Source organism: Corynebacterium sp. UD i78, assembly GCF_056280545.1.
On the sequence record NZ_JBWCED010000001.1, the window covers coordinates 2,057,438 to 2,172,780 of the forward strand.

The following is a 115,343-nucleotide window of genomic DNA, read 5'->3' on the forward strand; positions in this document are numbered from 1 at the left end:
GTGATCTGCCGGGGCAGGAACTTCTCCGGGTGCTGACGCGGCCCGTAGTTGTTCGAGCAGTTCGAGATCGTCGCGCTCAGACCATGACTGCGCACGAACGCGCGCACCAGGTGATCCGCGGCCGCTTTGGACGCCGAGTACACCGACGACGGCGTATAGGGCGTGTCCACCGTGAAGCGGGCCTCCGACCCCGGTTCCCCGGATCCGCGCAACGGCAGGTCCCCGAAGACCTCGTCGGTGGAGATGTGGTGCAGGTGGACGCCGTGACGCACGCACGCCTCAGCCAGCACCGCTGTGCCCTCGGTGTTCGTGCGCACGAAACGCAGCGGATCACGCAGCGCATTGTCGTTGTGGCTCTCCGCCGCGAAGTGGACCACGGCAGCATCCGCACCGTCCCCGGCGTCTCCGGCATCCTTCCTGAGGGACGCAACGAGACGGTCGACCAGCGCAGCGTCCGCCACAGAACCTTCGACGAGATCGACGCCGGTCCCGGCGAGATTCGCCGGATTCGCGGCGTAGGTCATGGCGTCCAACACCGTGATGTGAACGTCAGGACGCGTCGCGAGCGTGCGGTGGACGAAGTTGGAACCGATGAAACCGGCCCCGCCGGTCACCAGCAGACGGGTGATCCGGCGGGACCGGTCGAGAACGGTCGGCATCAGTTCAGTCCGGCGTAGGAGTGCAGACCTGAGACGACGATGTTGATGAAGAAGAGGTTGAACACCATCGTCGCGAAGGCGAAGATGTTGATCCACGCGGCCGGCAGACCGCGCATACCCGGTGTAGCGCGGGCATGCAGGTAGGCGGCGTAGAGGATCCAGGTGATCAGGGAGACGGTCTCCTTGGGGTCCCAGCCCCAGAAGCGGCCCCAGGCGGCGTGCGCCCAGATCGCGCCGAAGACCACACCCAGGCCGAAGATCGGCAGGGTCCAGATGGCGGTGCGGTAGGCCAGGGCGTCCAGCTTCGAGGCGTCCGGCAGCGGGGAGACGACCTTGCCGAACCAGCCGTGCTCCTTGCCCTTGGGCTGCTTGCGGCGCAGCACGTACAGCAGGGAGGACACGCCGGAGACCAGACCGATGGAGCCACCCACCGAGACGGTGGAGACGTGGATCCAGTACCAGTTGGACTTCAGGGAGGGCACGACCGGGGCGACGTCGGCGTACAGCTCGGTGCCGGCGTAGAAGAGCAGCAGGATGATCGGCGTCAGGATCCAGGGCCACAGCACGCGCATCGCCTTGCGGCGCAGCACCACACAGGCCACGCAGATGGCCATACCGGTGACGACAGTGACGTACTCGAAGAGGTTGCCCCACGGGAAGCGCTCGGCAGCGAGGCCACGGCACACCAGGAAGAGCAGGTGGACGGCGGCGGTGAGCCAGACCATCATCTGCGTCATCCCGCCCCACTTGTCGGCGCGGCGGAACTTCGCCTTGAGCGCCTCGACCTGGAAGGTCTTCGGCAGGTCGGACTCGGTCATCGACCCGGAGGCGATACCGGAGACGTCGTTCCTCTCGTCGTCCGGGACGTCGTCGCCGTCGATGACGTCACCACCGGCAGCGGCTCCGACGGCCACCTTCTGCTTCGAGGACGCCTTCTTCGCCTCCCCGAGGATGCGGGAGCGTTCACGACGCGCCTCGGTCGCCGAGCGCAGCATACCGTAGTAGACGAGCGATACGGCGAGGCTGATGAGGTACAGGACCACCGCGGTCTTGAAGGCCAGGTCTGAAAACTCGGCCAGCCCCTGATTGGCGTACATCCGTCGGTTCCTCCGTTGAGAGTTGGATTTCAGTGGTCAACGCTACCGCTGGGGTGCGTCTGTCACCAACATGTCGTCACTTGCTGTCGTCGGGGTCACTGTCCGTGCCGGTGTCCGTGCCGGTGTCCGTGCCGGTGTCCGTGCCGGTGTCGCCGTCACTGTCGCCGTCGCTGTCACTGTCGCTGAGCTCACCGTCACGGCGCTCGCGGGCGAGCTCACGGTCGAGCTCGTCCTCCCAGTCGTCCCAGTCCGCGTCGGTCTGGTCGAACTCCTCGTCCAGCTCCTCGTCGTCGAGGTGCAGCAGCTCCTCGGAGACGCGGTTGAACTCGCGGCCCCAGCCGGCGGAGTCGGTGCGGGCCAGGCCGGCGATCTCCAGGAGGCTGGTGCCGTCACCCTTGTCGGTGACGCGGACCCAGAAACGACGACGCTTGATCGTCAGTGACCCGACCAGGCTGATGAGCATCAGCAGGGCGAAGCCGAGCACGAAGATCTCGGTCCGGTCGCGGCTGACCTGGAGGTTCACGAACTCCTTGGCACCGTCGAAGGAGATCTTCGTGCCGTCGTCGAGGGTCACGTCCTCGCCCTGGTGCAGGTTCACCCTGTCGAGCTTCTGCAGTGAGCCGTTGTGCAGCTGGGTCTGGGACAGGGTGAAGATGTCCTGTCCGGTACCCGAGTCCAGGCCGGTGTCACCGCGGTAGATGTCGATGGCGACCGCCGGGTCGTCCATCGCCGGGAAGCGGGAGGACAGCAGCGCGTTGTTCTCGCCGGAGAACTCGGCCGTGGGAGCGAACAGCCCCTGGATGGCGAGCTGGTTCTGGCGTCGTTCCTGCAGATCCGGGTACATACCGGCCGGCGGGTCCATCTTCAGCGCACCCGAAGACAGGAAGTAGGTCAGGTCGTCCGGGCGGAACTGGATGGTCTCGGTTCGCGTCTCGCCGTTCGGCCAGGTCACGGTGAACGTCGGGGCGTAGCCGTGGCCCTGCAGGTAGACGCGGTCACCGTTGATGGTCAGCGGGTGGTTGACCTTCAGTGTGGTGTGGTCCCATTCATCGACGGGCTTGAGGGCGTCATCCCCCGCGGCGTAGTCGATGTCCGAGCTGAAGTCGGTGGCCTGACCGGACGGCAGGTAGTCGGCGTTGAAGTTCTTGACGTTGACGCAGAAGGGCGTCAGCGTGGTGCCGTCGAAGGTCGGACCGTAGCGCATCGAGTCGAAGTTCGCGACGGCGGTATTGCAGAACTGGGAGTTCTCGGTGCCGGCGACGACGATGACCTGACCCTCGTAGTAGACCATCCGGCCGACGAGGACGGACACCAGGATGCCGACCAGGGACAGGTGGAAGACGAGGTTCGAGAACTCGCGGAGGTAACCCTTCTCCGCGGAGTAGGACCACTTTCCGGCACGGTCCTTGTCCGCCTCGGTGGCCCCACCGGTCCAGCGGCGGAACCGGGCGGAGACCTCCTTCTGCACCTGCTCGGCAGGCATGTCCACGGTGCCGGAGATGTGGTTCGGCATCCGGTCCAGCCGCTTCGGCGCGGCCGGCGGGAGCTTGCGCAGTGCCTTCCAGTGGTCGATCGACCGCGGCAGGATACAGCCGATGAGCGAGACGAACAGGAGGACGTAGATCGCGGCGAACCAGGTGGAGCTGAAGACGTCGAAGAGACCCAGCTTGTCGTAGATCTCCGCGATCTTCCCGTTCGCTTCGAGGTAACTGTCAACGTTCGCCGAGTTCAGCGACCGCTGCGGCAGCAGCGCGCCAGGGATCGCGCCGAGGGCCAGGAGGAACAGCAGCACCAGGGCGGTACGCATCCTCGTCAGCCACTGCCACGCCTTCTTCGGCCAACGGAGGATACTGCGGAGCATGGGGACCTTTCGTGCGGTTGCCGGGGCCGTCATCGGGTTCCGGCGGGATTCTGTGCGGAAGTCTAGGTTCTGATTCTGTGAGTGCTACACGGGCAGGGTCGTGTCATTGACGAGCCACTGGCGGATCCAGTCGACGAAGACCGCCCACTGGCCACTGACCAGCAGAATGCCGACGACGACCAGCAGTGCACCGCCGACCATCTGGATGGTGCGGGAATGACGCCGCAGCCAGCCGACACCACGCAGTGCCTTCGCCGACCCCAGCGCCACGAGGATGAACGGGATGCCCAGGCCCAGGCAGTACGCGATGATCAGCGTGACGCCGCGGACGGCGGTCATGCCCTCGGTCCCGGCGGACACCGAGATGATCGCCGCGAGGGTCGGGCCCAGGCACGGCGTCCACCCGAGGGCGAAGACCGCGCCGAGCAGCGGCGCGCCGGCGAGTGTCGACCAGCGACGCGGCGTCATCCGGGTGTCGGTCTGCAGCGGGCGGATGAAACCCATGAAAATCACGCCCATGATGACCGTGACGATGCCACCGATACGCATGAGCAGGTCCTGGTTGACCTGGATCGCCTGGATCGCGCCGAAGACCGTGGCTGTGGCCAGGCAGAACACGACGGTGAAACCGGCGACGAAGAGAAGGGCCGCACCACCGGCGCGTCCGCGTCCCTTCGTGACGACGGTGCCGTCGGCGGTGTACTCCGCCTCCGCACCGACGACGCCGGCGAGGTAGGAGACGTAGCCCGGGACCAGGGGGATCACACACGGGGATGCGAAGGACACCAGTCCCGCAGCGGCGGCGGCCAACAGGCCGAGCAGCAGCGGGCCGGTGGTCACCGCGTCCGCGAAGGTGCTTCCCAGATCACTCATCGAGCAGTGGCTCCACGGCGTCCCACAGCTCGTCGGTCGTGACTTCCTTGAGGAAGACCGCCGCCGGACGGTGCTGCTTGTCCAGCACGATCGTCGTCGGGATGACGGACGCCGGGATGCCGCCCAGGGCGAGGGCGGACTTGAACGGCGGATCGTAGATCGAGGGGTAGGTCATGCCGTTGTCCTCGTGGAAGTCCTGCGCCTTCGCCCGGGCGCTGTCACGGACATTGATGCCCAGCAGCGAGCCGCGGCCGTCCTCCTCGAGCCTCTCCTGGACGGTCTGCAGGTCATCGGACTCGGAGCGGCACGGGCCACACCACTGACCCCAGGCGTTGAGGACGACAACCTGGTCCTCGAAGTCCTTGAGCCCGATGGTGGTGCCCGGGTCCATGAGGGAATCACCCTCCAGGTCGCCGATCTCCCTGCGGTCACCCTCGTCGTAGGTGATCACGGTCTGGCCGCCCGGGGAGACGAACTTGAACTCGCCGCCGATGGCGACGGCGTCCGTCCCCGCGGTGGAGTCCTCACCACAGGCCGCGGCGCCCAGCAGGACACCCACCACCAGGGAGGACGCCGCGACGGTCCGGGCAGCATTCCGGGCAGCATTCCGGGCAGCATTCCGGGCAGCATTCCGGGCCACGTTCCGGGCTTTCCCTGTACTACGCATCTCAGATCTCCTGCGCGGGCTCGGAGTAGAGGAAGTCGGTGAGCTCGTCGCCGTCGAAGACGAGGGAGGAGACGGAGGCGAGGTTGCAGCGCCGGTTGGTCGGGTTGTGCTGCAGCGGCAGGCCCTGGACATCACGCTGGACGCAGACGACCGGCAGCTGGTGGGACACGCAGACGGCCTCGTGGCCCTCGGCGGCGCGACGGGCACGGTCGATGGCGACCCACATGCGGTCGAGAATCTCCGGGTAGGGCTCGCCCCAGCTCGGGACGCTCGGCTTCGTCAGCATCGGCCAACGCTTCGGGTTCCACAGCGCGGACCGGACACCCTTGATGTGGAGCCCCTCGAGCTGGTTGCCGGCCTCGAGGAGATCCTCGTCGGTGGTGAGGGCGAGCTGCGCGCCGGCACGGTTGCCGTTGACGGCCTCGAGGATCGGAGCGACCGTCTCCTGCGCGCGCTCGAGCGGGGACGCAGCGACATAGGTGATGTCGTGGTCCCCGAGATCCTCGGCGACGGCCGCGGCCATCTGCCGGCCACGGACACTGAGGTGCCAGCCGGGAAGACGACCGTAGAGGATGCGGTCCGGATTGTGGACCTCGCCGTGACGGACGAGGTGGACGATCGTGCTCATGGCATGTCAGCGTACCTGCCGTGGTGCTGAGGTCATAAGTGCGTGATGGCGTCCTTGATCATCGGCACATAGCGGTCGATGGACCACGGCACGGTGAGCGGGTTGATCATCGAGGAGCCGGTGACGAAGGAGTTGTCGGTCGGGGCGACGACCGCACCCTTGCGGATCGCGGTGACGGCACCGTAGGTCGGCAGGGCCTCCATCTCCTCCCGGTTGGCCTCGTCCGAGTAGAAGGTGAAGAGAACGTCAACATCGTCCAGGATGTCGGCATTCTCGATGCTGAACGTCGCCGAGTCGGTGCCTTCCTTCTCCTGGCTCTTCATGTCCTCGACGACAGGGGCGACTGTCAGGCCGAGGTTCTCCACCATGGCGGCACGCTGCTCCGAGGGGAGGAAGACACCCATGTCGCCGGTGGCACCCTGGTTGTAGATGAAGGCGAAGTCGTATTGGGCGAAGTCGGGGTTCTCCTCGCGGACGCTCGCGAACTGGTCCTCGATGCCGCCGATGAGTTCCTCAGCCCGGTCCTTCTCCCCCAGCGCGGTGGCGACGGTGGTGATCTGGTCCTTCCAGTCGATCGTCCACGGCTTCTCCGGGTAGGCGACGGTGGGCGCCAGAGCGCTGAGACTGTCGTACTGTTCCTCGGTGATCCCGGACCACGGCGCGAGGATGACGTCCGGGTCGAGTTTGGCGATCTCCTCGGCACTGACACCGCTGTCGCCGGCGCTGATGAGTTCGGGGTAGTCGTCCTCGGCGACGCCCTCGTTCTCCAGTTCCTCGTGGACCCAGGGAAGGTAGCCGGACTCGTCGGCACCCCACTCATACTCCTCGGTGCCCACCGGGACGATGCCGAGGGCGAGTGCTGTCTCGGCGGACCCCTGGCCGAGGGTGACGACGCGCTCGGGCTTCTCGGTGATCTCGGCCTCGCCGAGGGCGTGGGTGATGGTGACCGGTTCGAAGTCGGTGCCGCCCGAGCTGCCGTTGCCGCTGATGTCGTCGCCATCGTCGGAGCCGCAGGCGGCCAGGCCGATGACGAGGGTGGACGCTGCGAGTACCGAGCCGGCGGTGCGCAGTGCCCGTTTCGCGAAGGACGCCCGGGAAGTCCGGTTTTCCTGGGTAGTCCCGAGCGCCGTATATGGGTGAATGATAGTCATGGAAACGAAGCCTACCTTTTCCCCGCGATGCCCCCTCTCCCACTGAAGGAAGTGTTACCGGTTCTCACTGGTAACACTCTTCGCGACCTGGGTAAATGCCAGACTGCGACTACGCCGACGGCTGAGCGGCTGCGGCGGCCTTCGCGGCGACGGCCAGCGCGGACTCGATGCGCGCGAAGTCGTCATCGGTCAGGGCGGTCGAGACGAACCAGGTCTCGAAGACGCTCGGCGGCGCGTAGACCCCGGCGTCCAGCAGGGAGTGGAAGAAGGGCGCGTAGCGGAAGGTGTCCGCCGCCTGCATGTCGGCGAAGTTGCGTCCCTGCCCCTCGGCGAAGCGGATGGAGAGCATGGACTCCGCCCGCTGCATGTGGTGGGCCACGCCCTCGGCGGTCAGGGCCGCGGAGATCAACGAGGACAGCCGGTCGGCGTTGGCGTTCAGTGTCTCGTAGACGGCGTCGTCCGCGAGCTGCAGGGACGCCAGGCCGGACGCCATGGCCACCGGGTTACCCGACAGGGTGCCGGCCTGGTAGACGGGGCCGACCGGGGCGAGCATGTCCATGATGTCGGTGCGTCCACCGAAGGCGGCCGCGGGCATACCGCCGGAGACGACCTTGCCGAAGGTGGTGAGGTCACCGGCGACACCGTCGACCCCGAACCAGCCCTCGCGCGAGGTACGGAACCCGGTCATCACCTCGTCGACGATGAGCAGGGCGCCGTCGGCGTGGGCGATCTCCTTGAGCGCGGCATTGAAGCCCTCGTCCGGGCGGACCGAGCCCATGTTGCCGGCCGAGCCTTCGACGATGATCGCGGCGATCTCGCCGGGATGCTCGGCAAAGGCGGCGCGCACGGCGTCCAGGTCGTTGTAGGGCACGGCGATGGTCTCTGCGGCGGCGGCCGCGGTGATGCCCGGTGAATCGGGCAGACCCAGCGTGGCGACACCGGAACCGGCGGCGACCAGCAGGGAGTCGACGTGGCCGTGGTAGCAGCCGACGAACTTGAGGATCCGGTCACGGCCGGTGAAGCCGCGGGCCAGGCGCACGGCGGACATGGTGGCCTCGGTGCCGGAGTTCACCATGCGGATCTTCTCCACGCTGGTGCGGCCGATGATCTCCTCGGCCAGGGAGATCTCCCCCATGGTCGGCGCGCCGAAGGAGACTCCCCTGGCCACGGCGGACTGCACGGCGTCCACCACCACGGGGTGGGAGTGGCCGTGGATCATCGGGCCCCAGGAACAGACCAGGTCGACGTAGTCGTTGCCGTCCACGTCGACCAGCCGGGAACCGTCGGCTGAGGCGATGAACGGCGCGGTGCCGCCGACGGAGCCGAAGGCCCGGACCGGGGAATTCACGCCGCCGGGGATCACCCGGCGCGCCTCCTCCATCGCGGTCGAGCTGGCGGACAGGTTGGACTCGGTGTGTTCACTCATCACGTCGACCAGCTTAACCGCAGTGCTGTCAGCGGGTCTGCTCAGCGGGTCTGCTCAGCGGGTCTGCTCAGCGGGTCTGCCAGGGCAGCAGGTTCTCCCCCGCCCAGGAGCGCAGCTTGCCACGCCGCGGACGCCAGTTCGACACCACGGTGCTGCGGGTCGTGTAGTCGCGGTGGGTGATGCGCGCCGAGCGCCACTCGATGAGCATGGAGGACAGCAGCATCGGCACCGTCGCGAGCAGCGGGTTGAGCAGTCCGGTCACGGACAGCAGCACGGCGATGACGTTGTAGCCCCAGGCGAGCCAGAGGTTCCAGTCCACGGTGGCGCGTACGTGGCGGACCAGGCTGACCACCTCGGGGATACTGGAGATGTCCTCGCGCAGCAGCACGACGTCACTCTCGGCGTTGTCGATGCGGTCCGCCGATCCCATGAGGACGCCGATGTCAGCGACCCGGAGGCAGTCGAGCACGTCCTTGTCACCGACCATCGCCACGGTCGCCCCCTGGGCGTGGACACTGCGCACAGTGGCGGCCTTGCGTCCCGGCGCGATACCGGCGAGCACGGTGGAGATGCCGATCATGTCGGCCATCCGACGGGCCACCGGGTAGGTGTCACGGGCGATCATCGTGGTCTCGATGTCCATGTCCTCGAGCTGTTCCACAGCCGTCGATGCGTCCCTCTTGACCTGGTCGGAGACATTGATGACGCCCCGGGCGGTCCCCTTCCACGAGACGACCAGCGGGGTGCCGCCACCGACGGCCGCGTTGGCGAGTGCGGGATCGGTGAGCTCGGAGAGGTCCCGGGGGCGCCACAGTGCGACGGTGACGTGCCTGGTCGTCGTCTCACCGGTCCTGGCGTCCGTCACGGGCAGTTCGACGGTGGCGGAAAAGGTGCCGTGGTCGTCGATGGTGACGGTGCTGGTCTCGAGCCAGTGCGGGACCGAGTCCCCGCCGGTGCCGGAGTCGCGGGCCTCACGGTCGGCGCGGACGATGGCGCGGGAGACGGCGTGGGTGGATTCCAGGGACAGGGCACCGGCGACGCGGAGCACGAGTTCCGGGTTCTCCCCCTTCGCCGCGGTGACCCCGGTGACGGCCATGGGGCCGTGGGTGAGGGTGCCGTTGCGGTTGAAGATGATGGTGTCGACGTCGGCGAGCTGATGGATGGTGTTCGCGTTCCGGAGCAGGGTGCCGCCGGCCGCGGCGCGGGCCAGGCCGAGGCGCAGCGCGAGGGTGGTGGACAGCGCCAGGGCCAGCGGTGCGACGGAGATGAGGACCGCCAGCGCGGTGGCCACGGCATTGGCGGTGGCATCGGTGACGAGCAGCCAGACGGCGGCGGCGCAGCTGGCGATGACGACGGCCCAGGGCACCAGGAGGGACGCCGACCTGGTCGCGATCTGGTCGAGCTGGGCCTCGTCACGCTCTGCGGCACTGATCCAGCGTTGGACGGCGGAGAGCCTGGTCCGGGAACCGGTGCGCTCCACCCGGATTTTCAGGGTGTCGCCGAGGTTGCGGGTTCCGGCGTAGACCGGAGAGTTCACGGTGACCTCGGTGTGCCGGTCACCTCCGCCGAAGGGGCCGGCGTCCACCTCGGCGCGTCCGCCGACGACTTCGCCGTCGGAGGGGACGACGCCGCCGCGGGGTACCAGCAGGTCATCGCCCACACGGATCTCACCGACGGTGATCTCGGACTTCACGGGCCTGCCGCGACGGTCGTTGCGCACCACGGTGACGGTGTCGGAGACCGGCATCTGCAGTGAGCTCAGCGCCAGGGCGGAGCGCAGTCGGGTACGCCGGGTGAACAGGCGTCCGAGCAGGAGCAGGATCGTCACACCGCAGGCGACGTCGAGGAAGACCGCGCCGTTGCCGTTGTCGTGGTAGCCGGCGGTCCAACCGGGATCGTTGCGCCACCCGGCATCGCCGACATCGGTGACGAGCATGGCGATCAGCGAGTAGACGAAGGCGAGCACGATCGCCACAGAGGACGCCGTGTCCAGGGCGGACATGCCACGTCTGAGTCCGGCGGCCATGGCGCGGTGGAAGGGCCAGGCGCACCAGGTGACGACCGGCACCGACAGGGCGAGGCAGAGCCACTGCCAGTTGTCGAACTGCCAGGAGGTGTTGATCTGCATCGCCACCACAGGCACACCGAGCAGCACGGCGACGATGAGCCGCGCCGGGGTGATCAGTGCGCGGGCGGTGTAGAGCACCTCGGTGGTCGCGTTCGACTGGGTGGAACGGCGTCGGGGTGCGGTCCTGTCCCGGTGCTTCCGGTCGCGTTGCTGCGACAGGCGGTGACGCCGCATCCGGCGGCGGCGTTCATTGATATTCAGGCGTTCGGCACGACGGCGCAGGGACGCGGTGGTGAGCCAGGCGTCCACCCCGGCCTGTGCCATGAGGTCACGCAGGACGTCGGGTGACAGGGAGTCAGGCGCGGTGACCCAGGCCATGGAGGTGGAGTAGACCACCCGTGCCTGCACACCGGGGACGAGGTTGAGGATTCTCTCGAGCTGACCGGCCGCGACCGCGGACTCCAGCCCCGACAGGTGCCAGGTGAAGGAGGTGACCGGACCACCGACGGACCCGGCGTCCTCGTCCCCGGTCTCCCCGGTGCCCTCGGTGGCGTCGTCGAGGTGGGTCAGTCCGGCGGCACGCGCAGCGGCCCGGGCCTCGTCAATGGCGCGGGCTACATCTGGCGTGTCGTCATTCACCGGTCCTCCCCGGTCGCTTGGCCGAAGTACGTCTTCACTCCGGGACGGTACGCCGCGAGCGCGGCGAAGGCGAGGAAAAGCGCGATGAGAGGCTGGACGAGCCCGCCGACGCCGAGCAACCAGCTGCCGAGGGAGACGACGAGGAGGACGCCGGTGACGACGAGCGTCCGGAACCGGGCGCGCGCGTCACCGCGCAGGAGACCGGGCACGAGGACGCAGAGGACGACCGCGCCGACAGCCTCGATCACGGCGAGCCACCTGAGTACCGAGGCGATCGCGTCGATGGTGGCCTGTCGGTCGGCGTCGGAGGAGGTCGGCGGGTCAGCGGTCCACATCAGCAGGGCTGCAACGAGCAGTCCGACGCCGCAGATCACGTAGAGGACGAAGGAGAAGCGGACCACGCCGGGCGTCCCTTCACCGAGACGCCAGTACCGGACCCGACGGTTCGGGTCATTCGCGTCTGCCCCGGCACCGGGGAACAGGGAGGCAGGCACCGTCAGTCGCCCTTCTGCTTCTTCTGGTCCTTCTTCTCCTTCTTGGCGGCCTTCTCCTCGTCCTTCATCTTCTTCAGGTCGGCGGAGCGCTTGTCGAGAGCGGCGGTGAACTCCTCCATCTCCCGCTCACCCGGCATGCCGAACCAGTCACGGGTCTCGGGGCGGGTCAGCATCCACCAGCCGGCCGGGGCGAGGACGCCGGAGATGATCGTGCCGGCACCGACGAGCACGATGAGCGGCACGGATCCGGTGTCCGGGGCGCTGGCGAAGGTCTGCATCAGGGCCATCAGCGCCAGGTAGACGGTGCCGAGGGTGAGGAAGAAGCGGGAGCGGTACCCGCCGCGTCCTACCCGGGAGATCAACCACACCGCCACCACGACGGAGAGCAGGGTGAGCAGGAACTGCAGGATCGCGTAGCCGGTGACCAGGGTGTCGGTACTGACGTCACCGGGCAGATCCATGTCCTTGGTCTGCTCGGTGACCTGGCGGGTCAGTGTCCGCCGGTCGGTGAGACTGAGCACCAGCTGCAGGATGCCGGTGAGCAGCTGCAGTGCGGCGACGGCGTACCAGATCTTCACGCCGTCCTTGACCTGGACCGGCGCCTCCTTCATGGAGGGGGCGAGGCCGTCGGCACGGCCCATCTTCGGCGGCGTCGGCATCGGTGCGGGCGGCGTGGGCGCCCCTGACGGCGGAGGCGTCTGCTCCGGGGAGCTGCCGGAGCGGCGGGGGGTGCGGTGCGGTGCAGTCATATCGTCCCCCAGCCTAGCGGTCAGGCGAGCAGTCGCGCGGCCTCGGTTGCCCAGTAGGTGAGGATGATGTCCGCACCGGCGCGGCGGATGCCGGTCAGCGAGTCCAGGATCGCCGGCTCACGGGAGATCCAGCCGTTGGCCGCGGCCGCGGAGATCATCGCGTACTCGCCGGAGACCTGGTACGCCGCAACCGGGACAGTGGAGATGTCCGCGACCTGACGCAGCACGTCGAGGTAGGGCATCGCAGGCTTGACCATCACCATGTCCGCGCCCTCGTCGATGTCGAGCTGGACCTCCATGATGGACTCGCGGGCGTTGCGCGGATCCTGTTGGTAGGTCTTCCGGTCACCCTGCAGGGTCGAGCCGACGGCCTCACGGAAGGGCCCGTAGAACGCACCGGCGTACTTCGCCGAGTAGGCGAGGATGGAGACATCCTGGAAACCCTCGGCGTCGAGTGCGGCACGGATGACGCGGATCTGGCCGTCCATCATCCCCGACGGGCTGACGACGTGGGCACCGGCGCGCGCCTGACTGACGGCCATGGCCGCGTACAGCGGAAGGGTGGCGTCATTGTCGACGATGGTCTGGCCGAACGGGTCCGTGGTGAGGACGCCGCAGTGACCGTGGTCGGTGAACTCGTCGAGGCAGGTGTCCGCCATGACGATGAGGTCGTCACCGAACTCGCGACGCAGTGCGGCGACGCCCTGGTTGAGGATGCCGTCGGCGGCCCAGGCCCGGGTGCCCGCGGCGTCCTTGTGCTCCGGGGTGGGGACGCCGAACAGGTCGATCGAGCCGACGCCGGCCTCCAGCGCCTCCTCGGCAGCCTTGAGCAGGGAGGTCTCGGTGTGCTGGTGGACGCCCGGCATCGCGGAGATCTCGCGCGGGGTGTCGATACCCTCGGCGATGAACGCCGGGAGGATGAACTGCGACGGGTCGAGATGCGTCTCGGCGACGAAGTCACGCATCGTCGCGCTGGTGCGCAGCCGGCGGGGGCGGCGCGACGGTGCGGGGACACCGTAGGTGTCGGTAGGGAGGTTCGGGAGGGTGGGCTCGCTCATGGACCCGATCGTACGCCCGCTCCCCCACCGACTCCGATCAGCTCGGGAGCACCGGATGCAGCCGCTTCATCGACCAACTGCGCTGCATTCTCGCGGCGAGGGTGGAGATCGACAGTGCCACGATGAGAGTGAAGACAAGGACCGCGAGCGCCGTCCACAACCGCTCGTCATGGAAGCCGTAGAGCATCTGCCGTAGCGCATTGACCGCGTAGGTCATCGGGTTGAACGGATGCACGGCCTCGATGAGTGCGTTCTGCGTCTCGACCGGATAGATGCCGCCCGAGGTCACCATCATCACCATCAGTGTGATCAGCGACCCCACCCGGCCGGGCCCGGAGCCGAGCAAGGAGACCAGGGCGTGGTTCATCGCGATGAACACCAGCGAGACGAGCATGGCGACCAGGGTGAATCCGAGGACGTTCGCCGGACGCAGCCCCACGGCCAGGGTGCACACCGCGACCATGACCAGGGCCTGACACAGGGCGAGGAGAGCCACCGGCAGGTAGCCGTCGAAGGCCGCGCGGAGCGAGCCCACACCGGCGGCGATGGCCCGCTGCTGCAGCGGCTTGAAGATCTGGAAGATCACGATGCCGCCGATGAACAGGGCCAGGGAGATGAAGAAGGGCGCCAGGCCGGTACCGAAGGAACTGACCTCGACATCGTCCTGGGACGCCAGTGACACCGGCCCCCCGATGGTCGTCGCCGCCTGGACACGCTGCCCCTCGTTCCAGCTCGGGACCTGCTCAGCGCCCTCGGCGAGCCGGTCGTGCAGCTCATTGGCACCGTCGTCGAGCTGGCCGGCACCGTCGACCAGGGTCGGGAGCTTCTCCTGTGCCTGGCCGAGACCGTCGTCGAGCTGCTTCGCACCGTCGTCGATCTGACCGACGCCGTCAATGAGCTGGGGAAGCCGGTTCACTCCCGCCCGGTACTCGGCGGAGGGGTCGGAGAGCTGGTAGGCCAGCTCGGATGCTCCGGCGTCCAGCCGCTGCAGATCGGAGGCGGTCGAGGACTGCGGACCGAGTCCCTCGGTCTCCAGGGAGGACGCGGTGCCCTCCATCTGACTGATGATCCCCGCCGTGCCCGGGAGGTTCAGACTGCGCAGCTGCTGGGCGTAGCCGCGCAGGTTGGACGCACTGTCACCCTGCACCGTGGTGATCTGTCCGAGCTGACCGGTGAGCTGGCTGACGCCGTCACTGAGTTCATTGGCACCGTCGCCGAGCTGCTGCGTCCCGTCGACGAGTTGGCTGAGCTGCTGGACCCGGGTGTTCAGTTCCCCGGTCCCGGCGGCCAACTGCGCCGAGCCGTCCTTGAGCTGGTCCATTCCGTCGGTCAGCTCGGGCAGCTGGTCGACGAGCTGCCCGGTGCCGTCGGCGAGCTGACCGGCACCGTCGGCGGCCTCGGCCAGGCCGTCACCCGCGTCGAGGACGCCGATGAGGACCTTGTCCACCGCCTCGGCACTGATCCTCGTACCGACGGTGTTGAGGACCTCGCGCATGACGTTCTCACCGATGATGGTGGAGAGGTAGCCGTTGGCGTCGTTGTAGTGGGTGATCAGGCGGGCCTTCTCCGCGTCCGTCCCGGCTGCCGAAGTCACCGCCTCGGAGAAGTTCTCCGGCAGTTGGAGGGAGAAGTAGTAGGTACCGTCCTTGACGCCCTGTTCCGCCTCCTCGGCGGAGACCTCCGTCCAGTTGATCTGGTCGTTGTCCCGCAGACCCTGGACCACCTGGTCGCCGGCCCGGGTTTCCTCGCCGTCGAGTTCGGCACCCTGGTCACTGTTGACCAGGGCGACAGGCAGCGCCTCGGTCTTGTTCAGCGGGTTCCAGAAGGCCCACAGGTACAGCGCCGAGTACAGCAGTGGGATGAGGATGAGGGCGATGATCGTCAGTCGGGTCAGCCTGGCCCGCTTGAACCGGCGCAGTTCATTGGCGACGTGGAATCCGGCGATAGGCACTGTGCGGTCCTTCTACTGTCGGGTGGTGGAGAGGTCGGACGTGGACGGACCGGTACCCGGACCGCCGTCATGGGCGGGACGGATATGCGTCCCGTAGGTGTCGAGGACGACCACCTGGTGCGGCGGAGCGGACTCCGGCAGGGGGTTGACCGAGTTGAGGACGACGGGCATCCGCTCGGCGAACCGGCCGAGGATGCCCAGCAGGATATCCCGGTCGCGGGCCTCGCGGACCTGCTCGAAGTCGTCCATGACGAGCATCCGGATCTCACCGTGGTGGGAGGGACGCAGTGCCAGGCAGATCCGCAGCAGCAGCCGGTCGAGAGTGGAGAGGTCGGAGACCCAGGCGTCCAGCGGCGGCAGGTCACGGGACCCGTAGACCTCACTGCAGAGCTCCCGGACATCGTCCTCGGTCGCCTTACGCACCGGTCTGAACCAGGTACGCGACCAGGACTTGTTCTCGGTGATGATGTCGCGGACGCGGACCGAGCGCGGCATCTCGTCGAGCTGCTCCACCCCGGCGAGCGCGACATGGTGCCAGATGCTCTTACGGTCGGTGGAACCCAGGACCTCGAGCCGACCGGCCGTCGGCTTCATGCGCCCCGAGAGCACCAGCGACAGGGCGGTGCGTCCTGATCCCCCGGACCCGCCGAGCACGGTCAAACCGACCGGGGCGAGGGTGAAGCTCAGCGGCCCGAAGACCGGCCCCTCCTCGGCCGACACCTCGATCCCCTCGGCGATGACGGACGGACGGGTGGTGTCACTCTGGGTCACTGTGTGATTCCTCGTCGGGGTGGGGTGGGTGTCGAACGCCCCTCAATATACGGGTCAGACACCCCCGGCCCCGGCCGATCGGCGGAATCGGGTCCTCTGTTCAGCAGACTGCCCGGCGGCCTGTGCCGCAGCCTATTCCGCAGGCACGGTGCGCCGGCGACGACGACGCTTGCGCGGCGGCGGCAGCTGGTCGGCGGCCCGCAGCGCGGCGACATGCTCGGCCAGGGCGTCCACCAGTTCGGGGACGCCGGCGACCTCGGGCATGACGTCGACGCGCAGCCCGTGCTCCTCGGCGGTTTTCGCGGCCATCGGGCCGATACAGGCGATGATGGTTCGGTTGTGCGGCTTGCCGGCGATGCCGACGAGGTTCTTCACCGTTGACGAGGAGGTGAAGCACACCGCGTCGAAACCACCGGACTTGATCATGTCGCGGATGTCCTGGCTGGGCGGGGCGGCGCGCACGGTGCGGTAGGCGACGACGTCCTCCACGGACCAGCCGAGTTCGATGAGACCGTCGACGAGGGTGTCGGTGGCGATATCCGCACGCGGGAGCAGGACGCGGTCGACCGGGTCCAGGTCCTCGTCATAGGGCGGGAACACCTCGACCAGACCGGCGGCGTTGCGGGCCTTGGCCTTCGGCAACAGCTCCGGGGTGATGCCGAGGTCGCGGACGGCCTGCGCGGTCTTCTCGCCGACGGCGGCGACCGAGACACCTGCCAGGGCACGGGCATCGAGACCGAACTCGCTGAGCTTCTCCCACACGGCGTGGACCGCGTTGACGGAGGTGAAGACGATCCACTGGTAGCGGCCGTCGACCAGGCCCTTGACGGCACGTTCCATCTGGGCGGGGCTGCGAGGCGGCTCCATGGAGATCGTCGGCACCTCGATCGGGATCGCACCGTGGGACGCCAGCCGGGTGCTCATCGGGCCTGCCTGGGCCTTCGCCCGGGGCACGAGGACGTTCCAGCCGTAAAGGGCGCGGTTCTCCCACCAGGAGTACTTCGACCGGCCGGACGCCGCAGAACCGAGCGTGACGACCAGGTGCTCCGGCATCTCACCCTCCTTGGCGAGCGGGCCGGACGCGGCGACGACCGACTTCAGGGTGTCGAGGGTGACATCCCAGGACCGCTGCTTGCGGGTCGTCGCATGGACGGTGACGGTCGCCGGGGTGGATCCGGGGACGCCGTGGCCCTTGAGCTCCCGGGCTACCGGGGCCAGATCAGTGGGGGCGACGGTGAGGATCAGCGGCTTCGGCGCGGCGGCGACGGCGGCCCAGTCCACACCGGGTAGTCCACCACGCAGGTCGACGGCGGTGTAGCCGTCGCCGGTCGGGATGCCGTTGTAGGCGGGCAGGGCCGAGGCGCCGGTCATACCGGGAATGACCTCGAATTCAGCACCGAGGGCGGCAACCTCACGCAGCTCACGCAGCACGGCCGGGTCGTCGACCGGGTTGCCGGCCACGAGGCGCACCACATTGACGCCGCTGTGGATCATCTCGACCATGTCGGCGGCGAGGCTCTGGGCGGTGAGGTCCGGGACCGTCAGGTCGGGACCGGTGGCACCGGCGCGACCGCACGGCGAGTCCGGCAGGTCGACGGAGGTGCGGGTGGCGGCGGCGTTCACCGAATCCCCGCCGGGGACCGCGAGGACGATCTCGGCGGCGGTGACGTGGGTTGGACGGGCAGGACGCCGACGGCTGCCGGCTTCCTTGGCCGCCTCGTTCTCGGCCTGCCACTCACGCTCCGCCGCGTCGAGCTTGGCGGCGGACACGGGCTCGGCGTCCGCGATGAGCGAGCGGACATTCTCGGGCACGGCAGGGTCGACCCAGGCATGGACCGTGTGCTCGAGGATGTCGCGGGCACGGACGGTCAGCAGTTCGGGGTTGCCTGGTCCGGCACCGACGAAAAGTACACGTCCATGTCCGAGGGCATTACCGGCAGAGGTCATCGGGGTCTTTCTCGTTGAAGCGTCCTCGACGGTCGGCGGGCCGGTCGTGGAGGAAGGAAAAGTTGTGTGGAGCAGTGCGTGCCGGGCGGGCGCGCAACGGGGGTCTGTTACGGAGCACTGGCGGCGATCACTGCGGCCGCTCCGGCGTCCAGCAGTTTCTGTCCGACTGTCCGCCCCAGCTCCCTGGCAGCATCGCGCCACCGTGGATGCAACGGGTCAGCACCGACATCGGAAAGGTCGATCGTCGCGGATGCCTCACGGACGACGCGTGTCGACCCGTCGAGGGCGAAGGCACCGGCCTGCAGGGTCAACATCGCGGCGTCCTCCCCTGTCCCGAACTCGGAGTAGGCACCCACCGGGGCGGTGCACCCTGCCTCAAGGGTCGCGAGCACGGCGCGCTCGGCGACAGCCCTCGCATGCGAGGCCGGATCATCGAGGGCGAGGACCGCGGTGACCGCCTCGGCGTCATCGACGCGGACCTCCACGCACAGCGCACCCTGGGCGGGGGCGGGCATGATGTCGGCGACGGCGACGGTCTCGGCGGCGCGGTCGAGGTGACCGACCCGCTCCAGCCCGGCACGGGCCAGGACGACAGCGGCGAGATCACCGGGGCCACCGTCGACGACGGTGCTGGTCGTGCCGTCACCGGCGCGGCCCATGCGGGTGTCGATGTTGCCGCGGATGCCGATGCACTCGACGTCGGGACGCAGCGCGCGGATCTGGGAGACGCGTCGCGGGGCCCCGGTGCCGATCTTCGCGTCGGCGGGCAGCTCACGCAGGGTGAGGTTGCCGTGGCTCACGAGGACCTCGCGCGGATCGACCCGCGGCGGGACCACGGCGATGAAGCGGGGGTCCGGTGCGGTCGGCAGATCCTTGAAGGAGTGCACGGCCACATCGCATTCACCGGCGGCCAGGGCGTTGCGGAGGGTCTCGGTGAAGACACCGACACCGATGCGGGACACCGGGGTCTGCGCTTTCTGGGAGGCGTCCCCGGGGGTGTGCACGAAGTGGAGGTCGGCGGTCGCACCGTTGTCGACCAGTGCGTCGCGGACCAGACCGGTCTGGGTCGAGGCCAGGGTGGACGCCCTGGTTCCGATGAGGAGGGTGCGGGTCATGAGGCCTCTCCGGAAAGCATGTTGCCGATCCGTGCGAGTGCGGCGTCCCCGGGCTCCAGCGAGCGGGAGACGGGGGCTGAGGACCCGGCAGGAAGGTTGAACAGGACGGCGAGCGCCTCGGCATAGTTCACGCCGTTGGCGGAACCCAGCTTCTTCACCTGGACCGTCGGCGTGTGGAGGATCTTGTCGACCACGCGGCGGACGGTGCGGGTGACCTCGGCACGGTCCTGGTCGCTCATGCCCGGGGTCCGGCGGATCAGCTGGCCGAGCTCGTCGTCGATGACGTCGGAGGCACGCTGACGCAGGGCCTTGACCGTCGGGACGACCGACTGGACGCGCACCTGCTCGAGGTACTCGGCGAGCTCCCGGGCGACGACGGCACGGGCGGCGTCCTCGTCCCGGGTGCCGTCGCCGGCCAGGGTGGTGAGTTCCTCGATGTTCAGCAGGCGGATCTCGTCACCGGCCTCGGTCACCGCATCATCGATGTCACGGGGCATGGACAGGTCGACCAGCACCATGCGGTGCGGGAGACTGGCCTGCGCGTCGGCGATGTCCTCGCCGGAGAGGACCTTACCGACGGCGCCGGTGGCGGAGACCACGACGTCGACACCGGCGAGGACGCCGGGAATGCCGGTCAGCGGAACGGCGGAGGCCGGCACACCCGCCTGACGGGCATGATCGGCGAGGTTCTCGGCGCGGCTGAGCGTCCGGTTCGCCACGGTGACGTGCTCGACGCCCGCCCGGCCGAGCCAGGTGGACGCGAGGGAAGCCATCGCACCGGCGCCGACGACCAGGGCACGGCGTCCGACCATGTCGGTGGCACCGAGCTCGGACAGGGCGTGGTCGAGGGCGAAACTCACCATCGACGAACCAGCGACATCCACCTCGGTCTCGGTGTGGACGCGCTTGCCGGTGCGCAGAGCACGCTGGGTGAGCTCGTGAAGGGTACTTCCGACGGTGCCGTTCTCGTCGGCGGTCTGGTAGGCCGTACGGAGCTGACCGATGACCTGCTGCTCGCCGACGACCATGGAGTCCAGACCGGAGGCGACGGTGAGCATGTGCTCGGCGGCCTTGTCCGCGTAGCGGACGTAGAGGTAGGGCTCCAGTTCAGTGGCGGGGATACCGGCGTGGGAGGCGACGGTCTCGACGACGTGGTCGAGCGCCGGGTGGAACGCCGTGGTCGCGACGTAGAACTCCATGCGGTTGCAGGTGGAGAGGACGAGAGCCTCGGTGACGCAGTCGCCGTCGAGCATGTCCCGCTCCAGTGAGGCCAGGTCCGCCGCCGCGGCGGAGGCCTTCTCCAGCACCGGCACGGGTGCGGAGCGGAACGACAGTCCGACGAGGAGGACAGCTGCGGGCCCGGTGATACCCAGTCCAGCCATGGGCGTTCCGCCTCCTGTGTGTCATGAATCGGCGCGTATGAATTCATTGGGACTCCGCCGGGGCCGACGGGGCCTCCAATGGAGTCAACGGATACCTACGGTATCTGTTCCACCCCCCGATGACCAAAGCGTGCGGGTGGGTGATGTATATGGTGCCGCCCCGCGCGGCACGGGTGGCGTCCGGTTTCGCGCAGGGGTTTCAGTGTCAGGTTGATGTCAGGTTGCTCGCGTTCAGCTTGCTCTCGGTCAGCTTGCTCGCGCGGCGGTGACGGCGGCCACCAGTTCCTCATCGTCGATCTCCCAGCAGGCGACCTCCTCGTCGTCGACGAGCACCACCGGGACACGGTCCCCGAACTCGACAGTCAGCGAGGTCTCCCCGTCGACGTCGACAATCTCCAGGTCGGCTTCCAGATCCGCACACAGCGGGGTGATCTGTTCCCTGACTCTCACGCACGAACCACAGGTGCTGCGGACCAGGAGAGTGACGGTGACCGGGGTGGGAGGAGCCATGGCTGCGAGCCTAGTCGCGGCGAGATCCCGGCGAGATCCCGGCGTCCGGAAATAGTGCCGACAGGTCGTCTGTCTGCCCCCGACGTCCGAAAGTAGTGCCGACAGGTCGGTCGCCAGCGGGTTTTCCGACTTCTCAGCACTACTTCCGGACATCAGCCTCCGACCACCCCCGACCACCACAACCACCCTCCCCCGGAAACGCCGGAAGGCGCAGTTCCCGGCACTCCGGGGACCACGCCTTCCTGCTGCTGGCGAGAAAGCTACCGACCCTACGGCCGGCGACTTTCTACTTGCCGAGCTTCCGCCGCTGAACGCGGGTACGGCGAAGCATCTTGCGGTGCTTCTTCTTCGACATGCGCTTGCGACGCTTCTTGATGACGGAACCCATAGGTCCTCCTCGTCAATGATTCGGTAACGGACAACTGTGATCGGTACCCGACCGCCCGGAGCCGGCGACTCGGCAAGGAGTCTCCGCAGGCGATCGGTAGCGGCAAGGACCATTCCGAGACCGAACCGACACGAATGACCCCTACTCTATCGCCCGTGCACGCCGGGGACAAAAAGACCCCTCCTCTAACACGGTGCAGGCACCGGCACAGGAGGGGTCCGGGGCATCAGCCCGGGGTGGCGGCGTGGGTGGAATCAGCCCGCCTGGTCCGCGTTGTAGATCGACGCACCGAGATATTCCTCGACGGCCTGCTCGTGAACGCGGAAGGACCGGCCCACCCGCACGGCCGGCAGTTCGCCGGAGTGCACGAGCCGGTACACGGTCATCTTCGAGACACGCATGAGATCGGCGACCTCAGCGACGGTCAGGAATGTTCCGCTGTCGTTACTTGCCATAGTGTTCCATCCTTACGACGCCTCCGTGCGCTGCAGGCTTCCCCTCCTGCAGAAACAGTCACAACGGTGCGCTGGGACCATACTAGCGTTATCTGTGTGACTTGTGGGATACGAAGAGATGAATGACACCCGTGATACTCACGGGACAGGGGGCCGGGCAGGGGTGCCGCGACTATTCACCATCTGAAAAATGCGGGTCAGTCCTCGTCGGAAGCCGGCCGGCCGAGCTCCGCAGAGCGCTCGGCGCACGCCTCCATGGCCTGGTAGAAGGCCTTGCGGATACCGTTCTCCTCGAGGCCACGGACGGCGGCGGCGGTCGTTCCGCCGGGGCTGGTGACGTTGCCGCGGAGCTCGGAGGCGGACTTGTCGCCCTTCACGAGCATCGCGGACGCACCCTCGAGGGTGCCGGCGGCGAGCTGGGCGGCGACCGGACGGGTCAGCCCGAGCTGGACGCCGGCCTCGGTCATCGCCTCGGCGACGAGGAAGACGTAGGCCGGGCCGGAGCCGGAGACGGCCGTCACGGCGTCCATGTCCTTCTCACCGACAGTCACGGCGGTACCGACGGCCTCCATGAGGCCACGCACGGTCTCAACCTGTTCGTCACTGGCGAAGCGGCCACCGGCGACCGCGCTGGTACCCTTGCCGACGAGCATCGGGGTGTTCGGCATGACGCGCACGACGGGCACGCCTGCGGCTAGTGCGGCCTCCATGGTGGCCAGGGTGACACCGGCGGCGACGGAGACGATAACCGTCTCGGCGTCGTTGGAGTCGATGGTGGAGGAGATCTGCTCCAGGACGGTGGAGACGAGGTAGGGCTTCACGGCGATGACGACGATGTCCGCCTCGCTGGCGGCCTCGGTGGCGTCATCGGTGGTGGCGAGACCGTAGGTCTCACGGAGGTAGTCGAGGCGGGGTGCATACGGGTCGACGACGGTCACATCGGACGCCGAGATCTCCGCCGCCGCACCGGACGTGTCCGCCACGAGTCCGGAGGCCAGGGCCTCGCCGATGTTTCCGCCGCCGATAATTGCAATTTTGGTCATGCCCCCAGCGTGCCAGGTGGCACCACCCCACTGCCACCCGGGGAGGGCACGGCACGGTGCCGCGCCCCGGTCAGATCGACATGATGAGGCGTGGTCCGACGGTCAGCGCAATGCCGACGACAAAGGTCAGGACCAGCAGCAATGTGTCTCGGTGACGCAGCAGCGTGTGCACCACGCCGACGCATACACAGGTGACCACGAGGGCCATCACGAGCACCAGAACGGTGCCGAGGTTGTCCCACAGGAGGGTGAATCCGAAGAAGATGAGGACGCCGATGATGACTGCGGCCGCCGACTGGGCGATCACAGCGGGCCAGGAGACGGTGTCGTCCTCGTACTCGACGACCTCGTCGCTCTTCGAGGCACCGGTCTTCTTCGACGGAGCCTTGGCTGCTGCTTCGGCGGGCACCTCGGTGGAGACGCGATCCGTTCCCGGCTCCGCGAGGGAGGATGCCGCGAGGGCACCCGCGCCTGCGGTGGCGCCTGCACCGGTGGACGCGGCGACAGCGAAGTCGTCGGCCTCGTCGGGTGCATCGACGTCGTCCAGCTCGGCTGCGTCGGCTGCGTCGACGGCGTCGACGGCGTCGACGCGGTCAGAGCCTTCGCTGTCAGCGGTGTCCTCGACAACCTCACCCTCGATGACATCGGCGCCGGAATCGACCGCAGAGTCACCGTCGTCGGCAGCGTCCGTGTCGGCAGCGTCCGCGTCGAGGCTCTCAGCGTCCTCAGCGTCCTCAGCGTCCTCAGCGTCCTCAGCGTGCACGGCCACGAACTCGGCCGAGGGGTTGGCGCTGGTGAGCAGGGAGTCAGGGACGACAGCCTGGACGATCGTGGACTGCTCGTCGAAGCCCTCATGGGTCTGAGGTGTCTCAGCGACCCCAGTCGTCTCAGCCTGCACCGGCTCCTCGGCCTGGTGTCCACCGTGGCGCTGGGCCGTGGCGTCCTTCTGGCCCCCTACGGCTCCGGCGGCCCCGGCGGCACCGGCGGCACCGGCGGCACCGGCGGCCCCGGCGGCACCGGCGGCACCGGCGGCACCGGCGGCACCGGCGACGACACTCGCGGTGTTCGCGGGGCTCGCACCGTTCCCGGCGCCCTCGGCGTCCTTCGCGGCCTTACCCTCGCCCTGACCGTCCTCGTCGTCGATCTTCACGACGGGGATCGACCCGGTCAGTTCAGAGACGGAGACCCCGCCCTCGTCGAGGTTGCGGCGTCGACGGGGCCGGTCGGAGGAGGTGCGCCCACCTTCTCTGGCATTGCGGGCCAGTAGCTCCGCGACCGTCAGCTTCTCACTCATCCTTGAATCCCATCAGTCTCCGTCCCACCCCACCGGCCGGCGGCTGACACCGGGCGGAGAGGTACTACAGGTGACACTCTACAGTTGCCGAATCACAACTCACACCGCATCCGGCACACCCGCCGACATTCGTAGCAGATTCGGAGCCACAGATCCGCCGCTACCGACGCATCAGCCGTCGATCAGGAAACTCCCGGATACGCCCTCCCCGGCGTCCGCCCGACGCAGGATCACGCCCTCACGCAGTGCCCACGGGCACATCTGCAGCTGCTCGATGCCCAGGTGACGCATCGCCGCCTCCGCCACGAGCGCACCGGCGACGATCTGGTGGGAACGGTCGGCACTGACACCCTCCAGTTCCGCACGGTCTGCCGCGGTCATCCGCGAGATGAACGAGGTCAGCTGACGCAGACCAGCCTGGGTGAGCACACGGCGCACCCGGGGCCCGGCGGAGCTCGGGGCCGCACCGGTGAGGCGGGCGAGCATCCGGAAGGTCTTCGAGGTACCGACGGCGAGATCGACGGGGCCGGCATCCCGCAGCAGCTTCACCGGCTCGGCGAGCGTGTCGTCGATGTACTCGGCGAGCGCCTTGATCTCCTTCTTCTTCGGCGGGTCCGTGTCGAACCAGTCGTGGGTCAGCCGGCCGGCACCGAGGTTCACGGACTCGGCGACATCCGGCATCTCGTTGACGCCGACGGACATCTCGAGCGAGCCGCCGCCGATGTCCAGGTCGCAGATCCGACCGGCGGACCAGCCGTACCAGCGGCGCACCGCGAGGAACGTCAGCTTCGCCTCGTCCGCCCCGGAGAGGATGTTCAGGCGGACGCCCGTCTCCCCCTCCACCGCGTCGAGCACCTTCTCACCGTTGGTCGCCGACCGCACCGCCGAGGTGGCGAAGGGCAGCAGCTCATCGCAGTGGAACTGCTCGGCCATCTCGCGGGCCAGGCCGACACCCTTGATGAGCTTCTTCGATCCCTTGCCGGTGATGGCACCGTCCTTGTCCAGGTACTCGACAAGACGCATCGGGGTCTTCCAGTTGCTCATCGGGGTCGGGGGACCGCCGGGGGCCATGTCCACCACAACAAGATGGACCGTGTTACTTCCCACATCCAGGACGCCTAATCGCACGCCGTCCAGAATAGCGGTTCCGACTCCTCCCCCGTGTGTCGCGGGGCACAGGAATCCCCGGAGCGACCGCAGAATTCGCCGCTGACCACCCCGGCGTTACAGTGGAACGGTGGCTGCCCCGGAACAGATTCCCGCCACCGGTTTTCCCGACGGAACACCGGCCGATCTGTCGATCCGCGCAGGCCGGGAGCTCCCCGACGGGCACCCACGTGAATGGCTGGAGTTCATCGACCCCGCCGATCCGGAGCACATCATCCAGGCCGACCTCACCTGGCTGACCTCGACCTACCGTTGCCGGTTCGGCACGGACGCCTGCCACGGCATCGACGCGGAGAACCCCGACGTCGGCTGCTGCGTCCACGGTGCCTTCCTCACCGACGAGGACGACAATGACGCGCTCACCGAGATCGCGTCCCGGCTCACCGACGAGGACTGGCAGCTGCGCGGCGAGGTGCTCGCACTCGGGGAAGACGCCGCCCCTGACGACAACGATTGCGCCGCCGGTCCCGAACCGTGGCTCGTCTGGGATGAGCTGGATGACGAGAAGACCGGCGAGCCCGAACCCGCCCTGAAGACCCGCGTCCTGCGGGGTGCCTGTGTCTTCGCCAACCGCGCCGGCTTCGCCGGTGGGGCGGGATGTGCGCTGCACGGCTGGGCACTGCGTCATGATGTGCCGGTGACCGTCGCCAAGCCGGAGGTGTGCTGGCAGCTGCCGCTGCGCCGGCTGGAGGACTGGGAGACCGCCCCGGACGGACGCGAGATGCTGCGCACCACCGTCACCGAGTACACCCGGCGCGGCTGGGGCGAGGGCGGCGAGGACTTCGACTGGTACTGCACCTCGGACCCCGGCTGCCACTCCGGCTCGACCGGCCTGTGGGAGAGCTGCGCCGAGGAGCTCACCGAACTCATCGGTGAGCCGGCCTACGAGCTGCTCGCGGAGCACTGCCGGGCACGGACGGAGCTGGTGGCGTCCCTGCCGCAGCCGCTGACCGGTGGGATCTCGCCGTCGGGACTGCCGCTGCTGAGCATCCACCCGGCGACGGTCGCCGCGCAGCAGCGCGGGTAGCGTCAGGCGAACTTGTAGCCCAGCCCCCGGACCGTGAGCAGCTGCACCGGGGAGGACGGGTCCTCCTCGATCTTCCCGCGCAGCCGCTTGACGTGCACGTCGAGGGTCTTGGTGTCCCCCACGTAGTCCGAGCCCCAGATCCGGTCGATGAGCTGGGCGCGGGTCAGCACGCGGCCGGCGTTGCGCAGCAGGTACTCCAGCAGGTCGAACTCCTTGAGCGGCAGTGCGACCTCCTCCCCCGCCACTGTCACCACATGCCGCTCGACATCCATGGTCACCCGCCCACCGGAGATGACCGAGGTGGCGTCCTCCGGGTTCTCCGCCTCGCCACCCCGTCGCAGGACCGCGCGGATGCGGGCGATGAGCTCACGGGCTGAGTAGGGCTTGGTGACGTAGTCGTCGGCGCCGAGCTCCAGGCCGACGACCTTGTCGATCTCACTGTCACGGGCGGTCACCATGATCACCGGGACCGAGGAGGTCGCACGGAGCTGGCGGCACACCTCCGTCCCGGACATGCCCGGCAACATGAGGTCGAGCAGGACGATGTCGACCGGGCCGGTCGGCGATGCGCCGGACTCCGCCGCGGAAAACCGTTCCAGTGCGGACGGCCCGTCGGCTGCGGTCGTGACAGTGAAACCTTCCCGTTCAAGGAGGAAGGCCAGGGGCTCAGAGAGGGACTCCTCATCTTCGACGATGAGGACGTGCGACGTACTGTTCACGGCTCAGAGTCTAGGTGGAGTTTCCCGGAACGTCCGCTGCCTCACCGTGACTTCGTCGTGTGTTCATCTGGGCGTCACCTACCCGGTCCGTGGCAGTGAGGCGTTCCTGGTCCGGAACTTCATCGGGCTGTGGGGCGGTGTCCTCCCGGAAGACCGGGAACTCCAGCGAGAACGTCGAGCCGGTGCCCGGCCGCGACCACAGTGAGACATTGCCGCCGTGGTTGATCACCGTGTGCTTGACCAGTGCCAGGCCCAGGCCGGAGCCGCCGGTTGTCCGCGAGCGGGCCTGGTCGACGCGGAAGAACCGTTCGAAGACGCGCTGCTGGTCCTCCGGCGCGATACCGATGCCGTGGTCGGTGACCCGGATGATCACCGACTCGCCCTTCACCGCCCGGCTGACCGAGACGGGCGTCTCCTCCGGCGAATAGTTCACCGCATTGGCGATAAGGTTCGCCACCGCCGTGACCAGGAGATGCTCGTCGCCGAGCAGGCGGGCTCCAGAGGGGGCGTCCGTCTTCAGCTCGATGCCGTGCATCTCGGCGGTCTCGCGGTTGCGTCCGACGGCGGCCTCAATGACGGCGTCGACGTCCACCGGTTCCGGATCCGGCAGGGACGCCGCCCCCTGCAGCTTCGACAGCGTGATCAGCTCGCCGATCATCGTCGACATGCGGGTGGTCTCCCGTTGCAGCCGTGCACCGAAGTGTTCGACCGCCGCAGGGTCGTCTCCGGCGTCCACCAGCGCCTCGACCAGCAGGGAGATTGCCCCGACCGGAGTCTTCAGCTCGTGGGAGACGTTCGCCACGAAGTCACGGCGGGCGGACTCCATCCGGACATTCTCCGAATTGTCCCAGGCGTATACCACCACGAAACGGTCGTCGGCCGAGGTCAGCGGCTGTGCACGCACCAGGACCGAGAACACCGGCCGGTCCCGGAACCCGGCATGGGTCGGACTGTGGACCAGTTCGCGGCTGTCGCCGTCGTCGAAGACCAGCTCCACCAGGCGCCACACCTCCGGCACAAGGGCACGGTCCACGACGACGCCGAGCTTCTCCGCCATCCGGTTGGCGAGGATGACATCCTGCCGGGTGTCGACGACCACCGCTGCGGCGGGCGCGGCATCCACGGCGAAGTGCATCACCTGCGCGATGGTCGACAGCTGCCGGTGCACCTCACGCTTCTCGCGGTCCTCGCGGGCACGCCGTTCCCTGGCCCGACGCCGCAGCACGGCGACGACAGCCGCCGCTCCCGCGGTGACCAGGACCCCCAGAAGGACGCCGAGAACCAGTACTGCTGGCGTCCCCATCTGCTTCTACTTACCGCCCTGCGCGGCGACTGCGGCTGCGCCGGCTTCGGCGGCCGCCGGGTCGAGGTACTCGCCACCGGGGTTGGTGACGGAGCCGTCGGCGGCGAAACGGTAGACCAGCGGGATGCCGGTCGGGATGTTCAGGCCGGCGATGTCCTCGTCGGAGATGTTGTCGAGGTGCTTGACCAGGGCACGCAGCGAGTTCCCGTGGGCGGCGACCATGACGGTCTCGCCGGCCTCGAGGCGCGGGAGGATCTCGACGGTGAAGTAGGGGACGAAGCGCTTGACGACGTCGAGCAGGCACTCGGTGCGCGGGGGGTTCTCGATACCGGCGTAGCGCGGGTCACCGGCCTGGGAGTACTCGGAATCGTCCTCCAGCTCGGGCGGCGGGGTGTCGTAGCTGCGGCGCCATGCCATGAACTGGTCGTTGCCGTACTTCTCCTTGGTCTCGGCCTTGTTGAGACCCTGCAGGGCACCGTAGTGACGCTCGTTGAGTCGCCAGTCGCGGATCACGGGGATCCAGAGGCGGTCGGCGGCGTCGAGGGCGAGGTGCGCGGTGGTGATCGCACGACGCAGCAGCGAGGTGTACAGGATGCCGGGCTCGAGACCGGCGTCGGCGATGAGCTTGCCGGCGTTGGCGCCCTCGGCGCGACCCTGGTCGGTGAGGTCGACGTCGACCCATCCGGTGAACTGGTTGGAGGCGTTCCACTCGCTCTGCCCGTGACGGAGCAGGATCAGTGTGCCGTTGCTGTTGTTGCTCATGGTCTTCATTGTGCCACGACTGTGGTACGGGCACAGCGGAGTGGACCGGGATTCACCCCTCTTAACCCCGGGTTTCCCGGAATGCGGCCTGTTGTTCCCGTTGCGTGGGACGGACGGCGCGCTACGGCCGGTCCAGAAAAGTGTTACCAACTGCCTGTGTCATAATGTGACACTTCCGCAGGTCGAGAAAAGTGTTGCCAGCCAGTACTGGTAACACTTTTCGGCGACAGCTCAGCTGGTCGGCGGGACCGGGGCGCCAGGGCCGGGGGTCGGATCTGAAGACGGAGCTGACGAGGCCGCCGACTCAGACGGAGCGACGCCCCCCTCATCACCATCCGCAGCGTCCTCAGCAGGACGCAGCTTCTGGAAGGCCTCGAGATTGCGGGTCGACTCCCCACGCTTGAGCCGCCACGCCCACTCGCGGCGGATCGAGCTCTCGAAACCCCGCTCGAGGATCCGGTTGAAGTCACCGTCGGCGAGCTCGAGCACCTGACCGAGGGTCCGCTGCACGTCATCGGCGGTCAGTGCATCGGTGAACTGTCCGGCCAGGTAGATGTCCGAGTTGTTGTCCAGCGTGTAGTGCACGCCGTAGGCCTTCCGGTTGTGCTGCAGCAGCATCCGGTACACGTCGGCGTGGTTCTCCTCGACGGCACGGCAGACGAACGCCTCGACCCGCACACCGTTGTCCTGCGGGATGAACAGCGTGTTCGTTTTCAGCCGCGCCTCCCCCGGCAGCACGACAGCGGCAACTCCGTTGGAGATGGTGTACCCGGTTCCTCCGGTCTCGGGGTCACCCTCCGGGCCTCCGAGTGCGGTGTCCAGCAGTGCGGTGAGATCAGCAAGTTCCATGGTTCCGAACTTACCCCCGGGTGTCGGATCAGGACGCCGGATTAAGGACGCCGCATTAAGGACGCCGGCCCCGGCCGTCCGGGTCCGGATGTACCTCAGTGCAGCGGCACCCCGTGCGGCACCCGGTCCCATGATTCCGCCGCACCGTCGCCCAGCGCACGGTCGTAGACACCCTTCATGCGCTCGACGGTGGCGTCCCACGAGTAGACCGCCGCATGCCCGGGCGCCGCAGCGCCCATGGCGATCCGCGCGTCATCGTCGATGACCAGTGTCTCCAGGGCCTCAGCCCACACCGACGGGTCATGGCCGTCGACGAGCAGTCCGGACTCACCCTCGGTGACCGTCAGTGGCAACCCACCGACCCGGGCCGCCACGACCGGGGTGCCCGAGGCCTGCGCCTCCAGCGCCACCAGCCCGAAGGACTCGTTGTAGCTCGGCACCGCGATGATGTCCGCGGCCTGGTAGACGGTCACCAGCTCCTCCGGCGGACGCGGCGCCAGGAACCTCACGTATCCGGTCACACCCAGCTCCGCCGCGAGATCGTGCAGCTCATCAGGACGCTCCAACCCGGTGCCCGAGGGCCCACCGCAGATCACCACGCGGATGTTCTGGCCGGGATGACGCCGGATCAGCTCAGCGGCAGCACGCAGCAGGATGTGCGGGCCCTTGAGCATCTGCAGGCGTCCGATGAAGGCGATGACCTTCGCACGCAGCGGGATGCCGAGTTCACGGCGCGCCCGCTCGGTCGCCCGGTCCGAGCCCGGGGTGAACCGCTCGATGTCTACACCGGGTGCGATGATGGCCAGTCGCTCCGGGTCGGCGTCATAGGCGGCGATGATCGCGGCAGACTCCTCCTCGGTGTTCACGATGATCCGGTCGGCGTTGTCGACGATCTGCTGCTCACAGATCCGTCGGGACTCCGGCTCCGGGGTGTCGCCGTCGGCCAGGCCCAGGTTCTTCACCGCCGCCCAGGTGTGCGCGGTATGGACGAGCGGCACACCCCACAGGTCACGCAGCAGCCAGCCGACCTGCCCGGACAGCCAGTAGTGGGTGTGGATGATGTCGTAGACCCCGGCGCCGGTGCGGGTGCAGGCGGTCTCCGGCACATCGGAGCGGCGGGCGGCCTCGGTACGCACGAAGGCGATGACCGAGCCGGTGAAGGCGGTGAGCTGCGTCGGCAGTGATTCCTTCGCCAGACCCTCGAACGGCCCGGCGACACAGTTGATGACGCGGAACCCCGGCTCCACCTCCACGACCTCCCCCTGCGAGGCGCGGGTGGCGCGGGTGAACACGTCCACCTCCACCCCGTGGGACGCCAGGTGCGAGGCGACGTTCCGGACGTAGACGTTCATCCCCCCGGCATCCCCGATACCCGGCTGCTCCAGCGGGGAGGTGTGCATGGAAATCATCGCGACGCGCATGCACCGAATAGTAGTCAGTCCTGCAGGGTCACGCCTGCAGGGTCACACCTATCCACACCGGCTCCGGGACCAGCGTCACCCCGAAGACGTCGCGCACCCCGTCGCGCACCGCGGTGGCGAGTTCGACGATGTCCGCCGAGGACGCCGACCCCCGGTTCGTCAGCGCCAGGGTGTGCTTCGTCGAGAGGCCGGCCGGCGCGTCCTCCCGGATCTTCCAGCCCTTGGGGAACCCGGCGCGCTCGATGAGCCAGGCGGCGGAGAACTTGAACTGCGGGCGACCGTCGGCGTCGGTGCCGGCCGGGTAGCTCGGCATGCCCTCCACCTCCGCGGCCCCGCAGTGGTCGGCGACCCTGGCGGTGACGGCGTCCCTGGCGTCCTCCCCGGTGACGACGGGGTTGGTGAAGAAGGAGCCGGCGGACCAGGTGTCGTGATCGGCGTCGTCGAGGACCATGCCCTTGCCCGCGCGCAGGGTAAGCACCGCCTCACGCACCCCGGCGACCGGACGCCGCGGGTGGTCCTCGCCCTCGGTGACGCCGAGACGTCGGGCCAGCTCCCCGAAGCGCAGCGGCACCGAGAGGCCGTCGGTTGTGAGCCGGAACTCGACGGCGGTGACCACGCCGCGGGCGGTGAACTTGAGGTTCGAGTAGCGGTAGGACAGGTCGAGGGCGTCCGGGGTGACCCAGGTGAGCTCGCCGCTGGTGCGGTCGAGCAGCTGGACGCGGTGCAGCAGACCCGAGACCTCCGCCCCGTAGGCGCCGATGTTCTGCACCGGGGACGCCCCGACCGTCCCCGGGATGCCGGAGAGACACTCCAGGCCGCCGTAGGTGTGCTGCACCGACCAGGCCACCAGGTCATCCCAGACGGTGCCGGCGGACGCGCGGACGACGACGGAGGTGACGTCCTCCCCGACCACGGTGGGCTGTTCGTCGGTGACGGCGACGACCGCGACCAGGTCTCCGACGTCATCGCCGACCACCAGGTTGGAACCACCCCCGACGACCAGGAGGGGGACGCCGGCCTCATCGAGGGAGCGGACCGTGGACGCCAGGGCGTCGGGCGTGGCGCACTCCACGGTCGCCGCCGGTCGGCCGCCCACACGCAGGGTGGTCAGGTCGGCGAAGGTGGCGTCTGTCGAGCGCACACCGGGGGTGGCGGACAGCGATGCGAGAAGGGCATCGGACACGGGACGAGGGAGGGGGTCAACAGAACTCACGCCGTTTACCGTAGTCTGTTCGCATGACTACTCACATCGAAACCTCGGCCACGGTCAACGCACCGGTCGAGAAGGTGTTCGCAGCCCTCAGTGATCGCGCATACTGGGAGTACGACGCCCAGCACCTCTCGGACGAACCGGGCGAGGTCAACTCCTTCTCCGCTGACGACGGCGTCGACGTCACCCTCTTCGAGGTCCTGGCGACCGACGCACTGCCCGAGGCCGTGCGCTCCATGGTCTCCCAGAGCCTCAAGCTCAAGCGCGTCGTCTCCTTCGAGCCGCTGAACGACGGTGTCTCCAACGGCGAGATGTCCGCCGAGATCAAGGGCGCCCCGGTGAAGTTCACCGCCGAGCTGACCCTCTTCGAGGAGAACGGTGTCACCACCCTCGAAGCCGAGGCCGACGTCGACGTGACGATCCCGATGATCGGTGCGGTCATCGAGCCCAAGGTCGCCGACGCCGTCAAGGACATCCTCGTCAACGAGGCCGCCCTCGTCGAGAAGTGGATCTCCGAGAACGCCTAGTTCGCCTGCCTGATCCGTCTGGCCCGTTCGACCCCGGTCATCCTCACGTGACCGGCTCCCCCTGCCACGCCCGACCCGTCGCCTCTGCTCCCCCGGAGCAGAGGCGGCGGGTTTTTCAATGCACGGGCCGCGGCCACCGGCGCACCTGTCCGTTCGCTGGCAGGGGATCACCGATTCCCCGGCAATCAATGCCCTCACCCACCACCCCACTGGCACCCGATTCATCCCATGGGCCACACTGGACGCTGTGACTCACGCATCCAACGCATCCTCCGACAACTGGGGCCGTCCCGCCGACGCTCCCACCAGCTACCCCGGCACCGACGCATCCGGCGGTGCCGGCACCACTGGCGGACGCGGGAACGGCGGAAAGTCCCGCGGCAACAAAGGCGTCAAGATCCTCGTCACCGTGATCGTCGTGATCCTGCTGCTCCTCGCCGCCGCGGAGTTCGGCCTGCGCTTCTACCTCAAGGGTCAGGTCGCCGACGAACTGCGCGACTCCTCGGCGGAGCAGGGCATCGAACTCTCCGGCGACCCGGACGTCAGCTTCGGTGCCTCGCCGATGCTTCTCGGCCTGATCCAGGGCAAGGTCCCGAAGATGACTGTCGACCTGCCCTCGAGCCTCGACATCAGCTACGAGGACACGGACCGCTCCAAGCCGGTCGTCACCGGTCAGCCGGCAGCCACCCTCACCGCCGAGGACATGGAGATCACCGGCGACGACCCGGTGATCGGCGACCTCACGCTCGATACGGTCCTCCCCCAGGACTACCTGCTCGCGGTCCTCCAGAAGTCCATGGCCGAGGAAGGTGGCGACCAGGCCGCCGACGACGGCACCGGTGACCTCCTGTCCGGACTGATCCAGATCACCGGCGTCACCACGAACGAGGAGACCGGCACCCTCGACATCGAGATCAGCAGCGGCCTCGCGACCCTGTCGATGACACCGACCGTCGCAGACGGAGGCATGTCCTTCGAGGTCGCGGACATGAAGATCCTCGGGATGAGCATGCCGGATTCCCTGGTCGGCAATCTCTCGGACTCGCTGACCCGGACCGTGGAGGAGACCGACAACCTGGAGATCACCGATGCCTCGGTCACCGAGGACGGCCTCAAGGTCCGTCTGCACGGCACCGACATGAAGGTCGACGACCTCGCCTCCGAGGTGGACGCCACCACGGACACCACACTGTCCGCCGCCTGATCTCAGGCCGGACGGTCGCGCCGCCCAGTCAGGCCGGCGCGCCGGCGAGAATCGCCGCCGCGGAGGAGACACCGAGCCGGGTCGCCCCCGCCCGGATCATCGCGACGGCGGTGTCCCAGTCGCGGATGCCCCCGGACGCCTTGACCCCCAGGCGTCCACCGACCTCGTCGGCCATGATGCGCACGGCGTCCACCGAAGCCCCGCCGGCCGGGTGGAACCCGGTGGAGTTCTTCACGTAGTCCGCCCCGGCCGTCGCCGCAGCCCGGCAGGCGGTGCGCAGCTGCTCGTCATCGAGCAGCGCGGATTCGAGGATGACCTTCAGCACCACCGGCGCGGGCACTGCCTCACGCACCGTGACAATCTCACTGATCAGGGCATTGGCGTCCCTGGCGAGGGCATTGGCGAAGTCGATGACCATGTCGATCTCGTGGGCCCCGTTGGACACCGCCAGCCGCGCCTCGCTCGCCTTGATCAGCGGGTGGTGCTTGCCCGAGGGAAAGCCGACGACCGTGGCGACCCGGAGAGACTCCGGCACGTCACGCACCGGCAGCATCGACGGGGAGACACATACCGCACCGCAGCCCAACCGGGCGGCGTCCGCCACCAGGGCACCCACATCCGCATGGGATGCCTCAGGCTTGAGCAGGGTGGCGTCCATGATCGCGGCGACCTGCGCACGCGACGGCACCGGTCCGGTGGCTGCCCCGGTCACTGGGCGTTTCCCAGGACCTCACGGATGGCCGGGCGGACGTCCTGCCAGTACACACCGACGACGACCGCACCGATGATCCACACGAAGCCGACACCCAGCGGGGCGAGCAGCAGGATCGCCGCCGCCGACCCGGCGAGTGCGCCGATCCAGTTCATCTTCTTCCGGTCGATGACGTAGAAGGCGTCCTCCCGGGTCATCGCGGTCTGGATCGCACCCACGACCGCCAGAATGACGATCACGAGCTGGATGAACAGCAGAAGATAGGCGAGGGCGTCGAATCCGTAGGCCACCGGGTTACTCATGGTGATCCAGCCTACCGTGGTGCGCGCGCCTGCTCAGAACAGGCCGAAGGCGAGTTCCGAGAGCGTGTAGATCAGCAGGCCGGCGAGCGAGCCGACGACGGTGCCGTTGACGCGGATGAACTGCAGGTCCTTGCCGACCATCAGCTCGATCCGGTCGCTGGCCTCGTCGGCGTCCCACCGCTCGACGGTCTCGCCGATGATGCCGGTGACCTCCCCGGCGTAGTTGTCCGCCAGGTAGGACGCCGCGCCGACGATGCGCCGTTCCAGGTCAGTCCGCAGTTCCGGTTCCTCGCGGACACGGGTGGCGAACCCGGTGACCCAGTCGACGATCCTGCGGCGCAGCAGGGAGTCCGGGTCACGCGCCATGTCCGTGAGCGTGGCACGTACGTTCTCCCACACGGACGCCGGCAGGCTCTGGACCGGCACCGAGGCGAGGATGTCCGCCTTCAGCCCCTCCACGCGGGTGATCATCGCCCCGTCGTGCTGGAGGTCCTGCGCGAGCTGGTGGAGGAAACGTCGGATGGCGTGACGCGCCTCATGGTCGGAGTCGGAGCGGACGTCCCCGGTGAAGGCGATGAGTTCCTTCTGCACCTTGTCGCCGACGAGTTCCCGGACGAACCGCGGCGCCCACGAGGGGGTGCGCTCATCGACCAGTCGGGCCACGAGATCCCCGCTCGAGGTCGCCTTGTCGTCCAACCAGATGACGACGGCGTCCACCGCGGGCTCGACGCGTCCCTCCGCGATGAGCTGTTCCAGGGCCCGACCCAGCGGCGGGCCCCAGGCCGGTTCAGCGGCCTTGTCGATGATCAGGGTGCGCAGCAGCTGCTCCGCCTCGGCCGGGTCGATGCCGTTGACGACGAGATCGACGAGGCGTCCGACCTCCTTACCGGTCCGCTCGGCACCGCCCTGGTCCAGCACCCAGTCCGCGGCCCGCTCAGGGATGTGGGCCTCCGAGAGCTTGCGGGAGATGAGAGTGGCGTTGAGGAAATTCTCACCGACGAACTCGCTGAGGGCGTGACCGACCTGGTCCTTCTTCTGTTTGATGATCGCGGTGTGCGGCACCGGGATGCCCAGCGGGTGACGGAACAGGGCGGTGACGGCGAACCAGTCGGCCAGGGCACCGACCATGCCGGCCTCACTGGCGGCCCGGACGTAACCGGTCCAGCCGGCGTCGCGGCCGGTGGCCTCCAACCAGCGGCAGAAGAGGTAGATCACGGTCGCGAGGACCAGCAGACCGGTGGCGATGCTCTTGTGGCGGCGCAGGTCGCGGCGCCGCTCGGCCTCTGTCTCGGGCGACGGGCCGGGGACAGTACTCGTGGGGTCGACGTGGGCGTCGACGTGGGGGTCGTGTGCAGTGCTCATTGTGCTGTCCAGTATCCCCCGAACACGGCTGAGACGCCCGCACAGCGCCACAGGCGACCTACTGCACGCGGCCGGTGGACTCCTTGTAGCGGCGGTACGCGGCCCTGCCGTGGTGGATGGACCATGCACCGTAGGCGAGCATCAGCACGCCGACGATCAGCCCGACCAGACCGATGACGTTGCCGTCGGGCTGGCTTTCGGGGCTACCACCGAACCCGGCGGAGGTGAATCCGAAGATGGCCACCCCGAATCCGGCGAGCGACGAGAGGATCACGCCCATGCCGATCCAGGTCCAGCCCTGCATGAGGGACGAGTGGTGCGAGTCCCAGCTGCTGGGGACGTAGCCGTCCAGGTACACCGGCTCGCCGTTGACGACAGCGACGCGCTTCTTCTTGTTCTCCTTCATGAGTGACATGGCGTCCTCCTTCTCCAGGAACGGACGCGGTGTGGTGTGGTCGGCGGTGGTTGCCGTCGGTGTGCGCGTCCTGATTCCATGGTTCCACAGACGCCGGAGGCCCACACCACCCGAAAGGGTGGTGTGGGCCTCCGGACTGGAGGTGCCGGACCCTCGGTGAGGGTCGGGCGTGCCGGGTTACTGGACCCGGCCGGTGGCCTTCTTGTAGGCGCGGTAGTTCTTACGACCGACGTGCACGAGGAAGAAGCCGGCGAACAGCAGGACGAAGCCGGCGATCAGGCCGATGACGCCGATCGTGACGCCGTTGTCCGCCATCGGGGAGGTCGTGTCGGAGTTGACGCCGAAACCGTAGATGAAGGTGCCGAAACCGGCCAGGGAGACGAGGATCAGTCCCATGCCGATCCAGGTGGCGCTGCGGTGCAGCGACGAGTGGGGAGCGTCGAACGTCGACGGCACGAATCCGTCGAGGTAGGCAAGCTCATTCGTGGGCGTCCGGGTCTCCAGCGCGGTGTTGGCAGACATTCTTTCCTCTTTCATCGGTGTGGATGCCGGTAATTCTAGATCACCGGGTGCCGCACCACCGAAGCAACGGGAGGACGCCGGGGCGTCCTTCCCCCTTCACGGGTGTGGCCGTGCGGTGGGCACGGTGTGGCTGTGCCGTAGCGGGCCGTCAGGACTAGTCGTCCTTGCCGCGCAGGGCGGCGCGGGCGCGCTCCTTGGTGATCGCGGCGACGGCGGTCAGCGGGATACCCGCCGGACAGACGTCGGCGCACTCGCCGTAGAGGGAGCAGGGACCGAAGGTGCCCTCGACCTCGTCGACCATGTTCTTGGCGCGACGGCCACGCTCCATACGACCCAGAGGGGACAGTGTGAGGTGGACCAGCTTGGCGCCGGTGAACAGGTGCGCGGCACCGTTCGGGCAGGCGGCCACGCAGGCACCGCAGCCGATGCAGGCGGCGTGGTCGAGCGCGAGCTCGGCGTCGTGGTGGTTCACCAGGAGGTGGTCGGCGTCCGGAGCGGTACCGGCGACGATCGAGACGAAGCCACCCTTCTCCATGACGCGGTCGAGCGCGGACCGGTCGACGACCATGTCCTTGATGACCGGGTACGCGGCGGAGCGCATCGGTTCGAGCTTGAGGGTGTCACCGTCGGAGTAGCTGAACAGCCGCTGCTGGCAGGCAGGCTTATTCTGGTCCGGACCGTGCGGACGACCGTTGACCAGGAGGCCACAGGTACCGCAGATACCCTCACGGCAGTCAGACGCGAAAGCGAAGGGCTCCTTGCCTGCCTCGACGTAACCGGAGTTCACGTGGTCGAGGAGCTCCAGGATGGACATGGACTCGACAGCGTCCGGCACGTCCACGGACTCGAAGTGTCCCTGGGCGTTACGGTCCGCCTGCCGCCAGATTTCAAGATGCAGTTTCATTACTTGTAGTTCCTTGTCATCAGCGGGATGCGGTCGAAGTACAGCGGCTCGGAGTGCCGGATGAACTTCTCTTCGCCCGCAGGCTCCCATGCGGAGACGAAGCACCAGTTGTCGTCGTCGCGCTTCGCCTCGCCTTCCTCGTCAAGGTGGTCCTCACGGTAGTGGGCACCACAGGACTCGTCACGGTCCAGGGCGTCGACACACATGAGCTCACCGAGGTCCAGGTAGTCGGCCACGCGGATCGCGTACTCGAGCTGCTGGTTCATCTCGGCGGTGCCGCCGGGGACGAAGACGTTCTCCCAGAAGTCCTTGCGGACCGCGCGGATCTCGTCGATGCCCTCCTGCATGTCCTTGACGTTGCGGGCCACACCACAGCAACGGTAGAGGATCTCACCGAGCTGGCGGTGGTAGTACTCCGCACCGTGCGGGTTGGGACCACGGATGTTGAGGATCCTGTTGAGGCGGTCCTCGGTGCGCTTGAGCGCGGCCTGCGCAGCCTCGGAGTTTTCGTCCGGGACCTCGGTACCCAGCAGCGGGGCCAGGTAGTTCGGGATGGTGAAGGGCAGGGTGAACCAGCCCTCGACCGAGGAGGACAGCAGCGAGTTCGCACCCAGTCGGTTCGCTCCGTGGTACATCCAGGAGGACTCACCGGAGCAGAACAGACCCGGGATCGAGGTCATTTCGTGGAAGTCGGTCCACAGACCGCCCATGGTGTAGTGGCAGGTCGGGGCGATACGCATCGGGGTCTTGTACGCGTCGTCGCCGATGGCCTCTTCGTACATCTGGATGAGGTTGGAGTACCTCTCACGGATGACGTCCTCGCCGAGGTTCTTGATGGCGTGGGTCAGGTCGAGGTAGACCGAGTTCTTCTTCGGACCGACGCCGTAGCCGGCGTTGATCTGCTGCGCGTTTGCGCGGGAGGCGATGTCACGCGGAACGAGGTTGCCGAAGGCCGGGTAGCGACGCTCGAGGAAGTAGTCGCGCTCGTCCTCGGGGATCGTCATCGGGTCCCGCTGGTCGTCCTTCTTCTTCGGGGTCCAGATGCGGCCGTCGTTACGCAGCGACTCGGACATCAGGATGGTCTTCGACTGCCAGTCCGAGTTGACCGGGAGGCCGGTCGGGTGGAACTGCACAAAGGACGGGGACGCCATGTAGGCGCCCTGCTCGTAGGCACGCATGATCGCGCTGGCGTTGGAATTCTTGGCCAGCGTGGACATGTGGTACACGTTGCCGTAACCGCCGGTGGCGAACACGGTGACATGACCGGTGTGGATGCTGAGTTCACCGGTGATGATGTTACGGGTGACGATGCCCTTGCAGACGCCGTCCTCCACGATGACGTCCTGGACGTCGGAGTGGGTGAAGATCTCCACGTTGCCGGCACCGATCTGGCGGTACAGAGCAGAGGTGGTGGCCAGCTGCAGCTGCTGGCCGGTCTGACCACGGGTGTAGAAGGTGCGGGACACCTGCACGCCACCGAAGGAACGGTTGGCCAGGGTTCCGCCGTACTCACGGGAGAACGGGGCACCGATGGCGTTCATGTGGTCGATGACGCGACCGGACTCCATGGCGAGACGCCAGCAGTCGTTCTCCCGGCACCGGTAGTCACCACCCTTGACGGTGTCCTTGGTGTGGTTGTAGGTCGAGTCGTTGTCCAGGCGCTTGGCGCGCGAGGAGTTGACGCCACCCTGCGCGGCGATGGAGTGCGCGCGGCGGGGACTGTCGTGGTAGGTGAAGACCTTCACGTCGTAACCGAGCTCACCGAGGGCGGCTGCGGCGGCGCCACCGGCGAGGCCGGTGCCGACGATGAGGACCTTGAACTTCGCACGGTTCAGCGGGGAGACCAGCTTGAAGTGCTCCTTGTCGAACTGCCACTGCTGCTGCTGTCCGACCTCGTGCGGAGCGTTGTCACCGATGACCTTGCCGACGGACACGCCGTCGACCTTGGACTCGGGGGCCTGAAATGCGGCCAGGGCCTCGTCGTAGTTGAAGTCCGCGGTCTGGTTGTGCGGGTGGGGCTTGCTTGTTCCCATTGTTGTCTCTTCTCCTTTTCCAGATCCGCTAGCTACCGAAACCGCACAGGACGGCCACCGGGATCGAGATGTTGCCGATCATGACGATCGCCGGGAGCAGGTACGCGATCCACAGCATGACCTGGCGGGTCCGGTGGCCGGTGATGCCGAGGTCGGAGGAAGCCGTCCAGATACCGTGCGAGGCGTGCAGGAAGAGCACGACCATGCAGAGGATGTAGAAGACGGCGACGACCGGGCGGTCGAAGGACGCGACCAGGTTGGCGTAGGCGGAACCACTCTCGAACTTGTCGCTGGCCACCGGCTCAGTGCCGATGGTCAGGTCGAGGATGTGGAAGATGATGAAGAGCAGCAGCACAGAACCGGTACCCAGCATGGAGCTGGCGGTGAAGGTGTTGAAGTTCTTCACCTTGCCGAAGCGCTTCTCGGAGCCACGGGACTGTCTGGACCGGGCCTTAAGGACGAAGGCGCAGTACACGTGCAGCACGAGGCAGATGATCAGGACGACACGCAGGATCCACAGCACCGTCTCATGGGGGAAGACCGGCTCACCCATGCGGCGCAGGAAGTGCGCGTACTCGTCGAAGTGTTCTTCACCGGTGTAAACCTTCAGGTTTCCCACCATGTGGAAGAGGACGAAGAGGACGAAAATGAGGCCAGTCACGGCCATCGTCAGCTTCATCGCCCAGGTCGGGAAATCAGGCTTTTCCCGGAGCGGTTTGATGTTCAGCTTCCCGTGCTCCAGTGCGACGGGATCGTCGTATTTAACAGTCATGGCACCTCCAGTGTCAGTGACACTGTACGACTGCCAGAGTGGCAAACACTAACTGGACCCCCGCTCCGTGAAAAAGATCACAGCTCTCCAGTACGCCCGTTATGTGAACGGGTCGTTATGCAGGTCAAACGCAGAATTTGAGCCTTTTATAAGTGAGGTTCGCCTGTCCTGACACGCCACGGCACGTCAGAACGGGCGGTTATTCCGGTCGATATCGTTATATCAGAATCATTTTTCAACGAATACGACATCGGCGGCCGGCACGGACTCCGACAGTCCGGCCTCCTCGGACACCAGAGTGGTGGTGCCCTCGACCCGCACCGGCTCCGAACCGATCACCACGTCCTGCCCCAGCACGGTCACCGGACCGACGAGCCCCTGGCCACCGTCGACGATCTGGAGTTCCACGGCGGCCTTCTCCACGGAGACCCGGATCTGGTAGCCCTGCAGTGTCACGTTGTACTCCAGCTGCTCCCAGTCCTCAGGCAGGCGGGGGTCGATGCTGAACCGGCCGTAGTCATCGCGGAAACCACCGAACCCGTAGACCAGGGCGCTCCACACACCACCGCAGGACGCGATGTGCGCGCCGTCGGCACTGTTGCCGTGGAGATTCTCCAGGTCGAGGAAGAGGCCGCGCAGGAAGAAGCTCATCGCCGTGCCCCGGAACCCCAGCTCCGCGGCCATGATGGACTGCACCACCGCCGAGAGCGAGGAGTCGCCCGTCGTCAGACGGTCGTAGTAGGCGTAGTCGCGCTTCTTCACCTCCGTCGGCATGTCGTGCCCCTGGAGGAACAGGGCGAGGACCACGTCAGCCTGCTTGAGCACCTGGTACCGGTAGATCGTCAACGGGTGGTAGTGCAGCAGCAGCGGGCGCTTCGCCCCCACCGCCGGGTCATCGAGGTTCCACAGCTGACGGTTCAGGAACTGGTCGTCCTGCGGGTGGATCTGCATCCGCTCGTCGAAGGGGATGTACATCGCCTCGGCCGCCCGGTCCCACAGGTCCAGCTCGTCCTCGGACAGCCCGGTGCGGTCGGCGAGGTTCTGGAAGGCCTCCGGGCGCTCACTGCGCATCTGCCGGGCGACGTCGGCGGCCACCCGGAGGTTGTACTGCGCCATGACGTTTGTGTACAGGTTGTTGTTCACCACGGTCGTGTACTCGTCGGGCCCGGTCACCGAGTGGATCTGGAACTTCTCCCCCGTCGGGTCGAAGAAGCCCAGCGACATGAAGAACCGGGCTGTGCCGACGAGGATGTAGACACCCTCGTCCAGCAGGAACTCGGCGTCTCCGGTGGCGTAGACGTACTTCATCAGGGCGTAGGTGACGTCCGCATCGATGTGGTACTGCGCCGTGCCGGCCGCGTAGTAGGCGCTGGACTCGTGCCCGTTGATCGTCCGCCACGGGAACAGGACACCGTCATGGGAGAGCTCGCGGGCACGTTCCCTCGCCTGCGGCAGCATGAGATAGCGGAACCGCAGCGCGTTCCGGGAGAACTGCGGGTTCGTGTAGGTGAGGAACGGCAGGGCGTAGACCTCGGTGTCCCAGAAGTAGTGGCCGCCGTAGCCGGATCCGGTCAGCCCCTTGGCGGGCACACCCTGGGTCTCCGCCCGGGCGGACGCCTGGATCAGCTGGAAGAGGTTCCACCGCACCGCCTGCTGCAGCTCAGGGTGGCCCGGGATCCGGACGTCGGATCGGCGCCAGAACTTCCCCAGCCATTCGGCCTGGTTGGCCTGGAGGGTGCGGTAGCCGACCTGACGGGCACGGTTGATCGTGCGGGCACACCGGAAGGCCAGTTCCTCGGCGGACACGTGGCGCGAGGAATGGTACGAGACGAACTTCTCCAGGCGCAGACGCAGACCGCGGGTCCCGTCGACGTGGTAGATGACGCGTGCGACGTCGTCGCGCATCTCGGTGTGCATCTCCACACCACCGACCGCGTCGGAGGACGCCGGGGCACCCGATCCGCCGGTACCCCGCGCCTGCGTGACGTCGAGGACATGGTCCATGCTCACCGCGACGGTCATCCCGGAGTTCGTCACCCGGTACCCCAGCGTCACCCGCTGGTCCTCGGAGCTGGCACGGTAGGTCGGCTGGAACACCCGGCCGGCGATCTTCTCGGCCTTGCGGGGGTCCGCACCACCGTTGACGTCGGCCGCGTGGGCGTCTGCCCGGTCCGCCGCCCCGGAGGACGCCGCGTAGGTGTCGAGGATCGAGGAGAACTCGTCCTCCCCGTCCTGCCGGTTGAGGATCTGCGAGGAGATGACGACCGCGGCGTCCGAGTCGAGAAGCTCGACTTCGAGGCTCATCAGCGCCAGGTGACGCTCCTGGAAGGAGACCATCCGCTCGCTGACGACGCGGACGCGCTTGCCGGACTGGGTGCGCCAGATGAAACTGCGGCGCTCGACACCCTCACGGAAGTCGAGGGTGCGGCCGTAGTCCTCGACCTCGGCGACACCGAGGCGCAGCGGCTCATCGTCGATGTACAGGCGGATCGGCTTGGCGTCCGGCACCTGGACGATGGTCTGGCCCTCGCGGGCGAAACCGTAGGCGTCCTCGGCATGCTCGATGTTCCACGTCTCGTGGACACCGTTGATGAAGGTGCCGTGTTCGTGGGAGTCGCGACCCTCCGGCGGGTTGCCGCGCAGTCCCATGTAGCCGTTGGAGAGGGCGAAGATGGTCTCCGACAGACCGAGTTCGGCGTCCGTACGGCCGGGACGACGCTCATGCCAGCCCCACTCATCGACCGGGTGATTGCTCCGGTCGACCAGTTCCAGCGGGTCCACGTCGTCGAGGTGCACGTCGGTGCGGTACCCCGGCGGGAAGTAGTCGGCGGGTTCCGCCGGCCCGCCGCCGTCACCGACAGGGCGGTTCACGACGGACGCCACCCGACGACGGTGCGCCAGGAACTCCTCGAGGTGGTCGGTCCGGTCGTTGGTGTCGGTCACGGAATGTCCCTTCGGTCGGATGCAGGATCGATCAGTGGTTCAGCGTACGGCAGAGGAGCCGTCGGAGGTGCCGAGCTGGTCGACGAGGACGGCAAGGTCGGCGACGACGACGTCCGCCCCGGCGTCCTTCAGCGCCTGTGCACCGGCCCCGCGGTCGACGCCCAGGACGAGTCCGAAGTCACCGGCGGCACCCGCGGCGACACCGGAGGTGGCGTCCTCCACGACAACTGCTCCGGTCGACGGCACGCCGAGGAGTTCCGCGCCGTAGCTGTAGGTGTCCGGGGCGGGCTTGCCGGGCAGCCCTTCGGCGGCGGCGACATTGCCGTCGACGATGACCTCGAAACGGTCGATGAGTCCGGCGGCGGTGAGGACCGGGCGGGCGTTCTTCGACGAGCTCACCACGGCGACACGCGTGGTGGTCCCCGGGGCGGTGAGAGCGTCGAGCAGGGCGACGGATCCGGGGTAGGCCGAGATACCCCGGTCGAGCAGGGCGAGGAAGTCGTTGTTCTTCAGCAGGCCGAGACCGAGGACTGTCTCGTCGGTGGGGGCGTCCTCGCCCTTGTCCCCTTCCCACTCCGGGTCGGAGCGGTCGGAGGGCAGCGTGATCCCGCGGGACGCCAGCACCGCGGCCACTCCCTCACTGCGCGGCCGGCCGTCGATGTGGTCGAAGTAGTCCCGCTCGGTGTACGGGGCGACACCGCGCTCGACGAAGTACCTGGTGAACACCACGGACCAGGCCTGGCGGTGGAGGTCGGCGGTCGGGGTGATGACACCGTCAAGGTCGAAGAGCACGGCGTCGAAGACGGCTAGGTCAGGCAGGTTGTCAGGCAGGTTGTCAGGCAGGTCTGCTGTCATTCCACCATCGTAGGTTGCCTGCGGACGCCGCGCGCGGCGTAGCGGCGTCATGGGAACCGCCCGGGCGGCATGGGAAGATCCCGCTTCAGGACGCTGAACTGCGGTGGGATTCTCTCATGACGGTGGTGCAGGACTCATGACGGTGGGCCCGGGACAAGGCCCCGGAACACCGGAAACGGCCTGCCCGGGGAGGGCAGGCCGTCACGGAGGCGCGTGGTGAAGGTGGTGCGTGGTGGTGCCTGACGGTGTCAGGGGATCGCTTTAGGCGATACCGTGCAGCTCCTTGAACTCCAGGCGGCGGGCGTGGAGGATCGGCTCGGTGTAGCCGGAGGGCTGGGTGGTGCCGAGCAGGACGAGGTCACGGGCGGCCTTCCAGGCGACCGAGTTCTCGAAGTCCGGGGCCATGTCGCGGTAGGCGGCGTCACCGGCGTTCTGACGGTCGACCACGGCGGCCATGCGCTGGAGGGCCTCGATGACCTGCTCCTCGGTGACCACACCGTGCTTGAGCCAGTTGGCGAGCAGCTGGGAATTGATGCGGCAGGTGGCGCGGTCCTCCATGAGGTCGATGTCATGGATGTCCGGCACCTTGGAGCAACCGACACCCTGCTCGACCCAGCGGACCACGTAGCCCAGGATGGACTGGCAGTTGTCGTCCAGCTCCTCCTGGATCTCCTCGGCGGTCCAGGTGGCGTCGCCCTCGCCGACCTTCGCGGCGGCGACCGGGACGGTGAGGATGCCCGGGATGGAGTCGCGGCGACCGTCGGTGATCAGCTTCTCCTGGACGGCGTAGACGTCGACCACGTGGTAGTGGGTGGCGTGCAGGGTCGCGCCGGTCGGGGACGGGACCCATGCGGTGGACGCACCCTGGCGCGGCTGGCCGATCTTCTGCTCGACCATCTCGGCGAGCAGGTCGGTCTTGGCCCACATGCCCTTACCGATCTGGGCCTTGCCGGAGAGACCGTGGGCCAGGCCGGCGTCGACGTTGTTGTTCTCGTAGGACTCCATGAACAGGGAGGCCTTCAGCTTCGGCTTACGGAACATCGGGCCGGCCAGCAGCGAGGTGTGGATCTCGTCGCCGGTGCGGTCCATGAAGCCGGTGTTGATGAAGGCCACGCGGTCGGCGATGGCCTCGATGCAGGCGTCCAGGTTGACGGAGGTGCGACGCTCCTCGTCCATGAGGCCGACCTTGAGGGTGAAGCGCGGGAGGTTGAGGAGGTCCTCGACATCGGCGAGCAGGTCGTTGGTGAAGGCGGACTCCTCCGGACCGTGCTGCTTGGGCTTGACGATGTAGATCGAGCCCTCGCGGGAGTTGCGGCGGGGGTTGTCCAGGTCCGTGCCGGGGATGGCGCAGGCGGAGGTGATGACGGCGTCCATGATGCCCTCGAAGACCTCGTTGCCCTCGGCGTCGAGGATGGCGGGGTTGGTCATCAGGTGGCCGACGTTGCGGCACAGCATGGTGGATCGACCGTGCAGGCGGAGCTCGGAGCCGTCGCGCGCGGTGAAGTAGCGGTCGTCGTTCTGCTCACGGGTGAAGGTCTTGCCGCCCTTGGAGACCTCTTCGGCCAGCGTTCCCTGGTTCAGGCCGAGCCAGTTGTGGTAGCCGAGGACCTTGTCGGTGGCGTCCACCGCGGCGATGGAATCCTCGAAGTCCATGATGGCGGTGACGGCGGCCTCGAGGACGATGTCCTTGACGCCGGCCTTGTCGGTGCTGCCGATCGGGGAATCGGGGTCGATCTGGATGTCGATGTGCAGACCGTTGTGCTTCAGCACGATGTCGGTCGGGGCGCCCTTCTCACCGGCGTAGCCGACGAAGACCTCGGGCTGCTGAAGGTGGACCTCGTTTCCGTCGATGACGGCGGCGAGCTGACCGGAGGTGATGTCGTACCTGTCGACGTCGGCGTGGGAGCCGGACTCCAGCGGCACGGCCTCGTCGAGGAAGTCACGGCCCCAGGCGATGACCTTGTCACCGCGGACCTTGTTGTAGCCCTTGCCCTTCTCGGCGCCGTTCTCCTCGGGGATGACGTCGGTGCCGTAGAGGGCGTCGTAGAGGGAACCCCAGCGGGCGTTCGCGGCGTTGATCGCGAAGCGGGCGTTGAGGATCGGCACGACCAGCTGCGGGCCGGCGGTGGTGGCGAACTCGGCGTCCACGTTCTCGGTGCGGATCTCGAAGTCCTCGGGCTGGTCGACGAGGTAGCCGATCTCCTTGAGGAAGGAGGTGTACTTCTCGGCGTCCTGCGTGCCCGGGTTCTGCGTGTACCACTCGTCCAGCTTCGCCTGCAGATCATCCCGCTTGGCGAGCAGCTCACGGTTGCGCGGGGTGTGCTTGGCGACGATGGCGCCGAAGCCCTCCCAGAACTTCTCCTGGTCCACCCCGGTGCCCGGCAGAACCTCGCCGTTGACGAAATCGTAGAGGGTCTTGGCGACCTCGAGGCCACCGGCGGTGATGCGCTCCGTCTGCTGTGTCATGGAAACTCCTTCGTTCACATATCGACTTGTCCGCAATACGGTCACCAGACTAGGTGAGCCATGTCACCGAGGGGAGTCATCCGTGCTCCAGGGAACGGCCTACCACCCCCGGCCCTACCCCGTTCCGGACGGGCGAACCCAGGTTCACTCGCGTACTGCAGCGTGCCCTTACGTGACGCGGGTCGCACATCAACGCTGGACCAAGCGATTTTCGACCATTAGGTGGGATGAACAATGCCATCATGTGAGAACCGGCAAAACGGTACGATCGTACTACCCCCGCCGTGGGCTGGATCACGTATTTGCTTTGACGTGCCGTTTTCCCCCTGTATTCTCAAGCCCAGCAGATCCGGCCGGGGAGCAGCCGCCCCCGGGGTAGCCGGAATCAGCGTTGTAACCGCCATCTCCACCACTTAAGGGAGTGTGTTTAACACATGTCGAACGTCGGACAGCCGCGTACCGCCGCCGAAATCCAGAAGGACTGGGACGAGAACCCCCGTTGGGCCAACGTCACCCGCGACTACACCGCCGAGCAGGTTGCCGAGCTCCAGGGCACCGTCGTCGAGGAGCACACCCTCGCTACGCGTGGTGCTGAGATCCTCTGGAACGCCGTGAACGAGGAGGGCGACGGCTACATCAACGCCCTGGGTGCCCTGACCGGTAACCAGGCCGTCCAGCAGGTCCGCGCCGGTCTGAAGGCCGTCTACCTCTCCGGTTGGCAGGTCGCCGGCGACGCCAACCTCTCCGGCCACACCTACCCCGACCAGTCCCTGTACCCGGCGAACTCTGTTCCGTCCGTGGTCCAGCGCATCAACAACGCCCTCTCCCGCGCCGACGAGATCGCCCGCGTCGAGGGTGACACCTCCGTCGACAACTGGCTCGTCCCGATCGTCGCCGACGGTGAGGCCGGCTTCGGTGGCGCCCTGAACGTCTACGAGCTGCAGAAGGCCATGATCAAGGCCGGCGCCTCCGGCACCCACTGGGAGGACCAGCTGGCCTCCGAGAAGAAGTGCGGCCACCTGGGCGGCAAGGTCCTCATCCCGACCAAGCAGCACGTCCGCACCCTGAACTCCGCCCGTCTGGCCGCCGACGTCGCGAACACCCCGACCGTCGTCATCGCCCGCACCGACGCCGAGGCCGCCACCCTGCTGACCTCCGACGTCGACGAGCGCGACCACGAGTTCCTCACCGGTGAGCGTTCCGCCGAGGGCTACTACTACGTCAAGAACGGCATCGAGCCCTGCATCTCCCGTGCGAAGTCCTTCGCTCCGTACGCCGACATGATCTGGATGGAGACCGGTACCCCGGATCTCGAGCTCGCCAAGAAGTTCGCTGAGGGCGTCCGCTCCGAGTTCCCGGACCAGCTCCTGTCCTACAACTGCTCCCCGTCCTTCAAGTGGTCCGCCCACCTGGACGACGACGAGATCGCCAAGTTCCAGAACGAGCTGGGCGCCATGGGCTTCAAGTTCCAGTTCATCACCCTGGCCGGCTTCCACGCCCTCAACTACTCCATGTTCGATCTGGCCCACGGCTACGCCCGCAACCAGATGTCCGCCTTCGTGGACCTGCAGAACCGCGAGTTCGAGGCCGAGTCCCGTGGCTTCACCGCTGTCAAGCACCAGCGCGAGGTCGGCGCCGGTTACTTCGACCGCATCGCCACCACCGTGGACCCGAACTCCTCCACCACCGCCCTCAAGGGCTCCACCGAGGAGAGCCAGTTCTAGTCTCCGACCGGAACTGACCGTCACCCTCAGGTGACACCCCACCGCCCTGTGCGCCACACCCCCGGCGCACAGGGCGGTTCTGCGTCCGCTCCGTCGGCGACCTCGGGCACACGACACGTCACGGACGACCGGCCGCTCCCGTCTCCTGCTGGCACAGCGCCGCAGATCGCAGCACCGCCGGACGCGACACCGAGACACTCAGTACAACCCGCCCCCGCACAGCGCCGCCGCGACCACCCGCGCCGATCATGCGGTGATGAGCCAGCGGACCTTCCTCCGCCGATTCCGTGAGGAAACCGGCACCACGCCTGCGCGATGGATCACCGCCCAGCGGGTCCGCCACACCCAGGAACTGCTGGAGAACACGGACCTCACCGTGGACGCGATCGCCGACCTGGTCGGCTTCGGCACCGGCGCCACACTGCGGGCCCGGCTGAGGAGCACCACCGGGACCACACCGGTCTCCTACCGCCGCAGATTCACCGCCTGAAGCAGGTCGGGACGGGTGACCCGGCCACCTGCTCAGTACGGGTTACGCCGCTGAGGGCGCAGCCGTGACGGGGGTTTGTCCTCGTAGAGGCCGGTGATCTGCCGACGCAGGTGCTCACGCCGGTTGTAGGTGGCCTCGCGGATGGCGTCGTCATTGTCGAAGCTGGACCCGATCGCCCCGGCGAAGGTACCCAATGACGCCGTGAGCCACGCCAGTTTCGCGTAGCCCCAGGGGAAGGGCTCGTCGTTGACCTGGGAACGGAAGTAGTTCGTGTCCACGATGACCACGGACAACACCAGCAGGGCGAGGAAGACGGTCGTGTAGATCATCACCGCGGCGATGACCACGGTTCCGACCGTGGCCCGGTTGTCCATCCTGGCGCGCCACTGGGCCACACTGTCCGGTTCCCGGTCGGGCCACCTGTTCCACAGTCCGTTGTGGTAGACCAGCCAGAACGTGAGTCCGCCGATAGCGAAGACACTGATGATGAACATGCGCAGCACGGACACGGTGTGCGACATCTGCCACATCGAGCCGTAGAAGATGCCGTAGGCGCCGGTCGCCACCGCAATGGCCAGGCAGCCGGTGAGGACCTTGAACAGCTGCTCAGGCTGATTGCCGGCGATCATCCCGAGGAGCAGTCGGAGGCCGCGTCCCCGCCCCTCGATCACGCGGGTGACATCCGCCCCGGCGTCACCACCCTCGATGTCCTCACCTTCAGTGACCTTCTCGCGGATGCCGGCTCCGGCCGGTTTCCCACGCAACAGACGACTGAGTTCCTGACGCAGCGCCTCACGGCCACGCAGCAGTCCGAAGGCGGGCAGGCAGAGCATCGTGACCGTGCCGCGGTGCACCGTCTGGCTGATGACCGGGCGGCGCGTCGTCAACGGCAGATCGGTCACGTAGATCATCCGGTCCCAGCCGTATGATCTCATGATGTCCGGGGTGGTGTCCGCCAGCCGCACACTGCCGTCGAGGCGCATCGGCAGGGACGCGGTGCGCACCTGCACCCGCGGGTGACCGCTGAAGCGCAGGCTCTCGTCGGTGATGTCCGAGTCGTCGGGCCGGATGCCCAACTTCGCCAGCGCACTGATGACGCGCTTCTCGGGCAGTCCACGGTCGACCATCACGCCGATGACGGTGACATGCTCCTCGGCATACTCGTCGGCATGATCCTCAGCGGGGACCCCGTTCTCCGGCACCTCTGACATGGCCAGAATCGTACCCTCACCACGGGGAAGGACGCATCAGCGCCGCGCGCACGACAGCGTACGGCGGGTGCACACGGCTGTATCTACGCCCCCGCGCATGACAGCGCCCCGGCCACAGGGACAGTGACCGGGGCGGTGACGCAGGACGGACCTACAGGTTGATCATGTGACCCGTGATGCCCTCGGCGGCCTCCTTGATGGCCTCCGACAGGGTCGGGTGGGTGTGGACGTTGCGTCCGATCTCTTCGGCAGTGAGGTCGAAACGCTGCGCCAGGGTGAGCTCCGGCAGCAGCTCGGAGACGTCCGGGCCGACCATGTGGGCACCGATGAGCTCGCCGTACTCGGCATCCGCGATGATCTTCACGAAGCCGACGCCCTCGTTGAGGCCCTGGGCCTTACCGTTGGCGGAGTAGGGGAAGGTCGCGACCTTGATCTCACGGCCGGACTCCTCGGCACGCTTGCGGGCGGCATCCTCGGTGTAACCGAAGGAGGCGACCTGCGGGGTGCAGAAGGTGGCGCGCGGCATGTTCATGTAGTCGCCGAGCTCCTGGGTCTCGACGCCGGCGATGGTCTCCGCGGCGACGACACCCTGTGCCTCGGCGACGTGCGCGAGCTGGAGCTTCGCGGTGACGTCACCGATGGAGTAGATGTGCGGCACGTTGGTGCGCATGCGGTCGTCGATGTCGATGGCACCACGCTCGGTGAGCTTGACACCGGTGTTCTCCAGGCCGAAGCCCTCGACCCGCGGGGCGAAACCGATGGAGACCATGACGCGGTCGGCCTTGATGGTCTCGGCCTTGGAACCGTCGGCGGCCTCGATGTCGACCTCGACACCGGCGGCGCCGCCGAGGTCGCGGACGGCGGTGGTCTTGTGACCGGTCTTCAGGGTGACGCCGAGCTTCTTGTACTGCTTGGCGATCTCCTTGGAGACGTCCTTGTCCTCGTTCGGCAGGACGCGGTCCATGAACTCGACGATGGTGATGTCCACGCCGAAGTTCGCCAGCACGTAGGCGAACTCCATGCCGATGGCACCGGCACCGATGATGACCATGGACTTCGGGGCGTCCTCGTCGAGGATCTGCTCCTCGAAGGAGACGATGTTGCCGCCGATGTGCACCCCCGGCAGGGACTTCACGACGGAACCGGTCGCGACGATCGCGTTGTCGAAGGTGACGGTCTTGCCGGCGTCCTTCCCCTCCGAGATCTCGACGGTGTTCGCGTCAGTGAAGGTGCCGAGACCGTCGATCTCGGTGATGCCGTTCTTCTTCATCAGGTAGTGGACACCCTTGACGATGCCCGCAGAGACCTTACGGGACCGCTTGTGCGCGACCCCGTAGTCCATGCTGATGTTGTCACCGCTGATGCCGAAGGTCTTGGCATCGTGGGTGAGGATGTGCGCGATGTCCGCGTTACGGATCAGCGCCTTGGACGGGATGCAGCCCACGTTGAGGCAGACACCGCCCCAGTACTGCTTCTCGACAACGGCGGTCTTCAGACCCAGCTGGGCCGCCCGGATGGCGGCGACGTACCCGCCGGGGCCCGCGCCGATAACTACTACGTCATAATGTTCAGCCACGGAATCAATGGTACGCGCTCAGGGCTGATACGTCGCGTCGGGGGTCAGGAACCCCTGGGGGACGCTCCGCTCCCGTTCGACGACAGGACCCTCTAGACGAAGAACTTGGTGATGAACGCCAGTGCGTTGTTGATCGCACCGCCGATGATCTCGTTGGTGTTGACGAGGATCTGGTCGAAGAAGCTGAGGTTCACGGAATACTCCTGGAATTGGGGGGCGTTGTCGGGGACAATCGGCATAATCGTACAGGGCACTGGCATGTTACTGTGTACAACGTTGTATCTCGCCGCGTGACGGTGGTAACGCCTCCGTCTTCCCGGACGATCACCCCGGCGAGAACTCTCCACCACAAGTGACGTCGAAGAATCACGAGGCCTGAATGTCCACGCACGCCGCTCGCCGTGTCGCTCCCCGCTCTGTCCGAGTCGCCGCAGCCGCCCTGGTTGCCGCACTGCCGCTGACCGCTGTGGCGGTGAACTACGGCGATACGACGCCGTCCGCGTCCGCCCAGGACGCCTCACAGGAGCCCACACTCAAGCCCTTCGAGACCCAGGCGGCCGCCGAGGCCAACGGCTACGTCCCCGAGGACGAGGCCGGCTGGCGTCAGTGGGTGTACCGGCAGTCGGACGAGACGAACGAGGACGGGACCCCCAAGCCCGACGGTGGCAAGGCCGGCGACCGATACGGCCGAATGGAGGAGCTGGCCGTCAAGTCTCCGGCGATGGGCGGACGCGAGATCCCGGTCGTCACCATCCGCGCCAACGTCAACCCGGAAAGCGCCCCCACTGTCTACCTGCTCAACGGTGCCGACGGTGGCACCGGTCGGGCCAACTGGTTGCAGCAGACCAGTGCCATCGAGTTCTACGGCAATGAGATCGGCCGCCACACCGACGAGAACGGTGAAGTGCAGGACGGCTCCAACGTCAACGTAGTCATCCCGATGGCCGGCGCCTTCTCCTACTACACCGACTGGGAGCTCGAGCACCCCACGCTGGACGAGGACGGCAACGGCGTCGGCACCAAGCAGATGTGGGAGACCTTCCTCACCAAGGAACTGCCCGCAGCGATGGAGGGTACGGAGGGCGAGAGCGGCCATTTCCAGTCCACCAGCGACGAGCGCGCCATCATCGGCATGTCGATGTCCGCATCCTCCGTGCTGGTCTTCGGTGAGCAGAACCCTGGCTTCTACGACGCCATCGCGTCCTACTCCGGCTGTCCCGCCACCACCGGCACCGCCGAACTGGGGGTCGACCTCGTCCTCGACCGCGGCGACGCCACCTACGAGCAGATGTGGGGTCCCCGTGGCGGCGCCGTCGCACGTCGCAACGATGCCCAGCTCAATGTCGGGAAGCTGAAGGATCAGCACAACATCTACATCTCCGCCGGTACCGGCCTGATGGGTGAGCACGACGTCGCCTCCGGGGACCGCCTGCGCGGCAACCCGGTCGGCTCGATCACCCCGGCGACCGAGGGTGGCGTCATCGAAGGCGCGACCAACGTCTGCACCCATCTCTTCAAGGCCGCCGCCGACAAAGCCGGTGTGACCGAAGAGAACAACAACATCACCTACAACTTCCGGAACACCGGCACCCACCAGTGGGGTTACTGGCAGGACGACATGTTCGAGTCCTGGCCGACCATCGCCCGTGGCCTCGGCTTTGATGAGGCGGAGGCCATCGCCACCCGGGACAAGGCTGCCGCCGACTACCTGGACAGGAACCAGGGCATCGGCAATGCAGGCTCCCTGCCGCTGCTGACCGAGGCCTTCCAGCAGGCCCAGGCAGAGCAGGCCGCAGCGAACGGCGAGCAGTAACTCCTCTCCTCGCTACTCCCGGGACTGAGGTTCCGGACTGACTCCCGACAAGGCCCGCCGCACACCGACGACCGGTGTGCGGCGGGCCTTCTCGGTACGCGCGAGATGATGCACTCGCTCTGCGGGATGATGGGCCTGGCTGACAACAGGCCCGGACGCCAGACCGGAGTGTCGTCACCATGACACCGATAGCCCGGCAGTGAGCAGTCCTACCAGCGTAAAGTCACTACGGTTACGCCGTCCTACGACGACCATCATTCACGACAGGAACCCCATGACGTTTTCACTGGTCTGCCGCCGCACCATCGGCCTCCGTACCACCTCACTGCTCAGCTCACTGGGCATTCTGCTGGCTGGCGGAGTTCTCACCGGAGTCACCGCGGCCACCGCGGCAGCGGACCCCACCACCACGGGACCCACCGCCACCGGGGCCGCCACCGTCCACCGCGACTCCACCACCCCGGGGCTCACCGTCGAAGAGTCCGACTGGCGTGTCACCCTCAGTGAGCACCCGGAGGTCGAGGAGGTCTGGACCTACTCCCCGTCGATGAACCGGAACATCCCGCTGCTCGTACGCCCGTCCGCCGCCCCAGATGCGCCGACCCTCTACCTCCTCAACGGAGTCGACGGCGGCAAGGAGCGCAACCAGTGGTTCGGCAAGGGCGGGGCCGTGGAGTTCTTCGCCGACAAGGACGTCAACCTCGTCATGCCGGTGGACGGGAAGAACTCCTACTACTCCGACTGGTACTCCAGCTCCACGCTCGACCGGGCCGACCGTGGCGGCCGGATCCAGCAGTGGGCCACCTACCTCGCCGAGGAACTGCCCGGGCCGCTGGAGGACGCGCTGGACGCGAACGGAGTCCGGGCCGTCCTCGGTATGTCCATGTCAGCGACCTCCGCCCTGCAGCTCGTCGAGGACAATCCCGGGTTCTACTCCGCGGCCGCCGCGATCTCCGGCTGCTACGACACGACCTCGCGGCAGGGACGCCAGATGGTCGATGTCGTCGTCGGCCGTGACGGTTCCGGCGCCACCGCCGAGGAACTCTGGGGCCCGGTGGAGGGGGACGCCGCCCACGCCAACAATCCTGCTCTCCACCTCGACAAGCTCACCCCGGAGGTGCAGGGCTCCCGGGTTCCGCTGTATTTCTCGGCATCCACCGGTGTTCCCACCACGGAGGAGGCCGCCGGCATCTCACAGATCACCGACCCCGTCGATTTGGCGACCAGTGTGGTCTTCGGTCCCGGGCTGGAGATCGGAGCGAAGTCCTGCACCGTCGACCTGGAACACTCCCTCGCCGGCACTGACGTGGACGCCACCTTCAACTATCCCGCCCACGGTCTCCACAGCTGGGCACATTTCGCCTCCGAACTCCCCCGTGCCTGGCCCACCCTGTCCCGCGGCCTCGCGGTACAGGCCCCGGCGTATAGCCTGTAGCCCGTGCAACGAGCCGGACGTGCCCTGACCGCGGCGACACTTGTCGTCGCGGTGTCCGGCTACGCCGTCACGGTGCTTGCCGGACATGCCCTGGACCCGGCGGACTATGAACGTTTCACCGTCTACTGGGGCCTGTTCTTCGCCTGCACCGGCGTGCTCGACGGCCTTCTGCAGGAGACGACGCGGGCGGTGACAGCCCGACGCCGCCACAGGGGCACCGACATGGAGACCGGCACGCACGCACACCGCGCCCGCCCGCTGACCGTCGCCGCCGGGGTGGGCCTGGGCACCGGGGGGATGGTCTTCGCGTCCTCCCCGCTCTGGGCCGACCGGCTGCTGCCGGACACCGGTGGAGTCACGCTGCTGTCCGTCGGCCTGGCCTGCTACGCCGTGCAGGCCACCGTGTGCGGACTCCTGTCCGCCTCCGGGCGGTGGCGGACCTACGCCTGGCTGATCAGCGTGGACAGTGCGGTCCGCGTCCTACTTGCTGCGCTGGCCTGGGCGGCCGGCTGGCGCCTCACCGCGTTCCTGCTGGTCACCGTGATCGGCGCTGCAACATGGACCGGGCTGGCGGTGACGGCACTGCGTCCTGCCGCCGGACCGGTACGTGGCGTCCTGCGGGCCGTCGCCGATGTGCCGACCGGGGAGTTCCTGCGCCGCTGTGGTGCGGCCATGGTGGCCTCCGGGGCGAACGCCCTGCTCATCACCGGATTCCCGGTGCTCCTCACGGTCACCTCGACCGACGCCGCCCCCGGCGCACTGGCCGCGGTGATCACCGCCGTCACGTTGACACGTGCCCCGCTGCTCGTGCCGTTGCAGCGTTTCCTCCCCGCGCTCATTGTCCACCTCACCGGACACCGCGACGCCCCGCTCCCCTCTGTACTGCGACTGCTCAGCGGGTGCGTCGCGGCGTCCCTGGCCGGAGGTGTTCTCGCGTGGCTGTTCGCGGTCCCCGTGGCGTCCCTCTTCTTCCCCGCGGAGCTGGTGGCGGACGCCGCGACGTTCACTGTACTGACCACGGCTTCCGGCGCACTGGCGATACTCATGGTCACCGGGGCGGCGGTGCTGTCCGCCGAGCGCCACGGGGTCTACGTCACCGGCTGGATCGTGGCGACAGCCGTGGCGGTCGCACTGCTGTCCACCGGAGCCGACCCGGCCGTGCGCGCCGCCCTCGCCGTCGGTGTGGCCCCCCTGGTCGGTGCGGCGGTGCATCTCGTGGCGATCAGGCCTTCGAGAGCGTCACAGCCGGCTTCTCGACGGGCAGGTTCTTCTTCGAGAACGCCGTGACGACGGCCAGGCAGAGCGCCGCCATGACGATGCCGAAGCCCAGCATCCCGGTGTACTCGAAGGTGTCGGACAGTTCGGTGAGGATCATCGGGAAGAAGAAGCCGACATAGGTCAGGGCGTAGTACACCGCGGTGAGCCCGCCGAGGTCATCCGGGCCGGCGATACGCTGGACCTCCGTGAGACCGGAAACCATGCAGAGGCCGTAGCCGACACCGAGGACGATCGCGACGATGACCGTGTTCCAGATGGCGATGTCGCCGGCGGAGACGGTGGCGAGGATCATGCCGACAAGCACCAGACACAGGCCGAGGATCGGGCCGCGGGCGCTGTGCGCGGTGTTGATCCGTGAACCGAACTGCTGGATGGCGAAGCCACAGCCCAGGCAGACCACCGTGAGCAGTGCCGAGAAGGCGATCGGGGTGGAGACCTGGTCCTGGACCAGCCGCGGCATGATCGCGTAGGAGACACCGGCCGCACCGAAGACCCAGGGGGCCATCGGAGCGACGACAGTGAGGAAGCGACGGTCCTTCACCGAGGGGATCTTCAGGTCCGTCCACAGAGAGCCGTGGACCTTGAGATGGGCGGACTGACGGGTCTCGGGGATGGCGAGGATACCGGCCAGGGCGATGGCAGAGAGAACCGTATGGACGATGTAGGGCAGCTGGCCGGGGATCGGCCCCCATTCGGCCAGCACACCGGCGACACCGGCGCCGAGCCCGAAACCGGCGGTGTTCGACATCGCGGCGCGCTGGGCCCCGGTACCGGGCCGGGAGTTCGGGTCGAAGGGGGCTACGGAGAGTTCCTTGATCCAGGATCCACCGGCGGACATGACAATGCCGACGCCGACACCGGCGAGGACGCGACCGATGAAGATCGCCCACTCGGTGGTCTCGCCGGCGGCGATGAAGATGCTGCCGAGCAGCGCGATCAGCGGAGCCGGAAGCATGACAGGCTTGCGTCCGTAACGGTCGGACAGTGGGCCTGCGAGAAGCAGTGCGACGACGATACCGACGGCGTAGGAGACCAGGAGAGAGTCGATGAAGACGTCGCTGAAGACCGCCTCTCCACGGTAGAAGACGAGCATCGGGGTGGCTTCGTTGCCGCCCCAGGCGACAGTGAATACAGCGAAGGCGACGATGAGCCACGCCCGGCCGCCCCTGGCGCGTGCAGTTCCCCTGTGCGGTGCCGGATTGTCCGGCTGCTCCTGTTCAGTCATGAGATACATCGTAGACCCCCACTCCACCTGCGACGCAATGTGGTCCTACCTTTGGAGGGCAGTCACCTTACGTATCATCGGGAGGCATGACCAACACCGACACCACCGGACTCACCCGCCGTGACGGCGACACCCCGGAGAAGCTCCGCGCTCTCGCCGATGACGCCCAACGTGCCGCCGTCGCCGCCGAGCTCAAGGCGGCCCTCGACGGCCCCTACGCCGAGGCCCGCGACGCCGCCCGGGCCCTCATCGACGCCAAGGGACTGCGCGCCGACGACACCCTGCCACTCGACGAAGCCCGCGAGCGCACCATGTCCCAGCTCTTCGACGTCCTGTCGACCGGTTCACCCCGCGGCTCCTTCCGTAAGGACCACGGCGGCACCGAGGACATCGGCGCCACCCTGGCGTCTCTGGAGACCGTCGGTGGCGCCGACCTCTCCCTGATGGTCAAGGCCGGCGTCCAGTGGGGCCTGTGGGGAGGTGCCGTGGAGAACCTCGGCACCGACCGCCACATCCCGCTGATCAAGGACATCATGGAGCTGCGCATCCCCGGGTCCTTCGGCATGACCGAGCGCGGCCACGGCTCCGACGTCCAGTCCCTGGAGACCACCGCCGTCTACGACCGCGCCACCGGCGAATTCGTCATCCACACCCCGACCCCCATGGCCGAGAAGTGGTACATCGGCAACGCCGCGAAGGACGCCACCAAGGCCGCCGTCTTCTGCCAGCTCTACACTCCCGCCGGCGACTACGAGGAGCCGGCCGACGCGACCGTGCCCGAGTCCTGGGGCGAGTCCCACGGCGTCCACTGCCTCGTCGTCGATCTGCGGGACGCTGAGGGTAAGGTCCTGCCCGACGTCTACATCGGCGACCACATGTACAAGGGTGGACTGAAGGGTGTGGACAACGGCACCCTGCGCTTCGACCACGTCCGCGTCCCCCGGGAGAACCTGCTCAACCGCTTCGCCGACGTCTCCGAGGCCGGCGAATACTCCTCCCCCATCGAGTCCGACGGCGCCCGCTTCTTCACCATGCTCGGCGCTCTGATCCGAGGCCGCATCACCGTCGGCGCGTCCGCCGGTTCCGCCGCCCGGACCTCGCTGGCCATCGCCACGAAGTACGCGAACAAGCGTCGCCAGTTCGCCGCGGACGACTCGCTGCCGGAGTCCAAGCTCATCGAGCACCGCAAGCACCGGCTGCGTCTCATCCCGCTCATCGCGAAATCCTATGCGCTGCAGACCGCGTCCAACAAGCTGATCTCCCGGCTCAACGAGCTGGAGACCAGCATCCCGGACCGCACCGACATGACCAAGGAGCAGTCCGCCGACCAGCGTGAGCTCGAGGCGCACGCCGCCGCGCTCAAGGCGGCGAACACCACCCACGCCACCCGGACCATCCAGGAGTGCCGCGAAGCCTGCGGCGGCGCCGGCTACATGGCCGAGAACCTCCTCACCACCTTCAAGGACGACTCCGACGTCTTCACCACCTTCGAGGGCGACAACGTGGTGATGATCCAGCTCGCCGCCAAGGAGCTGCTCACCGGCTTCTCCCGCGAGATGGGCAACCTCGGCCCGCTGGAGATCGTCCGCTTCGGTCTGGACAACTTCGGCACGCTGCTCAAGCGCCGTACCGCCGCCGAGAAGATCATCCAGAACCTCGTCGACTCGGTCACCGACCGGGAGACCACCTCCCTGTTCGACCCGGCCTACCAGGTCGAACTGCTCACCGAGCGCGAAGACCGGCTGCTGATGAGCCTCATCCGCCGCATCCGCCCCGCCCAGAAGATGTCCACCGAGGACGCCGCCGCGCTCGTCGACGGCTGCCAGGACCACATGCTCTCCTGCGCGTGGGCGCACGTCGACCGCATCGTGCTGGAGAGCCTGCTGGAGACCGAGTCCGCCCTGGCGGACTCCCAGGCAAAGAAGATCATGGAACAGATCCGTGACGTCTACGTCCTGGACATCATCAACGGGAACGCCGGCTGGTACCAGGAGCAGAATCTGCTCAACGGTGCGCGCACCAAGGCCGCCCGGGCCGCGCTCAACGACCTCGTCGACTCCCTCGGCCCCTGGTCCGAGACCCTGGTGGACGCCTTCGCGGTGCCGGCCTCCGTCCTCGACGTCCCGCTACTGGAGGATGTCACCGACCCGACGGCACTGACCTTCCGCTCCTCGACGAACCCCGCCGCAGGAATGTGATGCGGGTACTCCTCAACATCATCTGGCTGGTGCTGTCCGGGTTCTGGCTGTTCTGCGGCTATGTGCTCGCCGGCATCATCGCGTGCATCTTCATCGTGACGATCCCGTTCGGGGTGGCGTCCTTCAGGGTCGCCGGCTACGTGCTCTGGCCGTTCGGCCGTGAGGTCGTGGACGCCCCGGGTTCCGGCGTGGCGTCCGGCATCGGCAACGTGATCTGGTTCCTGGTCGCTGGCCTGTGGCTGGCGCTGGGACACATCGCCACGGCCCTGGCGCTGGCGATCACGGTCATCGGACTGCCGCTGGCGTGGGCGAACCTCAAGCTCATCCCGGTGACCTGCTTCCCCTTCGGCAAGCGGGTCGTGAAGTCCCGTGACATGGCGCATGCGCCGGTGCACTACCCCGGGTACGCGCAGTAGACAGCCAGTCCGGCCCGTGGTGCCTCAGTCCAGACCGAAACGGGGGTCTCGGCCGACGTAGGCCATGAGCCGGACGGTGGAGGTGGCGTCCGCCGGGGCTTCGACCGGAGCACCGAAGGAGCCGCCGACCCGCAGCTTGTCGCCGAGGGCCATGAAGCCGGCGAGGTTCTTCTCGGCGAAATCGTCGTCCAGCTCCACGTCCCGGCCCTGCGACCGGGCAAGATCCCAGGTGTGCATGAAGATGTCCGGGATGAGGAAACCGGAGACATTGCGGTTAAGGGACTGACCCGGAATCGGACCGCGGGCGACCGGGGAGTCTGCGACGGAGGGGTTCTCAAGTGCGGCCTGAGCGACACCCACGAACTGCTTCCAGGCCCCGGCCGGGTCCGAGTGCTTGTCCTCGGTGAGATTGACCTCCACCCCGGCGTCCTCCAGTGCCGGTCCCGCCCAGCTGATGATATGTCCGACGAGGTCACGGGCCTTCCACTCCGTGCAGGGGGTCTGCGCGTCCCAGCCGTCGGCGGTGATGTCCGCGGTCTGCGCGGTGAAACCGGCGGCGACCTCGCGGAACCGGTCGGCGGTGGTGGTGGACAGTGCCATGGAAGCCTCCTGGGCAGGGGTATCTCTGATCCTCACCGAGGATACGCCTGCCCCATGGTCGTGTCCGGTGGCCGCAACGCCGTGTCCGGTGGCCCCTACTCTGCGACGGCAGGCTCCGGAGCCAGGTCGACGATGGTGAACTCGTCATCTTCACGCTGTGCGGACAGGTGCTCGATGGAGAGCTCGGCGGTGCGCTTCTGCTGGTGGGCGCCGTTGAACTTCCAGGCGTTGTTCGCGTCCTCGCGGTAGAGGACGGCGAAGTGGTCGTGGTGCTGTTCCTCGCCGGCGACGATGACCTTGTCCCCGGTCACGGGATCGGTGTAGCTGTACTGGTTTCCGTTGTCGGACATGCGGTGGCTCCTGTGCCTCTGTGGTGAATGACGGTCACTTACCGTCTGACACGAGACTACCGGGAAACGATCACGGAGACTGCCGATTCCGCGGGGAAGCGTCGGTCCCGCAGGTCCCGCAGGTTCCGCGGGTTCCGCGGGTTCCGCGGGTTCCGCGGGTTCCGCGGGAAAGCGTCTGGCAGCCCTCTCTGCACCGCGGCATCTGTTCCTGTCGCCTGAGCCAGCCGAGTCGACAGGAACAGATGCCGCTGTGCACTTGCGACTGCCAAACGCGAAGAGTAGCCGGATATACACGAAGCCCCAGGTGAACCGTGGTTCTACCTGGGGCTTCGGATGGAGCCGCTTGCGAGAATCGAACTCGCGACCTTTTCATTACGAGTGAAACGCTCTGCCGACTGAGCTAAAGCGGCACGGTCGGTCATTCTAACGGACGCCACACTACACCCACAAACCAGGCATCACACCAGCGCAACGACCTGCTCAGGGGCCGGTTCAGTGCCCTGCCCTGGACGGGTCCGCCACCCCGTCACACCTGCCCGCAGCACTCGCGCAGCCGCCCGACCATCCCGTTGAGAGCGACCTCCGGCTTCACGTTGCGGCGCAGCGTCTCCCGGCAGTCCGTCACTGCGTCGATGCAGCGCACGAGCAATTCCGGGGAGTTACGTCGGGCCAGTTCGCGGGACACCTTCTGCTGGTCGGGGTGGAGGAAACCACCGACCGGGTCTGCGCCTCCGGCGCCCCCGGCACCCCTGGAAGACCCGACGTCCACCGCACCGACCGCCACCATCATCGCGTCGCGGTACAGCCCCGCGATGTCGATGAGGGCCAGATCCAACGAGTCGCGCAGCATCCGGGTTCGCCGGTTCTTCTGCTGCTTCTCCAGCTCCTTGATCTGACCCGCGGCACCGGTCTGCGCCCGGGCGACACCGCGCCCCTTCGCGCCCATGCCCAGCGAGCTCTCCAGCTCCGCGAGTTCCCGGGCGTCCCGCTCCTCCAGTGCCGCCGCGGCCTCCGTCGTCGCCGTCTTCACCAGCTCCGCGGTGAACCGGTACGCCTCGCCCGAGCGGTAGATCAGCCCGGGCAGCTTCAGCGCGGTCGCCCGCTTGGTCCGCGCCGCCTCATCCGAGGCCAGGTGACGCGCCCGGCCGATGTGCCCACCGGAGACCTCCGCCGCCCAGTGCGCCTGCTCGTCACCGAGCCCCAGTGTCGCATCCGCCCGGAGTACCGCCTCGACCTCCTCCTTCGACGGGGTGGGCACGTAGACGTGCCGGCACCGCGAGCGCAGGGTGATGGAGATGTCCTCCGGGTCGGTCGACGGGGCGCAGAGCAGGAACACGGTGTGTGCCGGCGGCTCCTCGACACTCTTGAGCAGGGCGTTGGCGCCCGGGTCACCGAGCCGGTCGGCGTCCTCCACGATCACCACACGCCAGCGGGCCACCGACGGCAGCACCGCGGAGGTGCGGATGATGTCGCGTACTGCCTCAACCGGAATGGTGACGCCGTCGGTGCGGATCCAGGAGATGTCCGGGTGCGAGCCCGCGGCCGCCGAGCGGCACTGGTCGCACTCCCCGCACCCCACCACGGACGGGTTGTCACACACCAGGGCGGTGGCGAAGGCCTTCGCCGCAACGGAGCGCCCTGACCCGGGCGGGCCGGTGAAGAGCCAGGAGTGGGTCATCGCCGCGTCATTCACGGCGTCCTCCACGACCCCGAACCGGTCCCCGTCAGCGACGCGCTGGCGGGCGGAGAGCACGGCGTCCCGCAGCGGGCGGATCACGTGCGGGCTCAGCGCGGCGCGGGAGAAGACGTCGGACACGTCAGGCTCAACGGGTACAGCGGGGGTGGTCATGGTGGCGAGTGTAGTTCGGCGGCGATGGGTACACCCGCGCCCCTGCTCCGATAGGCTGGACAACCATGCAACGACTGGCACGGTACATCCGGTGGGCGTGGGGCACCAGCTGGCCCCTCTACGCCCTCTCTGTACTGGTCGTGAACGTTTTCGGCGCGCTTGCCGTCGCGTCGTTCCTGCGCTTCCTGGTGCCGCTGCCCGGCGCCCGCGAGTTCCTCTCGGTCTCCACCCTCACCCTGTCGTTGTACGTGGGGTACTTCATCGTCGCCCTCGTCATCGGCGTGGGAACGACGCTGCACTTCTTCACGCCTGTGCTGGGATGGGAGCGCGCGCCCGCCGGCTACGACCCACGGATGATCCGTCGCCTCGTGCTGCGTATCCCCGCCTTCCAGGCGTTTCTCGGCGGGGCCCTGTGGGCGGTCGGTGTGGTGATGTTCACCGTCGTCGCGGCGGTGGAGGTCTCGCGCAGCTGGGCGATGACCGTGGCCGTGACCGCGACGCTCGGCGGGGCGATGGTCGTGCTGATGACCTACATGGTCGCCGAGCGCATGGTCCGCCCCGTCGCCGTCCGCGCGCTGAAACCGGAGTACGGATCGCCGGAGAAGATCACCCCCCTGTCGCGGCAGATCACCTTCGTGTGGATCCTCACCTCCGCGGTGCCGGTGATCGGCGTGGTCCTCATGGTCGTCGCGCAGGCCAGCGGGTTCTTCGGCGGGGACGCCACGGAGATCCTCCCCGGCGTGCTCGCTCTGAGCATCACGGAGCTGTTCACCGGCTGGTCCGGGACCCGGCTGATGACCATGACCGTGGTCGACCCGATCCGGGAACTGCGGGTGGCGATGAACCGGGTGCGCCGTGGCGACACGCACGCCCAGGTGCGCGTCTACGACAGCTCGGAGATCGGCGTCCTGCAGGCCGGGTTCAACGAGATGATGTCCGGGTTGCAGGAGCGTGAGCAGGTCCGCAAGCTCTTCGGACGCTATGTCGGTAACGAGGTCGCCCGACGCGCCATGGAGGAGAAGCCACGGCTGGGCGGTGAGAACCGTCAGGTCGGTGTGGTGTTCGTCGACGTCGTCGGCTCCACCGGGTTCGCGGTCTCCCGTGAGCCGCAGGAGGTCGTCCAGGCACTGAACCGCTTCTTCGACATCGTCGTGGAGGTCGTGCACCGCAACAAGGGCATCATCAACAAGTTCGAGGGGGACGCCGCCCTGGCGGTCTTCGGTGCTCCCCTGCCCCTCGATGACATCGCCGGGCACACACTCGCCGCGGCCCGTGAACTCAAGACCGAGCTGGCCGCCCAGGAACTGCCCGCCGGCATCGGTGCAGCGGTCGGACCGGTCGTCGCCGGGCACATCGGCGCGAAGAACCGCTTCGAGTACACGGTCATAGGCGACGCGGTGAACGCGGCCGCCCGCCTCACCGACGTGGCCAAGGAGACCCCGGGCCGGGTGCTGACCACGGCTACGACGGTGCGTCAGGCCAACGAGGCCGAGCAGGCGCGCTGGACGATGATGAAGTCCGTGGAGCTGCGGGGTCGGCGTGAGATGACGCAACTGGCCCGGCCGATCCGCCCGACCCGCGCCGAACGTGCCGCCGAGCGCGAGGGTGAGCGGGCGACGGAGAAGACGGCGGGGCCGAAGCCGGAGCAGTGAGTGCCGGCTGGTGAGACTCTCCCCTACCCGCCTACGCCTCACCGATGACGGTGAGCCAGATGAGCACCACGTTCAGCGCGATGATGACCACGGCGAAGAACCAGCCGACCCAGGACAGGCCACGGACGTTCACCCACTTCCCCATCAGTGCCTTCTTCGCGGTCAGCGCCACCAGCGGGACCAGGGCGAAGGGGATGCCCACCGACAGCACGACCTGGCTGACGACCAGGGCCCAGGTCGGGTCGATACCGAGGCCGAGCACCACGAGACCGGGGATCATCGTGATCAGCCGGCGCAGCAGGATCGGGATGCGGATCTTCAGCAGGTCGCGCATGACCATGTCCCCGGCGTAGCAGCCCACCGAGGTGGACGCCAGGCCCGAGGCCAGCAGGCCGACAGCGAACAGTGCGCCGATGACCGGGCCGAGGGCGTCCGTCACCGCGGCGTGGGCACCCTCGATCGAGTCGGTCCCCTCGACCCCGCGCAGTGCCTCGGCGGCGAGGCAGAGCATCGCGATGTTCACGGTGCCGGCGAGGCAGAGTGCACCGAAGACGTCGATCCGGGTGGCGTGCAGGTGCCGGTTCATCGACGCGTCCGAGCCGGGGTTGAAGCTGCGGTCGCGGACCAGGCCGGAGTGCAGGTAGACGGCGTGCGGCATCACGGTCGCACCGAGCATGGACGCCGCGAGGATCACCGAATGGGTGCCCTGGAACCGAGGCACGATGCCCTCGACCATCTCGCCGACGGACAGCCCGGTGACGAAAAGCCCGGAGAGGAACCCGACGGTGATGGTCACCAGGAATCCGACGATGATGCCCTCGAAGGTGCGCTGGCGCCGCTCACTCTGGAAGGCCAGCAGACCGAGGGAGACCACGCCGACGATGACACCACCGAGCACCGGCGGGATGCCGAAGAGCAGGTGCAGGGCGATGGCACCGCCGATGACCTCGGCGATGTCAGTGGCGGCGGCGATGATCTCGGCCTGCCCCCAGTAGAGCAGCCGTCCGGTGCGGGCGCGGCGGGTGTTGCGCCGGTCGTCGAACCAGTCGGAGATGTTGGCGGTGAGGCTCTTGCCGGTGACCAGACCGATCTTCGCCGAGAGGTACTGCACGACCATGGCCATGAGGTTGGCGACGACGAGGACCCACAGCAGCTTGTAGCCGAACTCGGAGCCGGCAGAGAGGTTCGCGGCGACGTTGCCGGGGTCGACGTAGGCGATGGCGGCGACGAAGGCAGGGCCGAGCATGCCGATCAGCCGGGGTTTCTTCGTCCCTTCCCCGGTATTCTCCCGACCCACCGCCTGCTTCTCCTGCAGCATGTTTCGTCACCTGTCGTCATGGAGTTCAATTAGTTGAACATCATGTTAGGACCATGGGAACTGAAGGGTCAAACGGGGCAGCGGCCTCACCGGGTCCCGGTCCACGACCCCGGATGCACATCCTGACACGTGCCCCCGAAAAGGGGCCTACCCAGGGGAACCGCGGACGCATATTCTTCACAGTGAAGTGACATCCCTGGCGCCGTCCCCCACATCGGCGACCCCTCAGTCACCTCCGAAGATTCAGACAACACACACGACATCTGTCTCTCCACTGACCGAGCAGGACGCCCATGACCGCGACCCCCTGTCTTTGCCCGGCAACCCGACTCACCCAGCCCACAACACCGGACAAGGACCCACGCCATGTCTCAGCCCACCCACCCCACACGTCCGTTGCCGACTCTGAGCCAGAGCTTCGCAGTCCCGACTTCCCTCGGACTGTCCTCCCCGGGGCGTCCCCAGTCATTCACCAACGACGACGCCATCGAGGCCGCCTACCGGGCCGGACTCGCCGGCTTCAGCGTCAAGGGCGTCGCCAAACAGATCGGTGTCTCGCCCGCCGCGCTCTACCAGCGCTTCGGCAACCGCCAGGGACTGCTCAACGCCTGCATGTCCAAGGCCTTCGAGGCCGTCGAGCCCATCGTCGGCACACCCGACCGCTTCGAGACCCTCCGCCAGTTCACTGACCAGTGGTGGGCCCTGTGCCTGCGCTGCCCCGACATCGAGGTCGTGGTCCGCAACTACCCGGACCCCGAGATCCTCCTGATGACGCAGAAGTTCGAGTGCTACCGCAACCGGCTCAGCGAACTGGGACTGTCCACCGGGCAGGCCACCTTCGCCGGCTCGATGATCGCCGTGAACATGCTGCAGCTGCGCCACCGCCTCCCCCACGTCACGGTCAAGCCCGAGGATGTCCCCGCCGAGGTGGAGTCCCAGCGCGAGCAGTCCGTCAGTTTCATCCTGCAGACCCTGCAGAACAACTGGCCCGAATGGTCCGTCAAGGAGGAGCAGGCATGACCACCCCGCCGACCCGGCGTCGCGGACGTCCGGCGACATTCTCCGCCGAGGACGTCATACGCACCGCACTGTCCGCCGGCATCGGTTCCTTCACCCAGAGTGACGTCGCCCTCGCGCTCGGCGTGACCGTGCAGTCGGTCTACCGACGCTTCCCCACCCGCAGGCTGCTGTTGGAGGCCTGCATCGACAGGACTCTGGAGAGCGTCCCGCCAGCTGAATCGCTCGACCCGGTCCCCGAGACCTGGGAGGAGATCATCGAGGCCTGTGCCGGGCAGTGGTGGGCACTGTGCTTACGCTACCCCGGGTTCGCCACCGTGGTGACCAGCTACGACGGGACGTTGGAACGCTTCCTCGACCCCGCCTTCAACTCCTACACCGACAAGCTCATCGGCCTCGGCTGGTCGCAGCCACAGGTGCGGTTCGCCATGTCGCAGATCGAGTCCGCCGCCGCCGGGGTCGCCCACTACCTGTCCCAGGCGATACCGCAGGACGAGCCCGCACTGGAGGAGGCGTCCCGACAGATGCGTCAGGCCACCGACTTCATCGTCAGAGGTCTCAGCCTCAGCCGACCGGAGTGGCTGCTGTAGATATGCACCCGGGTGGGCGCCACAGCCCTCACAGCCGCTCCCCGGACGCCGCGAGCCGCACAGACGGGCGTCGCGCGCGGTGTCCCGCAGCTCCGGGGCGTTGAGCAGCGGTGAGCGGGTCATGTCACGCAACCCCAGCTCGGCGTGGCGACCCGAGTTCCGGGCGAGCTCACTGAGCGCCGGGACCATCGGGGACGCCATGACAGTGGGCACAGGGGTGGTGTCCCCGCCGACGGCCAGATGGACGGTGCAGTCGGGTGTGGCGGTGGCGACCGCCAGGGTGGCGGCTTCGACGAAGGCCTGGGGCGTGACCTCGGGGCCCCTCGAACAGTGAGGTCAGGCTGAGGTCCGGGAGCACCTCGGGCTTCTCGCCGCGGGCGACGGCGGAGAGGTCGGAGAGGACATTGTCGTGGACGAGGGCGTGAAGACGCCGGTGAGGGTGTTGATCACGGCGGTGGTGATGACGTACCAGTTGCCGGTGACCCTGTTGTCTTCAGCGGTGCCGGCGGTGACACCGGGCGCGAGGGTGAACAGCAGCCAGAGCGGCCAGGTGCACATGATCGCCAGGGTGGCGATGCGCAGCATGGATGCCTCCCCGACATGTGCCCGGTGGTGCGCATCGCCCGGGTGGTGCGGGTTCTGGGGGGGTGGGTGATGTGGTGGCTTTCCCGGCGTCCCTCTCCCCAGCGCTTTCCCCTGCACTTTTCCCTGCCTTTTTCCCTGCCTGTCCCGGCACGTGCCGACCTCGGCTGCGCACGTACTGGACGGGGGGGTTTCACCTCTTGAGCGTGGAATCTGTGTCGTCTCACGTCGGCACGGTGGAGCGCCACGAATTCTGGGGGCGGAGTGCGCCTCAACGTGGCCTCGGGTCCTGCCAGGCGTCATCAGAGAATCACGGTTCAACGGCCCGCAGCGTTATTCTCCGATGACGCCGGGGCGGTTCGCATGACACAACGACGAAGGCGTACGGCAGACAGGTCGAGCCTGTCAGCCACGCGCCTTGAGGTGCGTCAGTGGTGGTGTGTCGCCTGACGGTGCGAGCCGGGGAAGTGGCTACGCGGTGAAGGTGTTGGTGGAGGACCTGCCGGATACCCGGTCGAGGATCTTGATGGAGTAGATGCCGGGCTTGTCGTACCTGGGCGCGTTGGTGACATGCATGTACGTCGCACAGTTCGCGGTCCTGTAGGTGACCTTGTCGGTGCCGGGGAAGGAAATCTCCATCTGGCACCTGTTGCCGGTGATCTTGCCGTTGGTCCGGTCCTGTGCCTCCCACCTCACGCTCGGTTTGAGGCCGAGGGAGAAGATATTCGGCCCAAGCTCACGTCCGGTTCCGACGCTCACGGTCCCCTGGATCGACGCGACACCGTTGCTGCCGCCTTCTTCATGGTGATTTCCATTTCTCCAGAAACGTGGGGAAGAACGACCGTGGACGGATCGCGCGGGCCGCACGACCTCTTCCAACTGACGCAAATATAGAATCCCCCGCATTTCTGAACAAAGGCGAAATGAGCCCCCCTCAATTACTCTCACAATTCCTGACCACCCCTGTGTCGATACAGTTATTTGCAGGACCCTCTCCCCCTCCGCCAGCACATCCCAACCGGCCAGACCTCATCCACCCCTCCGCACCCGTCCACCACCAGTTCATCCGTACATCACTTTCAGGACACACAGCCCCAGTAGCGTCCTGTCCGTGAACCTCCGATCCCGACTTCTCCCCGCAACGCCGTCGACTGCACCGAAAGCGTTGACGGCGACCACCCTCATCATCGCCGCGGCGCTGACGACCACGACCATCCCGCAGGCGGCAGCAGCGCCGACAGTGCCCACCCTCCCCCAGCAGGTCACAGACCTCCAGGGGCAGTACCTCCCGGCCACACTCCCCGCGGTCCAGCACCCCGGTGCACCTGTCCCCCGACCCTTCGCACCGGACGCCTACGTCGGCTACATCTCCGACGTCAGCTCCTACCCTGGCGGCATCTACCACCAGGTCGTGGCAGGTTTCGATGACCTGCGCGACAACCACCCGGACACCATCGCCGCCAACCTCGACACCGTCGTGGCGATCAACAACACCGCCTCGCCCGAACGCATCGCCACCGCCCAGGCCGATGCCCGCGTCGACGACGGTGACATGCTCGACAACTTCGCCGACGCCTTCGGCAGCGTCCTCGCCCCGCACCTGAGGCAGGCCATCGCCGAGAACCGGTTGCCGAAGACCCGCGCCCTGCTCGATTCCGGGTACCTGTCGCGGGCCCAGGGGCTCGCCGCGTCCACGCTGGTGGAGAAGGAGATCTTCGACAACCCGCGTCCCTTCGAGGTCGCCCCGGACCGCATCATCCACCACAACGATGCCGGGGACGAGGACTACTACGAACTCGGTGGCTCGGCGTCCTTCCCCTCCGGGCACACGAACCAGGCCGTGCTGGTCACCACGCTGCTCGCCACGGTCGTGCCCGAACTCGCCCCGCAGCTGCTGGCCCGCGGGTCCGAGGCCGGGGAAAGCCGGGTCGTCATGGGTGTGCACTATCCGCTGGACGTCATCGGCGGACGCATGACCGGTACCGCCGCCGCGGCCGACCGGTGGAATGACCCGAAGATGCGCGACGCCCTCACCCAGGCCGGCGACGAACTCCGCGCCGAACTCGAGTGGCGCACCGGCGAGCCGCTGGCGGACACCGTCGCCGCCCAGACGAACTACCGCAGCGACGCCGAGGCGTCACAGTCCTACGCCGACCAGGGCACCTACGGTCTCGCCCCGGTCTACGGGGACGCTCCGATGGTCGTGCCGCAGGCCGCCCCCGACCTGCTCATCAACCGCTTCCCGGACCTGACCTACGCCCAGCGCGCCGCGGTCCTCCGGGCGACCGCCCTGCCGGCAGGTTCCCCGCTGGACGACCAGGGTCCCGACGGGTCCTGGCAGCGTCTCAACCTCGCCGCCGCGTCCGCCGCGCAGGTCAGCACCGATGGCGGCGTCCTCACCGTCAACGGGGTGGCGGCATGACACCGGTGAGCCGACGTGGTTTCCTCGCCGGGGCCGCGGCACTGGGCGCGGTGGCACTGGCTCCGCGGGCGGCGGCGTCCGCCCCGGCATCCGGGGAGCAGGCAGCCGGAGAACACGGAGAACACGGAGAACACGGGGTCTTCGCCCACTCCGTCGCCTCCGGCGATCCCCTGCCGGACGCGGTGGTCCTGTGGACGCGCGTCACCCCGGTACCGGACGCCACACCCGGCTCCGGACACGGCGAACCGACTACCGTGCGCTGGGAGATCGCCCGGTCGGACGACTTCTCCGGGGCGATATCCGGGGAGGTGCGCACCGACGCATCCGCCGACCACACCGTGAAGGTCGATGCCGCAGGTCTGGAGCCTGCCACAGACTACGTCTACCGCTTCACCGTGCTCGACGGCCCCGCCGCCGGTGCGGTCTCACGTACCGGTCATGCCCGCACTGCCCCGGCCCCGGAAACGGATCCGGGGAACCTGCGGTTCGGCGTGTGCTCCTGCTCGAACTACGAGGCGGGGTACTTCCGCGCCTACCGGGACATGGCCGACCGCTCTGACCTGGAGTTCACGCTGCACCTGGGTGATTTCACCTACGAGTACGCCACGGGTGAGTACGGCGGGGCGTACGAGACCACGGTGCGTCGGGTGCAGCCACAGAACCGGACCGTCACGCTGGCGGACTACCGGATCCGGCAGGGCTTCTACCATCAGGACGCCGACCTCGCCGATCTCCTGGCGGCCCGACCGCTCATCGCGATCTGGGACGACCACGAGTTCGCCGACAACAACTGGCGCGACGGGGTGACGGGCAATTCCTTCGAACCCGGCGACGACTTCACCGCCATGAAGGCGGCGGCGACACAGGCCTACCTCGAATGGATGCCGGTGCGCGGACTGCCGCTGCAACGCCATCTGCGCTTCGGGACACTTGCCGAGTTCATCATCCCTGACCTGAGGTCCTTCCGCGATGAGCAGCAGGAGATCCCGGCGGCATGGCGGGGCGGCACCGGGGCCGGAGACACCGGCCGGACGATGATGGGACGCAGCCAGGCTGACTGGTTCACCGATGTGCTGACCAGTTCAGACACCCGATGGCAGCTGGTCGGCAACGAGGTGATGTTCGCTCCGATGACGTTGCCGAACACCCTCGATCCGCGGATCCACGACTGGCTGGTCGACCAGGTGGGTCTGCCGTCGGACGGACTGGCGCTCAACGCCGACCAGTGGGACGGGTACATGGCGGAGCGGCAGCGGATCATCGATGTGATCGGCGGAGGTTCGGACGGTGCTGGCGAAGCGAAGCCGGGCGTTGTCTTCCTCACCGGCGACATCCACTCATCCTGGGCCGCGGACATTCCGGCGCATGCGGGTGACTGGCGACTGGGCCGGAACTCCCGGGCGGTGGCCACGGAGTTCGTGGTGCCGTCGGTGACCGCGGCGAGCGCCTACGACGGCATGGCATCCTCCCCTGCGATGAAGGAGATGATTCTTGCCGCGCTCGGTGCCGGCGAAGAGATCATCACGCAGGTCGACGACTGGTTCCGGTACGTGGATCTCACACAGCACGGCTACATGGCCGTGGACGTGAATGCCGAGCGGGTCCAGGCGGACTGGCACCACGGGGAAGTCCTCAGGCAGGACGCTCCGCTGACCTGGTCGACCAGTTTCATGGCCGTCCACGGGTCGCCCGGTGCGGTGCCGGCGTCGGGGCGGTTGGGATAGCGGCTGCGTTCTGGATGACGTCCTGGATGACGGTGTTACCGGTGCCGGTGCCGGTAACACCGGAGCTCCACTGTCAGGACCACCCACCACGTTGTTGTTGTCGCCGGTGATGGAGAGACTGTCGAGGTCGGAGTTGGTGACCTTGGACTCGTTTCCATTCACGACGATGTCTTCCCCACCGATGCAGGTCCCGACGCTTCCCACGTCACGGGCGTCCCCTGAGCCGGAACCCGACTCTCCCCCTCGTCGTGGGCCGCTTCCTCCACCACAGCGCCGGTGGACGCATCGACGCTGCTGTTGCCGGCCGATGCCTCCCGGGAGGCCGCACTACCGCTGGTGAATGAGGGGGCGGGCACAGCGTCCGTGCTGTCGTCCTCACTGCCGCAGGCGAAAAATGCGGTCATGACGGGTGCTGCACCTCCGACGGCTGCGAAGTGGGTGCGGCGTGCACGGCCCCGGGTCTTGGCGGGCTTGTAGTCGTCCTCTCTCCGACCCGACGGTATTCGCCCGGTTTGTCGAGGTCAGGCTGGCACGCAGACAACCGTGTGCCCGGCTGTTGACGGGGAGAATTCCCCTCAGAACCCACCGTGCGGTGCCATCAGAAAAGGGCACCGACCATGTCAGCTCTTCTTCGCAGCAGCCTTCCTGGTCGTCTTCTCGGCGGTGGTCTTCTTCGCCGTGGTCTTCTTCGTGGCCTTCTTCGTGGCCTTCTTCGTGGCCTTCTTCGTGGCCTTCTTGGCGGTCGACTTCTTGGCAGCAGACTTCTTCACAGTAGACTTCCGCGCTGACCTGGCCGACTTCTTGGAGACTCCACCGTCCGCGGCCTCCTTGGCACGCCGCTCACTGAGCAGCTCGTTGCCACGGGCGTCGGTCATGGTCTCCGGGGTGTCACCACGGCGCAGCGACGCATTCGTCTCACCGTCGGTCACGTACGGCCCGAAACGACCCTCCTTGACCGTCATCGGTTTACCGGAGACGTCATTGTCACCCAGCTGCTTCAGCGGGGGCTTCGCCGCCGCCCGGCCACGACGCTTCGGCTCAGCGTAGATCCGCCGTGCCTCATCCAGCGTCACCGTGAAGATCTGCTCCTCACTGGCCAGCGACCGCGAGTCGTTCCCCTTCTTCAGGTACGGCCCGAACCGCCCGTTCTGCGCGGTGATCATCTCACCGTCGGACGGATCCACACCGACCTCACGCGGCAGGGACATGACCTTCAGCGCGTCCTCCAGCGTCACCGTCGCCGGATCCATGGTCTTCAGCAGGGACGCCGTCTTCGGCTTCAAGGTCTCCTCGAGGATCTCTCTGATCCGCTTCGCCTTCTTGTTCTCCGCGGTCTTGGTCTCCCGGCTCAGCGGCTTCTTGCCCTCCTCAGCCCGGGCGGCGTCCTCCGCGTCACGCTCGGCGTCGATGACCTTTTCCGCCTCAGCCGTGACGCGTGCCTCCTCGTCATCCTTCACACGCTCGGTGACATATGGCCCGTAACGTCCTTCCCGGGCCACGATGACGCGACCGTTCGCCGGGTTCACACCCAGCTCACGGCCACCCTGCGGCGTCGCGAAGAGCTTCTCGGCGATCTCGAGGGTCAGCTCGTCCGGCAGCAGCGCCTCAGGCAGGTTCGCCCGCTGCACCGTCGGCTCGGCCGGCTCACCGGACCCGGTCTCCGCACCCGGCTCGGCCGGGATGATCCGCTCCAGGTAGGCACCGTAGCGTCCCACCCGCACAACCACGGGGACGCCGTTGGCGTCGTCGAAGAGATGCAGGGAGTTCACCTTGCGGGCGTCGATCTGCTCCAGATTGTCGTTGACCAGGTGCTTCAGACCACCGAGCCGGGCCACGGACTCCGCCGTCGCATCCGACGCTTCGGCATCCCCGAAGTAGAAGCCCTTGAGCCAGTGGGAACGGTTCTCCTCGCCACGGGCGATCTCGTCGAGCTCGTCCTCCATCGAAGACGTGAACTCGTAGTCCACCAGCGAGCCGAAGTTGTTCTCCAGCAGCCCGACCACGGCGAAGGCGGTCCAGCTCGGCACCAGCGCCGAACCACGCGAGACCACGTACCCGCGGTCCTTGATGGTGTTGATGATCGAGGCGTAGGTCGACGGACGGCCGATACCCAGCTCCTCCATCGTCTTGACCAGCGACGCCTCGGTGTAGCGCGCCGGCGGCTGGGTCTCGTGGCCCTTCGCCGCGATCTCTGTGGTGTCCAGCGCATCGCCGACGACCAGTACCGGCAACGCCTTCTCCGCATTGTCGGCGACATCACGGCCGTCGGCGGTACGGGTGGTCTCCACGTAGGCCTTGAGGAATCCGGGGAAGGTGATCGTGCGGCCGGTGGCCTGGAAGTCCACGGCCTCGCCACCCGTCGCCTCACCGGAGACCGTCACCTTCATCGAGGTGCCCTTGGCGTCCGCCATCTGGGACGCCACAGTGCGCTGCCAGATCAGCTCGTAGAGCTTGAACTCCTCGGCGTCCAGCTGGGACGCCAGCGCGCCCGGGGTCCTGAAGGTCTCACCGGCCGGGCGGATCGCCTCGTGCGCCTCCTGCGAGTTCTTCACCTTGCGGGTGTACTGCCGCGGCGCGTCCGCGACGAACGACGGGCCGTACAGCTCCTTGGCCTGCTGGCGCGCCGCAGCGATACCGGACGCCGAGAGCGTCGTCGAGTCGGTACGCATATAGGTGATGTGGCCGTTCTCGTAGAGACGCTGCGCGATACGCATCGTCCGTTCCGAGGTGAAGTGCAGCTTGCGGCCGGACTCCTGCTGCAGCGTCGAAGTCATGAACGGTGCGTAGGGACGCCGCGTGTACGGCTTCTCCTCCACATTGGTGACCGCCATCGTCGCCCCGGTCAACGCGGCCGACAGGGCCTCGGCACGGGCCTTGTCCAGCACCGTGACATTGGCCTGGGCCTTGCCGGTCTTGAGCTTTCCGTCGTCGTTGAAGTCACGGCCCTGGGCCACACGGGCACCGTCGACCGCGACGAGGTTCGCGTCGAACTGTCGCGGGTTGGTGGTGGCGTCCTGACCCCTGTCACCCGTGTCCAGCGTCGCGGTGAGGTCCCAGTACCCGGCCTTCACGAACGCCATGCGCTCGCGCTCACGACGCACGATGACGCGGGTGGCGACGGACTGCACGCGGCCGGCGGACAGCCGTGGCATGACCTTCTTCCACAGCACCGGGGAGATCTCGTAGCCGTAGAGACGGTCGAGGACGCGGCGGGTCTCCTGGGCGTCCACCAGGTCGAAGTCGAGTTCGCGGGTGTTCTCCGCGGCCTCACGGATCGCCTCCGGGGTGATCTCGTGGAAGACCATGCGGCGCACCGGCACCTTGGGCTTGAGAACCTCGAGCAGGTGCCAGGCGATGGCCTCGCCCTCACGGTCGGGGTCTGTGGCGAGCAGGAGTTCGTCGGCCTGCTTCAGCTTCGCCTTGAGGTCGGAGACCTTCTTCTTCTTGTCGGGGCTGACGATGTACAGCGGCTGGAAGTCATCGTCGACGTTTACGCCGAGGCGTGCCCACGATTCCTTCTTGTACTTGGGCGGCACGTCGGCGGCGCCGCGGGGCAGGTCGCGGATATGACCGACAGAGGCCTCGACGATGAAACCGTCGCCGAGGAACTTCTGGATCTTCTTCGCTTTCGTGGCCGACTCCACGATCACGAACCTCTTTCCGCCACTCACGCTGCCCTGCGCTCCCATCCGGTCCGCCCTACCTTCATACTTCGAAACCTCTCTCGACCAGCGACCATACACGGCGCTTCGGACAGGGGTGTGATTCCCTCGGCGGACAGGGGTGTCGCAGGCGGCGCCTCAGAGCCTTGCGCGGACCCGTCCTCAGGCGTTCGCCACGGTGAAACGGACACGGCGGTGGGCCGGGGCCTCGAGCTCGTCGACGGCGGCCTTCGCGAAGGTGCCGGCACTCACGAAGTCGCCGGCCGGCTGGTCGTCACCGAGGGTGTAGGACGCGGACGCCTCACCCGGGGCGATCTCCGGCGCCGGGGCGAGCATGGTCCAGTCCAGGCTCTCCGGGGCGGTGCGCCAGAGGCCGAGGATCTCGGCGAAACTGTCGGCCTCGGCCTTGTAGGCGGCCGGGAAGTCCGGGGTGTCCTTGAGCAGCGTGCCGTCGGGGGTTTCGGTGGCGCCGGCACCGCCGACGATGAAGATACGGGCGGTGACCTTCGCCTCGGCCAGCGCCGGGATCAGGGCGGCGTGGGCGTCGATGATCGGCTGCACGGAGCTGCCGTCACGGGCGCCGGGGACGGAGATCACGAGGTTGTCGGTGGCGGTGGCCTTGGCGACGACGTCTGCGGCGTCCGTGACCTCGCCGGTGGCGTAGGTGACGCCCGCGACGGCGTCCTTCACGTCCGTCGGGCTCTTCCGGGTGACGCCGGTGACGGTGAATCCGCGGGACGCCGCCTCTGCAGTGATGGCCGAACCGACCATGCCGGTGGATCCGTAGACGGTGATGGTGCTCATGGGTGTTACCTCCGATGATGATGAGTGCGTGTTGATCGCGTATTTCTGTCGTTCCGGAACTGACCGTACGCCTGACACTTACCAATGTAAAGTGTCTTACCAAAATTCGTCTCTCCTGCAGTTCAGGTGTAGAGTTCCCCTCATGACCGCATGGAATCCTGCCGCCCGCGACTGCCCCAGCCGCACCCTTTTCGCCACCGTCGGCGACCGGTGGAACATGCTCATCCTGCTCGCCCTCGAGGATGACGACCAACGCTTCGGTGAGCTGAAGACAAGCGTCGACGGTATCTCCGACAAGGTCCTCACCCAGCGGCTCGGCGTCCTCACCGCCGACGGCCTGGTCGAGCGCACCGCCTACGCAGAAATCCCGCCGCGTGTCGTCTACCGCCTCACCCCGCTGGGACGCTCCGCCCTGCCGCCGGTGCACGCACTGTTCGACTGGACGGTGGGACACATGACCGACGTCGTCGCCTCCCAGTCGGGGACCGCAGCCGGCGCCTGATCTGCCTCTGACCTGCACAGTACCGGGAATCTCAGTTATCCTCCGACAGAAGACAAGTGCCGCCGCCGGACGGTGACCCGGGCATGACCACCCGACATTTCCGCAGTTCACCGACCTCCCTGACCTTGGCCGTCGCCGTGGCGTTCGCCCTGTTCACCGCCCCTGCCGCCCACGCTGCCCCCGGCAGTACCGTCACCTTCGGCGACCCCTTCGTCGCCGCGCCCTCCCCGCTGACATCCACCACCACGCCTTCGCGCCGCTCCCCGCCGGCATCCCGTCGTGCAGCGTGGCATCTCCTACTGTCGCCTGAGCAGGAGGAAGCGACATAAGGAGCTGCCGCTGTGCACGTAGCACTGCCACTGCGTCATCGATCGTCCTGTTTCAGTGACAGAACCACCGGAATCCTGTTGAATGTCACCATGAACTCAGGGGGAGAGTCCGGGGCGGGGTCCCGCGACACCACACAGCAACCACGACAGCAACCACGACAGCAACGACAGCCCAGCCCGTTGATACCGGTATCCGAATGCCGCATCACAGACTGGTACCACCGTCAGATCCCGTGGAAGCATGCGAACCGTCCGAGCGTGATCACCGGTCGACGCCCCATGACCAGGCAGGAACTGACGAAGCAAGGAGTCACCCGCGCGACGCTGCGCGACAACTTCACCCCTGCCGAACGTGGCGTCTACGTCGGTAATGAGGCACTCCTCCCGGAGACCACGGACTCCGGCTTCCGCCGCGACCGACGCATCACCGCACTTCAGCTCACCATCGCTCACCTGCTCCGGCATCCGAAGCGCATGGCGACAGGTTTCGGCGCGGCATCCCTCTACAGGATGACCTCCTTCGTCAACGAGGAGATCCTGGAGTTTCTCGCACCCCACGGCACCGACCCCTCCAGCGCTCCGGCGCACATCCTGGTGCACCCGACCCGGCATCTTCCTACGCATCTCAGGGGCGTCCGCCACGTGACCGGGGATCTCAGTCACCTCCGGATCGCGGATCCCGGAACCACGCTGTCCCATATGCTGCACCTGGTCAGCACGCCCGACGACGCCCGGTCTGCCCGATGGAGGATCCCCGATCTCACCTCGGTGCGCCCTCACCTCACTCCGGAGTTCATCCGGTGCGTGCAGTCCAGCGATGCCTTCCATCATGCACGGGGACGCCAGGAACTCGACCCACTCTCCGGCCTGATGGTCCCCGGTGGTGTGGACGCCGACCTCGCCGCCCGTGTACTCGGAGCCACTGATCTGGGGGCGGAATCGCCCATGGAGACCCGGCTGCGGCTGGTGGTCGCGGACCTCGCCCCCGGGCTACGCAGCCAGATCCCGGTATTCAAGGACAACGGCAACCTCCTCACCATCTCCGACCTGGGATGGGAGGACCATGGCCTGCACCTGTTCTACGACGGCGAACATCACCTCAAGCGCAGCCAACGTGACAAGGACTCGAAGGTGCTCGCCGCGCTGCAGCGCGACGGTGGGCGCGTCATCAGGGTCGTCTCGGAGGATCTGAAGGACGCCGACGCCGTCGCAGCGCTGCGGGACCGCATCATCGAGGTGCTGGAGTAACTGCATCGGAAAACGGAGAAGGTGCCACGCACTGTGACGCGCCTGGGACAATGAACCGGAATGCCGGACTGTGGCATCCCGTCATGCAGCGTGGCATCTCCTCCTGTCGTCTCAGCGAACCGAAGCGACAGGAGTGGATGCCGCTGTGCACGGAGCACTGCCGAAGGACCCGCACATGCAGAACACCGCCCCTACCGGAGTGATCCGGTGGAGGCGGTGCTCTGAGTGGTTCTGTCGAGAGACAGGACCGCGTCTCATATGTCCCGCAGGCGAACCCGCAGCACGGTCCCGGAGGACTTAGAGAGCGGTGACCTGCTGCGCCTGGGGGCCCTTGGCACCCTCGCCGATCTCGAACTCGACCTGCTGGTTCTCCTCGAGGGTACGGAAGCCGTTGCCCTGGATCTCGGAGTAGTGGACGAAGACGTCAGCGCCGCCATCGTTCGGGGCGATGAAGCCGTAGCCCTTTTCAGCGTTGAACCACTTGACGGTTCCCTGTGCCATGTTCTTACCTTCTTCAGATTCGGTGATCGACATCCCCACGTTCTTGTACGGAGATGCCGGGCCGATGCATAGACCACCGGAGTGGAGGTCCGTTCGCATTCAAAACAACTCCCGCGAACGTTTCACCTACTGACACGGCGAAACACCGGTGGAACAGCGAGCAAAGCGACGCACAGAAACTGTGACCACCCACCAGTGTTCCACGTTTGCGCACCAACCACCACACCACCCCCGAAATTGACAGGCTCTACACTGGTCAGCCATGGCAGACAGTGGTGCAGCGTCCGGCGTCCCCGGGTCCTACGGGGCGGAGCTTCTCGCCGCCCTCGCCCCGCTGACCAGGAATAACACGGGCAACAGCGAAGAGAACGGCGAAACAGACACCGTCCTCACGCACGTGCGCACCGAACCCGCCCGCCTGTCGGACCCCGTGGACTGGCCGGACTGGGTCGACCCGGATCTTCGCGCCCACCTCGTCGACGAGGGCATCGAGCGCCCGTGGTCGCACCAGATCACGACCGCGGACCACGCCCGCAACGGCACCGATGTCGTCGTCGCGACGGGCACGGCGTCCGGCAAGTCGCTCGGCTACCAGCTGGCCGTCACCGATGCGCTGATCCACGACCGCCTGGCGTCCTGCCTCTACCTGTCGCCGACGAAGGCCCTGGCCCAGGACCAGCGCGCGGCCCTCGCCCGGCTCATCGCGTCCTCCCCCGCGATGAAGGACGCCGTGGTCGCCACCTATGACGGAGACACTCCCGCCGAGGCCCGCCGCCTGATCCGGGAAGAGGCGCGCGTCATCATCTCGAACCCGGACATGGTCCACGCCTCGATCCTCGGAAACCACGAACGGTGGACGCGTCTGCTGCGCAACCTGCGCTTCCTCATCGTCGACGAATGTCACGTCTACCGGGGCGTCTTCGGTGCGCATGTCTCCCTGGTGCTGCGTCGGCTGCTGCGACTGGCACACCGGGCCGGCGCCCGTCCGACCATCGTCCTGGCCAGTGCGACGACCGCGGATCCGGCCGGGCAGGCACAGCGGCTGACGGGGCGTCCGACCGTGGCGGTGACCGAGGACGGCTCCCCGCGCGGTGAACGCACCGTGGCCCTGTGGGAGCCGGGGTTCCTGGAGAACACCGTCGGCGAGCACGGTGCGCCGGTGCGCCGGGCGGCGACGACCGAGGCGGCGGCGATCATGGCGCGCACCATCGCCGAGGGCGCGCGGACACTGACCTTCGTGCGCTCCCGGCGCGGCGCGGAGATCACCGCCCTGGCCTGCGCGGACGACCTCGCCGGACTGGGACGGGTCGATGACGCCCGGCGCATCGCGTCCTACCGTGCCGGCTACACGCCGGAGGCCCGCCGGGTGCTGGAGAAGCGGCTCGACGACGGCGACCTGCTCGGCATGGCCGCGACCAGTGCGCTGGAGCTCGGCATCGACGTCGGCGGCCTCGATGTGGTCGTGAGCTGTGGTTTCCCCGGCACGGTCGCAAGTTTCCGTCAGCAGGCCGGTCGTGCTGGACGCCGCGGACAGGGCTGCCTGGTGGTCATGGTGGCCTCCGACAATCCGATGGACACCTACCTCGTCCACCACCCCGGCGACCTGTTGGATCATCCGGTCGAGGCGAGCGTCTTCGACCCGACGAACCCCTATGTCCTGGCCGACCATGTGCTCTGCGCCGCGGCGGAGGCCCCGCTGGCCGACGGGGAGGTGACCGCCTTCGGCGGGGACGTGGACGCCACGGGCGTGGTCCGTCAACTGACCGCCCAGGGGCTGCTGCGGCGCAGACCGCGGGGCATTTTCGCCGACGTAGACGCCGCGACAGGTGTCCATGCCCGGGTGAACATCCGCGGTGGCTCCGGTGACCAGGTGCTCATCGTCGACACGACCTCCGGCCAGATCCTCGGCACCGTCGATGCTGCCCGGGCGGTCTCCGAGGTCCATGACGGGGCGGTGTACGTCCACCAGGGCGAGTCCTTCGTGGTCGACGAGATCTCGCTCGAGGGGTCGATGGCCGCGGTGCACCCGGAGACGCCGGCATGGCACACCCGCGCGATGGAGACCACGGAGATCCGGATGGGCCGGGTCTACTCGACCAGGGAGATCGGTGGCACGGACTCCGCCCCCTCGGGCATCTGGCTGGCCGATGTGCAGGTGCAGGTCACCCACCAGGTCACCGGCTACCAGCGTCGGACCTCCGACGGGGAGGTGCTGCAGACCGTGCCGCTGGAGGTGCCACCGCAGCGCCTGGTCACCCGGGCGGCGGCATACACGGTGGATCCGGGCGTGCTCTTCGACCTGGGCATCGAGGAACCGCTCTGGCCGGGGACGCTGCACGCCGCCGAGCATGCGGCGATCGGGATGCTGCCACTGCTGGCCACCTGCGACCGGTGGGACATCGGCGGCGTCTCGACCGTGCTGCACTCCGACACCGGCTTTCCCACCGTCTTCGTCTACGACGGCTACGCCGGTGGCGCGGGCTTCGCCGAGGCCGGAGTCAACCGCTTCGCCGAATGGATGAGGATGACGGCGGAGGCGGTCGAGTCATGTGCGTGCGAGTCCGGCTGCCCGTCGTGTGTACAGTCGCCGAAGTGCGGCAACGGCAATGACCCGCTGTACAAGCAGGGCGCGGCGGTGCTGCTGCGCACGTTGGCGGAGAAGGCCTCGGTCGCGGGCTGAATCGACCCCTTACCGGGAACCGTCGGCTAAGGTGAGCCTCATTCTGACGCTTCTGACGCTTCTGACGCTCTTCCGACAGGAGACCCATGCCCCGCCGACCCGCCGTCACCTTCGCAGCACTCAGCGCACTCACTGTGCTGGCCACAACCGTCGCCACCACTCCCTTCGTTACCGCCGCACCCCTGATCCCCGGCTCCCCGATGCCGGAGCCGATGGCCCCGATCGTCACCCCGGACTGGTCCGGCCTCGACGTCCGGTCCCCGGCGAGTCTGCCTGATCTACCGGCCGGGTACGGCGTCCCCCTGCAGGAGGTCCCGCTGGCCGACGAACAGCGCCTGCCCTCCGGCGGCGACACCCAGCAGCGCTTCGTATATTCGACCGTGGACCAGCACGGTGAGATCGCGGCGTCCACCGCGGTGGTGTTCCTGCCGACCGGTGAGGCTCCGGAGGGCGGTTGGCCGGTGGTCGCGTGGGCGCACGGCACGACCGGTATGGGCGACAACTGCACACCCTCGGCCGGCAGCCGCAATGACAGAGACCTCGTCGACCACTGGGTGGACGCCGGGTACGCCGTCGTCGCATCCGACTACACGGGCATGGGGACGCCGGGTCTGATGAGCTACTTCAACGGCGAGGCGACCGCAGTCAGCGTGGTCGACTCGGTCATCGCCGCCCAGCAGCTCGACTCGGTCGGTGCGCAGTTGTCGACGAAGTGGGCCGTGGCAGGGCAGTCCCAGGGCGGCGGGGCGGCACTGCATGTGGCACACGGGGCGTCCTCCCGCAGTGCCGAAGCCGGCCTGGACTACCGCGGGGCCGTCGCCACCGGTGCGCCCGGCTACATCGAGGAGGTCATGCTGGCGCTCGGGCCGGACACACCACCGTTCCCGATCACCGGCACCCTGACCGCGTACCTGCTGTACACGCTGGCCGGGTTCAGCGAGGCACACCCCGAACTGGATGTGGACGCGGTACTCACCGAGGAAGGACGCCGCATGGTGTCCGCCGCGAAGACGACCTGTCTGCGCGAGTTCCGCCGTGCACTCGACACGGTGAATGTGGCGAACGCCTTCTCGGCGCCGCTGCGGTCGGTGCCCGGACTGGAGCCGGCACTGCGGGCGTACATGTCCACCCCGACCGACGGCTACGACCAGCCGGTGTTCCTGGGCCACGGGCTGTTCGACCTGGATGTGCCCTCGCCCATCGGTGTCGCCCTGAACTCCGAGATGTGGGTCAACCAGTTCGCGGGCTCAAATGAGCAGGTCGAGGTGCACTGGTACCCGACCGACCACGGTGGCGCGATGTCGCAGTCCTTCGGGGACGCCACGGCGTTCATGTCGCGCATCATGGGCTGAGGCGGACGTCACCGGTCCTCCAAGACCTCCGATGCCCGCATCACGCAGTCTGAGGCTGGTTTCGACCCCTCCCCACCCACCTGACACTGCGTGCTGCCGACATCACGCAACTAGTATCTCCACTGAACGTTCATTCACGTCATTGATACCTGAGGAGATACCGTGCGCCCTACCCGCTCCATCACCGGGAACACCCCGCTTCGCCGATTCACCGCAGCGACTCTCGGCCTGCTGACCAGCGTCGCCATCGCCACCGCCCCGTCCGCCGGAGCCGTCCCCGGACCTCAACCGGCACCGAACTGGTCCGGCCTCGATGTCACCGGTGGGGTCGCCCTGCCCGGCACACCGGGTGTCCCGGTCGGGGAGGTTCCGTTGTCGCCGGAGCTCGGGTTGTCCGGGGCCGGGGCACAGCAACGCTTCGTCTATTCCACCGTCGACCAGCACGGTGAGGAGGCGGCGTCCACCGCGGCGGTGTTCCTGCCCGCCGGTGAGGCTCCCGAGGGCGGCTGGCCGGTGCTCGCCTGGGCGCACGGCACCACCGGGCTGGGCGACAACTGCACCCCGTCGGCGCAGGTCCGCAGCGACCGGGACGCCGCATTCCTCAACCACTGGCTGGAGCAGGGCTACGCGGTCGTGGCCTCGGATTATGCGGGGATGGGGACGCCGGGGCTCATGAGCTACCTCAACGGGAAGGTCACCTCAGCCAATGTGGTGGACTCCGTCGCCGCGGCCCGGGGTCTCGACTCCGTCGGCGCGAAGTTGTCGGGCACCTGGGCGGTGATCGGCCAGTCGCAGGGTGGTGGCGTAGCGCTGCATGTCGCCCACAAGGCCAGTGCCCGCAGCGCGGAGGTCGGACTGGACTACCGGGGTGCGGTGGCCACCGGCGCGCCGGCCTACGTCGAGGAACTGGTGCTCGCGGGGTCGCCGTCGTTCCCGCCGGTCGCACTGCCGGACACACTCAGCGCGTACGTCGCGTACATCCTCGCCGGGTTCCGGGAGGCGCACCCGGAGGTCGACCTGTCGTCGGCGTTGACCGAGGAAGGACGCCGCGTCGCCGATCTCGCAGAGACCGCTTGTCTGGGAGAGATGTCGGAGGAACTCAGCGGGGAGGTCCTGTCCGGGCTGTTCAACCGGCCGCTGCGCGAGATCCCCGGGTTGGCTGCGGCGCTGCGTGACTACATGGCCACCCCGACCGACGGTTACGACAAGCCGGTGTTCCTCGGGCACGGGTTGACGGACATCGACGTGCCCTCCCCGATCGGTATCGCCCTGAACTCGGAGATGTGGGTCAACCAGTTCGCCGGATCGAATGAGCAGGTGGAGGTGCACTGGTACCCCACCGACCACAGTGGGGCGATGGTGGCCTCTGTGCCGGACTCCGCGCCGTTCCTGCAGCGCATCATGGGGTAAGTGCCTTCCCTGCTGTCCCGCGCACATGTCCGCATCACGCATGTCCGCATCACGCATGTCCGCATCACGCATGTCCGCATCACGCAGCCTGAGGCTGGTCTCGACCCCTCCTCACCGACCTGACACTGCGTTATGCCGACATCCCGGTCACGACACCCCGTCTCACCCTGCCTTCACCAGCCACCAGCGGTCAACACCGGAATCGGGCGTGCAGTACAACTGCCACCAGTACCGGGAGACGGAGATCAGGTACCTGACACCCGCGCCTCGGTACTGGTAGCGACCATGCTGCACGCTCCGTACCGGTAGCGACAGCGTTCCTCACTCACTCGGTAACCTGACCGCTTTCACGGCCCGGCGACGGAGACAGCAGAGCGGGAGCCGACGGTCACTTCGACGAGGACCCCCACTTCACCCGGCGTTCCAGCCGGCGCGTCCGGCCCGCCACCGGTGACCTCGTGACACTGCGTGAGCGAGGCCCCGTTGGATTCGGCGATCTCGGCCGCCCTCCCGCAGGCCTCCGACACTCCAGAGCTGACCTGCACGGTAGCCGCAGACAGGGAGGTGAGGTCGGCGGCGGCGTCTGCCCGGTGTTGCTGGACCAGCCCGGTGACCTGCAGTCCGAGGAAGGTCGCGATGGCGATGATCCCGAGGATGACGCCGACCCCGGCGACAGTGGCGGAGCCGTCCTCATCCCTCCCGCCCCCTCCGTCCCCGAAGACAGCATCATCGCGGGGGCTCACTGCGACTCCGCCGCCGGCTCGGCGACGATCACGGCAGTCGCAGAGAGGTCGAACAGACGCCCGGGCCGGGTGACCTGCACGGTAATGAGGTCTGTGCCCGTCCCATCCCCGCCGCTGCTCACCGAGACCCGCGCGTCGGCGTCCACCCCAGAGACCACACAGGACGCCGCCCCGGACGCATTACCCGGATCCAGCGCTGCGGCGCGGGCGGCGTCGCGTGCCAGGTCCACGGCCCCGAGGTAGGACGCCACGGTCACGATCCCCGCGACCACCAGGCCGACCACGACAGTCAGCGCGGTGAACATGATTGCGGCCTCGACCGTGACGTAGCCGGCGTCGGACCTGTCACTGCGTGTTGAGGGCACGTTCGAAGATCCCGCTGAGGGCGGACTCGACGGTGTCGGAGGTGACGACAAGGTAGAGCAGGGCACCGAGAGCCGCTGCTGCGACACACCCCAGGGCGTACTCGATGGTCGACATGCCGAGGTCATCTCCCAGGAAGCCGCCGCTGTCGTCCTCGTCTTCAACGTCTTCAACGTCTTCAACGTCTTCAACGTCTTCAATGTCGATGTCATCGGTGATCTGGGCGGCGGGCAGCTCTTCGTCCCAGCCGTCGGGTTCGGGGTCGGTGTCCCAGTCGCCGAAAGGGTCCGGTGGGGTGACGTCGGTGGTGTTGTCGGTGGTGTTGTCGGTGGCCTTGTCGGTGGCCTTGTCGGTGGCCTTGTCGGTGGCCTTGTCGGTGGCCTTGTCGAGGTCAGGTTCGTCAGTGGTCAGGGTGGTCATCTTGGTCTGTGCGGTCGGTGCGGACATGGTCATGTCCCCTTTCAGTTCAGTGTTCGGTTCAGGTGTCAATGGTTGTGCTGGTCAGATTCCGGCAAAGCCCACCACCAGCGGGATGAGCCCCACGAGGACGAATGCGGGCAGGAAACACAGGGTCAGCGGTGCCGCCACGACGACGAGCACCCGTTCCGCCCCGGCCAACGACGCATCCGCCGCCTCCGCCCGCAACCGTGTGGCCTGCGCCCGGACGCCGTCGGCCAGCCGGGCCCCGTTGCGGGAACCGGATTCCGCCAGCCGGGCGACCGGCCCGAGGTGCGGGTCGTCCCGCAACGGCTCCCAGGCCTCCGCCCCGGCTCCGAGGGCGAGCAGTGCCGCGACCGTCCGGACGCAGTCCTCCTCACCGCGGTCACCGCCGACGCCTCCATCGCCTCCGTCGGCATCCTGTGCCCCGGCGTCAGCGTCCCCGCAGGTCGCGGCGACATGCCAGGCCACGGACACCGGCAGCCCCGAGGACAGTGATTCGGCGAAGAGGTCGAGCAGGCGGGCGGCGTCCAGTGGGGAGGGACCGGCGCGTCGACCCACCCCGCCCAGCACCGTCACAGTCAATGACTCGGTCCACAGTGCCCCGGCGCATCCCAGCAGTACCCCGACGACCAGCAGCAGGACGCCGAGCACATTGCCCACCAGGAACACTCCCGGATTCAGTCCCATCGACTGACCGAGGGCCAGGGCGCCGAACGGCAGGAGCAGCAGGATCGTCTCGGTCAGCCTCGCCCCGGCAAGGGCACTGGAGGTGTGGCTGAGGTGGGTGAGCCGGGCATCCAGGTCAGCACGCAGCCGGTCCATGAGTCGGCCGAGGGCGCTGCCGTGGCGGTTCGCAGACGCCCAGACGTTCAGCAACCGCTCCACATCCGGATCCACGGATGACTCTCCGTCGGCAGAAGTCCCCTCCCCCGGTTGCGCCCCGAGGCGCACCCGCCGCACTTCCACCGCCAACTGCTCGACGAGCTCACGGCCGACTCCCCGGGTGTCATCCACTGCAGCGAGGGCGTGACCCGCGGCGTCCACCGGGAAAGCCCCGACCCCGAGTTCACGGGAGAAGGCGTCGACGATCGAGCGCAGCGTCCTCGTGCGGGCACGCTCGGCGGCGAAGCTGCGGACGCGGCCGAGGATGCGGTGGGCGGTGAAGCCGACGGGCCCGAGCACCCCGGCGACGGCGACGACGGTCAGCATGCGTCCCACATCCGCTCCACGGCCAGACCGTCAGCGCCACCACCACTGCCACCACCACTGCCACTGCCGCTGCCACTGCCGCTGCCACTGCCGCTGCCGCTGCCGACCACGAAGCGTCCGATGCTGGTGACGCGCCGTCCGGCCGGGGTGCGTTCGACATGCACGACCACCCCGATCCCGTCAGCGACCTGACGGTCGACCGCGGCGTCCGGCAGCCCGGCAAGTGCGCCGAGGGCACGCAGGCGACCGGGGACGGCATCCACCCCGTTGGCGTGGACGGTGCCCGCGCTGCCCGCGTGGCCGGTGTTGAAGGCGAGCAGTAGTTCGGCGATCTCGGCACCGCGGATCTCCCCGACGACAATGCGGTCGGGGCGCATCCGCAGGCTCTGACGCACCAGGGTCCGGACGTCGATCTCACCGGCACCGTCGACTCCGGCATCGCGGGTGCGCAATCCGAGGACGTGCGGGTGGTCGGGGAAGAGTTCGGGGGTGTCCTCGACGAGCAGGATCCGTTCGCGTTGCGGCACCTCGGCCAGCAGCGCGGCGAGCAGTGTGGTCTTACCTGCACCGGTGCCGCCGCTGATGAGGATGCTCTCACGGTCCCGGACCAGGTCGCGCAATAGGTCACCGATCTCCGGCGGGAACAGGCACGCCTCCTGCAGGGAAGCCAACGACCGGTGGGACGCCGACAGTGCCCGCAGGCTCACGCATGCCCCCTGCCCGGCCGGCGGGGCGAGGACCGCGTGGACGCGCACGGCCTGCGCCGCCACGCCCGCCGGCAGATCGGTGAGGACCCCGTCGGCGAAAGGCCTCACATCGTCCAGCCGCACCCCGCAGGCCGTGGCCAGGCGGACGGCGATCTCCCGGCACCGGGCGGTGTCCCCGATGACCAGGTCGGTGGGTTCCATGCCGGAGCCACGGTCGACCCACACTGGGCCGGGTCCGTTGAGCAGGACATCGGTGACCTCGGGATCAGCCAGCGGCACCGCCAGCTCTCCCAGGCCGGAGAACTCACGGGCCAGGGAGCGGACGTCATCGACGATGCGCAGGTCGGTGTCGCCGTGCTGGACCCGTTGGACGGAGACCGCGATCTCGGCGGGGGTCGGGGTATCCACCCCGCGGCGGGCAAGGTCGTCGCGGACCCCGGCGAGCAGTGCATTCACGGCTGATCCCGGTTCATATTGTCGGCCAGCGTGGTGACCAGACGGGCGGCGGCGGTTCCGGCGGCGCCCGTGGACTGACCCGGCCCGAAGTCCCCGCGGTCGGTCTCGGCGGTGAGGAAGGGGTCGTCTTCCCAGGTGACCTCGGGTGCACGCCCGAGGAGGGTGAGGGCGTCGTTCCACTCGAGGTCGGTCCGGGGCATCTCGCGCAGGACGATCGCTGCCCCGGGGATCTGCGCCAGGGCACGACGTCCGGCCATTGCCCCGGGCACGGTCGCCGGAACGACGAGGACAGGTCGTCCAGTCACTGCTCCAGCCACCTCTTCCCCGCTCCACCGTCCGCAGTCGCGGACCACGGGCATGGCGGTGTCCAGGTAGTCAGGCACCGGACCCGTGCCCGACAGGACAGCCACATCCCCGCTCCACGGCAGGTCACGTAGCATCGCGGCAGTGAGCGTCGAAGTCCCGGCGAGTTCCGGCAGGCGGCGCCCGGTCGTGTTCTCCAGGCCGAGGAGGTGGTCGAGGGAGCTGTGTCCGGAGGCTTCGATGAGCAGGGCCTGGCCGTCGCCGCCGAGTGCCGGGTCAGCGAGTGCTCCGGCCAACGCTGCGGCCAAGGTGCTGGCCCCTGCCCCACCGACCGCTCCGTAGACGGCGAGATCCGGATAGTCCGTGGCCCCCAGATGGGCGGCGAGGTCGGTAGCCTGCCCGGGCAGGTGGAACACCCGTCCACCACCGAGGTCACCGGCATCCCCGGTGCCGTCGGTGACCGTCACGGTCCGCACGGCGATGCCCTGGGCGATGAGATCGGCGGCGGCATCAGAAGACGCAGACGCGGCGTCCTGCAGCAGGATGACGGACCCCGTGCCCTCAGGGAGCGTCGCGTCCGGATCCCAGGTGACCAGAGAGCGGCCGGTGACGGCGACGATGAGTGTGGTCTCCTCGACGAGTGCCGGTGTGGCCACGGTGGTGACTACTGGTGCCGGTGGTCGTGGCGGGCGGTCGGAATGGTTTCGGTGTCTTAAGGTCCCCAACATAGGGGTGGAGCGTGCCAGGCTCCCCCGGATCCGGCAAGAACAGGCGCTTTCCCTGTGGACAACTCTCTTCCGATTCGTACGGTTGCCTGTGGACAACTCATCGAGGTGTAACACCTGTGACTGGTGGGACGTATTGTAGGGGCGTGACGTCAGTCCCCGAAGAGAGCACCGATCTCATCGACATCCCCGACGCCGCGCAGGTCGCCACCGACCCCGGCGTCGATCCGTCGCGCGTCCTCGCTGTCTTCGACCTGGACAAGACCGTCATCGACACCTCCGCATCGATGGCGTACCGCAAACCGCTGGCGGACCGGGGCCTGATCACCACCGGCGAGATGCTGCGGCTGCTGCTCATGCTCGGCAACTACAAACTCGCCGGCCACGACGACGAGTCGATGGACGCGACGAAGGACGCCCTGGTCGAGATGGTGAAGGGACGCCGCGCCGCCGACCTCGCCGAGGTCGCCCACGACGCCCTGCACGAGGTCATCGTGCCGTTCATCTACGCCGAGGCCCGGACCCTCATCAAGGCCCACCAGGCGGCCGGCCACCGGGTGGCGATGATCACCGCGTCCGCCCGGTTGCTGGTCACGCCGATCGCCGAGGAACTCGGGGTGGACCACCTCATCGCCACGGAGTTGACCGTCGCCGAGGACGGCACGTTCACCGGCGAGGTGCCGTTCTTCTGCAAGGGAGCGGCGAAGGTGAAGGGCCTGCATGACCTGGCAGGACGCCACGGGTACGAGCTCGAATCAAGCTACGCCTACACCGATTCGGCAACCGATCTGCCGCTGCTGGAGGCGGTGGGGCATCCCGTACCGGTGAACCCGGACAAGGCTCTGAAGAAGGAGGCCGCTGCCCGCGAGTGGCCCACGGTGACCTTCAACCGACCTGAGCCGCTGTTCCACCTACCGGAGAAGAGCGGCGTGATCGCCGGGGCGTCCGCGGGGCTGGCGCTGATCGCCGCGCTCGCGACCGGACTGGTGGTGCGCCGCCGCGGGCGGTGAGGTGGGCCCCTGTACCGGTCAGAGCCTTCCGGTAGATCCAGAGGCGTAAAACATGCTGGCAGGACCAGTCGCTACCAGGCGGAAGCCCCGGGAAACCGGGGCTTCCCGCATACGGGGAGGAAACATGCAGGGGTTCGTGGGGATGGCGGCTGCTGCCCGACTGGAACCGTACCGGGAGTTCTGACGCGCCGCAGGCAACGTCGAGCCGGGTCACGCCGCCATCAGCGCGCTCTACTCGTGGCAGGTCACCATGGCATCGGCATGGTATGGAGTGCTGCCGCACGGGGAAAGGCGGATCCCACATTCGGCGATCATCCCCGGCACGGAATTCCTGTCAGTCATGACGATCTGGTTTCACGGCTTACCTGGGAAAACCGGTGCACCTGCTCCCCCATGAGCCCCCGACACCGGATTCGAGGACGCATCGACTGTCCTCCGGCCTCCCCCGCAACGAGCATCTCTGGATGAATGCTCTGACGAGAGCCTTCCCCCACGCTGAGCACGTGGCGGGAACACGACTGTGGAGAGCATCAGCGGTAGCACGGCCCCACCCCGTACCAGACGAGGTCGCTCCCGGATACGCCGTTGCCGAAGCCCTCGAACGACTTCGCCGCCTGAGAAACCGGGTGAGCCATCACGAACATCTGCTCCGGATCAGCCACATAGATCAGGTACAGGGACGCCCTCAACCTGGTGCGGTCGCTATCCGCGGAGGCATCCCATGAGCTGGAGGCACGATCGAGGGTTCAGGGAATCTCGCAGATGCAACCGGCTCCGTGATAATCACGGAGAGTACCGGGGACACCTGACGGTCTTCCCCCCGACTGAACCCCACTTCGCCCGGGGTTCTCCCACCGGAGCCGCCCAGGCATGGCAGAATGGCCCACAGTCAACACGTACGGACAGGGAGAACACGCAGTGAGCAAGGACACCCAGAAGGACAACGGCTTCTTCAGCGACGCCGAGAGCTTCACCCCGCAGGTCAGTAACATCCCGCTGGAGGACGCCGCCGCCGGCCGCACCCCCGGCATCGGTGAGCTCGTGCGGGACGCCTCCACCCAGGTCTCGTCCCTGATCCGCTCGGAGACCGAGCTGGCCAAGACCGAGATCGCAGGTTCGGCGAAGAAGGCAGGCATCGCTGCAGGTCTGCTGGGTGGCGCGGGCGTCATCCTCGCCTACAGCTCCTTTTTCTTCTTCTTCTTCCTCGCTGAGCTCCTCGACAACTGGATGCCGCGCTGGGTCGCCTTCCTCGTGGTCTTCCTCATCATGTTCGTCCTCGTCGTCGTTCTGGCGCTCGTGGCGGTGAAGTTCATCAAGGGTGTGAAGAAGCCCGAAGCGACGATCGACTCGGTCGGCAAGCTCAAGACCGTGATTCCGAGCTCCGGCTCCTCGGCCTCCTCCTCGGACGACGCCGGCATGTTCACCTAGACGCCGGACCCCTTCCGTGAACTCCTCCCCCGCCCCGGAGCACATCTATGTGCACACCCGGGGCATTCGTCTGCATGTCGCCGTCACCGGCCCGCGTACCGCGCCACTGGTCCTGCTGATCCACGGCTTCGGTGGCGGCTGGTTCGACTGGACCGAGCTGATGCCCGAGCTGGACGCCGCCCCGGTGCGCCTCGCCGCCGTGGACCTGCGCGGCTACGGGAAGTCGGACAAGACTCCCCGCGGCTACGACCTGACCACTGCCGCCTCCGACATGTGCGGGGTCATCCGCGGCCTCGGCCACATGGACGCCCTCGTCGTCGGCCACGGTGAAGGCGGTCTGATCGGCTGGACCATGGCCGCCCACGAACCGGAGCGGGTCCGGGGTCTGGTGACCCTGGCGTCCGCCCACCCGCGGGTGGTGGCCCGGTCAGTGCTGCTGCATCCGGTCTCCCAGTGGCCGCGACTGCGGTCCTCGATGTTCGCCCAGCTGCCGCGCTGGCCGGAGCACCGTCTGCTGCGCAACAACGCGGAGAAGGCCGTCAAGACCTTCCGCTACAGCGCCGCCCCGGGCTTCCGCGACACGGAGACCTGCGCCCGCCACGCCGAGCTGCGCCGTGAGGCGATGCAGGTCGACAAGGTCGCCCACCTGTCGTGCGAGTACCGGCGGTGGACGGTGCGCAGCCGGTTCCGCCCCGAGGGCGGGCACTTCGACCGCTCCCTGCCGAACCACACCGCCGCGCCTGTGGTGTGTGTCGACGGTTCGATGGACCGCTCCTACAATGCGAAGATCGCGAAGCGGTCCGCCGCCCGTGGCGGCAAGGGCTCCCGCACCGAAGTGCTCTACGGTGTGGGACACTTCCCCCACATCGAGGATCCGGCGGCCGTCGCGCGGATCATCCTCGGCGTTGAGTGAGCCTGCCTGCCCCGGACAGTCTCTTGTCCACCTGTGTGTCCGGCCAGCGACAGACGTCTTCCTTCTGTAGCTGATCAGAGACACGACGCCGGTGACTCGCACGCCTGACCCAGCAGGCGCTGGCAGACAAGGCCCATGTGTCGCGCAGTGCTGGGGCCGGATGGTCAGGACGGTGGACGACATCTGTCTCCGTGCGGCGCGGATCCAACTTTTGTCGTCAAACGACGACGATGGAGAAGTCGTCGGACGGCGACATCGTGAACGGGACGCACTCCCGCCGTCCCCCGACGTGCATTGATAGGCGAGGCGACCAACGCTTCCCGAGGTCGGCATCCCATCCTGCGCAGCGGCATCTGCTCCTGTCGCCCACGCCATCCGAGGCGACAGGAGCGGATGCCGCTGTGCACTGAGCACTGCCACCCGCCACCATCACCCTGTTCCGCCACGTAGTGCTCCCCTGCCGCGCCAGGTAGAGCCCCTACCCCGCCACGCAGGAACGCGTGTCCACCGTGTCCACATAGTCCGCGTCATACCCGCCGGGCTGCCCGACATGGTCCAGCACCTCGGCCTTCGACAGGGCGTAGCCGGTCTCCGAGTCCTCCACCGCGGCACCGAAGACCAGGCCGATGACCTCACCGGCGGCATTGATCACAGGGCCACCGGAGTTGCCCTGCACCACCGTGCCACGCAGCGTGTACGCCTCCCGGTCAACCCGCGAATCGGCGTAGATGTCAGGACCGGACACGGTGAACAGGTCCCGCACCCGCGCCGGCGTCGCCTCGAACGGCCCACCCAGCGGGTAGCCCATCACCACAGCGTCATCATTGGGGGCGGCGACCCTGTCAGCCCAGTTCAGCGGCGTCAGACCCGTATTCCCGGGGACCCGCAGCAGCGCCACGTCCTCCTGCGGGTTGTAGTAGACCACCTGCGCGTCGAACTCGCCGTTGACGGTCTCGATGCCGACCACGTCGGTACCGGCGACCACGTGCGCATTCGTCATCACGGTCTCGTCGTCGACCAGGAACCCGGAACCCTGCAGAATCTTCCCGCACTGCTCCGCCTGACCCACGACCCGCACGACCGACGGCTTCGTCACCGCCACCTCAGGGGACGCCGCCAGCCCCACGTCCGGCTCCCCCACCTCGACGACGGGAACGTCGTCGAAGGGGTCCGTGACCGCGGGGAACCCGGAGTCGGTGAACAGTGTCGAGGTCCGGTTCGGCAGTGCCTGCAGCCACTCCGGGGCGATGTCACTGACCCCGCGAAGAATCTTCGACCCGCGTACCGAAGCGCCCAGGTCACCGGAGTTGTTGCCGGTCACCGGCACAACCACCATCCAGATCACCAGCAGAGTCGTGACGACCTGCACCACCGAGCCCACCGCTGAGTCCGCACGCAGCAGCGACCGCGTCCTGATTCCGTCACGCAGCTTCAGCCCCACCCAGGAGCCCAGCGAGTAGCCCAGCACCACGCCACCGGCGACCACGATGATCGCGACGAAGAAGCGGGCCGAATCGTCATTGACCAGGTCCAGGGCATGCGGCAGCAGTTCCAGGGCCGCCCAGCCGCCACCGAGCACACCGACGAGCGACAGCACAGCGGAGAAGCCCGCCCTGCCGCCACCCGGTGAACAGCGCGCCGACTGCGGCCAGGGCGATGATGCAGTCGACGATCGCGGAGCCCGTCACCGGAGATCCTCCGGGGTCAGGTTCTCACCGTTCCGGGAATTCGCGATCGCGTCGAACAGGTCCAGCACCGGAGCGGTCTCCGTCCACGGCTGCTCCCAGCCGCCGAGCTTCAGCAGCCCGTCGACCACCGCACCGGTGAAGCCCCACAGCAGGTAACCGTCGACGTCGAACGCCGGGGACTTCCACACGTCCGCCCCGGGCAGGCCCAGATGCATCCGCCGCTCCGGGTCGACCAGCTCCGCGACGGGCACATTGCGCACCCAGTCGCTCTCCGCGGTCATCGGCGCGACAGGCACCGGCCTACGCCAGTAGCCCAGCACCGGGATCACGGCGTGGTTCGTCCGGTCGATGTACAGCGGGTCCATCACCGCCAGCGGGTCCACCCCAGCAGCGTCCAGACCGGTCTCCTCGGTCGCCTCACGCAGCGCGGTGGCGACGGGGTCGGCGTCGGTGGGCTCGCGGTGACCGCCGGGGAAGGCGATCTGCCCGGAATGGCTGCGCAGCGTCGGTGTGCGGTGGGTCAGCATCAGCGTCGGATCCTGACCCTGCTCCTCACCGAGCAGCACCAGCACCGCGGACGGACGTGGCGGCGTCCCGTCCGGGCCGAGCTCCGGCACCGTGCGGTTCATCCCGTGGATACGGACGTCCGTCTCCGGACGCCGCACCCGGTCAACCAGGGGTTCGAGCCAGTCCGGCATGGATGTGGGCAGCTCCGGCTGACGTCGCCCCTCAGCGAGCCAGTCGCCGAGGGACACGCCGGAGTTGTGGTGGAGCGCGTCTCGTGTGGAAGTCATGGAGCCGCCAGTCTAGCGGGTCAGACCGCGGCACCCATAAGTTCCTCGAGCTGCTCCACCGAGGTGATCTCCCCGGGGTGGAAGGACGCCCGGCTCCCGTCCGCCCGGTAGATCACCGAGACCGGGATGACCGAGGGCAGTTCGGCGGCTACCGCGAAGGCCCCGTCGCTGTCCTGGAACGCCGGCAGTCGGGCGTCCAGATCCGCCAGCAGGTCCGCGCCGGCCTGCCCCTGACCGTTGGCGTGGACGCCGACGATATTCCACTCCGGGTGCTTCTCCGCGGCCTCGGTGAGCACGGGCAGTTCCGCCCGGCAGGGCTGGCACCACCAGGCCCACACATTGACCAGCGTGGGCTTGCCGGCCAGGGCCTGTGCCATCGAGGTCTCCGCGGTGCTGCCACCGTCGGTGAGGCACGGCAGGACGACATCCGAGAGTTCGGAATCCTGGGGGTCAGTCCCGTCACCGGTCGGGCAGTCGATGCGCTGGGCGTCCGCGACGGTGTAGCGGGTACCGGTGGCGTCCGCCGGACCGTCGGGGGCATCGGTCTCCTGGACTCCGGAGGTCACTGCAGAAGTCTCGGGAGTGGACGTCCCGGCGTCCTCCCCGGTCAGCGAGATCACCACCGGCACAGCGGCGACGCCCAGGCCCACGACCACGGCGCCGGCGAGCAGCGCGATGCGCGCTTTGTCACTCACGCCGTCACCAGCTTCCCGGCGTCCGCCACGTCCATCGGGCCCTCGGTCCCCGCCGACGGGCAGCGACGGGCGAGGACGCAGACCCCGCAGGCTGCCTTGCGGGAGTGGCACACCTGACGACCGTGGAAGATGAGCCGGTGGGAGAACATTGTCCACTCCTTCTTCTCCACCATCGCGGTGATCTCCCGCTCGACGATGACCGGGTCGGTCTCCGTGGTCAGTCCGAGACGGCGGACGAGGCGTCCTACATGCGTGTCCACCGGGAAACCGGGCACACCGAAGGCGTTGCCGAGCACCACGTTCGCGGTCTTGCGTCCCACCCCGGGCAGCTTCACGAGCTCCGTCAGCGTCCCCGGAACCTCGCCGTCATGTTCCTCGGCGATCGCGGCACCCATCCGGATAAGGTTGGACGCCTTGTTGCGGAAGAACCCGGTGGGCCGGATCAGTTCCTCGAGGGTCTCCCGGTCTGCGGCGGCGTAGGACGCGGCGTCCGGGAACGCGGCGAACAGGGCCGGGGTCACCTGGTTGACGCGCTTGTCCGTACACTGGGCCGACAGCACCGTGGCCACCAGCAGTTCCAACGGGGTCGTGTAGTCCAGTTCGCAGTGTGCGTCCGGGTACTCCTCGGCCAGTGTACGGTTGATCCACCGGGTACGTCGCGTGCGTGCCAGAGGGGATTCGGGGGTCGGGACGGACATGACGCCCCAGTCTAGTCGTCCGAGTTTCACCCCTGGTCTCCCCGTGACCGTTCACACACTGTATTCTGTGCGGTAAACCATGCTGCCGGCTGGTTGTGACCAACCTGTCACCTCCGCCGACAACGGCAATGCAGCTTCTACAGGAGTCTAACGAGTAATGGGCGAAGTACACGAGATCCTATCCCGTGCAGGCATCTTCCAGGGTGTTGAGTCGGCGGCCGTCAACACGCTGATCGAGCAGCTGGAATCGACGACCTTCCCCCGCGGCACCACCATCTTCGACGAGGGGGAGCCCGGTGACCGGCTGTTCATCATCATCTCCGGCAAGGTGAAGCTGGCCCGTCACGCCCCGGACGGTCGTGAGAACCTCCTGACGATCATGGGACCCTCCGACATGTTCGGTGAGCTGTCCATCTTCGACCCGGGCCCCCGCACCTCTGCGGCGGTCTGTGTCACCGAGGTCACCGCCGCGACCATGGACTCCCAGATGCTGCACGACTGGATCCAGGCCCACCCGGAGATCTCCGAGCAGCTGCTGCGCGTGCTGGCCCGCCGTCTGCGCCGCACCAACAACGCCCTGGCCGACCTCATCTTCACTGACGTCCCCGGCCGTGTCGCCAAGGCCCTGCTGCAGCTGGCGAACCGTTTCGGCGTCCAGGAGGGTGGTGCGCTGCGCGTGCACCACGACCTGACGCAGGAGGAGATCGCCCAGCTCGTCGGCGCCTCCCGCGAGACCGTGAACAAGGCACTGGCCGAGTTCGCCCACCGTGGCTGGATCCGCCTGGAGGGCAAGTCCGTGCTGATCTCGGACACCGAACGCCTGGCAAAGCGCGCCCGGTAGCTCCTGGCGTTCCCCTTGTGAGGGCCGACCCGTTTCCCGGGTCGGCCCCTTTGTCATGCAGGCGTAATGCCGGAGCCCGTACACAATCGTCAAGTTTTCGCACTCGGCGTTGTATCGGATTCCCGGATCCGTGCCGATCGTGTACGCACTCCCCGGCCACCGCCGCCCACTTGCCGCCGACGACTTAAGTAGGCAGACTGGGCTACCGAGAGATGCGAAGAACAAGTACCCACGAAGTGCACCGAATCCCCGGAGGCCTGCCTTGAGCACCACCACCCCACGCCGGCGCCCGGCCAGGACGAAGATCCTCGCCGCCGCCGAGGAACTCTTCTACACCCGGGGCACCGCCGCGACCGGAATCGACACCGTCACCGAGCACGCGAAGGTGGCACGCAAGAGTCTCTACAACAACTTCGCCTCGAAGGACGAGCTCATCGCCGCCTGGCTGGAGCAGCGTCATGCCGACTGGCTCGCTTTCTACGTCGCCCGGCGCGACACCGTCACCGCCACAACCACCGGGGCCACAACCGCTGATACCGATGGCAGCACCGCCCACCCCGCCCTCGCGGTGTTCGACGCCTACCTCGACCACGCGGCGTCCTCCGGCCCGGACTTCCGCGGGTGCGGCCTGCTCAACACCGCCGCCGAGTACCCGGCTGATTCCCCGGTCCGCGACGTCGTCCGCCGACACAAGGAAGAGGTCGAGCAGCTGCTCGCCGAGGACGCACCTGAGGACGCGGAACTCCTGTCCTACCTCCTGGAAGGTGCCGTGACCCGGGCCGGGCTCGACGGCACCCCGGACCGGCTGCACCGGGCACGCGACATGGCGTCCACCATCCTCGCCGCACGGCAGAACGACACATGCCGGAACGATGCACCCCGGGCCGACAGGTGAGCACCCGGCCCTCCCCGTCCACCCTCCCGGCTCTGCTCGCGGTGATGACCACCGCCGTGCTCTGGGGTACGACGGGCACCGCCGCCACCTTCAACGAGGGTGTGGGACCGCTGGCCACCGGTGCCGCGGCCCTGGGCATCGGCGGCATCCTCCAGGCGCTCATCGCCCTCCCCGACCTTCGCCGTCACCGGAACACTCTCCGTGACCGCTGGGGCATGGTGGTCCTCGGCGCGCTGGCGGTCGTGGTCTACCCACTGACCTTCTACAGCTCGATGCACCTGGCCGGGGTAGCGGTCGGGACGGTCGTGTCCCTGGCGTCCGCCCCGCTGTTCGCCGGCGTCCTGGAGTGGGTGACGACGCGGCGTCCTCCCTCCCGTCGGTGGTTCCTGGCGCTGGTGCCGGGCGTGATCGGTGCAGTCCTGCTGTGCACCTCGCACGGCGGTGGGTCCGGGACGGTGGACGCCGACGACGTGGTCCCCGGCGTCCTGCTGGGACTGCTGGCAGGCGCGTCCTACGCCCTGTACTCATGGGTGTCGTTCCAGCTGATGATCACCACCTCAGGACGCCCCGTCAGCCGCGGTGCGGCCATGGGCTCCGTCTTCGGCCTGGGCGGCCTGATGCTCCTGCCGGTACTGGCGCTGACAGGTGCACCGATCCTTGACTCGTGGCAGAACATCGGCGTGGCGACATACATGGCGCTGGTGCCGATGTTCCTGGGCTACGTGCTCTTCGGGTACGGACTGACCCGGATGAACCCGTCTACGGCGACGACGGTGACGCTGTCGGAACCCGCTGTCGCCGCGCTGCTGGCGGTCGTGGTTGTCGGTGAGCAGCTCAGTGGCTCCGGCTGGGTCGGTATGGCGTGCGTCGCCCTGGCGCTCGTCGTACTTGTCGCACCCCGCCCCAGAGCCCGGCGCAGGACGCAGCCCGGAGCTCAGCCCCGCCCGGCGTCGAGACGGCGCAGCACCGCTGCCAGGTGAGCATTCTCCGCGGCATCCGGCAGGAGGTCGGTGAGTATCTCCGTCCACACCGCACGGACGCGGGAGAGATTCTCCGCCGAGAAAGGGGTCGACCGGATACGCACCATACGTCCGTCATACCCATCGCGGGTGCGCTCGATGATCCCCTTGGCCTCCAGGTGAACGCAGGGTCGCACTCATGTTGCTGCTCTTGAGATTCAGTGCAGCGCGCAGATCTGTGGGGATGTTGCCCGGCTCGTCGTCGATGCGGGTCATGGGCAACGCCACCTCGCTGGCGCTCAGCGCGGTGCCGAAGGCCTCCGGTACCGGGTCCGCCTCCCCTAGTTCGTCGACAGCCCCAGGTAATGCAAGGTCACGCGGGTGGACTGCTTCGCCGCCGAGCGCAGCACCGGGTCGACGTCGGTGTAGATCTCGTCGACGATCTGACCGACCGTGGCGTCCTCCCCGAGCTTCTTCACCGCCTCGGTGACCTGTGTGATGCGCTGTTCACGACGGTTGATGTACTTCTCGACGACCTCCGCGGCGTCCTCCCGGTCCGGACCGTGACCCGGCAGCAGGCGGACGCCGTGACTGCGCTTGTCCAGCATTCGCAGCGAGTCGAGGTAGTCCCCCAGGTCACCCGAGGTCTCCGAGATCATCGTGGTGTGGCGTCCTGCCAGAGTGTCGCCACTGATGATGCCCTCGACATCGTCGTCGGTACCCGCCGCACCACCGGCACCGTGGATGAAGAAGCAGAGGGAGTCCCGGGTATGGCCCGGCGTCGCGACGACCTCGATGGTGGGGGTGAGACCGTCGAAACTGATCAGCTCCCCGTCCTCCAGCACCTCCCCACCAGCACACCAACGCTTGTCCGCGGCACGGACCGGCGCACCGGTGAGCTGACGGAACCGCGGAGCACCATCAGCATGGTCGCCATGGTGGTGGGTGAGCAGAATCAGGGCGATTTCCGCGCCCGCGGCCTCAGCCTGCGCCTGCAGCACATTGAGATGGCCCTCATCGTGCGGACCCGGATCGACGATCACCGCGACACGGTCCCCCGGGGCCCGGATGATCCACGAGTTCGTACCTTCGAGAGCGGAGTAGCTGGGATTGTCACACAGCACCACTCCGGCTGACGGAGTGACGGGACGCAACTGGCTGTAAGCGGGATGCTCCATGCCCCCGATCCTACGTCGAATCAGGGACCGACTGTCGGAGATACGGGGGTAGGTCCGGGGTATCCGAGAGGATACGGTCCCCCGGCGACTCCCCTACTCCGCGACGCGGACGATGAGCTCGACCTCGACCGGGCTCCCCAGCGGCAGCTCGGCGACGCCGACGGCACTACGGGCATGGGCACCGGCGTCACCGAAGACCTCACCGAGCAGCTCGGATGCACCGTTGACGACGCCCGGCTGACCGCCGAAGCCCGGCGCGGACGCCACGAAGCCGGCGACCTTGACGACCTGGACAACCTTGTCGATGCCGACGAGGGAGTCGATGGCAGCGAGAGCGTTGAGCGTGGCGGTACGGGCGTAGGCCTTGGCATCGTCCGCAGAAACCGGGGCGCCGTCGCCGACGGAACCGGTGGCGGGGAGCTCACCGTCAGTGAAAGGCAGCTGACCGGAGGTGAAGACCAGGTCTCCACTGCGCAGGGCCGGGACATAGGCCGCGACCGGGGCAGCGACCGGCGGCAGGGTGATGCCGAGTTCTTCGAGGCGGGCGGAGACGCTGCTGGCCATGTCTACTTCTCCCGCTTCATGTAGGCGATGTGCTGCTCTCCCGTCGGGCCGGGCAGTACGGTGACGAGATCCCAGCCGTCCTCCCCCCAGGTGTCGAGGATCTGCTTGGTCGCGTGGGTGAGCAGTGGAACGGTGGCGTATTCCCAAGTAGTCATGCGCGCCAGACTACTGCACCGGAACTACTCCGCGGACTGTGCGGCGGTGGAGGCGAGCTGACCGGCGAAGAAGTCGGCCCAGCTGGTGACCTCAGGGTGCTTGCGGAGCAGGGCCCGGCGCTGACGCTCGGTCATGCCTCCCCACACACCGAATTCGACGTTGTTGTCGAGTGCGTCGGCACGGCACTGCAGGACGACCGGGCAGTGACGGCAGATGGCGACGGCCTTGCGCTGGGCGGCGCCTCGGACGAACAGCTCCTCCGGGTCGACGTTGCGGCAGTGCGCCTGGGTGATCCACTCACCACGGTTGGTGAAGGACTCGCGGGTCGTGACCTGACCGGCTGCCCGGCGGACGACCGTGTCGGTGGCATCTGCACGCTCAACGGGACGGAGTGAAGTGGTCATCGGAGAGTCCTCCAGTGATTTCGGGGATACCGCCGCGGAAAACCTCCTGCGACGGGTCGATCGGAAACTAGGTGTAAGTGTATTCACACAGAATTAGAAGTGTCTAATGGCTCATACCGGTGCGGATTGTGGGACAGGTCACCCATCTGCCGCCGCCCGACCCCGCCGCTGATTGTGTGACCGCCACCACACATTCCCGCGCGTTCGTCAAACCCCCGGTCGGAAATCCATCATCCACGCAGGTCACTGAACTAGTATCAGAGGTGATACATCCCGCTCCCACTCCCCCCGTGGTCCCCCTACAGCACCTGACGACGACCGCACACGGATTCCAGGGCATTCGCCCGGAGCGCTCACCCCCACCTCTACCCCCGTCACATCGCACAGCGCGTCTCCGATGCTTCGCCGGACCCGTTCCAGCACCGGTCCAGCACCGGTCCAGCACCGGCCTCTTACCGGTCCAGTACCGCCGGAACGCGGGGAAACCGCGTCCCGCCGGATATTGTGGCCCCATGACAGGAACGGCCGAGAACCCCCAGCTGCCCCGCCTTTTGACCGCGGTGCTGCTCATCGCCGTGCTCACCGTCGTCGCCGCGCTGCCCGTCGTCGGCGCCGCCACGCTTGTCACCCGCGAAGCCAGCGACACCGTCAACGAGGACTTCCGGGATATCGACGCCAACGCGTCCCTCCCCCTGGTCTCGACCGTCACCGACCGCGACGGTAATCCCCTGGCCCGCCTCTACGACCAGCGCCGCTACCAGGTCGAGTCCGACAAGATCTCACAGAACGTGAAGGACGCCGTCGTCGCCATCGAGGACCGCCGCTTCTACGACCACGACGGCGTCGATGTCCGTGGCACGCTGCGCGCCCTGGTCGCCAACCTCACCAGCGGCGGCGTCGAACAGGGCGCGTCCACCCTCGACCAGCAGTACATCAAGAACTACCTCCTGCTCATCGAGGCCACCGACGACGAGGAGCGGGACGCCGCCACCGAGACCTCCGCCGCCCGCAAGCTCCGCGAGATGAAGCTGGCCATCGACCTCGACAACAACTACACCAAGGACGAGATCCTCGCCCGGTACCTCAACCTCGTCTCTTTCGGCAACGGCGCCTACGGCATCGAGACCGCGGCACGCACCTACTTCGGAACCACCGCCGCCGACCTCACCGTCGCCCAGTCCGCACTGCTGGCGGGCATGGTGCAGTCCACCACCAACCTCGACCCCTACACGCACCCGGACGCCGCCCTAGCCCGCCGCAACACGGTCCTCGACGCCATGGTCGACACCGGTGCCCTCAGCCCCGCCGACCGTGACACCGCCGCCGCTGAGCCCCTCGGGGTGACCGAGGAGCCTTCCACCGAGCCCTCGGGCTGCATCAGCGCCGGCGACTCCGGCTTCTTCTGCGACTACGTCCTCGAATACCTCGCCGAACACGACCTTCCGATCGAGGAACTCAGCCAGGGCGGCTACACGATCCGCACCACCCTCGACCCCGCCACCCAGGAGGCCGCCGTCTCCTCGGCGCGCAGCCAGGCCGCATCGGACGCCGAGGGCGTCTCCGTCTCCTCCAACTACATCGCGCCCACCGACGACGCCCACGAGGTCGTCGCCATGGCGTCCTCCCGCGTGTACGGGCTTGACGCCGACGCCCGCCAGACCGTGCTGCCGGTGACCCACTCCATGGTCGGCAACGGTGCCGGCTCCGTGTTCAAGCTCTTCGCCGCCGCCCGCGCGCTCGACGAAGGGCTCCTCGGCCTCGACGACACGGTCAGCGTCCCCTCCCGTATCGAGGTCGAGGGCATGGGCGACGGCGGTGCCGAGGGCTGCCCGCCCGGGAAGTACTGCGTGGAGAACGCCGGCAGTTTCAAGTCCTCCATGACCCTGCGCGAGGCCCTGGCCACCAGTCCGAATACGCCGTTCGTCGACATCGCCCAGAAGGTCGGCGTGACCTCGATGGTCGATCTCGCGGTGAAGCTCGGCCTGCGGTCCTACGCCGAGCCCGGCAGCTTCGACGGCGAGACCTCCGTGCAGGACGCCGTCGCCGGCTCCAACATGGGCTCCTTCGTGCTCGGCCCGCTGGCCGTCGACCCCCTGGAACTGGCGAACGTCTCCGCCAGCCTCGCCGACAACGGCCGCTGGTGCGAGCCGACGCCTGTCCTCGAGGTCACCGACCGGGACGGCAACGACGTCACGCCGGATGCCGCGGACTGTGAACAGGCCCTCGACAAGAAGGTCGCGAACGCACTGGCCAACGGCATGGGCGACGACGCCGGCAACGGCACCGCAGCCACCGCCGCAAAGAGCTCCGGCTGGAACGACCCGGTCTCGGCGAAGACCGGGACCACCGAGTCCAACCTCTCGGCCGCTTTCCTCGGCTTCATCCCGGGACTGGCCGGCGCGACCTACGCCTTCAACGACGGCGGCACCGTGGCGGAACTGTGCACCTCCCCGCTGCGTCAGTGCGGGGCCGGCAATCTCTTCGGCGGCAATGAGCCGGCCCGGACCTTCTTCCAGACGCTCACCGCGTCCGCCGGCCGCTACGGCGGCGGGAAGCTCCCGGACCTCGACAGGTCCTACCTGCACGGGCGGGACCGTCGTTAGACTGGCCGGGTGAGTACTTCTCCCCTGCGTCCCCGTCCTGCCCGGAAAACCGACCGGAAATCCACCCCGGCCTCCGCCCCGGGTTCAACTCTGCGCACCGCGGCGCGCGTGACCACCGCCGCCGGCGGTGTCGTCGCCGCCACGGGCGCACTGACCGCCGCCGGCGGACTGCTGGGGACCCGCGACTTCATCCTCCACGAGGTGACCGCCCCGGTCCTCGCCCCGGGTACCTTCGACCGGCTGCGGCGCTTCCACGCGGACGCCTGGCCGGTCGGACGCGACGATTTCACGATCCTGCATGTCTCCGACCTGCACATGCTGGACCACCAGAAGCTGAAACAGCGGTGGGTGGCGTCCCTCGACCAGCTGGACCCGGACCTGGTGGTCAACACCGGCGACAACCTCGGTGAAGAGCAGGCGGTGCCGGGCGTCCTGCGGGCCCTGGGGCCACTGCTGCGGCGTCCCGGCGTGTTCGTCTTCGGCAGCAACGACTACTACGCGCCGCACCCGGTCAACCCGTTCAATTACCTGCTCGGCAAGAAGAACCCGCCGAGCGAGGTCGAACTGCCGTGGCGTGGCATGCGTGCCGCCTTCCTCGAGCACGGCTGGCAGGACGCCACCCACCACCGCACCGATTTCGCGGTCGACGGTCTACGACTCGCTGTCGGCGGAGTCGATGACCCGCACCTCAACCGCGACGACTACGACGCTCTCGGTGGTGGCCCGAACCCGGAGGCCGACCTGGCGATCGGCCTGGCCCACTCCCCGGAGCCGCGGGTGCTCGACCAGTTCGCCGCCGACGGCTACCAGCTGGCGATGTCCGGTCACACCCACGGTGGGCAGCTCTGCCTGCCGGGCGGGCGGGCGATCATCACGAACTGCGGCATCGACCGGTCCCGGGTCTCGGGGCTGTCCCGCTGGTCCGAGCGGATGGCACTGCACGTCTCCAACGGGCTGGGGACGTCGAAGTACGTGCCCTTCCGTGTCTTCTGCCGCCCCTCGGCGACGCTGGTGCATGTCGTGGAGCGCCCGGCGGAGTGACACCCGACGCACCAGGCGTATGGACAGCGCCCTTACCAAGGGCCTGGCGATTGCCCTGACCAGCCGCTTTGCGCGATCCCCGCCGGGTCGCCTATAGTTTGTCCTCGTTGCGACACGGGACGCCATGTGAATGGTGACCGTGCCGTTCCAGACCGGGGTATGGCGCAGCTTGGCAGCGCGCTTCGTTCGGGACGAAGAGGTCGTGGGTTCAAATCCCGCTACCCCGACAGCCAGAGGAACACCCTCCGACCTTCACTACGGGTCGGAGGGTGTTTTCATTGTGCGGGTCAGGCGCTCCTGGTGTGGGACCGGTTCTCCTGAAGTGTCTCGTTGATCTCGAGTCCAACTTCACGGGTCCAGTTCAGAACCACCCTGGAGCACCGGAGCTGGGATGATCTACTCTGCGACAGTCACGCCGCCGAGCTCAACCGGACCCTGCGTCAGGACCGTCCGGCCGTCGCGCTCGACCAGGGTGCCCAGGTCTCGGCGGGTCACCGAGTCGTCGGAGGAGTTGTAGCCGTCGGAGATCTCGGCGGAGAGCACCCGGGTACCGTCTGCCCCGGAGACCACCCACGGGTCCTTGACCACGACATCGGCCATGGAGAACTTCGCCGTCGCGTGGACGGTGCCGCGGTACCGGGCCACACCGTCGGTGGAGGCGTCCGCGTCCAGCGACCAGGCCACCCGGTCACCGTCGAGCAGGGAAGCGCCGTCGCGCGGAGCCAGTTTGCCACCGGCGGTGTCCGCGGCCGTGGCCAGCAGCCCGGCGTCCAGGATGAGGTCCGGAGTCGGCTCGACCGGGGCATTCGCGCCCGGTTCGGCGGAGAAGCTCAGCGGCACGAAAATCTCCTCGGCGGCGTTGACCGACCCGGCGGCGGGGTACACGTAGACCCCGAAGTTGTCACCGGGGGTCTCCGCCGGCGGATCGACGACGATCCGGGCAGTGAAGGTGCCGTCGGTCTCCATGCGCTGGGATTCCCGTGCGATAGGCGTCCGCATGTCCGGGGCGGTCGGAAGGGCATTGAGGGAGGAGTCCGGCAGCACCCAGGCGAGCTGGTCGTGCGGGTGGGTGCGTGCCTCGCCCGGCGCACCCTCGGACGGACGCCAGTCATCGTCGAAGCCGGAGTAGAGGACGTACACACCGTTGGGGACGCCAGGGATGATCGGCATGACGAAGCCGCCACGGTTGGCGTCCGGAGAGAAGCCCTCACCGTGCACCAGCAGGACGTCACCGCGGTGCACCACGGTGCTCTCAGCGACGGGTGTGCCGTCCTCGAAGGTCACGGTCACATCGGGGTCCTCGGTCACCTGCGGGAAGACCGAGTCGGGGACGGTGGGCAGGGCGGCGGACGCCGGGCCGGCCACGACGGCTGCGGACGCCAGGGCGACGGACACGGTGGCCGCGACAGTGGCGGAAATACGGAGAATACGGGAGTTGAACGTCATGACGTGAGCATAACCTCACCTGATGCCGGTTCAGAACTCCTCGTACACCGCCGGGTCCTGGTCCTTGCGTCGTCCGTCGGGGCGCCCCAGCCCGGTGATCGCCGCAACCTCGTCCGCCGAGAGTTCAAGCTGCAGAGACTCCAGGTTCTCCCGCTGCCGGGCGGTCGAGGACGCCTTCGGAATCGCCACGGCACCGCGTGACCGGTGCCACGCGAGGATAACCTGTCCGGGGGTGGCACCATGGGCGGCCGCCGCATCCACCACGGGGGCCGCGTCCAGTACCTCGCCGCGGTTCAGCGGGCTCCAGGACTCAGTGATGATGCCGTGGTCGATGTTCCACGCCAGTGCCTCGGTCTGCGGGAACTCGGGATGCAGCTCGATCTGGTTGACGACGGGCAGTTCCCCGGTCTCGCGTTCCAAGGTCTCCAGGTGCTCGGGCAGGAAGTTGCAGACGCCGATGTGCTTGACCAGGCCACGGTCACGGGCCTCGATCAGCGCCTTCCACGCCTCGACGTAGAGCCCCTGGCCGGGATTCGGCCAGTGGATGAGGTAGAGGTCGACCGGGCCGATACCCGATCGCCACACGCTTTCCTCGACAGTCGCCAGGGCGTCCTCCCGGTGCTGGTAGCGCCCCGGGAGTTTGCTGGTGTAGACGATCTCGTCACGGTCGACGGTGCCGGCGGCCACCGCGTCGCGGATACCGGCACCGACGGTGCCTTCGTTCTCGTAGTTGTAGGCGGAGTCGATCAGTCGGTAGCCGTTCTCGATCGCGGAGGTGACCGCGGCGCGCCCGGCATCGCCCCGGAGCTTGTAGGTACCGAAGCCGATCGACGGCAGGAGGAGTTCGTCGGAAATCATGTGACCGATGGTAGGACCTCTGTGACCACCTGCGCAGCACCCTGGCGGGAGCCAATGTGAGGTGTTCGACGATCACCACCCGTGACCTGCAGCGCAGCCGGTGACCGTCGCCTGTTACAGTAGAACCGTTGCCTGCCGGCCCCACAAGGTGTATCGCGTTCACGTCAACCGGTGCTGACCTGCGGTCGGTGTCGCGCGAACCCACACACGCACACAATCCGACACAGTGAGGTGGTCCTCCGACCGTGACCCTGACGAGCCTCGTCCTCATTCCTGTCATCCTCACCGTTGGCTCTGATCCTCGTCCCCGCCCTGGTCCGTCTCCTCGACCGGGACGCCGGGTGGCCGCTCGCCGCACTGTTCACGGCCCTGGTGGTCTGGATCATCGCCGATCCCGACCTCGCCTCCGGCGTCATCGACGGCCGCACCGTCAGCTGGTCGACCACCTGGTTGCCGGATGTGCTGCCCGGTGGCGGGGACGTATCCCTGGCGCTGCGGCTCGACGGTCTCTCACTGTTCTTCGTGCTCCTGGCCCTGGTCATCGGCGCCGCGGTCTTCGCCTACTCGGCGCGCTACCTGCACCGCACCACCGAGGACCACGGCGACGGCGTCATGAGTTTCTACGTGCTCATGACCGCCTTCATGGCCTCGGTCGTCCTGCTCTTCCTCGCCGACGATGTCACGGTCCTCTTCATCGCCTGGGAGCTCGTGTCCCTGGCGTCCTTCTTCCTCATCGCCCGCGCCGGACGCACCGGCGAACCCGGAGCGATGCGCACGCTGCTGCTCACCTTCACCGGTGGGCTGAGCCTGCTCGTCGCCCTGGGTATCGCGGTCGCGACGACGGGCACCACGAGCCTGTCAGGGATCATCGCCTCGGACGCCTGGGGGGAGGACGCCGTGCGCACCGGCATCGTCGCCGCCCTCATCGCACTGGCCGGTTTCTCGAAGGCCGCCCAGTTCCCCTTCCACGCCTGGCTGCCGGAGGCGATGGCCGCGATCACCCCGGTCTCCGCCTTCCTGCACGCCGCAGCCGTGGTCAAGGCCGGTATCTACCTGCTGATGCGGTTCTCCGGGGCCTTCCACGAGGTCACCGTGTGGAACCTCATGCTCATCATCTCGGGCATGTTCACCGCCGTGATGGCCGCGGTCTTCGCGATCCAGAAGCCGGATCTGAAGAAGCTCACCGCCTATTCCACGGTCTCCCAGCTCGGATGGATTGTCGCCACCATCGGTGTCGGTACCCCGGTCGCGCTCGCCGCGGCAGTGGTCCACACCGCCGCGCACGCCCTTTTCAAGTCTTCCCTGTTCATGATCATCGGTGTCATCGACCACCAGGCCGGCTCCCGTGACCTGCGGGATCTCGGCGTCCTGTGGCGGAAGATGCCGTGGACCTTCAGCGGCGCGGTCGTCGCCGCGGCCTGCATGGCCGGGCTCCCGCCGACCCTCGGCTTCGTCTCGAAGGAGGGCATGCTGGGCGCCTTCGAGGAGGCCCCTGTCGGCACCGCGGGCCAGATCGTCCTGCTCACCGCCGCCGGTATCGGCGCGGTGGCGACCCTGCTGTACTCCGCGAAGTACGTGCTCGGCGCGTTCATCGACGGGCGGCCGCTCGACAGCGACAACCCTGACAGCCCGGACGGCGCCGAACGCGTCCCCTCCCCCTCCACGACTCCCGATGACGAGGTCCGCGAGGCCTCCCCGGTGTTCTGGCTGCCGGCGGTCCTGCCGGCATTCGCCAGCATCCCGGCGGTCTGCGTCCTCGCCTTCTGGGACGACCCGCTCGATGCCGTGGTCTCCGCGACCGGCATGACCGGCGCGGACGCCCACCACTCCCACCTCGCCTTCTGGCACGGCTGGACGGTGCCGCTGGGTATCACCGCCGCAGTCATCGTCGTGGGCGTCGCCCTGCTCTTCGCCCGCCACCGGATCTTCCCCGCGATGGAGCGGCGACACCTGCTGCCGTTCACCGGTGCCGGCTTCATCTCACTGTCGGTGCAGCTCGCCAACCGGTGGGGACGTCTGGCCAACCGGCCGGGCAACTCGCTCAACCCGACCCGCCACCTCATCTGGATCTTCGCGATGGTGCTGCTGCTCGCCGGTGCCGCCTTCCTCGACGAGGAGGGACTGCACCAGCTCGGCAGCCTGCCGCCGCGGGTCGACGGCATCGACCAGATCGGCGACCTCGCCGGCCTGGCGATGGTGATGCTCGTGGTCATCGCGATCATCTCCACCCGCTCCCGGTTCGGCTCGGTGATCCTGGTCGGTATCGCCGGCGCGGCGGTCTCCTGGATCATGCTGACCCTCGGCGCACCGGACGTCGCCCTGACCAACCTCATGGTCGAGTTCGTGGTCACCGTGTTCCTCATGCTCATCGTCCGCCACCAGCCGCGTCTGTACCTGCGGGAAGGTGAGAACCGGGCGAAATTCTCCATCGTCTCCGCGACCATCGTCGGCCTCATCGTCTTCATCGGTTCCTGGCTGCTCATCGGCCGGCACGGTCGACCGGAGCTGGCCATGTGGTACCTGGAGAACGGCCCGGAGGAATCCGGGGCGAACAATATCGTCGCCTCGATCATCGTGGAGTTCCGTGGCTTCGATACTCTCGGCGAGCTCTGCGTCCTCGGTATGGCCGGTATCGTCATCGCCGCGGTCGTCAACTCCGTGCCCCGGTCCCCGGTCCCCGGCTACGGCCCGGGGTCGAGCTCGGAGCTGTTCCGCCGCAAGGGCACCACGAAGTTCCCCGACGTGCACAATGTCCCGGAACTCGCCCCGTTCTACTCCCGCTACCTGCGCAGCACCTACCTGAACTCGGTACTTGGCCGGATGGTGATGTGGCCGATGGCGGTGGTGCTGGTGATCTACTCCGCGGCGGTGTTCTGGCGCGGACACCAGTCCCCCGGCGGCGGCTTCCTCGCCGCCCTGATCCTGGCCCTGGGCATCGTGTTCTGGTACCTGGTGCAGCCGGCGTCCCGCACGGTCGGCGGGAAGAACCTCGGCTACTACATCATCGGGTCGGGCATGCTGCTGGCACTGGGGACCGGCCTGATCGGCTACCTCGCGTCCGACGGCGCCGGATTCCTCACCCCGATCCACGGGCACATCGGCAGCGAGCACGTCACGACCTCCCTGGTCTTCGACGCCGGTGTGTACCTCGCGGTCATCGGCACGGTGATCGTGGTGGTCAACACACTGGGTGGACGCAACCGCCCCGGCGCCGATCCGAGCCGCACCACCAAGGCGGCACCGGTCGAGACCGGCGCCACGGCAGCGCAGCCTGCGGTGTACTCCGTGTCCGAGACCTTCGGAGGGTCGTCGGTGCCGTTGCACCCGGCGGCGGTCCGTAAGGCGCGGGAAGCTGCCGAGAAGGCCGCAGCACATGAACCGTCCGACACATCAGGCACAGCCGACACGACGGAGAAGGAGAAGGACCAGTGATCATCTCAGCTGTCATCGCGATCCTCATCGCCGGTGGTGTGTACCTGGTCATGCAGCGCGGCATGGTGCGCATCATCATCGGCACCACACTGATGAGTCACGGTGTGAACATCCTCCTGCTGGCCGCCGGCATCGGTGCCTGGCGCGCCGACCCGATCGCCGACCGCACCGAGGTCGCCGACGCCGCGGACCCGCTCCCCCAGGCGTTCGTTCTCACGGCCATCGTCATCTCCATGGCCGCGACCGCGGTCATGCTGGCGATGGCCGCCCTCGGCCGCGACGACGACACGACCTCCGCGGAAGACATCGAACGCGCCCAGCGCGAGTTCCGTTCCCTGGAGACACGGGGCCGGGCCGCCCACCACATCGACGAGCAGTCGCCGCAGGCCCGCCGGCGTCGGCTGCGTGAGGAGGAGTACTGATGAACTTCCCCGCGGAGCTCCTCCCGGTCTTCGTCTTCACCCCGCTGATCTCGGCGGGAATCGCGGCGATCCTTCCCTGGTCGACGGTCAGACGTGCCCTCTCCCTGCTTGTCCCGGCCGCCGGTGTGGTCGGCGGTGCGCTCCTGCTCGCCGCGGTCTCCGGCGCCGGTGACGGTGGGGACGCCGGGACCGACGTCCTGTCCACCGGTATCGGACAGTTCGCCGGCGGTGTCGCCATCCCGCTCGCCGCAGACACCCTGTCCGCCCTGATGATCATCACCACCTCGGTCGTCGCCCTGGCGGCCAACTGGTTCGCCGAGGTCGTCGGCGAGAACCGTGCCCGGTTCTTCCCTGCGATGACCCTCATGCTGATGGGCGGCGTGTGGGGCGCGCTGCTCACCGCCGACCTGTTCAACCTCTTCGTGTTCATCGAGATCATGCTGATGCCCTCCTTCGGGCTGCTGACCATGACCGGCACCTGGGCCCGGCTCGCCGCCGGCCGGGCGTTCATCCTGGTCAACCTGGTGACCTCGATGTGTCTGCTGGCCGGTGTCGGCCTGGTGTACGGCGTCATCGGTACCACGAACCTCGCCGCGTTGGCCGGCGCGGCCGGGCCGAGGGCGACGGAGAACGGCTTCGACACGGACGTCTTCGGCACCCAGTGGCAGTTGTGGATGGCTCTCGGCATGGTGTTGCTCGCACTGTGCGTGAAGTCCGGTTCCACCCCGGTGCACAGCTGGCTGCCCCGCTCCTACGGTTCGACCTCCCCGACGGTGATGGCCCTGTTCTCCGGCCTGCACACCAAGGTCGGCGTGTATGCGGTGCTGCGCGTCTACATGACCGTCTTCGACGGCGACCAGCGGTGGGCGCTGACCATTCTCGCCTTCGCCGTCGCCGGCATGCTCATCGGCGGTTTCGCCGGCCTCGGCGAGGCGTCGCTGCGTGGCGTCATCGCCTACCAGATGGTCAACGGTATCCCGTTCATCCTCGTGTCTCTGGCGTTCCTCTCCGGGGACGCCGAGCTGATGCTCTCGGCCGCGATCTTCTACATGCTGCACCACATGATCAGCGCCGCGGGAATGATCCTGTCCGCCGGTGCGATCGAGGAGACCTACGGCACCGGTCGGCTACGCCGGCTGTCCGGCCTGATGCGCCGGGACCCGCTGGTCTCCACCGTCTTCGCCGCCGCGGCCCTGTCGCTGGCCGGACTGCCGCCCTTCTCCGGCCTCTGGGGCAAGCTCATGCTGGTCCTTGGGATCAGCGAAGATTCCGGATGGAAGGTCTGGATCGGACTGGCGGCCGTGGTCGTCGCCTCGGTCGGTGCCCTGCTCAGCCTGCTGTACGCGTGGCGCAAGGTCTTCTGGGGCCGCCCGATGGACCCGCAGGACATGGATCCGACCCTGGCGGTCAGCGGCTCGATGACCCTGCCCTCGGCGGCACTGATGGTGCTGAGCCTGGTGATGTTCCTCGGTGCCGGCCCGGTCTCCGGGTGGACGCGGGACGCCGCCTCAGGTCTCACCGACACCACCGCCTATGTCGAGGCGGTACTCGGCGATCCCGACGAGGCCGTCGGTGTGGTCCTGCCGACCGATGTCCTGATGACGCCCTATGACCCCTCTGACGTCACTGAAGGAGGTGACCGGTGATGGCCCGCCGATCCGTCCGCTCCGTTCTGCGGTCGACTGTGCATGTGGTGTCCTACGGCACCTGGCTGGTCGGTCAGATCATCAAGGAGTCCCTCATCATGGCGAAGGACACCTTCACCACCGGTCGCAACATCGCGCCGGTGATCCTCTACTATCCGCTGCGTGTCACCGACGAACGTGACGTCGCCGCCTTCATCGCGTCGATCACCATGACTCCCGGCACCCTGGCGCTCGGTGTCACCGGGCCGAAGGAAGTCGACGATGACGCGGCCGCAGGCAAGTTCAACCCGCGCGACATCGGTGCAACCGGTCCGAAGGAGTTCCGGACGCACGGTCTGCCCCGGGTGCAGCGCTTCCTCGCCGTCCACGCCATGTACGGTTCCGACCCACAGGAGCTGCTCCACGGGCTGGCCGTGATGGAGGCGAAGATCTCCCCCGAGGTCAAACAGAAGTCCCCGGAGTTCGACGTCGAGCACCTGGTGGAGCGTGGCGTACCCGGTCCGCGTGGTTACCGCGGCACCCACGGTGGTCGTGCCAGCGAGGACAGCGTCTTCGCCGTGGAGAAGGTCGATTCCACACCGCACGCCAATGCGTTCGTCGCCGCGATCATGCGGGCCGAGGACGAGCTCGATGTCGCTGACCTGCCGGACCTGTCGAAGGCCGAGCGGGAGAAGATCGCCCGCGAGCACGCCGAGAAGATGGCGGCCCAGCGCAGGGCCGAGCAGAAGAAGCGCCGGGAGGCCCGCGCCGCGCTCGCGGCGATGGGTGACGAGGACGCCTCGGTCTACGAACGTGCGGCCGAAGGCATCGCCACCGGCCGTCCGGTGAAGGAGACGGAGGAGACCACGGACGCCGCGGCCGCCGACGAGACCGTGTCCACCACCGATACCTCCGGCAGCACCGACGGAGACGCCACGAAGCACCGGAAGATGAAGCGGAAGCACCCGGGGACCCCGGCGAACTCCTCGCTCATCAACGCCTTCGAGGCCCGCGCGAAGCTGCCCCAACCGCGGCTCAACCTCAGTCGGTGGAAGAACGTCCCGACGAAGTCGAAGGACATCAAAGA

Annotated in this window: 103 protein-coding genes and 2 tRNA genes (2 of these 105 running past the window's edge); 35 read left to right on the plus strand and 70 right to left on the minus strand. The window is 67.8% G+C overall.

The window, feature by feature from the left end; genetic code table 11:
- From rfbB to ACZ9GM_RS09815, 23 genes are all read right to left on the minus strand, one after another.
- Positions 1–659 carry the 5' portion of a dTDP-glucose 4,6-dehydratase gene (gene rfbB / locus ACZ9GM_RS09705; protein WP_476037727.1) on the minus strand. 427 nt of this gene lie to the left of the window's left edge, so 659 of the gene's 1,086 nt are visible here — the first part of the coding sequence; the start codon lies at positions 657–659; its stop codon lies off the left edge, out of view.
- Positions 659–1,756, minus strand: a complete 1,098-nt coding sequence (gene ccsB / locus ACZ9GM_RS09710; RefSeq protein ID WP_291474410.1) for a c-type cytochrome biogenesis protein CcsB — start codon at positions 1,754–1,756, stop codon at positions 659–661. The genes rfbB and ccsB overlap by 1 nt, the downstream gene beginning before the upstream one ends.
- 76 nt (positions 1,757–1,832) lie before the next feature.
- A complete protein-coding gene (locus ACZ9GM_RS09715) occupies positions 1,833–3,617 on the minus strand; it encodes a cytochrome c biogenesis protein ResB (RefSeq protein ID WP_476037728.1) in 1,785 nt (594 codons plus the stop codon).
- An 84-nt stretch (positions 3,618–3,701) separates the two neighbouring features.
- Positions 3,702–4,490, minus strand: a complete 789-nt coding sequence (locus ACZ9GM_RS09720; RefSeq protein WP_291474408.1) for a cytochrome c biogenesis CcdA family protein — start codon at positions 4,488–4,490, stop codon at positions 3,702–3,704.
- Positions 4,483–5,157, minus strand: coding sequence for a TlpA family protein disulfide reductase (locus ACZ9GM_RS09725; RefSeq protein WP_476037729.1), 675 nt, complete (start codon positions 5,155–5,157; stop codon positions 4,483–4,485). The genes ACZ9GM_RS09720 and ACZ9GM_RS09725 overlap by 8 nt, the downstream gene beginning before the upstream one ends.
- Position 5,158: 1 nt before the next feature.
- A complete protein-coding gene (locus tag ACZ9GM_RS09730) occupies positions 5,159–5,785 on the minus strand; it encodes a histidine phosphatase family protein (protein WP_476037730.1) in 627 nt (208 codons plus the stop codon).
- A gap of 32 nt (positions 5,786–5,817) precedes the next feature.
- On the minus strand, positions 5,818–6,936 hold the full coding sequence (locus tag ACZ9GM_RS09735; RefSeq protein ID WP_476037731.1) for an iron-siderophore ABC transporter substrate-binding protein: 1,119 nt from the start codon (positions 6,934–6,936) through the stop codon (positions 5,818–5,820).
- A gap of 109 nt (positions 6,937–7,045) precedes the next feature.
- Positions 7,046–8,362 (minus strand): glutamate-1-semialdehyde 2,1-aminomutase, encoded by a 1,317-nt coding sequence (gene hemL, locus ACZ9GM_RS09740; protein WP_476037732.1) that lies wholly within the window; start codon positions 8,360–8,362, stop codon positions 7,046–7,048.
- A 67-nt stretch (positions 8,363–8,429) separates the two neighbouring features.
- Positions 8,430–11,069: a heavy metal translocating P-type ATPase gene (locus ACZ9GM_RS09745; protein WP_476037733.1), complete on the minus strand. Its 2,640-nt coding sequence runs from the start codon at positions 11,067–11,069 to the stop codon at positions 8,430–8,432.
- A complete protein-coding gene (locus ACZ9GM_RS09750) occupies positions 11,066–11,563 on the minus strand; it encodes a hypothetical protein (RefSeq protein WP_476037734.1) in 498 nt (165 codons plus the stop codon). Before ACZ9GM_RS09750 ends, ACZ9GM_RS09745 begins: the two co-directional genes overlap by 4 nt.
- Positions 11,564–11,565: 2 nt before the next feature.
- Positions 11,566–12,312 carry a hypothetical protein gene (locus ACZ9GM_RS09755; RefSeq protein WP_476037735.1) on the minus strand — a complete coding sequence of 249 codons (747 nt, stop codon included), beginning with the start codon at positions 12,310–12,312 and terminating at the stop codon, positions 11,566–11,568.
- A gap of 20 nt (positions 12,313–12,332) precedes the next feature.
- A complete protein-coding gene (hemB, locus tag ACZ9GM_RS09760) occupies positions 12,333–13,370 on the minus strand; it encodes a porphobilinogen synthase (RefSeq protein ID WP_291474400.1) in 1,038 nt (345 codons plus the stop codon).
- A gap of 37 nt (positions 13,371–13,407) precedes the next feature.
- Positions 13,408–15,321: a YhgE/Pip domain-containing protein gene (locus ACZ9GM_RS09765; protein ID WP_291474399.1), complete on the minus strand. Its 1,914-nt coding sequence runs from the start codon at positions 15,319–15,321 to the stop codon at positions 13,408–13,410.
- Positions 15,322–15,333: 12 nt separating this feature from the next.
- Positions 15,334–16,092, minus strand: a complete 759-nt coding sequence (locus tag ACZ9GM_RS09770) for a P-loop NTPase family protein (protein ID WP_476037736.1) — start codon at positions 16,090–16,092, stop codon at positions 15,334–15,336.
- A 132-nt stretch (positions 16,093–16,224) separates the two neighbouring features.
- Positions 16,225–18,039: a uroporphyrinogen-III synthase gene (locus ACZ9GM_RS09775; protein WP_476037737.1), complete on the minus strand. Its 1,815-nt coding sequence runs from the start codon at positions 18,037–18,039 to the stop codon at positions 16,225–16,227.
- 107 nt (positions 18,040–18,146) lie between these two features.
- Positions 18,147–19,154 (minus strand): hydroxymethylbilane synthase, encoded by a 1,008-nt coding sequence (hemC, locus tag ACZ9GM_RS09780; RefSeq protein ID WP_291474396.1) that lies wholly within the window; start codon positions 19,152–19,154, stop codon positions 18,147–18,149.
- Positions 19,151–20,536 carry a glutamyl-tRNA reductase gene (locus tag ACZ9GM_RS09785; protein WP_476037738.1) on the minus strand — a complete coding sequence of 462 codons (1,386 nt, stop codon included), beginning with the start codon at positions 20,534–20,536 and terminating at the stop codon, positions 19,151–19,153. The genes hemC and ACZ9GM_RS09785 overlap by 4 nt, the downstream gene beginning before the upstream one ends.
- A 246-nt stretch (positions 20,537–20,782) precedes the next feature.
- On the minus strand, positions 20,783–21,046 hold the full coding sequence (locus ACZ9GM_RS09790) for a glutaredoxin family protein (RefSeq protein WP_291474394.1): 264 nt from the start codon (positions 21,044–21,046) through the stop codon (positions 20,783–20,785).
- A 286-nt stretch (positions 21,047–21,332) separates the two neighbouring features.
- The gene (locus tag ACZ9GM_RS09795) at positions 21,333–21,434 is read right to left on the minus strand and encodes a 30S ribosomal protein bS22 (protein ID WP_003855542.1); all 102 of its coding nucleotides are present in this window, start codon (positions 21,432–21,434) and stop codon (positions 21,333–21,335) included.
- A 254-nt stretch (positions 21,435–21,688) separates the two neighbouring features.
- A complete protein-coding gene (locus tag ACZ9GM_RS09800) occupies positions 21,689–21,889 on the minus strand; it encodes a helix-turn-helix domain-containing protein (protein ID WP_020442019.1) in 201 nt (66 codons plus the stop codon).
- Positions 21,890–22,086: 197 nt separating this feature from the next.
- Positions 22,087–22,932: a pyrroline-5-carboxylate reductase gene (gene proC, locus ACZ9GM_RS09805; RefSeq protein WP_291474393.1), complete on the minus strand. Its 846-nt coding sequence runs from the start codon at positions 22,930–22,932 to the stop codon at positions 22,087–22,089.
- A 70-nt stretch (positions 22,933–23,002) separates the two neighbouring features.
- Complete coding sequence (locus ACZ9GM_RS09810) at positions 23,003–24,226, minus strand: hypothetical protein (RefSeq protein WP_476037739.1); 1,224 nt, start codon at positions 24,224–24,226, stop codon at positions 23,003–23,005.
- Positions 24,227–24,397: 171 nt separating this feature from the next.
- Positions 24,398–25,354 carry a Ppx/GppA family phosphatase gene (locus ACZ9GM_RS09815; protein WP_291474391.1) on the minus strand — a complete coding sequence of 319 codons (957 nt, stop codon included), beginning with the start codon at positions 25,352–25,354 and terminating at the stop codon, positions 24,398–24,400.
- Between the two features lie 109 nt (positions 25,355–25,463).
- Here ACZ9GM_RS09815 and ACZ9GM_RS09820 point away from each other — a divergent pair, with 109 nt between their 5' ends.
- Positions 25,464–26,420, plus strand: a complete 957-nt coding sequence (locus tag ACZ9GM_RS09820; RefSeq protein ID WP_476037740.1) for a DUF3109 family protein — start codon at positions 25,464–25,466, stop codon at positions 26,418–26,420.
- Between the two features lie 2 nt (positions 26,421–26,422).
- Here the strand turns inward: ACZ9GM_RS09820 and ACZ9GM_RS09825 are convergent, their stop codons facing one another.
- The 6 genes from ACZ9GM_RS09825 to ACZ9GM_RS09850 form a co-directional block, all read right to left on the minus strand.
- On the minus strand, positions 26,423–27,139 hold the full coding sequence (locus ACZ9GM_RS09825) for a response regulator transcription factor (RefSeq protein ID WP_291474389.1): 717 nt from the start codon (positions 27,137–27,139) through the stop codon (positions 26,423–26,425).
- A gap of 10 nt (positions 27,140–27,149) precedes the next feature.
- Positions 27,150–28,442: a sensor histidine kinase gene (locus ACZ9GM_RS09830; protein WP_476037741.1), complete on the minus strand. Its 1,293-nt coding sequence runs from the start codon at positions 28,440–28,442 to the stop codon at positions 27,150–27,152.
- 6 nt (positions 28,443–28,448) lie between these two features.
- Entirely contained in the window at positions 28,449–29,204 is a 756-nt protein-coding gene (locus ACZ9GM_RS09835) for a phosphoglyceromutase (RefSeq protein ID WP_291474387.1), read from the minus strand.
- 231 nt (positions 29,205–29,435) lie between these two features.
- Positions 29,436–30,053 carry a type III secretion system chaperone family protein gene (locus tag ACZ9GM_RS09840; protein ID WP_291474386.1) on the minus strand — a complete coding sequence of 206 codons (618 nt, stop codon included), beginning with the start codon at positions 30,051–30,053 and terminating at the stop codon, positions 29,436–29,438.
- A 95-nt stretch (positions 30,054–30,148) separates the two neighbouring features.
- Positions 30,149–31,474, minus strand: a complete 1,326-nt coding sequence (gene mshA, locus ACZ9GM_RS09845) for a D-inositol-3-phosphate glycosyltransferase (RefSeq protein WP_291474385.1) — start codon at positions 31,472–31,474, stop codon at positions 30,149–30,151.
- 28 nt (positions 31,475–31,502) lie between these two features.
- The gene (locus ACZ9GM_RS09850) at positions 31,503–32,687 is read right to left on the minus strand and encodes a UDP-N-acetylmuramate dehydrogenase (protein WP_476037742.1); all 1,185 of its coding nucleotides are present in this window, start codon (positions 32,685–32,687) and stop codon (positions 31,503–31,505) included.
- Positions 32,688–32,710: 23 nt separating this feature from the next.
- On the opposite strand from ACZ9GM_RS09850, the gene ACZ9GM_RS09855 reads away from it, so the two are divergent.
- Together ACZ9GM_RS09855 and ACZ9GM_RS09860 are read left to right on the plus strand one after the other, a co-directional pair.
- Complete coding sequence (locus tag ACZ9GM_RS09855; RefSeq protein WP_291474383.1) at positions 32,711–33,211, plus strand: DUF2505 domain-containing protein; 501 nt, start codon at positions 32,711–32,713, stop codon at positions 33,209–33,211.
- Between the two features lie 247 nt (positions 33,212–33,458).
- Positions 33,459–34,415, plus strand: a complete 957-nt coding sequence (locus ACZ9GM_RS09860; protein ID WP_291474382.1) for an LmeA family phospholipid-binding protein — start codon at positions 33,459–33,461, stop codon at positions 34,413–34,415.
- 28 nt (positions 34,416–34,443) lie between these two features.
- On the opposite strand, the gene deoC is transcribed toward ACZ9GM_RS09860, so the two are convergent.
- The 11 genes from deoC to ACZ9GM_RS09915 form a co-directional block, all read right to left on the minus strand.
- The gene (gene deoC, locus ACZ9GM_RS09865; protein WP_476038340.1) at positions 34,444–35,073 is read right to left on the minus strand and encodes a deoxyribose-phosphate aldolase; all 630 of its coding nucleotides are present in this window, start codon (positions 35,071–35,073) and stop codon (positions 34,444–34,446) included.
- A 50-nt stretch (positions 35,074–35,123) separates the two neighbouring features.
- A complete protein-coding gene (locus ACZ9GM_RS09870; protein WP_291474381.1) occupies positions 35,124–35,429 on the minus strand; it encodes a DUF2516 family protein in 306 nt (101 codons plus the stop codon).
- A 33-nt stretch (positions 35,430–35,462) separates the two neighbouring features.
- A complete protein-coding gene (locus tag ACZ9GM_RS09875) occupies positions 35,463–36,791 on the minus strand; it encodes a DUF445 domain-containing protein (protein ID WP_291474380.1) in 1,329 nt (442 codons plus the stop codon).
- A 58-nt stretch (positions 36,792–36,849) separates the two neighbouring features.
- Positions 36,850–37,206, minus strand: coding sequence for a YidH family protein (locus ACZ9GM_RS09880; protein ID WP_291474379.1), 357 nt, complete (start codon positions 37,204–37,206; stop codon positions 36,850–36,852).
- A gap of 177 nt (positions 37,207–37,383) precedes the next feature.
- The gene (locus ACZ9GM_RS09885; protein WP_291474378.1) at positions 37,384–37,728 is read right to left on the minus strand and encodes a hypothetical protein; all 345 of its coding nucleotides are present in this window, start codon (positions 37,726–37,728) and stop codon (positions 37,384–37,386) included.
- 154 nt (positions 37,729–37,882) lie between these two features.
- A complete protein-coding gene (locus tag ACZ9GM_RS09890; RefSeq protein ID WP_291474377.1) occupies positions 37,883–38,632 on the minus strand; it encodes a succinate dehydrogenase/fumarate reductase iron-sulfur subunit in 750 nt (249 codons plus the stop codon).
- Positions 38,632–40,665, minus strand: a complete 2,034-nt coding sequence (locus ACZ9GM_RS09895) for a fumarate reductase/succinate dehydrogenase flavoprotein subunit (protein WP_291474376.1) — start codon at positions 40,663–40,665, stop codon at positions 38,632–38,634. The genes ACZ9GM_RS09890 and ACZ9GM_RS09895 overlap by 1 nt, the downstream gene beginning before the upstream one ends.
- A gap of 28 nt (positions 40,666–40,693) precedes the next feature.
- The gene (locus tag ACZ9GM_RS09900) at positions 40,694–41,437 is read right to left on the minus strand and encodes a succinate dehydrogenase cytochrome b subunit (RefSeq protein WP_476037743.1); all 744 of its coding nucleotides are present in this window, start codon (positions 41,435–41,437) and stop codon (positions 40,694–40,696) included.
- A gap of 228 nt (positions 41,438–41,665) precedes the next feature.
- Positions 41,666–44,380 (minus strand): glycoside hydrolase family 65 protein, encoded by a 2,715-nt coding sequence (locus ACZ9GM_RS09905; protein ID WP_291474374.1) that lies wholly within the window; start codon positions 44,378–44,380, stop codon positions 41,666–41,668.
- A gap of 39 nt (positions 44,381–44,419) precedes the next feature.
- Complete coding sequence (locus ACZ9GM_RS09910; protein ID WP_476037744.1) at positions 44,420–45,235, minus strand: HAD family hydrolase; 816 nt, start codon at positions 45,233–45,235, stop codon at positions 44,420–44,422.
- 261 nt (positions 45,236–45,496) lie between these two features.
- Positions 45,497–47,701, minus strand: a complete 2,205-nt coding sequence (locus ACZ9GM_RS09915; protein ID WP_476037745.1) for a malate synthase G — start codon at positions 47,699–47,701, stop codon at positions 45,497–45,499.
- Positions 47,702–48,135: 434 nt separating this feature from the next.
- Between ACZ9GM_RS09915 and aceA the strand changes: the two genes are divergently transcribed.
- On the plus strand, positions 48,136–49,425 hold the full coding sequence (gene aceA, locus ACZ9GM_RS09920; protein ID WP_291474371.1) for an isocitrate lyase: 1,290 nt from the start codon (positions 48,136–48,138) through the stop codon (positions 49,423–49,425).
- 253 nt (positions 49,426–49,678) lie between these two features.
- Positions 49,679–49,915, plus strand: coding sequence for a helix-turn-helix domain-containing protein (locus tag ACZ9GM_RS09925; protein WP_291474370.1), 237 nt, complete (start codon positions 49,679–49,681; stop codon positions 49,913–49,915).
- 32 nt (positions 49,916–49,947) lie between these two features.
- On the opposite strand, the gene ACZ9GM_RS09930 is transcribed toward ACZ9GM_RS09925, so the two are convergent.
- Together ACZ9GM_RS09930 and lpdA are read right to left on the minus strand one after the other, a co-directional pair.
- Positions 49,948–51,126: a hypothetical protein gene (locus tag ACZ9GM_RS09930; RefSeq protein WP_291474369.1), complete on the minus strand. Its 1,179-nt coding sequence runs from the start codon at positions 51,124–51,126 to the stop codon at positions 49,948–49,950.
- A gap of 151 nt (positions 51,127–51,277) precedes the next feature.
- The gene (gene lpdA / locus ACZ9GM_RS09935) at positions 51,278–52,702 is read right to left on the minus strand and encodes a dihydrolipoyl dehydrogenase (RefSeq protein WP_291474368.1); all 1,425 of its coding nucleotides are present in this window, start codon (positions 52,700–52,702) and stop codon (positions 51,278–51,280) included.
- 379 nt (positions 52,703–53,081) lie between these two features.
- Here lpdA and ACZ9GM_RS09940 point away from each other — a divergent pair, with 379 nt between their 5' ends.
- The 3 genes from ACZ9GM_RS09940 to ACZ9GM_RS09950 all read left to right on the plus strand — a co-directional run bounded on the left by ACZ9GM_RS09940 (position 53,082) and on the right by ACZ9GM_RS09950 (position 57,237).
- Complete coding sequence (locus ACZ9GM_RS09940) at positions 53,082–54,515, plus strand: alpha/beta hydrolase (RefSeq protein ID WP_291474367.1); 1,434 nt, start codon at positions 53,082–53,084, stop codon at positions 54,513–54,515.
- Positions 54,516–54,789: 274 nt separating this feature from the next.
- Entirely contained in the window at positions 54,790–55,950 is a 1,161-nt protein-coding gene (locus tag ACZ9GM_RS09945) for an alpha/beta hydrolase (RefSeq protein WP_291474366.1), read from the plus strand.
- Positions 55,951–55,953: 3 nt separating this feature from the next.
- Complete coding sequence (locus ACZ9GM_RS09950; protein WP_291474365.1) at positions 55,954–57,237, plus strand: polysaccharide biosynthesis protein; 1,284 nt, start codon at positions 55,954–55,956, stop codon at positions 57,235–57,237.
- Here ACZ9GM_RS09950 and ACZ9GM_RS09955 read toward each other — a convergent pair.
- Positions 57,173–58,453, minus strand: a complete 1,281-nt coding sequence (locus tag ACZ9GM_RS09955; RefSeq protein ID WP_291474364.1) for an MFS transporter — start codon at positions 58,451–58,453, stop codon at positions 57,173–57,175. The genes ACZ9GM_RS09950 and ACZ9GM_RS09955 overlap by 65 nt on opposite strands.
- Positions 58,454–58,539: 86 nt before the next feature.
- Here ACZ9GM_RS09955 and ACZ9GM_RS09960 point away from each other — a divergent pair, with 86 nt between their 5' ends.
- Positions 58,540–60,651 carry an acyl-CoA dehydrogenase family protein gene (locus ACZ9GM_RS09960; protein ID WP_291474363.1) on the plus strand — a complete coding sequence of 704 codons (2,112 nt, stop codon included), beginning with the start codon at positions 58,540–58,542 and terminating at the stop codon, positions 60,649–60,651.
- A complete protein-coding gene (locus ACZ9GM_RS09965) occupies positions 60,651–61,067 on the plus strand; it encodes a YccF domain-containing protein (protein WP_291474362.1) in 417 nt (138 codons plus the stop codon). The genes ACZ9GM_RS09960 and ACZ9GM_RS09965 overlap by 1 nt, the downstream gene beginning before the upstream one ends.
- A gap of 24 nt (positions 61,068–61,091) precedes the next feature.
- Here ACZ9GM_RS09965 and ACZ9GM_RS09970 read toward each other — a convergent pair whose 3' ends face one another.
- The 4 genes from ACZ9GM_RS09970 to ACZ9GM_RS09985 all read right to left on the minus strand — a co-directional run bounded on the left by ACZ9GM_RS09970 (position 61,092) and on the right by ACZ9GM_RS09985 (position 63,866).
- Positions 61,092–61,667: a TIGR03086 family metal-binding protein gene (locus tag ACZ9GM_RS09970; RefSeq protein WP_291474361.1), complete on the minus strand. Its 576-nt coding sequence runs from the start codon at positions 61,665–61,667 to the stop codon at positions 61,092–61,094.
- 95 nt (positions 61,668–61,762) lie between these two features.
- Entirely contained in the window at positions 61,763–62,017 is a 255-nt protein-coding gene (locus tag ACZ9GM_RS09975) for a hypothetical protein (protein ID WP_291474360.1), read from the minus strand.
- A 334-nt stretch (positions 62,018–62,351) separates the two neighbouring features.
- Positions 62,352–62,427 (minus strand) — tRNA-Thr (locus ACZ9GM_RS09980).
- 116 nt (positions 62,428–62,543) lie between these two features.
- Positions 62,544–63,866 carry a DNA polymerase III subunit delta' gene (locus ACZ9GM_RS09985; RefSeq protein ID WP_291474359.1) on the minus strand — a complete coding sequence of 441 codons (1,323 nt, stop codon included), beginning with the start codon at positions 63,864–63,866 and terminating at the stop codon, positions 62,544–62,546.
- A 65-nt stretch (positions 63,867–63,931) separates the two neighbouring features.
- On the opposite strand from ACZ9GM_RS09985, the gene ACZ9GM_RS09990 reads away from it, so the two are divergent.
- Entirely contained in the window at positions 63,932–65,518 is a 1,587-nt protein-coding gene (locus ACZ9GM_RS09990; RefSeq protein WP_291474358.1) for an adenylate/guanylate cyclase domain-containing protein, read from the plus strand.
- 31 nt (positions 65,519–65,549) lie between these two features.
- Here ACZ9GM_RS09990 and ACZ9GM_RS09995 read toward each other — a convergent pair whose 3' ends face one another.
- The gene (locus tag ACZ9GM_RS09995) at positions 65,550–66,836 is read right to left on the minus strand and encodes an Nramp family divalent metal transporter (protein ID WP_476037746.1); all 1,287 of its coding nucleotides are present in this window, start codon (positions 66,834–66,836) and stop codon (positions 65,550–65,552) included.
- 366 nt (positions 66,837–67,202) lie between these two features.
- On the opposite strand from ACZ9GM_RS09995, the gene ACZ9GM_RS10000 reads away from it, so the two are divergent.
- The 3 genes from ACZ9GM_RS10000 (at position 67,203) to ACZ9GM_RS10010 (ending at position 68,777) form a co-directional block, all read left to right on the plus strand.
- Positions 67,203–67,856, plus strand: a complete 654-nt coding sequence (locus ACZ9GM_RS10000) for a TetR/AcrR family transcriptional regulator (RefSeq protein ID WP_476037747.1) — start codon at positions 67,203–67,205, stop codon at positions 67,854–67,856.
- Complete coding sequence (locus ACZ9GM_RS10005) at positions 67,853–68,443, plus strand: TetR/AcrR family transcriptional regulator (RefSeq protein WP_291474355.1); 591 nt, start codon at positions 67,853–67,855, stop codon at positions 68,441–68,443. Before ACZ9GM_RS10000 ends, ACZ9GM_RS10005 begins: the two co-directional genes overlap by 4 nt.
- Before the next feature lie 121 nt (positions 68,444–68,564).
- On the plus strand, positions 68,565–68,777 hold the full coding sequence (locus ACZ9GM_RS10010) for a hypothetical protein (RefSeq protein ID WP_476037748.1): 213 nt from the start codon (positions 68,565–68,567) through the stop codon (positions 68,775–68,777).
- Between the two features lie 2 nt (positions 68,778–68,779).
- Here ACZ9GM_RS10010 and ACZ9GM_RS10015 read toward each other — a convergent pair whose 3' ends face one another.
- On the minus strand, positions 68,780–69,028 hold the full coding sequence (locus ACZ9GM_RS10015; RefSeq protein ID WP_291474353.1) for a hypothetical protein: 249 nt from the start codon (positions 69,026–69,028) through the stop codon (positions 68,780–68,782).
- Between the two features lie 468 nt (positions 69,029–69,496).
- A complete protein-coding gene (locus ACZ9GM_RS10020; RefSeq protein ID WP_476037749.1) occupies positions 69,497–69,784 on the minus strand; it encodes a hypothetical protein in 288 nt (95 codons plus the stop codon).
- Positions 69,785–70,190: 406 nt separating this feature from the next.
- Here ACZ9GM_RS10020 and ACZ9GM_RS10025 point away from each other — a divergent pair, with 406 nt between their 5' ends.
- Positions 70,191–71,447 carry an acid phosphatase gene (locus tag ACZ9GM_RS10025; protein WP_476038341.1) on the plus strand — a complete coding sequence of 419 codons (1,257 nt, stop codon included), beginning with the start codon at positions 70,191–70,193 and terminating at the stop codon, positions 71,445–71,447.
- Positions 71,444–73,171, plus strand: a complete 1,728-nt coding sequence (locus ACZ9GM_RS10030; RefSeq protein WP_476037750.1) for an alkaline phosphatase D family protein — start codon at positions 71,444–71,446, stop codon at positions 73,169–73,171. Before ACZ9GM_RS10025 ends, ACZ9GM_RS10030 begins: the two co-directional genes overlap by 4 nt.
- Positions 73,172–73,791: 620 nt before the next feature.
- Here the strand turns inward: ACZ9GM_RS10030 and topA are convergent.
- Complete coding sequence (gene topA / locus ACZ9GM_RS10035) at positions 73,792–76,860, minus strand: type I DNA topoisomerase (protein ID WP_476037751.1); 3,069 nt, start codon at positions 76,858–76,860, stop codon at positions 73,792–73,794.
- A gap of 135 nt (positions 76,861–76,995) precedes the next feature.
- On the minus strand, positions 76,996–77,637 hold the full coding sequence (locus tag ACZ9GM_RS10040) for an NAD(P)-dependent oxidoreductase (protein ID WP_291474349.1): 642 nt from the start codon (positions 77,635–77,637) through the stop codon (positions 76,996–76,998).
- A 142-nt stretch (positions 77,638–77,779) separates the two neighbouring features.
- Here ACZ9GM_RS10040 and ACZ9GM_RS10045 point away from each other — a divergent pair, with 142 nt between their 5' ends.
- The 3 genes from ACZ9GM_RS10045 (at position 77,780) to ACZ9GM_RS10055 (ending at position 79,716) form a co-directional block, all read left to right on the plus strand.
- On the plus strand, positions 77,780–78,139 hold the full coding sequence (locus ACZ9GM_RS10045; protein WP_291474348.1) for a winged helix-turn-helix transcriptional regulator: 360 nt from the start codon (positions 77,780–77,782) through the stop codon (positions 78,137–78,139).
- A gap of 83 nt (positions 78,140–78,222) precedes the next feature.
- Entirely contained in the window at positions 78,223–78,468 is a 246-nt protein-coding gene (locus ACZ9GM_RS10050; protein WP_291474347.1) for a hypothetical protein, read from the plus strand.
- A gap of 279 nt (positions 78,469–78,747) precedes the next feature.
- Complete coding sequence (locus tag ACZ9GM_RS10055) at positions 78,748–79,716, plus strand: hypothetical protein (RefSeq protein WP_291474346.1); 969 nt, start codon at positions 78,748–78,750, stop codon at positions 79,714–79,716.
- Positions 79,717–80,013: 297 nt separating this feature from the next.
- Here the strand turns inward: ACZ9GM_RS10055 and ACZ9GM_RS10060 are convergent, their stop codons facing one another.
- Complete coding sequence (locus tag ACZ9GM_RS10060) at positions 80,014–80,217, minus strand: cold-shock protein (RefSeq protein WP_010120999.1); 204 nt, start codon at positions 80,215–80,217, stop codon at positions 80,014–80,016.
- Positions 80,218–80,479: 262 nt separating this feature from the next.
- Here ACZ9GM_RS10060 and ACZ9GM_RS10065 point away from each other — a divergent pair, with 262 nt between their 5' ends.
- The 3 genes from ACZ9GM_RS10065 (at position 80,480) to ACZ9GM_RS10075 (ending at position 85,659) form a co-directional block, all read left to right on the plus strand.
- Positions 80,480–82,897, plus strand: coding sequence for a DEAD/DEAH box helicase (locus ACZ9GM_RS10065; RefSeq protein ID WP_476037752.1), 2,418 nt, complete (start codon positions 80,480–80,482; stop codon positions 82,895–82,897).
- An 86-nt stretch (positions 82,898–82,983) separates the two neighbouring features.
- Positions 82,984–84,249 carry an alpha/beta hydrolase family protein gene (locus ACZ9GM_RS10070; protein ID WP_291474344.1) on the plus strand — a complete coding sequence of 422 codons (1,266 nt, stop codon included), beginning with the start codon at positions 82,984–82,986 and terminating at the stop codon, positions 84,247–84,249.
- 162 nt (positions 84,250–84,411) lie between these two features.
- Positions 84,412–85,659: an alpha/beta hydrolase gene (locus ACZ9GM_RS10075; protein WP_476037753.1), complete on the plus strand. Its 1,248-nt coding sequence runs from the start codon at positions 84,412–84,414 to the stop codon at positions 85,657–85,659.
- Positions 85,660–86,006: 347 nt separating this feature from the next.
- Here the strand turns inward: ACZ9GM_RS10075 and ACZ9GM_RS10080 are convergent, their stop codons facing one another.
- From ACZ9GM_RS10080 to ACZ9GM_RS10105, 6 genes are read right to left on the minus strand one after another with little or no spacing between them, the layout of a single operon-like run.
- The gene (locus tag ACZ9GM_RS10080) at positions 86,007–86,402 is read right to left on the minus strand and encodes an Rv3654c family TadE-like protein (protein ID WP_476037754.1); all 396 of its coding nucleotides are present in this window, start codon (positions 86,400–86,402) and stop codon (positions 86,007–86,009) included.
- Positions 86,399–86,767, minus strand: coding sequence for a TadE family type IV pilus minor pilin (locus tag ACZ9GM_RS10085; protein ID WP_476037755.1), 369 nt, complete (start codon positions 86,765–86,767; stop codon positions 86,399–86,401). Before ACZ9GM_RS10085 ends, ACZ9GM_RS10080 begins: the two co-directional genes overlap by 4 nt.
- Entirely contained in the window at positions 86,748–87,212 is a 465-nt protein-coding gene (locus ACZ9GM_RS10090) for a DUF4244 domain-containing protein (RefSeq protein WP_476037756.1), read from the minus strand. The genes ACZ9GM_RS10085 and ACZ9GM_RS10090 overlap by 20 nt, the downstream gene beginning before the upstream one ends.
- A gap of 54 nt (positions 87,213–87,266) precedes the next feature.
- Positions 87,267–88,415: a type II secretion system F family protein gene (locus tag ACZ9GM_RS10095; RefSeq protein ID WP_476038342.1), complete on the minus strand. Its 1,149-nt coding sequence runs from the start codon at positions 88,413–88,415 to the stop codon at positions 87,267–87,269.
- Positions 88,409–89,578, minus strand: a complete 1,170-nt coding sequence (locus ACZ9GM_RS10100) for a TadA family conjugal transfer-associated ATPase (protein ID WP_476037757.1) — start codon at positions 89,576–89,578, stop codon at positions 88,409–88,411. Before ACZ9GM_RS10100 ends, ACZ9GM_RS10095 begins: the two co-directional genes overlap by 7 nt.
- Positions 89,575–90,537, minus strand: coding sequence for a CpaE-like family protein (locus ACZ9GM_RS10105; RefSeq protein WP_476037758.1), 963 nt, complete (start codon positions 90,535–90,537; stop codon positions 89,575–89,577). Before ACZ9GM_RS10105 ends, ACZ9GM_RS10100 begins: the two co-directional genes overlap by 4 nt.
- A gap of 215 nt (positions 90,538–90,752) precedes the next feature.
- On the opposite strand from ACZ9GM_RS10105, the gene ACZ9GM_RS10110 reads away from it, so the two are divergent.
- The 3 genes from ACZ9GM_RS10110 (at position 90,753) to ACZ9GM_RS10120 (ending at position 93,957) form a co-directional block, all read left to right on the plus strand.
- Positions 90,753–91,616, plus strand: a complete 864-nt coding sequence (locus tag ACZ9GM_RS10110; RefSeq protein ID WP_291474336.1) for an HAD family hydrolase — start codon at positions 90,753–90,755, stop codon at positions 91,614–91,616.
- 918 nt (positions 91,617–92,534) lie between these two features.
- On the plus strand, positions 92,535–93,044 hold the full coding sequence (locus tag ACZ9GM_RS10115) for a phage holin family protein (RefSeq protein ID WP_291474335.1): 510 nt from the start codon (positions 92,535–92,537) through the stop codon (positions 93,042–93,044).
- A 16-nt stretch (positions 93,045–93,060) separates the two neighbouring features.
- Positions 93,061–93,957 carry an alpha/beta fold hydrolase gene (locus ACZ9GM_RS10120; RefSeq protein ID WP_476037759.1) on the plus strand — a complete coding sequence of 299 codons (897 nt, stop codon included), beginning with the start codon at positions 93,061–93,063 and terminating at the stop codon, positions 93,955–93,957.
- 478 nt (positions 93,958–94,435) lie between these two features.
- Here the strand turns inward: ACZ9GM_RS10120 and ACZ9GM_RS10125 are convergent, their stop codons facing one another.
- From ACZ9GM_RS10125 to nth, 4 genes are all read right to left on the minus strand, one after another.
- Positions 94,436–95,554 carry a MarP family serine protease gene (locus tag ACZ9GM_RS10125; protein ID WP_476037760.1) on the minus strand — a complete coding sequence of 373 codons (1,119 nt, stop codon included), beginning with the start codon at positions 95,552–95,554 and terminating at the stop codon, positions 94,436–94,438.
- Positions 95,555–95,641: 87 nt separating this feature from the next.
- Positions 95,642–96,439, minus strand: a complete 798-nt coding sequence (locus tag ACZ9GM_RS10130) for an NUDIX hydrolase (protein ID WP_291474332.1) — start codon at positions 96,437–96,439, stop codon at positions 95,642–95,644.
- A 20-nt stretch (positions 96,440–96,459) separates the two neighbouring features.
- Positions 96,460–97,134: a TlpA family protein disulfide reductase gene (locus ACZ9GM_RS10135; RefSeq protein WP_476037761.1), complete on the minus strand. Its 675-nt coding sequence runs from the start codon at positions 97,132–97,134 to the stop codon at positions 96,460–96,462.
- Positions 97,131–97,832, minus strand: coding sequence for an endonuclease III (nth, locus tag ACZ9GM_RS10140; RefSeq protein ID WP_476037762.1), 702 nt, complete (start codon positions 97,830–97,832; stop codon positions 97,131–97,133). The genes ACZ9GM_RS10135 and nth overlap by 4 nt, the downstream gene beginning before the upstream one ends.
- Before the next feature lie 157 nt (positions 97,833–97,989).
- On the opposite strand from nth, the gene glxR reads away from it, so the two are divergent.
- The 3 genes from glxR (at position 97,990) to ACZ9GM_RS10155 (ending at position 100,548) form a co-directional block, all read left to right on the plus strand.
- Positions 97,990–98,673, plus strand: coding sequence for a CRP-like cAMP-activated global transcriptional regulator GlxR (gene glxR / locus ACZ9GM_RS10145; RefSeq protein WP_291474329.1), 684 nt, complete (start codon positions 97,990–97,992; stop codon positions 98,671–98,673).
- Between the two features lie 262 nt (positions 98,674–98,935).
- Complete coding sequence (locus ACZ9GM_RS10150) at positions 98,936–99,568, plus strand: TetR/AcrR family transcriptional regulator (protein WP_476037763.1); 633 nt, start codon at positions 98,936–98,938, stop codon at positions 99,566–99,568.
- On the plus strand, positions 99,565–100,548 hold the full coding sequence (locus tag ACZ9GM_RS10155) for a DMT family transporter (RefSeq protein WP_476037764.1): 984 nt from the start codon (positions 99,565–99,567) through the stop codon (positions 100,546–100,548). Before ACZ9GM_RS10150 ends, ACZ9GM_RS10155 begins: the two co-directional genes overlap by 4 nt.
- Here the strand turns inward: ACZ9GM_RS10155 and ACZ9GM_RS10160 are convergent.
- The 5 genes from ACZ9GM_RS10160 to ACZ9GM_RS10180 form a co-directional block, all read right to left on the minus strand.
- A complete protein-coding gene (locus tag ACZ9GM_RS10160) occupies positions 100,503–100,724 on the minus strand; it encodes a hypothetical protein (protein WP_476037765.1) in 222 nt (73 codons plus the stop codon). The two genes, ACZ9GM_RS10155 and ACZ9GM_RS10160, sit on opposite strands and share 46 nt — an antisense overlap.
- A gap of 144 nt (positions 100,725–100,868) precedes the next feature.
- The gene (locus tag ACZ9GM_RS10165) at positions 100,869–101,705 is read right to left on the minus strand and encodes an MBL fold metallo-hydrolase (RefSeq protein ID WP_476037766.1); all 837 of its coding nucleotides are present in this window, start codon (positions 101,703–101,705) and stop codon (positions 100,869–100,871) included.
- 93 nt (positions 101,706–101,798) lie between these two features.
- The gene (locus ACZ9GM_RS10170) at positions 101,799–102,269 is read right to left on the minus strand and encodes a RidA family protein (RefSeq protein ID WP_291474720.1); all 471 of its coding nucleotides are present in this window, start codon (positions 102,267–102,269) and stop codon (positions 101,799–101,801) included.
- Positions 102,270–102,271: 2 nt separating this feature from the next.
- The gene (locus ACZ9GM_RS10175; protein WP_014010976.1) at positions 102,272–102,424 is read right to left on the minus strand and encodes a hypothetical protein; all 153 of its coding nucleotides are present in this window, start codon (positions 102,422–102,424) and stop codon (positions 102,272–102,274) included.
- A gap of 24 nt (positions 102,425–102,448) precedes the next feature.
- Positions 102,449–102,829 carry a WhiB family transcriptional regulator gene (locus tag ACZ9GM_RS10180; protein ID WP_141328520.1) on the minus strand — a complete coding sequence of 127 codons (381 nt, stop codon included), beginning with the start codon at positions 102,827–102,829 and terminating at the stop codon, positions 102,449–102,451.
- Positions 102,830–103,341: 512 nt separating this feature from the next.
- Between ACZ9GM_RS10180 and ACZ9GM_RS10185 the strand changes: the two genes are divergently transcribed.
- The 3 genes from ACZ9GM_RS10185 (at position 103,342) to ACZ9GM_RS10195 (ending at position 106,700) form a co-directional block, all read left to right on the plus strand.
- On the plus strand, positions 103,342–105,432 hold the full coding sequence (locus tag ACZ9GM_RS10185; protein WP_476037767.1) for a transglycosylase domain-containing protein: 2,091 nt from the start codon (positions 103,342–103,344) through the stop codon (positions 105,430–105,432).
- 90 nt (positions 105,433–105,522) lie between these two features.
- Positions 105,523–106,473, plus strand: coding sequence for a metallophosphoesterase (locus ACZ9GM_RS10190; protein ID WP_476038343.1), 951 nt, complete (start codon positions 105,523–105,525; stop codon positions 106,471–106,473).
- Between the two features lie 153 nt (positions 106,474–106,626).
- Positions 106,627–106,700, plus strand: a tRNA-Pro gene (locus tag ACZ9GM_RS10195).
- Between the two features lie 169 nt (positions 106,701–106,869).
- Here ACZ9GM_RS10195 and ACZ9GM_RS10200 read toward each other — a convergent pair.
- On the minus strand, positions 106,870–107,919 hold the full coding sequence (locus tag ACZ9GM_RS10200) for an HtaA protein (RefSeq protein ID WP_476037768.1): 1,050 nt from the start codon (positions 107,917–107,919) through the stop codon (positions 106,870–106,872).
- Between the two features lie 30 nt (positions 107,920–107,949).
- The gene (locus ACZ9GM_RS10205) at positions 107,950–108,777 is read right to left on the minus strand and encodes an aldo/keto reductase (RefSeq protein WP_476037769.1); all 828 of its coding nucleotides are present in this window, start codon (positions 108,775–108,777) and stop codon (positions 107,950–107,952) included.
- A gap of 288 nt (positions 108,778–109,065) precedes the next feature.
- Here ACZ9GM_RS10205 and ACZ9GM_RS10210 point away from each other — a divergent pair, with 288 nt between their 5' ends.
- The 4 genes in view from ACZ9GM_RS10210 to ACZ9GM_RS10225 are tightly spaced (each overlapping or abutting the next) and all read left to right on the plus strand, a layout consistent with a single transcriptional unit that may run on beyond the window.
- Positions 109,066–112,209 carry a DUF4040 family protein gene (locus ACZ9GM_RS10210; protein ID WP_476037770.1) on the plus strand — a complete coding sequence of 1,048 codons (3,144 nt, stop codon included), beginning with the start codon at positions 109,066–109,068 and terminating at the stop codon, positions 112,207–112,209.
- Complete coding sequence (locus ACZ9GM_RS10215) at positions 112,206–112,631, plus strand: cation:proton antiporter subunit C (protein WP_291474711.1); 426 nt, start codon at positions 112,206–112,208, stop codon at positions 112,629–112,631. The genes ACZ9GM_RS10210 and ACZ9GM_RS10215 overlap by 4 nt, the downstream gene beginning before the upstream one ends.
- Positions 112,631–114,277, plus strand: coding sequence for a monovalent cation/H+ antiporter subunit D family protein (locus tag ACZ9GM_RS10220; protein WP_291474710.1), 1,647 nt, complete (start codon positions 112,631–112,633; stop codon positions 114,275–114,277). The genes ACZ9GM_RS10215 and ACZ9GM_RS10220 overlap by 1 nt, the downstream gene beginning before the upstream one ends.
- Positions 114,277–115,343: the 5' portion of a Na+/H+ antiporter subunit E gene (locus tag ACZ9GM_RS10225; protein ID WP_476037771.1), read on the plus strand. Its footprint extends 58 nt past the window's final position; 1,067 of the gene's 1,125 nt are visible here — the first part of the coding sequence; it begins with the start codon at positions 114,277–114,279; the stop codon falls past the right edge of the window. Before ACZ9GM_RS10220 ends, ACZ9GM_RS10225 begins: the two co-directional genes overlap by 1 nt.

Bases quoted from the DNA above. Each gene is read 5' to 3' on its own strand.
- ccsB (WP_291474410.1), bottom strand. From the start codon at position 1,756: ATGTACGCCAATCAGGGGCTGGCCGAGTTTTCAGACCTGGCCTTCAAG.
- ACZ9GM_RS09715 (WP_476037728.1), bottom strand. From the start codon at position 3,617: ATGCTCCGCAGTATCCTCCGTTGGCCGAAGAAGGCGTGGCAGTGGCTG.
- ACZ9GM_RS09720 (WP_291474408.1), bottom strand. From the start codon at position 4,490: ATGAGTGATCTGGGAAGCACCTTCGCGGACGCGGTGACCACCGGCCCG.
- ACZ9GM_RS09725 (WP_476037729.1), bottom strand. From the start codon at position 5,157: ATGCGTAGTACAGGGAAAGCCCGGAACGTGGCCCGGAATGCTGCCCGG.
- ACZ9GM_RS09730 (WP_476037730.1), bottom strand. From the start codon at position 5,785: ATGAGCACGATCGTCCACCTCGTCCGTCACGGCGAGGTCCACAATCCG.
- ACZ9GM_RS09735 (WP_476037731.1), bottom strand. From the start codon at position 6,936: ATGACTATCATTCACCCATATACGGCGCTCGGGACTACCCAGGAAAAC.
- hemL (WP_476037732.1), bottom strand. From the start codon at position 8,362: ATGAGTGAACACACCGAGTCCAACCTGTCCGCCAGCTCGACCGCGATG.
- ACZ9GM_RS09755 (WP_476037735.1), bottom strand. From the start codon at position 12,312: ATGACTGCACCGCACCGCACCCCCCGCCGCTCCGGCAGCTCCCCGGAG.
- hemB (WP_291474400.1), bottom strand. From the start codon at position 13,370: ATGAGCGAGCCCACCCTCCCGAACCTCCCTACCGACACCTACGGTGTC.
- ACZ9GM_RS09775 (WP_476037737.1), bottom strand. From the start codon at position 18,039: ATGACCTCTGCCGGTAATGCCCTCGGACATGGACGTGTACTTTTCGTC.
- hemC (WP_291474396.1), bottom strand. From the start codon at position 19,154: ATGACCCGCACCCTCCTCATCGGAACCAGGGCGTCCACCCTGGCCTCG.
- ACZ9GM_RS09785 (WP_476037738.1), bottom strand. From the start codon at position 20,536: ATGGCTGGACTGGGTATCACCGGGCCCGCAGCTGTCCTCCTCGTCGGA.
- ACZ9GM_RS09790 (WP_291474394.1), bottom strand. From the start codon at position 21,046: ATGGCTCCTCCCACCCCGGTCACCGTCACTCTCCTGGTCCGCAGCACC.
- ACZ9GM_RS09795 (WP_003855542.1), bottom strand. From the start codon at position 21,434: ATGGGTTCCGTCATCAAGAAGCGTCGCAAGCGCATGTCGAAGAAGAAG.
- ACZ9GM_RS09800 (WP_020442019.1), bottom strand. From the start codon at position 21,889: ATGGCAAGTAACGACAGCGGAACATTCCTGACCGTCGCTGAGGTCGCC.
- proC (WP_291474393.1), bottom strand. From the start codon at position 22,932: ATGACCAAAATTGCAATTATCGGCGGCGGAAACATCGGCGAGGCCCTG.
- ACZ9GM_RS09810 (WP_476037739.1), bottom strand. From the start codon at position 24,226: ATGAGTGAGAAGCTGACGGTCGCGGAGCTACTGGCCCGCAATGCCAGA.
- ACZ9GM_RS09830 (WP_476037741.1), bottom strand. From the start codon at position 28,442: ATGGGGACGCCAGCAGTACTGGTTCTCGGCGTCCTTCTGGGGGTCCTG.
- ACZ9GM_RS09835 (WP_291474387.1), bottom strand. From the start codon at position 29,204: ATGAGCAACAACAGCAACGGCACACTGATCCTGCTCCGTCACGGGCAG.
- ACZ9GM_RS09840 (WP_291474386.1), bottom strand. From the start codon at position 30,053: ATGGAACTTGCTGATCTCACCGCACTGCTGGACACCGCACTCGGAGGC.
- mshA (WP_291474385.1), bottom strand. From the start codon at position 31,474: ATGCGCGTCGCGATGATTTCCATGCACACCTCCCCGCTGGAGCAGCCG.
- ACZ9GM_RS09855 (WP_291474383.1), top strand. From the start codon at position 32,711: ATGACTACTCACATCGAAACCTCGGCCACGGTCAACGCACCGGTCGAG.
- deoC (WP_476038340.1), bottom strand. From the start codon at position 35,073: ATGGACGCCACCCTGCTCAAGCCTGAGGCATCCCATGCGGATGTGGGT.
- ACZ9GM_RS09870 (WP_291474381.1), bottom strand. From the start codon at position 35,429: ATGAGTAACCCGGTGGCCTACGGATTCGACGCCCTCGCCTATCTTCTG.
- ACZ9GM_RS09875 (WP_291474380.1), bottom strand. From the start codon at position 36,791: ATGAGCACTGCACACGACCCCCACGTCGACGCCCACGTCGACCCCACG.
- ACZ9GM_RS09880 (WP_291474379.1), bottom strand. From the start codon at position 37,206: ATGTCACTCATGAAGGAGAACAAGAAGAAGCGCGTCGCTGTCGTCAAC.
- ACZ9GM_RS09885 (WP_291474378.1), bottom strand. From the start codon at position 37,728: ATGTCTGCCAACACCGCGCTGGAGACCCGGACGCCCACGAATGAGCTT.
- ACZ9GM_RS09890 (WP_291474377.1), bottom strand. From the start codon at position 38,632: ATGAAACTGCATCTTGAAATCTGGCGGCAGGCGGACCGTAACGCCCAG.
- ACZ9GM_RS09895 (WP_291474376.1), bottom strand. From the start codon at position 40,665: ATGGGAACAAGCAAGCCCCACCCGCACAACCAGACCGCGGACTTCAAC.
- ACZ9GM_RS09900 (WP_476037743.1), bottom strand. From the start codon at position 41,437: ATGACTGTTAAATACGACGATCCCGTCGCACTGGAGCACGGGAAGCTG.
- ACZ9GM_RS09910 (WP_476037744.1), bottom strand. From the start codon at position 45,235: ATGACAGCAGACCTGCCTGACAACCTGCCTGACAACCTGCCTGACCTA.
- ACZ9GM_RS09915 (WP_476037745.1), bottom strand. From the start codon at position 47,701: ATGACACAGCAGACGGAGCGCATCACCGCCGGTGGCCTCGAGGTCGCC.
- aceA (WP_291474371.1), top strand. From the start codon at position 48,136: ATGTCGAACGTCGGACAGCCGCGTACCGCCGCCGAAATCCAGAAGGAC.
- ACZ9GM_RS09930 (WP_291474369.1), bottom strand. From the start codon at position 51,126: ATGTCAGAGGTGCCGGAGAACGGGGTCCCCGCTGAGGATCATGCCGAC.
- ACZ9GM_RS09940 (WP_291474367.1), top strand. From the start codon at position 53,082: ATGTCCACGCACGCCGCTCGCCGTGTCGCTCCCCGCTCTGTCCGAGTC.
- ACZ9GM_RS09945 (WP_291474366.1), top strand. From the start codon at position 54,790: ATGACGTTTTCACTGGTCTGCCGCCGCACCATCGGCCTCCGTACCACC.
- ACZ9GM_RS09955 (WP_291474364.1), bottom strand. From the start codon at position 58,453: ATGACTGAACAGGAGCAGCCGGACAATCCGGCACCGCACAGGGGAACT.
- ACZ9GM_RS09960 (WP_291474363.1), top strand. From the start codon at position 58,540: ATGACCAACACCGACACCACCGGACTCACCCGCCGTGACGGCGACACC.
- ACZ9GM_RS09965 (WP_291474362.1), top strand. From the start codon at position 60,651: ATGCGGGTACTCCTCAACATCATCTGGCTGGTGCTGTCCGGGTTCTGG.
- ACZ9GM_RS09970 (WP_291474361.1), bottom strand. From the start codon at position 61,667: ATGGCACTGTCCACCACCACCGCCGACCGGTTCCGCGAGGTCGCCGCC.
- ACZ9GM_RS09975 (WP_291474360.1), bottom strand. From the start codon at position 62,017: ATGTCCGACAACGGAAACCAGTACAGCTACACCGATCCCGTGACCGGG.
- ACZ9GM_RS09985 (WP_291474359.1), bottom strand. From the start codon at position 63,866: ATGACCACCCCCGCTGTACCCGTTGAGCCTGACGTGTCCGACGTCTTC.
- ACZ9GM_RS09990 (WP_291474358.1), top strand. From the start codon at position 63,932: ATGCAACGACTGGCACGGTACATCCGGTGGGCGTGGGGCACCAGCTGG.
- ACZ9GM_RS09995 (WP_476037746.1), bottom strand. From the start codon at position 66,836: ATGCTGCAGGAGAAGCAGGCGGTGGGTCGGGAGAATACCGGGGAAGGG.
- ACZ9GM_RS10000 (WP_476037747.1), top strand. From the start codon at position 67,203: ATGTCTCAGCCCACCCACCCCACACGTCCGTTGCCGACTCTGAGCCAG.
- ACZ9GM_RS10005 (WP_291474355.1), top strand. From the start codon at position 67,853: ATGACCACCCCGCCGACCCGGCGTCGCGGACGTCCGGCGACATTCTCC.
- ACZ9GM_RS10010 (WP_476037748.1), top strand. From the start codon at position 68,565: ATGTCACGCAACCCCAGCTCGGCGTGGCGACCCGAGTTCCGGGCGAGC.
- ACZ9GM_RS10015 (WP_291474353.1), bottom strand. From the start codon at position 69,028: ATGCTGCGCATCGCCACCCTGGCGATCATGTGCACCTGGCCGCTCTGG.
- ACZ9GM_RS10030 (WP_476037750.1), top strand. From the start codon at position 71,444: ATGACACCGGTGAGCCGACGTGGTTTCCTCGCCGGGGCCGCGGCACTG.
- topA (WP_476037751.1), bottom strand. From the start codon at position 76,860: ATGGGAGCGCAGGGCAGCGTGAGTGGCGGAAAGAGGTTCGTGATCGTG.
- ACZ9GM_RS10040 (WP_291474349.1), bottom strand. From the start codon at position 77,637: ATGAGCACCATCACCGTCTACGGATCCACCGGCATGGTCGGTTCGGCC.
- ACZ9GM_RS10045 (WP_291474348.1), top strand. From the start codon at position 77,780: ATGACCGCATGGAATCCTGCCGCCCGCGACTGCCCCAGCCGCACCCTT.
- ACZ9GM_RS10050 (WP_291474347.1), top strand. From the start codon at position 78,223: ATGACCACCCGACATTTCCGCAGTTCACCGACCTCCCTGACCTTGGCC.
- ACZ9GM_RS10055 (WP_291474346.1), top strand. From the start codon at position 78,748: ATGACCAGGCAGGAACTGACGAAGCAAGGAGTCACCCGCGCGACGCTG.
- ACZ9GM_RS10060 (WP_010120999.1), bottom strand. From the start codon at position 80,217: ATGGCACAGGGAACCGTCAAGTGGTTCAACGCTGAAAAGGGCTACGGC.
- ACZ9GM_RS10065 (WP_476037752.1), top strand. From the start codon at position 80,480: ATGGCAGACAGTGGTGCAGCGTCCGGCGTCCCCGGGTCCTACGGGGCG.
- ACZ9GM_RS10070 (WP_291474344.1), top strand. From the start codon at position 82,984: ATGCCCCGCCGACCCGCCGTCACCTTCGCAGCACTCAGCGCACTCACT.
- ACZ9GM_RS10090 (WP_476037756.1), bottom strand. From the start codon at position 87,212: ATGTCCGCACCGACCGCACAGACCAAGATGACCACCCTGACCACTGAC.
- ACZ9GM_RS10095 (WP_476038342.1), bottom strand. From the start codon at position 88,415: ATGCTGACCGTCGTCGCCGTCGCCGGGGTGCTCGGGCCCGTCGGCTTC.
- ACZ9GM_RS10130 (WP_291474332.1), bottom strand. From the start codon at position 96,439: ATGACTTCCACACGAGACGCGCTCCACCACAACTCCGGCGTGTCCCTC.
- nth (WP_476037762.1), bottom strand. From the start codon at position 97,832: ATGTCCGTCCCGACCCCCGAATCCCCTCTGGCACGCACGCGACGTACC.
- glxR (WP_291474329.1), top strand. From the start codon at position 97,990: ATGGGCGAAGTACACGAGATCCTATCCCGTGCAGGCATCTTCCAGGGT.
- ACZ9GM_RS10165 (WP_476037766.1), bottom strand. From the start codon at position 101,705: ATGGAGCATCCCGCTTACAGCCAGTTGCGTCCCGTCACTCCGTCAGCC.
- ACZ9GM_RS10170 (WP_291474720.1), bottom strand. From the start codon at position 102,269: ATGGCCAGCAGCGTCTCCGCCCGCCTCGAAGAACTCGGCATCACCCTG.
- ACZ9GM_RS10175 (WP_014010976.1), bottom strand. From the start codon at position 102,424: ATGACTACTTGGGAATACGCCACCGTTCCACTGCTCACCCACGCGACC.
- ACZ9GM_RS10180 (WP_141328520.1), bottom strand. From the start codon at position 102,829: ATGACCACTTCACTCCGTCCCGTTGAGCGTGCAGATGCCACCGACACG.
- ACZ9GM_RS10185 (WP_476037767.1), top strand. From the start codon at position 103,342: ATGACAGGAACGGCCGAGAACCCCCAGCTGCCCCGCCTTTTGACCGCG.
- ACZ9GM_RS10200 (WP_476037768.1), bottom strand. From the start codon at position 107,919: ATGACGTTCAACTCCCGTATTCTCCGTATTTCCGCCACTGTCGCGGCC.
- ACZ9GM_RS10205 (WP_476037769.1), bottom strand. From the start codon at position 108,777: ATGATTTCCGACGAACTCCTCCTGCCGTCGATCGGCTTCGGTACCTAC.
- ACZ9GM_RS10220 (WP_291474710.1), top strand. From the start codon at position 112,631: ATGAACTTCCCCGCGGAGCTCCTCCCGGTCTTCGTCTTCACCCCGCTG.